This is a genomic window from Nocardia sp. CA-107356, from assembly GCF_050946365.1.
Taxonomy (GTDB): domain Bacteria; phylum Actinomycetota; class Actinomycetes; order Mycobacteriales; family Mycobacteriaceae; genus Nocardia.
This window is the reverse complement of record NZ_CP191992.1, coordinates 8,890,222-9,002,635: the sequence shown is the minus strand read 5'-3', so window position 1 is coordinate 9,002,635 and position 112,414 is coordinate 8,890,222. Positions and strand designations below refer to the sequence as shown.

Annotated in this window: 109 protein-coding genes and 1 tRNA gene (1 of these 110 cut by a window edge); 51 read left to right on the top strand and 59 right to left on the bottom strand. The window is 66.5% G+C overall.

Translation table 11 applies throughout. The features are described 5' to 3' along the window. The 3 genes from sdhA to sdhC form a co-directional block, all read right to left on the bottom strand. A protein-coding gene (gene sdhA / locus ACQP1G_RS40740) for a succinate dehydrogenase flavoprotein subunit (protein ID WP_433195219.1) crosses the window boundary here: on the bottom strand, positions 1-98 show its start. 1,669 nt of this gene lie to the left of the window's left edge; only the first 98 of its 1,767 coding nucleotides appear in the window; its start codon is at positions 96-98; its stop codon lies beyond the left edge, outside the window. A 15-nt stretch (positions 99-113) separates the two neighbouring features. Continuing rightward, on the bottom strand, positions 114-545 hold the full coding sequence (locus ACQP1G_RS40735) for a succinate dehydrogenase hydrophobic membrane anchor subunit (protein ID WP_433195217.1): 432 nt from the start codon (positions 543-545) through the stop codon (positions 114-116). A 73-nt stretch (positions 546-618) separates the two neighbouring features. After that, positions 619-1,017, bottom strand: a complete 399-nt coding sequence (sdhC, locus tag ACQP1G_RS40730; RefSeq protein WP_387293924.1) for a succinate dehydrogenase, cytochrome b556 subunit — start codon at positions 1,015-1,017, stop codon at positions 619-621. A 298-nt stretch (positions 1,018-1,315) separates the two neighbouring features. Between sdhC and ACQP1G_RS40725 the strand changes: the two genes are divergently transcribed. Beyond that, complete coding sequence (locus ACQP1G_RS40725; RefSeq protein ID WP_433195215.1) at positions 1,316-1,717, top strand: cytidine deaminase; 402 nt, start codon at positions 1,316-1,318, stop codon at positions 1,715-1,717. A 25-nt stretch (positions 1,718-1,742) separates the two neighbouring features. Here ACQP1G_RS40725 and ACQP1G_RS40720 read toward each other — a convergent pair whose 3' ends face one another. From ACQP1G_RS40720 to ACQP1G_RS40710, 3 genes are read right to left on the bottom strand one after another with little or no spacing between them, the layout of a single operon-like run. Then, positions 1,743-1,997 (bottom strand): hypothetical protein, encoded by a 255-nt coding sequence (locus ACQP1G_RS40720; protein WP_433195213.1) that lies wholly within the window; start codon positions 1,995-1,997, stop codon positions 1,743-1,745. A 23-nt stretch (positions 1,998-2,020) separates the two neighbouring features. Then, positions 2,021-2,290, bottom strand: a complete 270-nt coding sequence (locus ACQP1G_RS40715) for a hypothetical protein (protein ID WP_433195211.1) — start codon at positions 2,288-2,290, stop codon at positions 2,021-2,023. Positions 2,291-2,301: 11 nt separating this feature from the next. Continuing rightward, positions 2,302-2,514: a hypothetical protein gene (locus ACQP1G_RS40710; RefSeq protein ID WP_433195209.1), complete on the bottom strand. Its 213-nt coding sequence runs from the start codon at positions 2,512-2,514 to the stop codon at positions 2,302-2,304. Between the two features lie 122 nt (positions 2,515-2,636). On the opposite strand from ACQP1G_RS40710, the gene ACQP1G_RS40705 reads away from it, so the two are divergent. Both ACQP1G_RS40705 and ACQP1G_RS40700 read left to right on the top strand, forming a co-directional pair. Then, positions 2,637-3,926: a thymidine phosphorylase gene (locus ACQP1G_RS40705; RefSeq protein WP_433195207.1), complete on the top strand. Its 1,290-nt coding sequence runs from the start codon at positions 2,637-2,639 to the stop codon at positions 3,924-3,926. A gap of 220 nt (positions 3,927-4,146) precedes the next feature. Further along, a complete protein-coding gene (locus ACQP1G_RS40700; RefSeq protein ID WP_433195205.1) occupies positions 4,147-5,244 on the top strand; it encodes an adenosine deaminase in 1,098 nt (365 codons plus the stop codon). A 175-nt stretch (positions 5,245-5,419) separates the two neighbouring features. On the opposite strand, the gene ACQP1G_RS40695 is transcribed toward ACQP1G_RS40700, so the two are convergent. From ACQP1G_RS40695 to ACQP1G_RS40675, 5 genes are all read right to left on the bottom strand, one after another. After that, a complete protein-coding gene (locus tag ACQP1G_RS40695; protein WP_433195203.1) occupies positions 5,420-6,685 on the bottom strand; it encodes a primosomal protein in 1,266 nt (421 codons plus the stop codon). Positions 6,686-6,711: 26 nt separating this feature from the next. Further along, positions 6,712-7,059, bottom strand: coding sequence for a YbaB/EbfC family nucleoid-associated protein (locus ACQP1G_RS40690; RefSeq protein ID WP_433195201.1), 348 nt, complete (start codon positions 7,057-7,059; stop codon positions 6,712-6,714). 67 nt (positions 7,060-7,126) lie between these two features. After that, entirely contained in the window at positions 7,127-7,477 is a 351-nt protein-coding gene (locus tag ACQP1G_RS40685) for a hypothetical protein (protein WP_040686879.1), read from the bottom strand. Positions 7,478-7,497: 20 nt separating this feature from the next. After that, positions 7,498-8,619 (bottom strand): C40 family peptidase, encoded by a 1,122-nt coding sequence (locus ACQP1G_RS40680; protein ID WP_433195199.1) that lies wholly within the window; start codon positions 8,617-8,619, stop codon positions 7,498-7,500. Positions 8,620-8,623: 4 nt separating this feature from the next. Then, positions 8,624-8,932 carry a hypothetical protein gene (locus ACQP1G_RS40675; RefSeq protein ID WP_433195198.1) on the bottom strand — a complete coding sequence of 103 codons (309 nt, stop codon included), beginning with the start codon at positions 8,930-8,932 and terminating at the stop codon, positions 8,624-8,626. Positions 8,933-9,084: 152 nt separating this feature from the next. On the opposite strand from ACQP1G_RS40675, the gene upp reads away from it, so the two are divergent. Further along, positions 9,085-9,708 (top strand): uracil phosphoribosyltransferase, encoded by a 624-nt coding sequence (gene upp / locus ACQP1G_RS40670; RefSeq protein ID WP_433195196.1) that lies wholly within the window; start codon positions 9,085-9,087, stop codon positions 9,706-9,708. A 328-nt stretch (positions 9,709-10,036) separates the two neighbouring features. Here the strand turns inward: upp and ACQP1G_RS40665 are convergent, their stop codons facing one another. Together ACQP1G_RS40665 and ACQP1G_RS40660 are read right to left on the bottom strand one after the other, a co-directional pair. After that, the gene (locus ACQP1G_RS40665; protein WP_433195194.1) at positions 10,037-11,554 is read right to left on the bottom strand and encodes a phospho-sugar mutase; all 1,518 of its coding nucleotides are present in this window, start codon (positions 11,552-11,554) and stop codon (positions 10,037-10,039) included. Continuing rightward, complete coding sequence (locus tag ACQP1G_RS40660) at positions 11,555-12,334, bottom strand: purine-nucleoside phosphorylase (RefSeq protein WP_433195192.1); 780 nt, start codon at positions 12,332-12,334, stop codon at positions 11,555-11,557. 990 nt (positions 12,335-13,324) lie between these two features. Here ACQP1G_RS40660 and ACQP1G_RS40655 point away from each other — a divergent pair. From ACQP1G_RS40655 to ACQP1G_RS40645, 3 genes are all read left to right on the top strand, one after another. Beyond that, the gene (locus tag ACQP1G_RS40655) at positions 13,325-14,029 is read left to right on the top strand and encodes an enoyl-CoA hydratase-related protein (protein WP_433195190.1); all 705 of its coding nucleotides are present in this window, start codon (positions 13,325-13,327) and stop codon (positions 14,027-14,029) included. 93 nt (positions 14,030-14,122) lie between these two features. Beyond that, positions 14,123-15,394 (top strand): M20 family metallopeptidase, encoded by a 1,272-nt coding sequence (locus ACQP1G_RS40650; RefSeq protein ID WP_433195188.1) that lies wholly within the window; start codon positions 14,123-14,125, stop codon positions 15,392-15,394. A gap of 83 nt (positions 15,395-15,477) precedes the next feature. Beyond that, on the top strand, positions 15,478-16,650 hold the full coding sequence (locus ACQP1G_RS40645; RefSeq protein WP_433209245.1) for a M20 family metallopeptidase: 1,173 nt from the start codon (positions 15,478-15,480) through the stop codon (positions 16,648-16,650). Between the two features lie 56 nt (positions 16,651-16,706). Here ACQP1G_RS40645 and ACQP1G_RS40640 read toward each other — a convergent pair whose 3' ends face one another. Further along, positions 16,707-17,186, bottom strand: coding sequence for a gamma-glutamylcyclotransferase (locus tag ACQP1G_RS40640; RefSeq protein WP_433195186.1), 480 nt, complete (start codon positions 17,184-17,186; stop codon positions 16,707-16,709). Between the two features lie 125 nt (positions 17,187-17,311). On the opposite strand from ACQP1G_RS40640, the gene ACQP1G_RS40635 reads away from it, so the two are divergent. From ACQP1G_RS40635 to ACQP1G_RS40620, 4 genes are all read left to right on the top strand, one after another. After that, entirely contained in the window at positions 17,312-18,715 is a 1,404-nt protein-coding gene (locus tag ACQP1G_RS40635) for an NAD(P)H-quinone dehydrogenase (protein ID WP_433195184.1), read from the top strand. Positions 18,716-19,095: 380 nt separating this feature from the next. Further along, a complete protein-coding gene (locus ACQP1G_RS40630) occupies positions 19,096-20,088 on the top strand; it encodes a hypothetical protein (protein WP_433195183.1) in 993 nt (330 codons plus the stop codon). A gap of 73 nt (positions 20,089-20,161) precedes the next feature. After that, positions 20,162-21,244, top strand: a complete 1,083-nt coding sequence (locus tag ACQP1G_RS40625) for a hypothetical protein (RefSeq protein ID WP_433195181.1) — start codon at positions 20,162-20,164, stop codon at positions 21,242-21,244. 88 nt (positions 21,245-21,332) lie between these two features. Next, entirely contained in the window at positions 21,333-22,535 is a 1,203-nt protein-coding gene (locus tag ACQP1G_RS40620; protein WP_433195179.1) for a PLP-dependent aminotransferase family protein, read from the top strand. Positions 22,536-22,634: 99 nt separating this feature from the next. Here the strand turns inward: ACQP1G_RS40620 and glpK are convergent, their stop codons facing one another. Further along, on the bottom strand, positions 22,635-24,155 hold the full coding sequence (gene glpK / locus ACQP1G_RS40615; RefSeq protein ID WP_433195177.1) for a glycerol kinase GlpK: 1,521 nt from the start codon (positions 24,153-24,155) through the stop codon (positions 22,635-22,637). 282 nt (positions 24,156-24,437) lie between these two features. On the opposite strand from glpK, the gene ACQP1G_RS40610 reads away from it, so the two are divergent. Next, positions 24,438-26,171, top strand: a complete 1,734-nt coding sequence (locus ACQP1G_RS40610; RefSeq protein WP_433195175.1) for a glycerol-3-phosphate dehydrogenase/oxidase — start codon at positions 24,438-24,440, stop codon at positions 26,169-26,171. 3 nt (positions 26,172-26,174) lie between these two features. Here the strand turns inward: ACQP1G_RS40610 and ACQP1G_RS40605 are convergent, their stop codons facing one another. From ACQP1G_RS40605 to ACQP1G_RS40565, 9 genes are all read right to left on the bottom strand, one after another. Beyond that, the gene (locus ACQP1G_RS40605) at positions 26,175-27,446 is read right to left on the bottom strand and encodes a sensor histidine kinase (RefSeq protein ID WP_433195173.1); all 1,272 of its coding nucleotides are present in this window, start codon (positions 27,444-27,446) and stop codon (positions 26,175-26,177) included. Beyond that, positions 27,443-28,117, bottom strand: coding sequence for a response regulator transcription factor (locus ACQP1G_RS40600; protein ID WP_433195171.1), 675 nt, complete (start codon positions 28,115-28,117; stop codon positions 27,443-27,445). The genes ACQP1G_RS40605 and ACQP1G_RS40600 overlap by 4 nt, the downstream gene beginning before the upstream one ends. A gap of 91 nt (positions 28,118-28,208) precedes the next feature. Beyond that, a complete protein-coding gene (locus ACQP1G_RS40595) occupies positions 28,209-28,430 on the bottom strand; it encodes a hypothetical protein (protein ID WP_433195169.1) in 222 nt (73 codons plus the stop codon). 94 nt (positions 28,431-28,524) lie between these two features. Further along, on the bottom strand, positions 28,525-29,106 hold the full coding sequence (locus tag ACQP1G_RS40590) for a TetR/AcrR family transcriptional regulator (RefSeq protein WP_433209242.1): 582 nt from the start codon (positions 29,104-29,106) through the stop codon (positions 28,525-28,527). 62 nt (positions 29,107-29,168) lie between these two features. Then, a complete protein-coding gene (gene hpnE / locus ACQP1G_RS40585; protein WP_433209240.1) occupies positions 29,169-30,533 on the bottom strand; it encodes a hydroxysqualene dehydroxylase HpnE in 1,365 nt (454 codons plus the stop codon). 75 nt (positions 30,534-30,608) lie between these two features. After that, complete coding sequence (locus ACQP1G_RS40580) at positions 30,609-31,442, bottom strand: MBL fold metallo-hydrolase (RefSeq protein WP_433195167.1); 834 nt, start codon at positions 31,440-31,442, stop codon at positions 30,609-30,611. Continuing rightward, positions 31,442-32,008, bottom strand: coding sequence for a TetR/AcrR family transcriptional regulator (locus ACQP1G_RS40575; RefSeq protein WP_433195165.1), 567 nt, complete (start codon positions 32,006-32,008; stop codon positions 31,442-31,444). The genes ACQP1G_RS40580 and ACQP1G_RS40575 overlap by 1 nt, the downstream gene beginning before the upstream one ends. Before the next feature lie 344 nt (positions 32,009-32,352). Next, positions 32,353-33,159, bottom strand: coding sequence for a DNA-formamidopyrimidine glycosylase family protein (locus tag ACQP1G_RS40570; protein WP_433195163.1), 807 nt, complete (start codon positions 33,157-33,159; stop codon positions 32,353-32,355). A gap of 122 nt (positions 33,160-33,281) precedes the next feature. Next, a complete protein-coding gene (locus ACQP1G_RS40565; protein WP_433195161.1) occupies positions 33,282-38,228 on the bottom strand; it encodes an ATP-dependent helicase in 4,947 nt (1,648 codons plus the stop codon). Positions 38,229-38,487: 259 nt separating this feature from the next. Between ACQP1G_RS40565 and ACQP1G_RS40560 the strand changes: the two genes are divergently transcribed. Further along, the gene (locus ACQP1G_RS40560; RefSeq protein ID WP_433195159.1) at positions 38,488-39,033 is read left to right on the top strand and encodes a histidine phosphatase family protein; all 546 of its coding nucleotides are present in this window, start codon (positions 38,488-38,490) and stop codon (positions 39,031-39,033) included. Here ACQP1G_RS40560 and ACQP1G_RS40555 read toward each other — a convergent pair. After that, positions 39,023-39,652, bottom strand: coding sequence for a TetR/AcrR family transcriptional regulator (locus tag ACQP1G_RS40555; RefSeq protein ID WP_433195157.1), 630 nt, complete (start codon positions 39,650-39,652; stop codon positions 39,023-39,025). The genes ACQP1G_RS40560 and ACQP1G_RS40555 overlap by 11 nt on opposite strands. Positions 39,653-39,721: 69 nt before the next feature. Here ACQP1G_RS40555 and ACQP1G_RS40550 point away from each other — a divergent pair, with 69 nt between their 5' ends. Next, positions 39,722-40,669 (top strand): patatin-like phospholipase family protein, encoded by a 948-nt coding sequence (locus tag ACQP1G_RS40550; RefSeq protein ID WP_433195155.1) that lies wholly within the window; start codon positions 39,722-39,724, stop codon positions 40,667-40,669. Next, on the top strand, positions 40,666-41,505 hold the full coding sequence (locus ACQP1G_RS40545) for an SDR family oxidoreductase (RefSeq protein WP_433195153.1): 840 nt from the start codon (positions 40,666-40,668) through the stop codon (positions 41,503-41,505). Before ACQP1G_RS40550 ends, ACQP1G_RS40545 begins: the two co-directional genes overlap by 4 nt. Positions 41,506-41,557: 52 nt before the next feature. Here ACQP1G_RS40545 and ACQP1G_RS40540 read toward each other — a convergent pair whose 3' ends face one another. Next, positions 41,558-42,712: a lipase family protein gene (locus tag ACQP1G_RS40540; RefSeq protein ID WP_433195151.1), complete on the bottom strand. Its 1,155-nt coding sequence runs from the start codon at positions 42,710-42,712 to the stop codon at positions 41,558-41,560. A gap of 644 nt (positions 42,713-43,356) precedes the next feature. Between ACQP1G_RS40540 and ACQP1G_RS40535 the strand changes: the two genes are divergently transcribed. Next, entirely contained in the window at positions 43,357-46,830 is a 3,474-nt protein-coding gene (locus ACQP1G_RS40535) for an indolepyruvate ferredoxin oxidoreductase family protein (protein ID WP_433195149.1), read from the top strand. Between the two features lie 104 nt (positions 46,831-46,934). On the opposite strand, the gene ACQP1G_RS40530 is transcribed toward ACQP1G_RS40535, so the two are convergent. The 4 genes from ACQP1G_RS40530 to amaB all read right to left on the bottom strand — a co-directional run bounded on the left by ACQP1G_RS40530 (position 46,935) and on the right by amaB (position 50,493). Next, positions 46,935-47,882: a hypothetical protein gene (locus ACQP1G_RS40530; RefSeq protein WP_433195147.1), complete on the bottom strand. Its 948-nt coding sequence runs from the start codon at positions 47,880-47,882 to the stop codon at positions 46,935-46,937. Between the two features lie 174 nt (positions 47,883-48,056). Then, entirely contained in the window at positions 48,057-48,533 is a 477-nt protein-coding gene (locus ACQP1G_RS40525; RefSeq protein ID WP_433195145.1) for a DUF3761 domain-containing protein, read from the bottom strand. A gap of 178 nt (positions 48,534-48,711) precedes the next feature. Beyond that, positions 48,712-48,785 (bottom strand) — tRNA-Met (locus ACQP1G_RS40520). Between the two features lie 178 nt (positions 48,786-48,963). Beyond that, positions 48,964-50,493, bottom strand: a complete 1,530-nt coding sequence (gene amaB / locus ACQP1G_RS40515) for an L-piperidine-6-carboxylate dehydrogenase (RefSeq protein ID WP_433195143.1) — start codon at positions 50,491-50,493, stop codon at positions 48,964-48,966. A gap of 109 nt (positions 50,494-50,602) precedes the next feature. Between amaB and ACQP1G_RS40510 the strand changes: the two genes are divergently transcribed. The 3 genes from ACQP1G_RS40510 to ACQP1G_RS40500 all read left to right on the top strand — a co-directional run bounded on the left by ACQP1G_RS40510 (position 50,603) and on the right by ACQP1G_RS40500 (position 53,889). Continuing rightward, positions 50,603-51,055 carry an Lrp/AsnC family transcriptional regulator gene (locus tag ACQP1G_RS40510; protein WP_040686931.1) on the top strand — a complete coding sequence of 151 codons (453 nt, stop codon included), beginning with the start codon at positions 50,603-50,605 and terminating at the stop codon, positions 51,053-51,055. A 66-nt stretch (positions 51,056-51,121) separates the two neighbouring features. Next, positions 51,122-52,471, top strand: coding sequence for an L-lysine 6-transaminase (gene lat, locus ACQP1G_RS40505; RefSeq protein ID WP_433195141.1), 1,350 nt, complete (start codon positions 51,122-51,124; stop codon positions 52,469-52,471). Between the two features lie 173 nt (positions 52,472-52,644). Further along, positions 52,645-53,889 carry a hypothetical protein gene (locus ACQP1G_RS40500; RefSeq protein WP_433195139.1) on the top strand — a complete coding sequence of 415 codons (1,245 nt, stop codon included), beginning with the start codon at positions 52,645-52,647 and terminating at the stop codon, positions 53,887-53,889. A gap of 170 nt (positions 53,890-54,059) precedes the next feature. Here the strand turns inward: ACQP1G_RS40500 and ACQP1G_RS40495 are convergent, their stop codons facing one another. Both ACQP1G_RS40495 and ACQP1G_RS40490 read right to left on the bottom strand, forming a co-directional pair. After that, positions 54,060-54,398 carry a hypothetical protein gene (locus ACQP1G_RS40495; protein ID WP_433195137.1) on the bottom strand — a complete coding sequence of 113 codons (339 nt, stop codon included), beginning with the start codon at positions 54,396-54,398 and terminating at the stop codon, positions 54,060-54,062. Then, positions 54,399-54,815: a DUF1707 SHOCT-like domain-containing protein gene (locus ACQP1G_RS40490; protein WP_433195135.1), complete on the bottom strand. Its 417-nt coding sequence runs from the start codon at positions 54,813-54,815 to the stop codon at positions 54,399-54,401. It lies immediately after the preceding gene. Positions 54,816-55,034: 219 nt separating this feature from the next. Between ACQP1G_RS40490 and ACQP1G_RS40485 the strand changes: the two genes are divergently transcribed. The 4 genes from ACQP1G_RS40485 (at position 55,035) to ACQP1G_RS40470 (ending at position 61,336) form a co-directional block, all read left to right on the top strand. Beyond that, complete coding sequence (locus ACQP1G_RS40485; protein WP_433195133.1) at positions 55,035-57,485, top strand: protein kinase domain-containing protein; 2,451 nt, start codon at positions 55,035-55,037, stop codon at positions 57,483-57,485. Positions 57,486-58,047: 562 nt separating this feature from the next. Further along, positions 58,048-58,692 carry a cutinase family protein gene (locus ACQP1G_RS40480; RefSeq protein WP_433195131.1) on the top strand — a complete coding sequence of 215 codons (645 nt, stop codon included), beginning with the start codon at positions 58,048-58,050 and terminating at the stop codon, positions 58,690-58,692. An 88-nt stretch (positions 58,693-58,780) separates the two neighbouring features. Further along, positions 58,781-59,137: a nitroreductase/quinone reductase family protein gene (locus ACQP1G_RS40475; RefSeq protein ID WP_433195129.1), complete on the top strand. Its 357-nt coding sequence runs from the start codon at positions 58,781-58,783 to the stop codon at positions 59,135-59,137. A gap of 204 nt (positions 59,138-59,341) precedes the next feature. Beyond that, the gene (locus ACQP1G_RS40470) at positions 59,342-61,336 is read left to right on the top strand and encodes a protein kinase domain-containing protein (protein WP_433195127.1); all 1,995 of its coding nucleotides are present in this window, start codon (positions 59,342-59,344) and stop codon (positions 61,334-61,336) included. A 591-nt stretch (positions 61,337-61,927) separates the two neighbouring features. On the opposite strand, the gene ACQP1G_RS40465 is transcribed toward ACQP1G_RS40470, so the two are convergent. The 3 genes from ACQP1G_RS40465 to ACQP1G_RS40455 form a co-directional block, all read right to left on the bottom strand. Continuing rightward, on the bottom strand, positions 61,928-62,878 hold the full coding sequence (locus ACQP1G_RS40465) for a patatin-like phospholipase family protein (RefSeq protein ID WP_433195125.1): 951 nt from the start codon (positions 62,876-62,878) through the stop codon (positions 61,928-61,930). A 78-nt stretch (positions 62,879-62,956) separates the two neighbouring features. Beyond that, entirely contained in the window at positions 62,957-64,762 is a 1,806-nt protein-coding gene (locus tag ACQP1G_RS40460; RefSeq protein ID WP_433195123.1) for an acetyl/propionyl/methylcrotonyl-CoA carboxylase subunit alpha, read from the bottom strand. Between the two features lie 239 nt (positions 64,763-65,001). Continuing rightward, complete coding sequence (locus tag ACQP1G_RS40455) at positions 65,002-65,916, bottom strand: sulfurtransferase (RefSeq protein ID WP_433195121.1); 915 nt, start codon at positions 65,914-65,916, stop codon at positions 65,002-65,004. A 167-nt stretch (positions 65,917-66,083) separates the two neighbouring features. On the opposite strand from ACQP1G_RS40455, the gene ACQP1G_RS40450 reads away from it, so the two are divergent. Continuing rightward, entirely contained in the window at positions 66,084-66,935 is an 852-nt protein-coding gene (locus ACQP1G_RS40450) for a helix-turn-helix transcriptional regulator (protein ID WP_433195119.1), read from the top strand. On the opposite strand, the gene ACQP1G_RS40445 is transcribed toward ACQP1G_RS40450, so the two are convergent. The 3 genes from ACQP1G_RS40445 to ACQP1G_RS40435 form a co-directional block, all read right to left on the bottom strand. After that, positions 66,861-67,496 carry a Maf family protein gene (locus ACQP1G_RS40445; protein ID WP_433195118.1) on the bottom strand — a complete coding sequence of 212 codons (636 nt, stop codon included), beginning with the start codon at positions 67,494-67,496 and terminating at the stop codon, positions 66,861-66,863. The two genes, ACQP1G_RS40450 and ACQP1G_RS40445, sit on opposite strands and share 75 nt — an antisense overlap. A 4-nt stretch (positions 67,497-67,500) precedes the next feature. After that, positions 67,501-67,830 (bottom strand): acyl-CoA carboxylase subunit epsilon, encoded by a 330-nt coding sequence (locus ACQP1G_RS40440; protein WP_433195116.1) that lies wholly within the window; start codon positions 67,828-67,830, stop codon positions 67,501-67,503. Positions 67,831-67,966: 136 nt separating this feature from the next. After that, the gene (locus ACQP1G_RS40435; RefSeq protein ID WP_433195114.1) at positions 67,967-69,607 is read right to left on the bottom strand and encodes an acyl-CoA carboxylase subunit beta; all 1,641 of its coding nucleotides are present in this window, start codon (positions 69,605-69,607) and stop codon (positions 67,967-67,969) included. 301 nt (positions 69,608-69,908) lie between these two features. Between ACQP1G_RS40435 and ACQP1G_RS40430 the strand changes: the two genes are divergently transcribed. Further along, positions 69,909-70,115, top strand: a complete 207-nt coding sequence (locus tag ACQP1G_RS40430; RefSeq protein WP_433195112.1) for a hypothetical protein — start codon at positions 69,909-69,911, stop codon at positions 70,113-70,115. Positions 70,116-70,196: 81 nt separating this feature from the next. Beyond that, a complete protein-coding gene (locus ACQP1G_RS40425) occupies positions 70,197-70,997 on the top strand; it encodes a biotin--[acetyl-CoA-carboxylase] ligase (protein WP_433195110.1) in 801 nt (266 codons plus the stop codon). Positions 70,998-71,080: 83 nt separating this feature from the next. Here ACQP1G_RS40425 and ACQP1G_RS40420 read toward each other — a convergent pair whose 3' ends face one another. Beyond that, positions 71,081-72,034 carry an acyl-ACP desaturase gene (locus ACQP1G_RS40420; RefSeq protein WP_433195108.1) on the bottom strand — a complete coding sequence of 318 codons (954 nt, stop codon included), beginning with the start codon at positions 72,032-72,034 and terminating at the stop codon, positions 71,081-71,083. A gap of 284 nt (positions 72,035-72,318) precedes the next feature. Here ACQP1G_RS40420 and ACQP1G_RS40415 point away from each other — a divergent pair, with 284 nt between their 5' ends. Genes ACQP1G_RS40415 through ACQP1G_RS40405 form a run of 3 tightly spaced genes read left to right on the top strand, consistent with a single transcriptional unit; the run spans position 72,319 to position 74,837 of the window. Next, on the top strand, positions 72,319-72,831 hold the full coding sequence (locus ACQP1G_RS40415; RefSeq protein WP_433195106.1) for a PH domain-containing protein: 513 nt from the start codon (positions 72,319-72,321) through the stop codon (positions 72,829-72,831). Next, the gene (locus tag ACQP1G_RS40410; protein ID WP_330252467.1) at positions 72,828-73,505 is read left to right on the top strand and encodes a response regulator transcription factor; all 678 of its coding nucleotides are present in this window, start codon (positions 72,828-72,830) and stop codon (positions 73,503-73,505) included. Before ACQP1G_RS40415 ends, ACQP1G_RS40410 begins: the two co-directional genes overlap by 4 nt. A gap of 18 nt (positions 73,506-73,523) precedes the next feature. Beyond that, the gene (locus tag ACQP1G_RS40405) at positions 73,524-74,837 is read left to right on the top strand and encodes a sensor histidine kinase (protein WP_433195104.1); all 1,314 of its coding nucleotides are present in this window, start codon (positions 73,524-73,526) and stop codon (positions 74,835-74,837) included. Here the strand turns inward: ACQP1G_RS40405 and ACQP1G_RS40400 are convergent. Next, positions 74,834-75,376 carry a GtrA family protein gene (locus tag ACQP1G_RS40400; protein WP_433195102.1) on the bottom strand — a complete coding sequence of 181 codons (543 nt, stop codon included), beginning with the start codon at positions 75,374-75,376 and terminating at the stop codon, positions 74,834-74,836. The two genes, ACQP1G_RS40405 and ACQP1G_RS40400, sit on opposite strands and share 4 nt — an antisense overlap. A 241-nt stretch (positions 75,377-75,617) precedes the next feature. On the opposite strand from ACQP1G_RS40400, the gene ACQP1G_RS40395 reads away from it, so the two are divergent. From ACQP1G_RS40395 to ACQP1G_RS40380, 4 genes are all read left to right on the top strand, one after another. Next, a complete protein-coding gene (locus ACQP1G_RS40395) occupies positions 75,618-76,793 on the top strand; it encodes a 5-(carboxyamino)imidazole ribonucleotide synthase (protein WP_433209237.1) in 1,176 nt (391 codons plus the stop codon). Then, the gene (gene purE / locus ACQP1G_RS40390; RefSeq protein ID WP_433209234.1) at positions 76,777-77,286 is read left to right on the top strand and encodes a 5-(carboxyamino)imidazole ribonucleotide mutase; all 510 of its coding nucleotides are present in this window, start codon (positions 76,777-76,779) and stop codon (positions 77,284-77,286) included. The genes ACQP1G_RS40395 and purE overlap by 17 nt, the downstream gene beginning before the upstream one ends. A gap of 108 nt (positions 77,287-77,394) precedes the next feature. Then, complete coding sequence (locus ACQP1G_RS40385; protein WP_433195100.1) at positions 77,395-78,108, top strand: TetR family transcriptional regulator; 714 nt, start codon at positions 77,395-77,397, stop codon at positions 78,106-78,108. Positions 78,109-78,265: 157 nt separating this feature from the next. Beyond that, positions 78,266-79,426 (top strand): acyl-CoA dehydrogenase, encoded by a 1,161-nt coding sequence (locus ACQP1G_RS40380; RefSeq protein ID WP_433195098.1) that lies wholly within the window; start codon positions 78,266-78,268, stop codon positions 79,424-79,426. 6 nt (positions 79,427-79,432) lie between these two features. On the opposite strand, the gene ACQP1G_RS40375 is transcribed toward ACQP1G_RS40380, so the two are convergent. The 3 genes from ACQP1G_RS40375 to ACQP1G_RS40365 are packed head-to-tail and all read right to left on the bottom strand — an operon-like array spanning position 79,433 to position 81,518. Then, positions 79,433-79,759, bottom strand: a complete 327-nt coding sequence (locus ACQP1G_RS40375) for a hypothetical protein (protein WP_433195096.1) — start codon at positions 79,757-79,759, stop codon at positions 79,433-79,435. Between the two features lie 47 nt (positions 79,760-79,806). Then, positions 79,807-80,091: a GNAT family N-acetyltransferase gene (locus ACQP1G_RS40370; protein ID WP_433195094.1), complete on the bottom strand. Its 285-nt coding sequence runs from the start codon at positions 80,089-80,091 to the stop codon at positions 79,807-79,809. 35 nt (positions 80,092-80,126) lie between these two features. Beyond that, positions 80,127-81,518: an FAD-binding oxidoreductase gene (locus ACQP1G_RS40365; protein WP_433195092.1), complete on the bottom strand. Its 1,392-nt coding sequence runs from the start codon at positions 81,516-81,518 to the stop codon at positions 80,127-80,129. A gap of 84 nt (positions 81,519-81,602) precedes the next feature. Here ACQP1G_RS40365 and ACQP1G_RS40360 point away from each other — a divergent pair, with 84 nt between their 5' ends. Continuing rightward, the gene (locus tag ACQP1G_RS40360) at positions 81,603-82,034 is read left to right on the top strand and encodes a hypothetical protein (RefSeq protein WP_433195090.1); all 432 of its coding nucleotides are present in this window, start codon (positions 81,603-81,605) and stop codon (positions 82,032-82,034) included. 69 nt (positions 82,035-82,103) lie between these two features. Further along, positions 82,104-82,625, top strand: a complete 522-nt coding sequence (locus ACQP1G_RS40355; protein ID WP_433195088.1) for a GtrA family protein — start codon at positions 82,104-82,106, stop codon at positions 82,623-82,625. Positions 82,626-82,639: 14 nt separating this feature from the next. On the opposite strand, the gene ACQP1G_RS40350 is transcribed toward ACQP1G_RS40355, so the two are convergent. From ACQP1G_RS40350 to ACQP1G_RS40340, 3 genes are read right to left on the bottom strand one after another with little or no spacing between them, the layout of a single operon-like run. Beyond that, a complete protein-coding gene (locus tag ACQP1G_RS40350; protein WP_433195086.1) occupies positions 82,640-83,278 on the bottom strand; it encodes a Type 1 glutamine amidotransferase-like domain-containing protein in 639 nt (212 codons plus the stop codon). A 6-nt stretch (positions 83,279-83,284) separates the two neighbouring features. Beyond that, a complete protein-coding gene (locus ACQP1G_RS40345; protein ID WP_433195084.1) occupies positions 83,285-84,124 on the bottom strand; it encodes a maleylpyruvate isomerase family mycothiol-dependent enzyme in 840 nt (279 codons plus the stop codon). Continuing rightward, entirely contained in the window at positions 84,121-84,618 is a 498-nt protein-coding gene (locus ACQP1G_RS40340) for an HIT family protein (protein WP_433195082.1), read from the bottom strand. Before ACQP1G_RS40340 ends, ACQP1G_RS40345 begins: the two co-directional genes overlap by 4 nt. 394 nt (positions 84,619-85,012) lie before the next feature. On the opposite strand from ACQP1G_RS40340, the gene ACQP1G_RS40335 reads away from it, so the two are divergent. From ACQP1G_RS40335 to ACQP1G_RS40325, 3 genes are read left to right on the top strand one after another with little or no spacing between them, the layout of a single operon-like run. Beyond that, the gene (locus ACQP1G_RS40335) at positions 85,013-86,131 is read left to right on the top strand and encodes a Re/Si-specific NAD(P)(+) transhydrogenase subunit alpha (protein ID WP_433195080.1); all 1,119 of its coding nucleotides are present in this window, start codon (positions 85,013-85,015) and stop codon (positions 86,129-86,131) included. Next, a complete protein-coding gene (locus ACQP1G_RS40330) occupies positions 86,131-86,469 on the top strand; it encodes an NAD(P) transhydrogenase subunit alpha (RefSeq protein ID WP_433195078.1) in 339 nt (112 codons plus the stop codon). The genes ACQP1G_RS40335 and ACQP1G_RS40330 overlap by 1 nt, the downstream gene beginning before the upstream one ends. Further along, positions 86,469-87,899 carry an NAD(P)(+) transhydrogenase (Re/Si-specific) subunit beta gene (locus ACQP1G_RS40325; protein ID WP_433195076.1) on the top strand — a complete coding sequence of 477 codons (1,431 nt, stop codon included), beginning with the start codon at positions 86,469-86,471 and terminating at the stop codon, positions 87,897-87,899. Before ACQP1G_RS40330 ends, ACQP1G_RS40325 begins: the two co-directional genes overlap by 1 nt. Before the next feature lie 87 nt (positions 87,900-87,986). Here the strand turns inward: ACQP1G_RS40325 and ACQP1G_RS40320 are convergent, their stop codons facing one another. Then, on the bottom strand, positions 87,987-88,226 hold the full coding sequence (locus ACQP1G_RS40320) for a hypothetical protein (RefSeq protein WP_433195074.1): 240 nt from the start codon (positions 88,224-88,226) through the stop codon (positions 87,987-87,989). A 166-nt stretch (positions 88,227-88,392) separates the two neighbouring features. Between ACQP1G_RS40320 and ACQP1G_RS40315 the strand changes: the two genes are divergently transcribed. Next, the gene (locus ACQP1G_RS40315) at positions 88,393-88,842 is read left to right on the top strand and encodes a nitroreductase family deazaflavin-dependent oxidoreductase (protein ID WP_433195072.1); all 450 of its coding nucleotides are present in this window, start codon (positions 88,393-88,395) and stop codon (positions 88,840-88,842) included. Positions 88,843-88,845: 3 nt separating this feature from the next. Here ACQP1G_RS40315 and ACQP1G_RS40310 read toward each other — a convergent pair whose 3' ends face one another. Beyond that, positions 88,846-90,129, bottom strand: a complete 1,284-nt coding sequence (locus tag ACQP1G_RS40310) for an MFS transporter (RefSeq protein ID WP_433209231.1) — start codon at positions 90,127-90,129, stop codon at positions 88,846-88,848. 228 nt (positions 90,130-90,357) lie between these two features. Next, complete coding sequence (locus tag ACQP1G_RS40305; RefSeq protein WP_433195070.1) at positions 90,358-91,206, bottom strand: SDR family oxidoreductase; 849 nt, start codon at positions 91,204-91,206, stop codon at positions 90,358-90,360. A gap of 80 nt (positions 91,207-91,286) precedes the next feature. Here ACQP1G_RS40305 and ACQP1G_RS40300 point away from each other — a divergent pair, with 80 nt between their 5' ends. From ACQP1G_RS40300 to ACQP1G_RS40290, 3 genes are read left to right on the top strand one after another with little or no spacing between them, the layout of a single operon-like run. Beyond that, complete coding sequence (locus ACQP1G_RS40300; RefSeq protein WP_433195068.1) at positions 91,287-92,246, top strand: AraC family transcriptional regulator; 960 nt, start codon at positions 91,287-91,289, stop codon at positions 92,244-92,246. After that, complete coding sequence (locus ACQP1G_RS40295) at positions 92,243-92,665, top strand: acyl-CoA thioesterase (protein ID WP_433195066.1); 423 nt, start codon at positions 92,243-92,245, stop codon at positions 92,663-92,665. Before ACQP1G_RS40300 ends, ACQP1G_RS40295 begins: the two co-directional genes overlap by 4 nt. Positions 92,666-92,714: 49 nt before the next feature. After that, positions 92,715-92,936: a type II toxin-antitoxin system HicB family antitoxin gene (locus ACQP1G_RS40290; protein ID WP_433195064.1), complete on the top strand. Its 222-nt coding sequence runs from the start codon at positions 92,715-92,717 to the stop codon at positions 92,934-92,936. A 363-nt stretch (positions 92,937-93,299) separates the two neighbouring features. Here the strand turns inward: ACQP1G_RS40290 and ACQP1G_RS40285 are convergent, their stop codons facing one another. Beyond that, positions 93,300-93,812, bottom strand: coding sequence for an Lrp/AsnC family transcriptional regulator (locus ACQP1G_RS40285; protein WP_433195062.1), 513 nt, complete (start codon positions 93,810-93,812; stop codon positions 93,300-93,302). A 146-nt stretch (positions 93,813-93,958) separates the two neighbouring features. Between ACQP1G_RS40285 and pdhA the strand changes: the two genes are divergently transcribed. From pdhA to ACQP1G_RS40270, 3 genes are read left to right on the top strand one after another with little or no spacing between them, the layout of a single operon-like run. Further along, positions 93,959-95,071, top strand: coding sequence for a pyruvate dehydrogenase (acetyl-transferring) E1 component subunit alpha (gene pdhA, locus ACQP1G_RS40280; RefSeq protein WP_433195060.1), 1,113 nt, complete (start codon positions 93,959-93,961; stop codon positions 95,069-95,071). Beyond that, entirely contained in the window at positions 95,068-96,039 is a 972-nt protein-coding gene (locus ACQP1G_RS40275) for an alpha-ketoacid dehydrogenase subunit beta (RefSeq protein ID WP_433195058.1), read from the top strand. The genes pdhA and ACQP1G_RS40275 overlap by 4 nt, the downstream gene beginning before the upstream one ends. Before the next feature lie 25 nt (positions 96,040-96,064). Next, complete coding sequence (locus ACQP1G_RS40270) at positions 96,065-97,435, top strand: dihydrolipoamide acetyltransferase family protein (protein ID WP_433195056.1); 1,371 nt, start codon at positions 96,065-96,067, stop codon at positions 97,433-97,435. A 5-nt stretch (positions 97,436-97,440) separates the two neighbouring features. Here ACQP1G_RS40270 and ACQP1G_RS40265 read toward each other — a convergent pair whose 3' ends face one another. Then, entirely contained in the window at positions 97,441-97,932 is a 492-nt protein-coding gene (locus tag ACQP1G_RS40265; RefSeq protein WP_433195054.1) for a nucleoside 2-deoxyribosyltransferase domain-containing protein, read from the bottom strand. 66 nt (positions 97,933-97,998) lie between these two features. Next, positions 97,999-99,219 (bottom strand): benzoate/H(+) symporter BenE family transporter, encoded by a 1,221-nt coding sequence (locus ACQP1G_RS40260; RefSeq protein ID WP_433195052.1) that lies wholly within the window; start codon positions 99,217-99,219, stop codon positions 97,999-98,001. Between the two features lie 234 nt (positions 99,220-99,453). Between ACQP1G_RS40260 and ACQP1G_RS40255 the strand changes: the two genes are divergently transcribed. Further along, complete coding sequence (locus ACQP1G_RS40255; RefSeq protein WP_433209228.1) at positions 99,454-100,260, top strand: sulfurtransferase; 807 nt, start codon at positions 99,454-99,456, stop codon at positions 100,258-100,260. Between the two features lie 177 nt (positions 100,261-100,437). On the opposite strand, the gene ACQP1G_RS40250 is transcribed toward ACQP1G_RS40255, so the two are convergent. The 3 genes from ACQP1G_RS40250 to ACQP1G_RS40240 all read right to left on the bottom strand — a co-directional run bounded on the left by ACQP1G_RS40250 (position 100,438) and on the right by ACQP1G_RS40240 (position 102,975). Further along, entirely contained in the window at positions 100,438-101,148 is a 711-nt protein-coding gene (locus ACQP1G_RS40250; RefSeq protein WP_433195050.1) for an HNH endonuclease family protein, read from the bottom strand. Positions 101,149-101,226: 78 nt separating this feature from the next. Further along, positions 101,227-101,589 (bottom strand): hypothetical protein, encoded by a 363-nt coding sequence (locus tag ACQP1G_RS40245; protein ID WP_433195048.1) that lies wholly within the window; start codon positions 101,587-101,589, stop codon positions 101,227-101,229. A gap of 258 nt (positions 101,590-101,847) precedes the next feature. Further along, positions 101,848-102,975, bottom strand: a complete 1,128-nt coding sequence (locus ACQP1G_RS40240; RefSeq protein WP_433195046.1) for a helix-turn-helix domain-containing protein — start codon at positions 102,973-102,975, stop codon at positions 101,848-101,850. 176 nt (positions 102,976-103,151) lie between these two features. Between ACQP1G_RS40240 and ACQP1G_RS40235 the strand changes: the two genes are divergently transcribed. The 5 genes from ACQP1G_RS40235 to ACQP1G_RS40215 all read left to right on the top strand — a co-directional run bounded on the left by ACQP1G_RS40235 (position 103,152) and on the right by ACQP1G_RS40215 (position 108,434). After that, positions 103,152-103,391, top strand: coding sequence for a hypothetical protein (locus ACQP1G_RS40235; RefSeq protein WP_433195044.1), 240 nt, complete (start codon positions 103,152-103,154; stop codon positions 103,389-103,391). 5 nt (positions 103,392-103,396) lie between these two features. Then, the gene (locus ACQP1G_RS40230) at positions 103,397-103,741 is read left to right on the top strand and encodes a hypothetical protein (RefSeq protein ID WP_433195042.1); all 345 of its coding nucleotides are present in this window, start codon (positions 103,397-103,399) and stop codon (positions 103,739-103,741) included. A 151-nt stretch (positions 103,742-103,892) separates the two neighbouring features. After that, on the top strand, positions 103,893-106,886 hold the full coding sequence (locus ACQP1G_RS40225; protein WP_433195040.1) for a DEAD/DEAH box helicase: 2,994 nt from the start codon (positions 103,893-103,895) through the stop codon (positions 106,884-106,886). Beyond that, positions 106,883-107,650, top strand: coding sequence for an SWIM zinc finger family protein (locus ACQP1G_RS40220; protein WP_433195038.1), 768 nt, complete (start codon positions 106,883-106,885; stop codon positions 107,648-107,650). Before ACQP1G_RS40225 ends, ACQP1G_RS40220 begins: the two co-directional genes overlap by 4 nt. Before the next feature lie 19 nt (positions 107,651-107,669). Next, positions 107,670-108,434, top strand: a complete 765-nt coding sequence (locus tag ACQP1G_RS40215; RefSeq protein WP_433195036.1) for a helical backbone metal receptor — start codon at positions 107,670-107,672, stop codon at positions 108,432-108,434. Between the two features lie 14 nt (positions 108,435-108,448). Here the strand turns inward: ACQP1G_RS40215 and ACQP1G_RS40210 are convergent, their stop codons facing one another. From ACQP1G_RS40210 to ACQP1G_RS40195, 4 genes are all read right to left on the bottom strand, one after another. Further along, a complete protein-coding gene (locus ACQP1G_RS40210; RefSeq protein WP_433195034.1) occupies positions 108,449-108,856 on the bottom strand; it encodes a DUF3224 domain-containing protein in 408 nt (135 codons plus the stop codon). A 40-nt stretch (positions 108,857-108,896) separates the two neighbouring features. Continuing rightward, entirely contained in the window at positions 108,897-110,402 is a 1,506-nt protein-coding gene (locus tag ACQP1G_RS40205; RefSeq protein ID WP_433195032.1) for a flavin-containing monooxygenase, read from the bottom strand. Positions 110,403-110,544: 142 nt separating this feature from the next. Then, the gene (locus ACQP1G_RS40200) at positions 110,545-111,630 is read right to left on the bottom strand and encodes an amidohydrolase family protein (RefSeq protein ID WP_433195030.1); all 1,086 of its coding nucleotides are present in this window, start codon (positions 111,628-111,630) and stop codon (positions 110,545-110,547) included. A gap of 55 nt (positions 111,631-111,685) precedes the next feature. Next, positions 111,686-112,315, bottom strand: a complete 630-nt coding sequence (locus tag ACQP1G_RS40195) for a TetR/AcrR family transcriptional regulator (protein ID WP_433195028.1) — start codon at positions 112,313-112,315, stop codon at positions 111,686-111,688. Positions 112,316-112,414: the final 99 nt, after the last annotated feature.

The window sequence follows — 112,414 nt, the reverse complement described above, 5'->3', positions numbered from 1 at the left end:
GCCCGGGGACCGGCCTCGATCGCCGCGCGCATACCGGCGCCACCGGCACCGACGATGACGACGTCGTAGCGGTGCTCCTGAATCCGGGATTCACTCATCGAGTTCGCCTGTTCCTAACTGATGTTGGGGTCGAAGGTGAAGATGACGTAGGTGCCGACGCCACAGATCAGGACCATCGAGACGACCAGCGCGGTGTTGAGCCAGAACCGGGTCGAGTCTTTGCGGGAGTAGTCCGCGATCACAGTGCGCAGGCCATTGCCGCCGTGCAGTTGGGCCAACCAGAGCATGGTCAGATCCCAGAACTGCCAGAACGGGCTGGACCAGCGGCCCGCCACGAAGGCGAAGTTCAGGCGCTTCACGCCGCCGTCGAGCAGCAGCATGATCGTCATGTGGCCCAGGACCAGCACGATCAGCAGCAGGCCGGAGAAGCGCATGAACAGCCACGCGTACTTCTCGAAGTTGTTGTTGGAGCGGGCGCGCGGCGAGCGGGGCAGATCCAGGCTCGCGGGGCGGTCGTAGCTCTTACCGAGGACAGGTGCGCTCATGCCTGCACCTCGCTGGCGCTCGGTTTCGGCATGACCGCACTGGCGGCTGTGTCCATGATTCGCTCACTCATGATCAGTGCTCCGTGAACAGGTAGAAGAACTGGCGGCCGACAGCCGGAACCACCAGCAGGAACCAGATGGCGAGAATCACCCAGAGCATCGTCTTCTGGTACTTCGGGCCCTTGCCCCAGAAGTCGACCAGGATCACGCGTACGCCGTTGAGCGCGTGGAACAGCACGCAGACAACAAGACCCATCTCCATCAGCGCGACGATGGGGTTCTTGTAGGTCTCGATGGCGTGGTTGTAGGTATCCGGGCTGACCCGAACCAGTGCGGTGTCCAAGACGTGCACGAAGAGGAAGAAGAAGATGGTGACACCGGTGATCCGGTGCAACGCCCACGACCACATTCCGGGGTCGCCTCGGTACAGCGTCTTCCGCTTCGGCTGTGCCGGAGCTTCTATCGTGGTCATAGAGTGCGGTGCCTCCAACGTCGTTGATGGACCCGGTTGCAAGTCCGACGCAGGCGACGTGGATGTAAATGCCCAGGTGGCTGCGCTTTGCTGCTCCAAATAGCTCGCGCGGGGCCCGCCGCCGGTAACCTGAACCGATCTGTTCTGGACTCTAATCCTCTCCGAATCGCGGAACTAATTCGGCGTGCCGTGCGTTGCGCTACAGTCGGGCGAGTTAGGTTTACCTTTCTTGATGCGTGAAGGGTTCCGCTGTGGCCCCCGCGCGGGCACGTGAAGCTCGGCTCAGTAGGGGTTACCGATGTCGGAAATTGACTGGAAAATCTTGCGTGACAAGGCAATTCAAGTTATGCGCAATGCCTATGCGCCATACTCGCGGTTTCCGGTCGGCGCCGCGGCTCTCAGTTCGGACGGTCGAATTGTGAGCGGCTGCAATGTGGAAAATGTCTCATATGGATTAGGCCTGTGCGCAGAATGTGTACTCATCGGTAACTTGTTCGCGGGCGGTGGTGGCCGGTTGCTCGCACTCTCCGTCACCGATTCTCGCGGCGAAATCCTGATGCCATGCGGGCGTTGTCGTCAGCTGCTTTACGAACACGGCGGACCCGACCTGCTGGTCGATCACAAGGCCGGACCCGTCCCGCTGCGAACCCTGTTGCCCGACGCCTTCGGTCCCGACGATCTGGACGCCGGTCAGACGTAGGGGCGCGCGTGCAGGTCCGCCGTCCTCAGCATTCCTCGTCGAACGATGCGTCGACTTCGGCCTCCGTCGGCATCTCGACCGACGTGACCCGAATCGGCGGCAGCCCCATCCGCTCCGGCATCAGCGCGATACCTCCTCCGATGGTGCTTGTCCGAGCCCCGAGTCGACGTGTGAAGATCTTCAGCCGCTGAACATCTCTGGACAGTGCGTAAAGCGAGTCGTCATGACTGGTTTCAACCTCGTCGACCCGCGCTTCGAGTCTCGTCGCCGGGCCGCCCATATGTAGGGATGTCATGGTCGCCCTCAGCAGTCTTCTTCGAGGACGGCGTCGATGTCGGCCTCGGTCGGCATGCCGATCTCTGGCGTGTCGACCGGCCGGATCCCGAGGTGCTCGGCGATGAGCTTCACGTTGTGTCCCACGCCGTTTGCGTGTGCGGTGACTCGTCCGGCCCAGATCTCGAGTCCAGTGACTCGTCGCGTCAGCCTGAGCTGCGATTCGCGGTAGCCTTCCTCGATATCGGCGACCCGTGCTTCGAGATTCGTCATGCGGCGGTCGATGCGTGCGGATGTCATGATGGCCGCCCTCAGCAGTCTTCTTCGAGTACGGCGTCGATCTCGGATGCGGTCGTGACCGTGATCTGCGCGATTTCGTCGGTGGGGATGCCGAGACGCTCGAGGATGCGGCAGAAGCTTCGCTTCTGCACGATTTCGATTGCTGTGACTCGTCGCGTCAGCTTCAACTGGGACTCGTCGAAGCCCTCCCCGACCTCGCGGATGCGGGCCTCGAGATTCGTCATGCGGCGGTCCATGTGTGCGTGCGTCATTGCTCCCCCAACGTCGACTCGATGATGCGCAGAGGCTATCGGAGCCCACCGACAAGAACCAGGGCTCGAGCGTGTCCCGTGCCAGACTGGCCGATGTGACGGCACTGGACGCGGTTTCGATCATTACGGCCAAGCGGGACGGCGGAGAGCTGTCGGATGCGCAGATCGATTGGGTGGTGGATGGATTCACCAACGCGGCGGTGGCCGACGAGCAGATGGCGGCATTGGCGATGGCGATCGTGTGGCGGGGGATGACGCGGCGGGAGACCACGCGGTGGACGAACGCCATGATCGCGTCGGGGCGGCGGATGGACTTCACCGATCTGCCGCGGCCGACCGTTGACAAGCATTCGACCGGTGGAGTGGGGGACAAGATCACACTGCCGCTGGCGCCGTTGGTCGCGGCGTGCGGTGCGGCGGTGCCGCAGCTGTCGGGGCGCGGGCTCGGACATACCGGCGGGACGCTCGACAAGCTCGAGTCGATCCCGGGGTGGCGGGCCGATGTGCCGGTGACGCGGATGCGAGAGATATTGGCCGATCCTGGCATCGGCGCGGTGGTGTGCGCGGCGGGCGCGGATCTGGCTCCGGCGGACAAGCGGCTGTACGCGCTGCGTGACGTCACGGGGACGGTGGAATCCATCCCGCTGATCGCCAGCTCGATCATGAGCAAGAAGATCGCCGAGGGCACCGCAGCGCTGGTGCTGGATGTCAAGGTCGGTTCGGGAGCCTTCTTGAAGACCCTGGACGGCGCGCGCGAATTGGCAACGGCGATGGTGGAACTCGGCACCGATGCCGGGCTCCGGACGGTGGCGTTGCTGACCGCGATGGATACGCCGCTCGGTCGTACCGCGGGCAATGCGCTCGAGGTCGCGGAGTCGGTGGAGGTGCTTGCGGGCGGCGGCCCCGCCGATGTCGTCGAATTGACGCTCACTCTCGCACGCGAGATGGTCGCCCAGGCCGGACTCGACGTCGACCCGGCCGACGTCCTCGCCGATGGTCGCGCCATGGACCATTGGCGCGCGATGGTCGAGGCGCAGGGCGGCGACCCGGACGGGCCCCTGCCGCGCGCGAAGCACACCGAGATCATGCGGGCCGACGCAGACGGCGTGCTCACCCGCCTCGACGCGATGGCTGTCGGCATCGCCGCGTGGCGACTGGGCGCGGGCCGCGCGCGGCAGGGCGATCCCGTCCAATTCGGCGCCGGCATCGAAATCCACGCCAAACCAGGCGATCCCGTGCAGGCGGGCCACCCCCTCCTCACCCTGCACACCGACACCCCGGAAGCCTTCCCGGCCGCCCTGGCCGCCCTCGCCGACTCCGTCACTATCGGAAACCCACTCCACTCACCACCGGCTCCACTGGTCCTGGACCGCATCGCCCCCTGACGCAGCAGGTGCGCACCGTGCTGTCGGGTACATCGGGCCCGAGGGGTAGTAGGAAACCGACCGCTATGTCGACTCTTGGCTGGTACACGGATGTTTCCGATACTGCATGATGCGGCAATCGGCCACTCGAGCAGGCACAGTGAGGGCGATATCTCGGGTGGGCGCGGTGGAGAGCGCAATCACAGCCGCATGGATGGGTCGGTGCGGCTAACGTGTGGTCATGACAGGACCGATGCCTTTGACCCTTGCCTCGATCCGCCAAGCTCCCAAGGCGCTGCTGCACGATCATCTCGACGGTGGTCTGCGGCCCGCGACGGTGTTGGAGCTCGCCGCCGATTGCGGTTACGACGGCCTACCCGCAGCCGATGAGGCCGCGCTGGCGGCGTGGTTCCGCGATGCGGCCGACAGCGGTTCACTCGAGCTGTACCTGGAGACGTTCGCGCACACCGTCGCGGTGATGCAGACCCCGGAGGGCCTGCGTCGCGTCGCTCGGGAATGCGCGGAAGACCTCGCCGCCGATGGTGTGGTCTACGCCGAGGTGCGTTTCGCGCCCGAACAACATCTGGAGCGCGGCCTGACCCTGGACGAGGTGGTCGAGCACACTCTCGACGGATTCCGGGAGGGTGTCGCGGTCGCGGCCGCGGCGGGTCGCCCGATCGTGGTGATCTGTCTGCTCACCGCCATGCGGCACGCAGCACGCTCCCGCGAGATCGCGGAACTCGCGGTGCGCTGGCGCGACCGCGGCGTCGGCGGGTTCGATATCGCGGGCGCGGAGGCGGGTTTCCCGCCGAGCCGCCACCTGGACGCCTTCGAATACATGCGAGCCAATAGCGCGCATTTCACCATTCACGCAGGCGAGGCGTTCGGGTTGCCGTCCATCCACGAGGCGCTCGCGTTCTGCGGCTGCGATCGGCTCGGCCATGGCGTGCGGATCACCGACGATATCCATGTGCCGGGTGCGATCGAGGATGCCGAACTCGGTCTGGTCGCGAACTATGTGCGGGACATGCGAATTCCGCTGGAACTCTGTCCGTCCTCGAACATTCAGACCGGTGCGGTCCCGTCGCTGGACAAGCATCCCTTCGACCTGCTGGCGCGGCTGCGCTTCCGCGTCACTGTCAATACCGACAACCGCCTGATGAGTGATACCAGCATGAGCGAGGAGATGCTCAAACTGGTCGACACCTTTGGTTACGGCTGGAGCGACCTCGAACGCTTCACCATCAACGCGATGAAGTCCGCGTTCATCCCGTTCCCCGAACGTCTGCGCATCATCGACGACATCATCAAGCCGGGCTACGCGGTCCTGCTCGGATAATGCTCCGCGGCAACGGGTTTCGTGTGCGATAGATACGAAGCCCGTTGCCCGTCGATCTCCGGCGTTGCCCGCTGGAGCTGCGGTCCCGAGCATGCCGCAGGCCCGCCCGGGTCGCGAGCATCGGGCCGACCTGCACTAACGGATATACCGAGTGCCGGTCGGCGAGTAGGTGAACCTACTTCTGCGGCGTGAGTCGGGACTCGAAGTTGCGCTCCAGGTCCCGCCAGCTCTGCGCTTCCGCGGTGAACGGTGGGTTCGGGGCCAGTCGGGTCGGGTCGGGGTTCAACAGGTAGGAGACGTACCAGCCGAGGGGGGTGGATTGGGCGAGTGCCTGCTCCACGGTGTCGTCGTCGGCGTAGTCGGCGGCATCGGTGAACAACTCGACCGCCAGATCGAGCTGTTCGATATCGACCGCCTCCGGGCCTTCGCCCAGATCGTCGGCGAGTCCGGGCAGTACGTAGACGTTCTCGTCGGTGACCTCGACCTCGAGCGAGCCGTCGACCGCGGCGGTCTGCACGTCGGTGTAGGTGCTCACTCGCGCCAGATCGTGCTCGTGGTTATCGGCCAGGTAGCGGGCCAGCGCGCGTTCGGAGCCGAAGACCGTGATGGCGCCGTCCTTGCCGAGGAAGATCGGCTCATCGTCGAGGTAGCAGCGCAGGGTGAAGTAGCTGCCGTCGGAGGTGACGATCTTGACCGGGTCGATGCCGACCTCATGCCAGAACGAATCGTCTTCCTCTTCGTCGTCTTCCTCATCCTCGTCGTCCGCATCGAGGTCGACGGATTCGAACTCCTCGTCCTCCTCGCTGTCGGCCGCGTCGTCGGCATCCACGACGTTCTCCTCCGCGGCGAGCAGCTCGGCTTCCGCGACCGCGACCGCCTCGGCGTCGACCTCGGGGGTTTGCACTACGGAGTCGATGGCGTCGAGGACGTCGTCCCAGCCCTTGGCGATGGCCGCGCCGATCTGATCCCACAGCTCCTCGCCGTCGCGCCCGACGAACGCACTGACACCGCTGGCCAGCGCGCCGAGCACCGGATGGGACCCGAAGAACTTGGTCACCGTCTCCAGCTCGCACACCTCACCGATGTTGCGCACCATGCTGAGCGTGTCGTCGAGCTCGGCGATGGTGTCCACATCGGGGTCGCTCGCGACCAGCTCCGGCACACCGACCAGATCGAAGGTGAAGTTCTCCTCCGGCTCCAGTTCCACCGCTGACAGCCCGGCCACGACCTTCCATGCAGGATGGTCGACGAGATCGTTATCGGAATTGGTCCGGATGAACGCAGCCAGCTCCGCGACGGTCTCGAAACCGTACAGGGAGTCCTCATGTCCGAGGAACGCCTCCCACTCGTCGTCACCGTCGCGCCAGCGCGGTGCCCACAGGGTGACGAGATCGCCGTCGGTCAGGCCGAGCTCGATCGGGACGATGTCTCCAGAAGCCATGTGCGGAAGCCTATCGACCTTCCGAGTCAGTGACTATCCGGCCCGCCTCCAACGCTTCCCTGGGCACCCCCCGGCGCCACCCCGAACGACTCGTTCAGTGTCGCAACGACCTTCGATCGCTGGGTGCCGGCATCCTCGGCGGCCTGGCGGCAGGCCCATACGATCAGCTGGCCGACCTCGGCGGGTGCCAGTGAGGTGACCGACTCCGACAGGCTCAGCGCGACCAGTGCGCCGTCGCTGTTCACCTCGACGCTGACCGTGCCGTCCTCGGTGCGGAACCGGCCGTGCACCTGCTGAAGGCCATACAGCGCGGCCTCGAGCGCTTCCAGTTTCGCCGTAGCGTTGGCGACCAACGCGTCCATCTCAGCACTCATGCCTCTGCCTCGCTAGCGCTCGGCTCCGGCATGACTGCTGGGGCAGCTGTGCCCATTGTTCGCTCGCTCATACCGGCCTCATCCAGCTCGTCGGTCCCGTGTCGGCGTCGTCGATCCGGTCCAGCTCGTCCACCGCGGCCTGGCGGGTGGGCAGTCCGAGCTTGTCCAGGATGTCGGCGGGCATACCCGCCTCGGCCAGCAGTTCGCGTCGGCGGGCTCGCGCGGCGACGGTGGAGCGCTTGGTCAGCCGCAGGATCTCATCGGCGAGAGTCTGTGCGCCGTAACGGTATTCGCTGCGCTCGAACTTGATCTCGATCGGCATGCCCTGATCGGTCGCACGGACCGAGATGGTGCCCGATCGGTTAGTGCTCGACGCCACCGTCACATTGGGTATCGGTGGGGTCTGGGGCTGGGACATTATTCGTTCGCTCCGCTCACTTATGAGGTCGGCCGGTAGAAGCCATAGAAGTTCATACCCATGTTGTCCGTTCGAACCGAGCTGATCTGGACCGGATTACCGGCCTCGACGAACTGCCCGTTGCCGACCACCATGGCGACGTGGCCATCCCAGACGGCCAGATCGCCCGGCATCAGATCACCTGGTGACACCTGCATGTGGCCGTTGCCCTGTTCCTGGGCCAGCCGGGGCAGGTCGACGCCCGCTTCGCCGTAGGCGTATTGGGTGAGGCCGCTGCAGTCGAGTCCGGAGCCGGGCGAATTGCCACCCCACACATACGGCGTGCCGACTGCGCCGATGGCCGCCTTGACCGCCGTCGCCGCCTTCTCGTTCGGGGCTTCCACGACACTGCCGTCGGGCAGCGTGATCTTCACGCCGTTGCCGGTGGACGATTGCCCGGTTCCGGTGGTGGTACTCGTACTCGGTTTGGTTGACGACGCCGTACTCGCGGTCGTCGTTCCCGCTTTGCTGGCCGTGCTCATCAGGCTGCTCAACATGCTGCCCGCACCGCTCGCGACACTGCCCACCGTCGACGACAACTGCGATGCACCCTGGGTGGCGGTGCTGAGCGTGCTGGCGACATTGGACAGCGATGGCGTCGACGGCGCGGGAGTCAGCTCGTTCATCGACGCGGTCTGGGTATCGAGTTCATTGCGCACGCGGCCGACCACATTCAGCCCTTGACCGATGTGGTCGATCGCTGAGCTGACGAGCACCGTCAGTCCCTCCGGCGTGGCCAGTGCCGGGCCGAGACCGGTGGCCTGGTTCACGAACGACTGGACGATCCCGTTCAGGTCCTTCTGGCCCGATTCGACTTGGGCGGCAGCCTGATTCACGACGGTAGCCATATCGTTGCCGCGGTCGGAAATGGTGGCGGCAGAAGTCTGCACCCGCAGCGCCTTCGCGGTGACGGCATCGGCGGCCGCGCCGTCCCACGCGGTATTCACCTGGTTGATGCTGTTGCGGCCGAGCGCGTGCACCTGGTCGACGGCGGCGGAGGTGGAGGTCAGTGCGTCGGCGGGTCCGCCGGTGGGCAGGACGCCGGTGCCGAAGCTGGAGAGCAGGTCGAGCAGGGGCTGGACCAGGGCGCTGACATCGATCACCGCGTCACCCGTCCAGTCCGGTCGCGTTCAGTCCGGTGGCATTGTTCAGGTCGGTTTCCTCGAGTACGACGGCCGAACTGGCGGCCGCGCCGCCCACGCTCGCGAGCACCGCGGACAACTGACCGATCGACGCGACATGCCCGGCGTGCGCCGCGGCGTAGGCGGCCATGAAATCACCGCCGATCAAGCCCATGATGGGGCCGAGGAGTGTGGGATCGGCGGCCGCTGCGCTGACTCCGGCGGTGGCGAGATCACCGGACATGGTTGCGGCGGTGGCGCCGTAGGCGGTAATGCCCTCGGTGTCGGCCGACATCTTTCGCATAGTGCTCCCCCATCTGTTGCTCCCAGGCAGATTACGTCATCCACCTAGTTCGACGCGCTGCCTTACCGATCGGTTCCAGCCGTTCGAAAAAAAATCGGGTGGAGGTTTGCCGCCGAACTCCATTTCGACCTTATCGTTCCCTCATGCGCACGCACACCGTGGACCACCCGCTCGCTGCCGCCCTGCTGACCACCATGCGCGATGTCCGCACGGCCGATTCGGCTTTCCGTGCGGCACTGCGCGATCTCACCGGGATCCTGATCTACGAGGCGCTGCGCGAAGCGCCGGTGACCCGCTTCCCGGTCACCACACCGGTGGCCAGCGCGGAGGGGACGCGTTTGGCGCAGCCGCCGCTGCTGGTGCCGGTGCTGCGGGCCGGACTCGGCATGGTCGACGCGGCCGCCGAGCTGATCCCTGATGCCAGAGTCGGTTTCGTCGGCATCGCCCGCGACGAAACGACCCATCAGCCGGTGCCGTATATGGAGTCGCTACCCGACGACCTGTCCGATCTACCGGTCTTCGTACTCGACCCGATGCTGGCCACCGGCGGCTCGATGTGCTACACCCTGGGGCTGCTCGCCGCTCGCGGCGCCACCGACATCACCGCGATCTGCGTCGTCGCCGCCCCCGAAGGCATTGCCGCCCTTGCCGATTCGGGCCTGCCCCTACGCCTGGTCACCGCTGTCGTCGACACCGGCCTCAACTCCGATGCCTACATCGTCCCCGGCCTCGGCGACGCGGGCGACCGCCAATTCGGCCCCCGCTGACTCCACCCACCGAGCCGAGTCAAATGGCGGTTCACCCCATCGAGGGGAGTCGAATGGTGGCTCAAAACCCCCCACCATCAGCCACCATATGGCTCCCCTCGACAAAAGCTCGAGAACGCAACCACAGCCGGTTGGCTGGGCTGGCAGCTGCGGGCCTGTCTGCCCAACTGTGGGAGGTCAGTCGGGTACGGCACATGACGTGCCCGGCACTGCCGCGGCAAAACCGCGGCGCGCCAAACCATCCCTGGACCAGCGGACCCGAGAAGTCGGTGCAGGACAGCAGGACCTACCGCAGCCCAAACCAACACACCCCGGCAGGCCTCGTGAGTTATTGCGCGAGTCGCCCGCAGTACGACCGCAGCTCGGCAAGCCGCCACTCACCCGAGGTGCGCGCGGCGGCGAGTGCGTCCCGGCTGGGGACCGGCTCGACCACCTCCAAGTAGCACTTGAGTTTCGGCTCGGTACCCGACGGACGAACCACGATCCGGGAGCTGGCGCCTTCGAAAATCAGCGCGTCGGTGCGCATTCGGCCACGCACCTGGAGCAGGTCGGTGAATTCGACCGGTTCGGACGCGATTTCGTCGGGCGGGGCGGCGCGCAAGCGATTCACCAGATCCGCTGCGGCGGCCGGGGTCGGCAGGCGCAGCGCGACCTGATCGGTGGCGTGCAGGCCGAATTCGACCGCGTAGTCGTCGAGTTCGTCGGCCAGGGTGCGGCCAGCGGCCTTCAGTCGGGCGACGAGATCGGCGGCAAGCACCGCCGCGGAGATACCGTCTTTATCGCGCACCGCTGCCGGGTCCACGCAGTGACCGATGGCTTCCTCATAGGCGTAGACCAGGCCGTCGCCCGCGCGAGCCAGCCATTTGAAGCCGGTCAGCGTTTCGGCGTATCGAGCGCCGCGGGCGGCGGCGAGCTCGGCGAGCAGCCGAGAAGACACGACGGTGGTCGCGACCAGCGAATCCGGCGGTGCGGTACGCAATACGCAATCACCGAGCAGCACACCGGTTTCGTCGCCGCGCAGCATGCGCCAGCCACCTTCGCCGTTCGGGCCGTCCTTCTCGGGTATGGCGATGGCGCAGCGATCGGCGTCCGGGTCGAGGGCGATGGCGATATCCGCGCCGATCCGGGTGGCCGTGGTCAGCAGCAGGTCGGTGGCGCCCGGCTCTTCGGGATTCGGGAAGGCGACGGTGGGGAAGTCGGCGTCGGGCGCGAACTGCTCACCGACGACGTGCACATGCTCGAATCCCGCCGCGGCAAGGGCCGCCACGACCGTATCGCCGCCGACACCGTGCAGCGGGGTCAATACGATCCGGACATCGGCGCGTTCGCCGGGCCCGCCGATCAACTCGGGCAGATGAGCCACCCGATCGAGGTAGCGGCGCACCACATCATCGTCGGCCGCGGCGACCGGCGTACGGGCGATCGGTCCGGCGACCGCCTCGATGCAGCGCTCGATCTCGGTGTCGGCCGGGGCGATCAGCTGCGAACCGCCGTCCAGATACACCTTGTAGCCGTTGTCCGTCGCGGGATTGTGCGATGCGGTGATCTGTACTCCGGCAACGGCTCCCAGCTCGCGCACCGCGTAGGCGACGATCGGCGTCGGCAGCGGTCGCGGCAGCAGCGTCACCGGAAAGCCCGCGGCGGCAAAGATTTCCGCGGTGGCGATGGCGAATTCGGCAGAGCCGTGGCGCGCGTCACGTCCGACGACCACTGCGCCGCCGCCGAGGCAGCGCCCGCGCAACCACTCCACCAGCCCCGCCGTCGTCCGGCTCACCGTATCCAGGTTCATGCCGTCGGGGCCGTCCTGTAGCGGTCCGCGAAGTCCGGCGGTGCCGAAGCGCAGCATCTAGAGCCGTTCCAGTACGCCGCGCAGCAGTTTGCCGAGTCGCGGTGCGGCCGCATGTCCTTCGGCGAGCACCTCGGCATGGGAGAGATGGGCACCCGTGACGCCCGCGGCGAGGTTGGTGACCAGCGAGATACCGAGCACCCGGGCGCCGAGCGCGCGCGCCGCGATCACCTCGAGCACCGTCGACATGCCGACCAGATCCGCGCCGATGGTGCGCAGCATCCGGATCTCGGCGGGGGTTTCGTACTGCGGTCCGGTCAGACCCGCATACACGCCCTCGGTCAAACTCGGGTCGATTTCCCTCGCCAGCGCACGCAATTCGGGATCCCACGCGTCGACGAGATCGACGAAGGTCGCGCCGGTCAACGGTGTACGGCCGGTGAGATTGAGATGATCGCTGATCAGTACCGGATCACCGACGCGCAACCCGTCGCGGATCCCGCCCGCGGCATTGGTGAGCACCACGGTTTCCGCGCCCGCCGCGATCGCGGCGCTCACCGGATGGACGACATCGCTGGGCCGATACCCCTCGTACAGATGTTGACGTCCCATCAACAGCAGCACCGGGGTGTTGTCGACGGCAACGGAATGCACCATCCCGACATGCCCTTGGGCACTGGGCGTCCCGAACCCGGGCAACTCCGGCATCGGTACCGACGCGGACGGCGCACCGATCTCCGCGGCCGCCTCCTGCCAGCCCGATCCCAGCACCACCGCAACCCGGTGCCGTTCCACTCCCGTACGTTCGGCAATCGCCTTCGCGGCCTGTTCGGCAAGCATGAAGGTCACGATAGCTGTATCTGATTTGCCGCGCCTGCGGCGCGGCGGGTTCGCGGCTCTGTTGTTGGCCGCGCGGGCGCGGCGTGTTCGCGGCCCCCTTGGTCTCGCGTCCGAGCCGTCGAGACTCGCGCCTGCGGCGCATCGCTTCGACGACTCGGACGCGAGACGGGCCGCGAACGGTCGCTCGTAAGACTCGCTCCGTGGTGGTCGCCGAGGTGCGGATCGTTCAGCACCGGGTGTACGCGGGCCCAGTGGTCGAGACTCGTGTCTACGGCGCATCGCTTCGACGGCTCGGATGCGAGGCGGGCTGCGAACGGGTCGCTGGTAAGACTCGCTCCGTGGTGGTTGCGGGTGTGCGGATCGCTCCGTGTCCGATTTACTGCCGCCCAGCGGCTGGGACATGCGGCTGTGTCGCATGCGCTTCGACGACTCGGCTGAGTCCGATGGCGGCGCTTTCGCGCGGACGCGAGATGGGCTGCGGAGAGGGCGCTCGTAGGATTCGCTCCGCGGTGCTCATCGATGTGTGGATTGTTGCGCGGGAGGGTGCGTCCGCCCCGCGGTCGAGACTTGTATCTGCGGTGTAAATAGTTCGGCGACTCGGCGGAGTTCGATGGCCGCGTCTTCGCGTGGACGCGAGATTGGGTGCGGAGGGGCCGCTCGTACGACTCGCTCCGTGGAGTTGGGAGGGGAGCGCAGCTTGCGGGCTGTTGTCACGGGCCTGCGGTTGCTTGCTCGCCGGGGGACGCGAATGTCGACTCGTAGGACTCGCTGCGGGGTGTTGGCCGGGCAGCGAAGTTCGATGGACGTCGCACTCTGGCGGGCGGAGTGCGACCAGGGCGTGGGTCGTGCAGGTCGCTATAAGACTCCGTCCAGGAAAATTCCAGGGGCAGCGGAACTTGCGGCTGGATGGAAACATGTTGGTCGCTTGACCCGCTGAGGATTAGCTACCCGCGAGTAGGTGTTGGGCTGTGCGCCCGTTACGCTGCACGCATGCCGTATCTGGAACGTGAAGGGGATGTGTTCGTCGTCTACCTCGGGAACGAGGGGCAGAGTGACAGCGAGAACCGTTTCCATCCGGATTGGATCGATGAATTCCACGGGCTGCTGGACCAGGTGGAGGCGTCCGAGGGGCCGGCCGCGCTGGTCACCACGGCGAGCGGGAAGTTCTACAGCAACGGGCTCGATACCGACTGGTTGTTCGGCAATTTGGACAAGATGCACGGCTATCTCGACCGTGTGCACACCATCTATACCCGGCTGCTCGCCTTCCAAATGCCGACGGTGGCGGCGATCAACGGCCATGCCTTCGGTGCTGGTGCGATGCTGGCCACCTCGCACGACTTCCGGGTGATGCGCGCCGACCGCGGCTTCTGGTGCCTGCCCGAGGTGCACCTCGGCATGCCGTTCACCGTCGGTATGAACGCGCTGCTCACCGAGCGACTCACCAACCAGGTCTGCGTACAGGCCATGACCGCGGGACACCGCTTCGCCGCCGACGAGGCCATCACCGCGGGCATTGTCGACGCCAAGGCTGATGCTGACGAGTTGCTGAAGTCCGCGATCGAGCGTGCGGCCGCGCTCGCGGCACATCGCAAGCCGAATCTGCCGGTGATCAAGCGCGCGCTGCACGCCAAGGCGCTCGCCGGTCTCGCGACCCCGACCACGCCGGAGAATCTGGCGTTCGCCGGGGGATAACCTCAGGCTGATCGAAATCCCGAGCGCGCGGTAACGCATTGCGCAGGGGCGCAGGGTGGGCTCGGTCGACCGCGCAGTGCAACACTGTGTGCCATGCCACCACCGCGCAGCGGGCACCCCGAATCGAGCACGGACAACCACGTCGCGCGCGCCGCTGGCGACTGCTCGCCGGTCGGTCGAGGTAGTACGGATTCGGCGGCGTCGGATGCCGCGATCCTGGCCGCGGCGGCCGACCTGATCGCCCTCTCGCATGCGATCCACGCAGAGCCGGAGCTGGCCTTCGAGGAGACCCGCAGCGTCGCCAAGACCATCGCGCCGCTGGCCGCACGCGGCTTCGAGATCGAGACCGGCATCGCCGAACTGCCGACCGCGTTCCGTGCCAGCTACGGATCCGGCGAGCTCACCGTGGGTATCTGCGCGGAGTACGACGCGCTGCCCGAGATCGGGCATGCCTGCGGGCACAACATCATCGCCGCGTCCGCGGTCGGCGCCGGGCTCGGCTTGGCCGAGGTGGCCGATGCGCTCGGCATCACCGTCGTCGTCTTCGGCACGCCCGCCGAGGAGAGTGGCGGCGGCAAGGTGCTGATGCTGGAGCGTGGTGTCTTCGACGATGTCGCGATGGCGATGATGGTGCATCCCGGCCCCTTCGAGATCGTCGACGCGCGTTCGCTGGCGCTGGCGGATCTGTCGGTGGTGTTCCACGGTGTCGAGGCGCATGCGAGCGCCGCGCCGGAATTGGGCCGCAATGCGGGGGACGCGGTGACCGTCGCGCAAGTTGCTCTGGGATTGCTGCGTCAACATATCCGACCCGGACAGCAACTGCACGGTATAGTCAGCGACGGTGGCGTAGCCCCCAACATCGTTCCCGGACGTGCGGAACTGCTGTATTACCTACGGGCAGTCGACTCCGCATCCCTCGACGATCTGATGCGACGAGCGTCGGCTTGTTTCGAGGCGGGTGCGCTGGCGACCGGCTGCACGCACGAAATCCGGACGGTTGCGCCGACATATACCGAGCTAACCCCCGATTCGGCATTACTGTGTGCCTATCGCGAGCAGATTGTCGGCTTGGGCCGGGTGCCGATCGCACCGGAACTCGAGGCGCAGCGACCGCTCGGGAGTACGGACATGGGCAATGTCACCAACGTCATTCCGGGCATCCATCCGGTCATCGGCATTGATGCCGGTGGGGCGGTGACGCATCAGCCCGGCTTCGCCGCGGCGAGTATCAACGCCTCGGCGGATCGCGCGGTAACCGACGGTGCGATCGCGCTTGCGCGTACCGCTATCGCCGTAGCCCGCGATGCAGTACATAGAGACAGGTTGTTGCAACGGCTCGTTCAACGACAGGAGGATATTCGGTGAGCACTACCGGCCGCCCCGCGGCGCGCGCTGCGGGTCCCGAGGCGGCAGCGCGCGTGATCACGGTTGATCCGCGGAGCGCCGCGATGGACATCGCACAGACCGGGCAGGAAGCGGTCGAGTCGTGGCTTGCCGAGCACACCGTCGACCTCGTCCAGTGGCGCCGGCATATCCACGCCAACCCCGAGCTGTCCCGCACCGAATTCGCGACCACCGAGTTCGTCTCGTCTTGGCTCACCAAAGCCGGGTTGACTCCCCAGAAGATGCCCAACGGCACCGGAGTGCTCTGTGACATCGGTCCGGTCGACGCACCGCGGATCGGGCTGCGTGCCGATATGGACGCGCTCCCCCTGCAGGAGTTCACCGGACTCAGCTTCGCTTCGACCGTCCCCGGCGTCTCACATGCCTGTGGACACGACGCGCACACCACGATCCTGCTCGGTACCGCGCTCGCGCTGGCCGATCAGGAGCTGCCGGTCGGCGTGCGGTTCGTCTTCCAGCCCGCCGAAGAGGTGATGCCGGGCGGTGCGATCGATCTGGTCGCCGCGGGTGCGATGGAGGGCGTCGACCGGATCTTCGCGCTGCACTGCGATCCGCGCCTCGAGGTCGGCCGGGTCGGCATCCGGGTCGGCGCGATCACCTCGGCCGCCGACACCATCGAATTGGTACTCGATTCGCCGGGTGGGCACACCTCACGCCCGCATCTGACCAGTGATCTGGTCTATGCCATCGGCACCGTGATCACCGGGCTCCCCGGTCTGCTCAGCCGCCGCATCGACCCGCGCACCAGCACCGTCATGGTGTGGGGTGCGGTCAGCGCTGGCAAGGCGCCCAATGCGATTCCGCAAACCGGCATGCTCACCGGCACCGTCCGCACCGGCGATCACGCGACCTGGTCGCTGCTGGAACCGATGGTGCGCGAGATCGTCGACGGCCTGCTGGCCCCGACCGGTGTGCGCTACCAGTTGAACTACAAGCGCGGTGTGCCGCCGGTGGTCAATGACGAGCAGTCGACCCGGATGTTCGAGGACGCGATCCGGACACTGGGCCCGGACGCCTTGGCCGACACCGTGCAGTCCGGCGGCGGCGAGGATTTCTCCTGGTATCTGGAGGAGGTGCCCGGTGCGATGGCCCGCCTCGGTGTCTGGTCCGGGCACGGCGAGCAGCTGGATCTACACCAGCCGACGTTCGATCTCGATGAGCGCGCGCTCGCGGTCGGGGTCCGGGTGCTCAGCAAAATCGTGCTGAACGCGGGCTGACAGCAAACACTCGTAAGCGGCCGATCCGGTCGGATCGGCCGCTTTTTCGTATCTGCTCAATTGCCGAAGAAGCCGGGGCCGACGTTCTTGCTGTTGCGGGTGCGTAGCGCGTGTACGTATTCCGCTGGCGCGCCGGCCTTTTCGGCCGCATCCGCGATCACCCCGATATACCGCGCCGACGGCAGCCCGCCCTCGTACGCGTCGAGCACGTACAACCAGGCCAGGATCGGGTCCGAGCCACTGCCCGGGCTCGGCGTGACGCGCAGCCTGACCTTGCGGTGGATGCCGAAGTCGGAGCCTTCCCAGCGGTCGAGGCGCTGCTCATCCTCGGGGGAGACGTCGTAGAGCACGACGAACACCCGGGAGCCCGGCTCCTCGACGACGGTCGCCAGCGGGCCCTCCCAGCCGATGTCGTCTCCGCTGAAGGTGAGGCGCCAGCCCTCCAACCAGCCTGTCCCGGACATCGGGGAGTGCGGACAGCGCTCGAGCATCTGGGACGAGTCCATGTTCGACCCGTAGGCGGCGTAGATCGGCACGACGCAAGGGTATCCAATAACCTGCGCGCATCGTCTCTATCCCGGCGAGATGACCGTGTGTTCGCCAGCTAACGTTGCTTACCGGCACCGGAGATCCCGGTCGAACAGCTCGAGCGGAGGTATCCATGACCCGCATAGCGATCATCGGTGGCGGACCGGCCGGTTACGAAGCGGCATTGGTGGCAGCCCAACACGGGGCCACGGTCACCCTGATCGACTGCGACGGCATCGGTGGCGCGTGCGTCCTGTGGGACTGCGTGCCGTCCAAGACGTTTATCGCATCGACCGGCGTGCGCACCGATCTGCGTCGCGCCCGTGACCTGGGCATTACCCTCGACCCGAGTCAGGCGCAGATCGAATTGGGCGAAGTGAACGCGCGCGTGAAGGCACTCGCGCTCGCCCAGTCCTCCGATATCCGATCCAAGGTCCAGGCCGCCGGAGTGTCGGTGCTGACCGGACGCGCAGAGCTCAGTGATCCGGCCACCGGGATGGCTGCGCATCGCGTCCGCGCGCTGTTGGCCGATGGCACCGAGGAGACCATCGAGGCCGAAGTAGTGTTGATCGCCACTGGTGCGAGCCCGCGCGTGTTGCCGGGCGCCGAACCCGATGGCGAGCGCATCCTGAACTGGCGGCAGCTCTACGACCTGGAAGAACTGCCGCAGACCCTGGTCGTGGTCGGCTCCGGCGTGACCGGCGCCGAATTCGTCTCCGCCTACACCGAGATGGGCGTGCGGGTGAAGTTGGTCTCGAGCCGCGACCGCGTACTGCCCGGCGAGGACGCCGACGCCGCACTCGTACTCGAGGACGCCCTCGCCGAACGCGGTGTCGAACTGGTCAAACATGCGCGCGCCGATGCGGTGGAGCGCACCGCCGAGGGCATCGTGGTCAAGCTTTCCGACGGCCGCACCGTCAGCGGCACGCATGCGCTGATGACCGTCGGCTCGATCCCGAATACCAATGACCTCGGACTGGAGCGGGTCGGCATCGAACTCGATCGCGGCGGCTATCTGCGGGTGGACCGGGTGTCGCGTACTTCGGTGCCCGGCATCTACGCGGCGGGCGACTGCACCGGTCTGCTGCCGCTGGCCTCGGTGGCCGCGATGCAGGGCCGCATCGCGATGTACCACGCGCTGGGTGAGGGCGTCAGCCCGATCCGGCTGAAGACGGTCGCCTCGGCGGTCTTCACCCGACCGGAGATCGCGACCGTCGGCGTGAGCCAGACCGCCATTGATAACGGCGAGGTGCCCGCGCGCACGGTGATGCTGCCGCTGAACACCAATCCGCGGGCCAAGATGTCGGGCCTGCGAAGGGGTTTCGTCAAGATCTTCTGCCGCCCCGCGACCGGTGTGGTCATCGGTGGTGTGGTCGTCGCCCCGATCGCCTCGGAGCTCATCCTGCCGATCGCCCTCGCGGTACAGAACAATCTGACCGTGAACGATCTCGCCCAGACATTCTCGGTATACCCGTCGCTCACCGGCTCGGTCACCGAGGCTGCGCGCCTGCTCATGCGCCACGACGACCTGGACTGAAAGGGTCTGTGTCGGATTTGCGGGGCCGCGAACGCCGCTCGTAAGACTTGCTCCGTTGGGTCGTCTACCGTTCGATTCCGCGGTCGATCGTGGCTGCCCCCAGACTTATTGTCTTGGCTGGACTTTCACCGCGTTGCCAGTCCGGCCCGCATGTGGTTCACTTCCCGCAGAGAAGCGATCGGCGGGCGATCGCGTGGGTTCTGTGTGGGGGGATCGATCCTTTCCAAACGGGAACGGCGAACGGCCGCACGGTCGTTCGCCGGGCCCGGTTGTGGGCCATGCGTCTCACCAGGGATATCTGTGTGTGGCCGGTCAGGTGGCACACGGGAAAGGGATTGCGAAAAGTGAAACATCGTAAGCCGAGTCGGGCGCAGCGAGCGATGGCGAGCACATCGTTGCCACTGGCCACCGCGGCGGCCGTGGCCACTCTCTTCGCGGCACCGGCGGGGGCAGTTCCGGATCAGCCGAGTACACCGACCACCCCGGCACCGGCACCGGCCGATCCGGGTACGACGGCGCCGACGGATCAGGGCCAGCCGGAGACCACCAAGCCGGATCCCGGTAAGCCGGAGACCAAGCCGTCGCCGAGTCAGCCGACGCCGAGCCAGCCGGGTGTCACGACGCCGGATCCGAACCAGGTGATGCCGAATCCGCCGAAGGATCCGAAGCTGTCCGCGCCGACCCAGCCGGGTGTCACCACCCCGCGCGTCGCGCCGTTGCCGGTTCCCGGTCAGACCGGACCCGCGCTCCCCGCGGTCGTACCGGAGACGGCTCCCGGCGACACGCCGAAGCCCGCACAGCCCGGTACCACCGCGCCGGGCGCGGTCACTCCGACCGATCCGAATGCCAGGACGGCGCAGCAGCCGGAGACCGACACGCTGGTGCAGCAGCCGCGTTGGGAGGCTCCGCGTTTCCAGCAGGCCCCGGCCGCACCGGTCGTCGAGATGGACGGTCCGCACCAGGAGATCGGCGCCAATATCGACGGTGGCACCCTGGCGCCCGGTTTCGTGGCCAACACCCACCACTTCAACAACGCCGCCGGCTACGTCGGCACCGTCGGGTACCACACCCCGACCGGGCAGGGCGAGGCCGGTGTCTCGGTCGAATACGTCACTGCCAACACCGTCAAGGTGACCACCTACACCGGTGGTGAAGGCCTGGCAGATAACAAGACCGAGGTGATCCTCGACACCACGCAGGCGAATATGGCCAAGGCCGCTGTCGAGCACTGGATTCGGGAACAGCCGGGTGGCGTGGCTGCGCTCGAGGCCGCCGCGCAAGTTAAACTTCCGGTGCCGCCAGGCGAACTGGCTCCGCAAACGGTCAACGTCGCCGGGGTCACCACCCAGTGGGGTGGGTCACTCCAGTACTGACACGAGCTGATTCGACGGGTGGGGCGGTCGTTCGCGACCGCCCCACACGTGTGTCCTGGGGAAAGGATTTGGTGTGGGCTCCGAGGGTGATGGCAGGAACAACGAATCCGACCAGTCCGGGTCGGAGTTCGGTCCTCCGTTGGACGATTTCGGCCCGCCGGTCTCCGAATTCGGGCCGCCGGTGGGCGAATTCGGTCCGCCGACGGGTGGGCAGGTTCGACCGCAGTGGTCGGTGCCCGAGCCTGCTGCCGATCATCCCGAGCTGATCTGGCGTCCCGCCGACGAACCGCCGACGGTGCCGCCGCCACCCCCGCAGTACCGCGCGCCGGATACGACGGTATTCGGCGATGCGCCGCCGCCGCCCGCGCGACAGCCGGAGCCGCAGCCAACGCGACAGCCGGAGCCGCAGCCAACGCGACAGCCGGAGCCGCCGGTCGAACCCGATCCCACCGAGGCAACTGTCCGGCACGCAACGCCGCCGCAGCGCGATACCTGGTGGAACAGCCCGACCGAGGCCGGTGGTGTACCGGCACCGCCGCCCGAGCGGCCCGGCCTGTCCTGGGCCGATGATCCGATCGCCAAACGCCTTGCACCGAAGCTGATCTCCGACACCATCACCGCGACCCCGGCCCGCTCCGGTTCGCGCGGCCGGTGGATCGCGCTCGGTGTGCTCGCCGCGGTCGTGGTGGTCCTCGCGCTGGTGGTGACCTTTGTCGCGGTCAGCCGCGACGACAACAGCAGCCCGAAGGCTGCGCCACCACCGCCGAGCACCTCCGCCGCGCTGAGCTGCCCGGCCAGTAGAGACGGCAAGGTGACCCGCGGCAACGGCCAGGGCGATACCTCGAGCGGTGCCGGCGCGATCCTCGGCTTCCAGTACGAGTTCTATGTCGGCCGCAATGGCGAGCGGGCCAGGAAGTACGTCGCATCGGACGCGGAGAACGTGTCGACCGCCGAGATCATCCAGCAGGCCATCAACGAGCAGATCCCGGTCGGCACCACGCATTGCCTGCGGATTGCCGAGGTCGCCACCGACACCTTCGAGGTGGATCTGACCGAGCATCGTCCCGACGGCACGACCAATGTGTATCGGCAGACCGTCACCACGGTGAACCGGGACGGCAAGACCGTCCTCTTCGCGATCAAGGAACGCATCTGACGCTTGCTCTCAGGTCATGGGATGAATATTTCACATCTTGGTCGGGATGTGGGACAGTGGGGTTTCGCGTACCCCTCGGAGGTTTCCCATGTCGCCGACCAATCCACCGCTCGCGGCCAAGCTGGGCGGACTGAAGAGCTCGGCGATCCGTGATCTGCTGACGCTGACCACACGCGCCGAGGTGATCGGTCTGGCGGGCGGGCTGCCCGATGCCGAGCTGATGCCGCGAGAACGGCTCGCCGCCGCGGCCGAGGCCGCCCTGCGTAGTTCCGCGGTGCTGCAGTACACCGAGTCGCCAGGGTGGGCGCCGCTGCGCGATGTGCTGCGGCAGCGCGAGTCGGCGAAGCTGGGCCGTGCGGTCGAGCTCGGCGAGGTGTTCGTGACTCATGGTTCGCAGCAGGCGCTTTCGCTGCTCGCCGAGGTGCTGCTCGATCCGGGCGCGCTGGTCATTGTCGAGGATCCAGCGTATGTCGGTGCGCTGCAGGTGTTCCGGGCGGCCGGGGCGCGAATTGTGGCCGTGCCCTTGGATGCCGATGGCATGCGGGTGGATGTGCTGAAGGAGTTGCTGGCACGCGGTGAACGTCCGGCGGTCGTGCACACCGTGAGCAACTTCCACAACCCGGGCGGTGTCACGATGAGTTCGCCGCGTCGTCGCGAGTTGGCCGAACTGGCCGACGCGTACGGCTTCTGGGTGATCGAGGACGACCCATACGGTGAGCTCTGGTTCGACCAGCCCGCACCTGAGCCGGTGGCGACATACTCCCGCAACGTGATTCGACTCTCCAGCGCCTCGAAGATCCTCTCGCCCGCGCTGCGGGTCGGCTGGTTGGTGGCCCAGGACCAGGTCTGTCGCGCGGTCGAATTGCTGAAACAGGGTGCGGACCTGTGCGGTTCGGCGCTGACCCACCAGATCGCAGCCGAGCTGCTCGCCGACGAACCGTGGCTCACCGGCCACGTCGATACCGTCCGCACTGCCTACGGCGACCGCGCCAAGGCGCTGGTGCATGCCGTTCGCGCCCGCTTCGGCGAGCGCGTCACCTGCACCGACGCCACCGGTGGCATGTTCGTGTGGGCCGATTTCACCGATGACACCGACACCGATCGCCTGCTGCCGCGCGCCCTCGACCATGGCGTCGCCTTCGTTCCGGGCTCGGCCTTCGCCGTCGACACCGATTACAGCCACTCGATGCGCATGTGCTTCACGACGTTCGACCCGTCGACACTGGAAGAGGCCGTCGACCGGATGGCCAGAGCCGCTGAACAGCTGAGAGCTACTCAGCGCAACAACTGATTTCGTGAGTACATGGGTAACTCGTCGGTTGCGACCGGAAGCCGCTGCGGCACTGTATCGTCGGTCCGCGTCGCCACTTTCCGCGCGCCCGACGATCTGCTAAAGATCCGGGGAGGCGGGGGAGCCCACCCAGTTGTAGGTTCGCTCCACGGCCTTGTTCCAAGCGGCGAGGTGATCTTCGCGGTCCGTCGCCGACATCGCGGGTTGCCAGGTCTTATCCGCGGCCCAGTTGGCCCGGATGTCGTCGGTGCTCTCCCACAGCCCGACGGCCAGCCCGGCCGCATAGGCCGCACCGAGCGCGGTGGTTTCGTTGACGACCGGGCGGACCACCGGGACGTCGAGAATGTCGGATTGGAACTGCATGAGCAGATCGTTGCCGACCATGCCGCCGTCGACCTTGAGGGTGGTCAGTTCCAGTCGCAGCTGTTGTGATTCGGCGTCGGCGCGCATCGCGTCCATCACCTCACGCGTCTGAAATGCGGTGGACTCCAACACCGCTCGCGCCAGATGCCCCTTGTTGACGAAGCGGGTGAGGCCAGCGATCACGCCGCGGGCATCCGGGCGCCAGCGGGGCGCGAAGAGGCCGGAGAACGCGGGGACGATATAGGCGCCGCCATTGTCCTCGACGCTGCGGGCAAGCGGCTCGATGGCGTCGGCGGTGGAAATGATGCCGAGATTGTCCCGGAACCATTGCACCAGTGAGCCGGTCACCGCGATGGACCCCTCCAGCGCGTATACCGCCGCCTCACCGTTGAGCTGGTAGCAGACCGTGGTGAGCAGGCCGTGCTTGCTGAATACCGGTGTGGTCCCGGTGTTGAGGAGCATGAAATTGCCGGTGCCATAGGTGTTCTTGGCCTCGCCGGGGGATAAGCACGCCTGGCCGAAGGTTGCCGCCTGCTGGTCGCCGAGGATGCCTGCGACGGGTATGCCCGCCAGCGGGCCGGAGCTGATCTCCGCGTAGATCTGCGACGAGCTGCGGATCTCGGGCAGCATCGACTGCGGCACCCCGAATTCCGCGCAGATCCGCGGATCCCATTGCAGCGTACGAAGATCCATCAGCATGGTGCGCGACGCATTGGTCACGTCGGTGATGTGCTGCCCGGTGAGATTCCACAGCACCCAGCTGTCGATGGTGCCGAAACACAGCTCGCCCGCCTCGGCGCGCGCCCGCGCGCCCTCGACATTGTCGAGGATCCAGCGCAGTTTCGGCCCGGCGAAGTAGGTGGACAGTGGTAGACCGGTGCGGTCCTGGTAGCGCGTCGCGCCGAAGTCGCCGCCCAGTTCGGTCACCAGACGGTCGGTGCGGGTGTCCTGCCAGACGATCGCATTGTGAATCGGCGTGCCGCTGGCACGATCCCACACCACCGTCGTCTCGCGCTGATTGGTGACCCCGACGGCATTGATCTCGTCGGCGGCGATACCCGCACTCCGCAGCACCTCGCCGAGTACGAATTCGGTATTGCGCCAAATGGTTTCCGGATCGTGTTCGACCCAACCCGGCCGCGGGAAGATCTGCTCGTGCTCGCGTTGCGCGACACCGACGACGCGGCCTCGCCGGTCGAAGATGATGCAGCGACTCGAGGTCGTGCCCTGATCAATGGCGGCCACATAGCGACGCATTCGTGCAGGCTACTAAAAGCATCGGGGCCCGAGTAGGAAACAGCCGACCGCGCCGCGCATCACATCGCCACCCGCAGGTCGCTGGACTAGTGTTGGGGTTGGTTACCGGCGAGTAGTGCTGGTCGTCGGCCTCGGCGACACGGCTTCGGTCCCGATACGGGATCCCGGCCTACTCCCTTAGCCTGTACAACAGAACACCGCCAGTACCGAGCAGCTCGAGCGAGTGCCCGAAAGACCACGAACGCCGTCTACACCCCGACGCGTCGGCTGGAGGAGTCGAGCATGAACAAGAAACCGGAATCGCAGTTTCTCGGTCCCGAGCAGCGCGCGACGGCGTGGGAGCGTTTCGGCAAGGACCACTTCGACGTGGTCGTCGTCGGTGGCGGCGTGGTCGGCTCCGGCATCGCGCTCGACGCCGCGACCCGTGGTCTCGAGGTTGCGCTGGTCGAGGCGCGTGATCTCGCCTCCGGTACCTCCAGCCGGTCCTCGAAGATGTTCCACGGCGGTCTGCGGTACCTGGAGCAGTTGGAATTCGGGCTGGTACGCGAGGCCTTGCGGGAGCGTGAACTCGCATTGTCCACCCTCGCGCCGCATCTGGTGAAACCGCTGCGGTTCCTCTACCCGCTGACCCATCGCGGCTGGGAGCGCCCGTACGTGGCCGCCGGACTGGTGCTCTACGACACCATGGGCGGCGCGAAATCCCTTCCCGGCCAACATCATCTATCCCGCCACGGTGCCCTGCGGCTGGCTCCCGGCCTGCGCCCCGACTCGCTGATCGGCGGTGTCAGCTACTACGACACCGTCGTCGACGACGCCCGTCACACCATGACCGTCGCCCGCACCGCCGCGCACTACGGCGCGGTGATCCGCACTTCCACCCAGGTCGTCGGGTTCCTGCGCGAGGCCGACCGGTTCGTCGGGGTGAAGGTGCGCGACTGTGAGGACGGCAGCACCGGCGAGATCCGCGCCCATGTGGTGATCAATGCGACCGGCGTCTGGACCGACGAGGTGCAGGCGCTTTCGCACAATCGCGGCCGCTTCCATGTGCGCGCCTCCAAGGGCGTGCATATCGTGGTGCCGCGCGACCGGATTGTCAGCGATGCCGCGATCATCCTGCGCACCGCCACCTCGGTGCTGTTCGTGATTCCGTGGGGCGCGCACTGGATCATCGGCACCACCGATACCGACTGGAATCTGGATCTGGCCCATCCGGCGGCGACCAAGGCCGATATCGATTATCTGCTGGACCGGGTCAACCAGGTACTGGTCACGCCGCTCACCCCCGGTGATATCGACGGCGTCTACGCGGGTCTGCGGCCTTTGCTCGCGGGCGAAGACGATTCGACGTCGAAGCTGTCGCGTGAGCATGCGGTCGCCCGGGTCGCACCGGGTCTGGTCGGCATCGCGGGCGGCAAGTACACCACCTACCGGGTGATGGCCTACGACGCGGTAGACGAAGCGGCCCAGGACATTCCGGCGCGCGTGTCGCCATCCATCACCGAAAAGGTTCCGCTGCTCGGTGCCGAAGGCTATTTCGCGCTGGTCAATCAGATGGTGCGGCTGGCCGAGGTGTACGGCGTGCACCCGTACCGGATCAAGCATCTGCTCGATCGCTATGGTTCGCTCATCGACGAGGTAATGGCCATCGCCGATGGCAAACCCGAACTGCTGCAACCAATTATGGACGCGCCGTCATATCTGCAGGTGGAGGCCGTCTACGCGGCCGCGGCGGAGGGCGCGCTGCACCTCGAGGACATTTTGGCCCGCCGGACCAGGATCTCCATCGAATATTCGCACCGCGGCGCCAACTGCGCCGAGCAGGTGGCCCGGCTGATCGCGCCGATACTCGGCTGGGACGACGACGAAATCGACCGGGAGGTAACGACTTACCAGGCCCGGGTCCAGGCCGAGATTCATTCCCAGACCCAGCCGGATGACGAATCGGCCGACGCCCTGCGCGTTGTGGCCCCGGAACCGCGCCCGCAGATCCTGGAACCGGTCCCGTTGGACACCTGAGGATTACCCAACCGGCGGTGGCGGCAGCACGATCGATGCGATGGTGCCGCCACCGGCGGCCGGTTCCATTGTCGCGGTGCCGCCGTGCAATTCGGCGATCCACGCAACCAGCGCCAGTCCGATTCCGCTACCGCGCCCCGCGGTCACCCCGCGCTCGAACGGATTGCTCGATAGTTGTGGGGTCAACCCCGCGCCATGGTCGCGCACGCTGACGCGGCCGTCGGCCACATGCACCTCAACGGGCGCACCACGATTGACCGCGCCGTGGGTGATCGCGTTCTCGATGAGATTGCGCACCGCCAGGCTCAGCAGATTCGGATCGCCGACCACCACACTGGGTTCGGCATGCAGCACGATATTGGCCTTCGGAAACTCCTCGACCACCGATTCGGTGAGCTGATCCAGCAGTAACTGCACCTTCTCCATGGTGGTGACGCCCGCCTGCATCCGGGCGCGCGCCAACAGCCCGGCAACGATCCGCTCCATCCGGGCGCCCAGCGCCCTTGCATCGATCAGCGCCCGCTCGACCTCGTGCGGATTGCGGCGGCGCGGCGCGGTGACCAACCCGAGAGTCGTGAGCGGCGTTCGCAATTCGTGCGCGGCGTCGCCGAGGAAGCGCTCCTGCTCTTCGAGCATCACGATGGCCTGGCGCATGCTCCGACCCGAGAGCAGATGTCCGGCCACCGCGGACAGCACGACCAGCGTGAGTCCGCCGACGATAAGCGCCCAGATCAGCAGGGCCCGATCACGATCGAACGTACCGGGATTCGTGCCCGCGATGACGACCGCCTTGGTCTTGGAGTCCTCCCAGGTGATCACGGTCGCCGCGATCCGGACCGGGCGACCGGCGCCGTCGTATCCGTCGCGGAAGACGGTTTCACCGGCCAGGTCGGCGTCATCGGCCAATCCGGCGACGCCATCGTCCTTGGGCAGCCAGGAGCGCAGATGCGCGAAGCTCTCCTGCCACTTGCCATCGCCCGGCGCGCTGAGCACCAGCACCGCCACCTCGCCATTGGCGAGTGCGTCGTTCTCGAGCTGGCTCACGTCGAGGGTTTCCTCGCCCTCGGGCAGGTTGACGGCACGGAAGAGCCCGCTCACCACCCGATCGAGGGAATCATCGACGGCGGCCGCGCGCGAACGGGCGTCGATGGTCGCCGCGACAATGCCGAGAATGATCAGACAGGTCGCGGTGATCGCGGTGATCAGCGCGGTGAGCTGCCAGCGGGTGCGGCGGAGCCTGGCCACGGCGGGGCGCGCATCCGCCGTGGAAATCAAGGTGCGAATGGGTCACTCCCGATCATGAAGCCGGTGCCGCGCACGGTCTCGATGACCGGCGGCGCGCCGAGCTTGCGGCGCAGTTGCGCGATGACGGCGTCGACGACATTCGATGCGGGTTCGGCCATTTCATCCCAGCAGCATTCGATGAGTTCCGAGCGCGAGACGACGCTGCCAGCCCGGGCGGCGAGTAGTTCGAGGACGGCGAATTCCTTCGGGGTCAGCGAGCGCAGGATGCCCGCGCGCTGCACCCGTCGGCGCGGCAGATCGATGTCGATATCGCCGAGCACGATCCGGGCCGGTGCCGGATGCTCGCGCCGCCGCGACAGCGCACGGACCCGCGCCGCGAGTTCGGGCAGCGCAAAGGGTTTGACGAGGTAGTCGTCGGCGCCGTTGTCGAATCCGGCGATGCGATCGGCCAGTCCGTCGCGGGCGGTGAGCATCAGGACCGGGACCCGCTGGCCCCTGGCCCGATGCGCCGAGACCAGCTGCAGGCCGTCACCGTCGGGTAGACCACGATCGACGACGAGGACGTCATAAACGTTGACGGAGATCTTGAAATCGGCATCCGCGAGGTTTGGTGCGAGGTCGACCGCGAAACCGGCCGATCGCAGTCCCGCGGCGACTTCATTGCCAAGACCTTCATCGTCCTCGATCACCAGCACCCGCACGAGGTCAGAGAATAAGGCATTTCAGACCTTGTGCGCAGGCGGGTGTCCGAGTGGCCGACCCCCTGCCGGCCACTCGGTCCGCATCCGGTGCTCAGTAGGTGTACAGATCCCAGCCGTCGGCGACCTCGCGGCACTCCCATTGGGTGCCACCGGTTTTCGCCGAATTCCCGTCGGCGGCGCAGGCATCGTAGGTCGCGTAGTTGCCGATGAAGGGGGTGTGCATCGGGGTCGGTGCGGCCGAGGCGGCACCGGCGCCCGCGGCGACGGCGCCGAGGGCGAACATTCCGGCGGCGATCGCGGAGCGGATCTTCATGGTGTTTTCCTCTCGTTCTCGCGGGTTGTTCCCGCGGTGGAACAAGAAAACCAATGCGTCCATGAGAATTTCGTGATGTGGATGAAACCGCAGTTCAGTGCGTATCTTTCGGTGCCTCGACCTGCGTCGCCCATGACACGAGGGATCGAATGTAGCGCAGCACCAGTTCGTCCGGGTATTGCTGTGGATCGGCCAGGTGCAGCCGGGACAGCTCCTCCAATGCCGCGAGCAGGATGCGCTCGGTCGCGCCGTCCGGATCGACGGTGACCCCGGCGTAGCGCGACAGATGCCGTGCGCCGATCGCCCGCGCATAGGCTCGGCCCAGCTCGAGCCGGTCGCGCAGATCGGGCGGTCCGCCGTCGGGTGGGCTGAGGATGATCCGCCAACTGGTCGGCGCGGTGCGCAGATAGGCGAGGATGCCGTGGCCGACCTGATCGACGTCGTCCTCGGTGCCGGTCCAATCGACACTGCCGATGCCAGCAAGCGCGATCGCCGATTCCCGATCCACCAGGGCGGTCATCAGTCCGGACAGATCGGTGAACTGCTGATATATCAGGGCCCTCGCGACCTGCGCCTCGCGCGCGACCCGGTCGATGCTGACCGCGCTGAAGCCGTCGGCGGCGACGATATCGCGCGTCACGTCGAGTAGCTGTGCGCGTCGGTCGGCCGCGGACATGCGGCGCTTGGGCGTGGGACATGGCTTCGCGCTGGGGTGCTCGGACCTCGAGCGCTCCGTGGTCACGGCATCGACGGTAGCGCAAGCAACAGATCGACCGCCCTGGCAGCGCTCTGCACCGCGCTTTCCATGGTGGCCGACCAGTCGGTCGCGGTCCAGTCGCCGGCCAGCACCAGCGTCGGCACCGAGGTGCGCTGGTCCGGGCGCAGGCCGTGTGTGCCGAGCACCTGGGAGAAGGTCGCCTTGGGCATCCGAACCACGTGTCCCTGAATGACTTTCGCGGTGTGCGCGGCCGGGTAGTAACGGCGCAGCAGCCGCATCTGCTCGTCGAGGATCTCCTCGTTGGTCTTGTGGATCTGTTCGTACGCGCCACTGGTGGTCAGGCAGTACAGCCAGGCCTGGTCGGTGCTGCGGCCGGTCATCAACTGCCGATCGAAGACCTCGTCGATGATGCCGGTGCCGCCGATCAGCGCCTCGAATTCGGCCTCGGTACCGAGCGGACGGTCCAGGTAGAGGTTGGTGCTGACGATCGGCGTGTATCCCAATTTGTCTGCGGCAGCGTAGATTTCGGCATGTTCTGGCAGTTCGTCGAGCAGGCCGCCGATATTCGAATTGGGGACCGCGCAAACGACGACATCGGCGGGAACTACCGAGCCGTCGGCGAGCGTCACCCCCGTCACCGCGCCATCGCTGATGTGGATCCGGCGGGCCACCGCGCGGTGGCGGACCTCGACCCCGTAGGTGTCGAAAACCTTTCGGGCCCCGGTGATGTAGAGCGTATCGAGGTCGGTGGTCGGGTAGCCGATGGTCACCGGCGTGCGGTGCTCGAGCCCGAGCCGGATGCCGGTGGCCAGCACATCGGCGAGGATCTTCGCCGACTCCTGCTGCACCGGCTCGGCCGCGACGCCGAGAGCGAGCCAGTCCCACAACGCTTCTCGCGCGCTGGCCGGCATGCCGAGCCGGTTGAACCACTGTTCGGTGGTGAGGTCGGCCAGGTCGGCGGGCTGGTGCAGGCACTGCCAGCCCAGTCGTATGGTGGCTCGGGCGGCGCGCAGCCGGTCGAGCAAGCTCGCGTCGGGATGCGCGTCGAACAGGGTGCGCCACGCGCCCCAGCCCTTCGTCGACATGCTCGCGCTGCGTCCGTCCGGCCAGCGCAGCGTCGCGCGCTGCGGGAACGCCACGTATTGCCGGGTGCCGACGCTGGTCAGATAGCGGAACAGGTAGTCGTAGCCGCTGGCGATCACATGTTGGCCGTTATCGGGTAGGTCGTCGGCTGCCTCGACCTTCATCGCATGCGTGCGGCCGCCGAGTCTGCCGCGGCGTTCCAATAGGGTGACCTGCTTGCCCGCCTCGGCCAACCAGACCGCGGACGCGAGTCCGGCCAGGCCGCCACCGATGACCACGTACCGCCGCGAATCGTTCACGATGCACTCCCTGCAATTAACTTACATTCCGCAAGTTAATTGAGAGTGCTTGGGCCGTCAAGGGTTTGGAAATGTCGGCTACACGGCGACCTGCTCCAGGGCGTGGAATTCGACCGAACTGTGCGCGGAGAACACCGTGACCTCATCGCCGTGGTCGCGCATGAGTTCGCGCAGGCGCTCCTGATTCTCGACGCGGGCGGCCGGGATTGTCTGCACACGCTTCTCGAACATCGCTGTCCCGAGTGGTTGTCGCGGCCGGACCGGGTCGAGGACGCCCTGATGAAAGTAGGAGTCGCCCGCCGACAGCAGCCAGCCGTCTCCGGTGTCGACGGCCACGCCGGTATGACCGCGCGTATGTCCGGCGAGCGGGACGAGCAGGATTTCCGGTGGCAGCCCGGTCAATTCACGCACCGCGTCGAAACCGAACCAGCTGTCGCCGGTATCCGCGTACGACTCCCAGCGTGGACCGTGCCGGAACTGGGGTTCCTTGTAGCGCAGGCGTTCTTCCTGTGTGTGACCGCCCTGCAGGGCGCGCAGTTCTTCGGCATGTACGTGCACCCGCGCATGCGGGAAGTCGGCGAGACCGCCCGCGTGGTCGAGATCGAGATGGGTGAGCACGATATCGCGGACATCCTCGCGTCGGTAACCCAGCGCTTCGATCTGGTGCACCGCGGTCTGGGCGAGGTCGAGGACGGGGTTGTTGAGCCGGAGGAAGCGGCGGCCGAGCCATTCCTGCGGCCGGTGCACCGCCTGCTCGCCGATGCCGCTCTCCACCAGGACGAGTCCGGCATCGAGTTCGATGAGCAGGCAGTGGCAGACCAGTTCGGCGCGGCGGAAGATGCCGCCGGTGCCGTCGACGAGTCGTCCGCCGAGTGGGCGCATGGTGCCGCAATTGAGGTGGTGCACTCGCATCAGGAAAGCTCCCGTTCGAAGGTGGTACGCAGATGGGCGGCGACCGCCCGTAGTGGGGCGATATCGCGTTGGGTCTTGGCGAGTAGCAGGGCGCCTTCGATCATGGCGAGGGCGACGGTGGACAATTCGGTGGCGCGCGGCGCGTCGATTCCCTTGTCCCGCAGGAACTTTTCGATCGTGGCCCGCCATGATTCGAAACCGGTGGCGCATGCCTGCCTGATCGGTTCGCTCTCGCGTCCCGCGTCGAGTGCGATGGTCGCGATCGGGCAGCCGCGTTCGAAGTCGGAATCGACGAGCAGTGCGGTGAGGGCGTCGAAGACGGTATTGATATCGCCGCCCTTGGCGAGGATCGCGTCGAGTTGGTCGCGTAGTCGACTGCTCGACTGGGCGAGGGCCTCGGCGGCGAGCTGTTCCTTACCGCCGGGGAAATGAAAATACAGCGAACCCTTGGGTGCGCCGCCCGCGCTGACGAGTTGATTCAAGCCGGTGGCGTGGTAGCCCTGGGTGTGGAAGAGGTCGGCCGCGGCATCAATGAAGCGTTGGCGCGAGTCGGTGCGAGGTGCCACCTGCCTTACGGTACGTGAACTAAGACGACCGGTCTAGTGAGTGGTGGAAATTGACGCACTGTCGATGTGGTGGGCGGTGCCGGTTCCGGCGTGCTCGAGTCGCCGACGGGTGAAAATGCGTGCAGGAGCAGATAACTGAAAACCGCGATGGCGGTGATGGCGAGCAGGGCGGTCAACAGTCGACCGGCAATCGCCACTAGGCGGCGTGTGCCCGTGCCCATTGCTAACACTCTTACCAGCTCCTACCTGCTTGTCCGCGCTCCAGAGTGCTAGTCGTTGAAATGTGGACAAGTGTTAGCAACTGAATGGCAAATGGATCTGCTGCTAGTGCGCGACGGTGCGATTCAGGCGGGTTCGGGCTGGCAGCGCGGGCAGAAATAGATGCCACGTTCGCGCTGGGTGATGCGGTCGGACTGGGTGATTCGGACGGTTCTGCCGGGCTGCGGCTCGGTCTCGCCGAGCAGGTGGACGACCATGCGGGTGCCACAACGCTGGCACGGGCGACGAGCCCGACCGTAGGCCAGTGGCCGCCATGGCGGTTCGGTGGCGGCCTTGGTGAGCACCCGATGCGCCTCGTGCACCAGTGCGAGCAGGTCGGGGACATCGCCGACCGGGGTAGCCGGGTGGACGCGGCGCAGGAAACAGATTTCGCTGCGGTAGATATTGCCGATGCCAGCGAGATTGCGCTGGTCGAGCAGGGCAAGGCCGATCGGCTGGGCCGGATACCGTGCCAACCGCCGCACCGCTTCGGTCACATCCCAGTTGTCGCCGAGCAGATCCGGACCGAGATGGTCGGTGGCGGTGTGTTCGTCCGCGCGCCGCAGCACCTGCACGGTGCCGAGCGAAAAGCCCACCGCCTCGGTGTCGTCGGTGCCCAGCACCAGCCGCGCGGTGACCGGTGGTCGCGTCCAGCGCTCACCGGTGCAGTAGGTCCGCCACTCGCCCTCCATCTTGAGGTGGGTGTGCACGCTGACCTCGTCGGTTCTGATGAACAGATGTTTGCCATAGCTGGCGACACCCTCGACCCGCTGTCCGACCAGATCGACGGTGGCATAGCGTGGTACTCGGAAATCGCTGCGGGTCAGCGTCTTTCCATCCAACGCTAGCCGCAGCCGGGCCGCAGTAAGGAATACGGTGTCGCCTTCAGGCATGGCTCGACCATAGGCCGGTCGGGATCGATCGGATCATCGTCGGCTCCGTGCGAGTCCGCTCGTGGTCGCGCTGGGTCCTGCTTCGCCGCGGAGTTCGGGCCGTGCGGTGGTCCCGGGTCGGGTCACGGTTTGCTCCGCAATCGAAGGCCCCGTGGCGTCGTGGAGAATCCTGCCTCGGTGAGGAAACCGGCGAAGGTGTTGCCGTGCACCGTTTCTCCGTCGACGCGGTCGATCACCAGTGAGTCGACGCGGCGGTCGCGTACCAGATCCGCCAGGGCGGCGGCCGCGGCTTGGCGCGTATTCGGGTCCTCGGTGAAGGTGAGCAGGGTTTTGCCGCCCCGCTCCAGGTACAGCGTGAGTTCGCCGTCGATGAGCACGACTATCGCGCCCGCCTTGCGGCCTGGGCGGTGGCCAGCGCCCTCGGATGGACCCTTCGGCCAGGGCAGCGCCGCACCGTAGGGGTTCGCGGGATCACTCGCGGCCAAGGCGAGTGCGGTGCTTCGACGCTGCCCGCTGCTGCCCTGGCGTGCGCGGTCGGTATCGAAGGAGCGCAGTCGGTCCACCACATCGGTGGTGGAGAACTGCGCGCCGCCCAGCGAGTCGACGAAATAGCCACGGCGGCACCGGCCGCGATCCTCGAATTCGGTGAGTACGCGGTACATCAGCGCGAATCCGCCCGGTACGCCCTCGTTCTGTACCGAGCCGCGGGTCAGCACGCCATATCGCTCGAGCAGGGTGTCGGCGGTCGCATGGGCGCGCAGGGTGTTGTCGGCCACCCGCTCCGGCAGTAGCGACCAGCGGCCCGCGACCGCGGGCGGTCCGGACCTGGTCGGCATGGTCGGCCGTGGGAGATAAGCCCGTCCGCGCGGTGCGCGCCGGGGCGTGCGATGGGCGGTTGTGGTCCGCGCGGTACCAGAGAGCAGCGCACGCACGGGTGCGAACGTGTCACCGGAGACCACGCCGGCCCACACGAGCTCCCACAGTGCGGCCGCGACCTGGGTGTCGTCGAGCAGTCCGGTGGCGTCGGCGAGCTGTCGGAAGAAGTACGCGCCGCCGCCGTGCAGGACAGGGGGAAGTCGCAGTGGTGAACCTTGGCCCGCCGCGCCGTCGACGGACTTCGAGCGGCCCAGCGACGTTGAAATCCCCGGTGCCGCCGAAACGTCGGGTGCCGCCTCATCATCCAGCGATACGACCTGGCCGGGGTCCGACCCCGGCACGCTGAGCTGTGCCTGCGCACCGGAATCTATCGGGGGCCCTGGGGCAAACGATGCGCCCAACGCGCTGAGCAGGCGCAGGTGCACCTCGGACAGCTCGATCTCGTCGGCGGGTGTCAGGGTGAAGGGTGCCTGATCGGCCAGGTGTAGTGCGATCCAGCCGTCCTTCGCGGTGATGGCGCCGTGCCCGGACCAGATGACCTCGCCGGTGGCCATCAGTTCGTCCAGCATGGCGGGGGAGTAGTCGCGGACCCGGGCGGGCAGGACGAGCGACTCCCATGCGGAGGCGGGAATCGGCACTCCCGCAAGCTGTTCCACTACGGCCGCCACCCCGTCGACACCGCGCAGTTCACCGGTGCCGATATGCTGCCAGGACGGCAGGAAGCGGCCGAAGGCGGCGGTGGCGACCGGCTCCACCTCGTGCCGGGCGGCCGCGAGCGAGCGGCGGCGCAACCGGCGCAGCACTTGGGCGTCACACCACTCCGAGCCGCTGGCGGCGGGTGTGAATTCGCCTTCTACCACGCGTTTTTCGGCCACCAGCCGATGCAGTGCGGTCGCGGCGACCGCGGTACCGAGGCCGAAACGAGCGGCCACCACCTCGGTGTTGAACGGTCCGTGGGTGCGGGCATAGCGCCCGATCAGATCGCCGAGTGGGTCGGCAACCGGTTCGATGAATGCGGCCGGGGTGCCGATCGGGAGTGGTACGCCGAGCGCATCGCGCAGGCGCGCGGCATCCTCCACCGCGACCCACCAAGTTCGACCGGCGAAGGTAACCTCCAATGCGCGCTTGGCTTTCGTCAAGCTGGCGAACCACTCGCTCGGGTCACCATGCTCTGCGCCAGCGATATCCGCGGTCGTGCCCGGCTGGTCATCGTCGAGCGGAACAGCGGTGCGCTGCGCCGCGCCGCCGCACCTCAGCTCGGCTTCCTCGGCGGTGAGCGGCCCGAGCAGCCGCAACAGATCGGCCAGTCCCTCCGCATCCCGCGCCAGACGTTCGGGGGTGAGCCGCTGCAACTCCCGCTCGGTCTGCTCGATAACGCTGGCGTCCAACAGTTCTCGCAGCTCGACCCGCCCGAGCAGTTCGGCGAGCAGACTCGAATCGAGTGATAGCGCGGCGGCCCGGCGTTCGGCCAGCGGACTGTCACCGTCGTACATGAACTGCCCGATGTAGTCGAACAGCAGGGAATTGGCGAAGGGGGATGGTGTCGCGGTCTCCACCTCGACCAGCCGCACCTGGCGCCGCGCCACCCGCCCGAGCAGATCCCGCAGTGACGGCAGATCGTAGACGTCGCGCAGACATTCGCGTACCGTCTCCAACAGGATCGGAAAGTCCGGGAACTTCCGCGCCACGTCGAGCAGCTGCGCCGACCGTTGCCGCTGCTGCCACAACGGCGCGCGCTTACCGGGATCACGCCGCGGCAGTAGTAGCGCCCGCGCCGCGCACTCCCGGAACCGCGATGCGAACAGGGCCGACCCGCCGACCTGCTCGGTGACGATCTCGTCGATCTCATCGGGTTCGAAGACGAATAGCTCGGCACCGGGCGGATCGTCGGTGGTATCGGGCAGCCGCACCACAATGCCGTCATCGGAGGCGTTCGGCGCCACATCCACCCCGAACCGCTCGCGTAGCCGCGCCCCGATCGCCAATGCCAACGGCGCGTGCACCGGCAGCCCGTACGGCGAATGCAATACCAGCCGCCAGTCGCCGAGTTCGTCACGGAACCGCTCGACGATCAGTGTCTTATCGGTGGGCAATTGGCCGGTGGCGGTGCGCTGTTCGTCGAGTAGCGCCACCAGGTTCGCGGTGGCATTGTCGTCGAGGCCCGCACCGCGTACGAGCTTCTCGGTTACCGGGTCGGTGGACATCGCCGGGGCGCGTTTCTTTCCGTCGGTCCTGGTTCCGAGATCCGAACCCGGATCGGACTCCCTGCGTCGCGGCGACTGCGCACCGGCCTTGCGAATGAATTCGCCGAGGGCGGCACCGAGTTCGGCGGGGCGGCCGAGTCCGTCGCCGTGCCAGAACGGCAAACGTCCCGGCTGCCCGAACGCCGGTGTGACCAGCACCCGGTCGAAGGTGATCTCCTCGATGCGCCAGCTGGTCGCGCCGAGGGCGAAGACATCGCCCACCCGCGACTCGTACACCATCTCCTCGTCGAGTTCACCTACCCGCGAGGCCTTTTCGCCGACCATGTAGACCGCGAACAGACCACGGTCCGGGATCGCACCACCGGAGGTCACCGCCAGTCGTTGCGCCCCCGGCCGGCCGGTGAGCGTGCCCGCATCACGGTCCCACACCAGCCGGGGCCGAAGCTCGGCGAACTCGTCCGACGGATAGCGACCGGCGAGCAGATCGAGCACCGACTCGTACGCCGACCGGGGCAGCGAGGCGTAACTGCCGGTGCCGCGCACGGTTTCGAACCACGCGTCGACATCGATCGGCTCGAGCGCGCACGCGGCGACGGTCTGCTGGGCCAGGATGTCCAAGGGATGCGCCGGGATCTGCAGCGCCTCGATCTGCCCCGCCGTCATCCGCTGCGAGGCGACCGCGCAGTGGATGACATCGGTGCGATGCTTCGGGAAAAGCACCCCGCGCGAGATCTCACCGACCTGGTGTCCGGCCCGCCCGACCCGCTGCAGTCCGCTGGCCACCGACGGCGGCGCCTCGACTTGCACCACCAAATCCACTGCGCCCATATCGATTCCGAGTTCGAGACTGCTGGTGGCCACCACACAGCGCAGCCGCCCGATCTTGAGATCGTCCTCGATGATCGCCCGCTGCTCCTTGCTCACCGAACCGTGGTGTGCACGGGCCAGCAGCGGTTCGGCGCCGTGGGTCACTTCGGTGGACGCACCCAATTGCGCGGGGGGTTTGTGCCCGCCGCGAGGGTCGGGCCCGGAGGAGGTGGCTTGCGTCACCACGGAGGGCCCCGCGCGCGGCGTATCGGACACAGTGTCGACGGCATCGCCCAGCCGCGCCGCGTAGGCCTCGTTGAGCCGCGCGGTCAGCCGCTCGGCGAGCCTGCGCGAGTTCGCGAAGACGATCGATGATCGGTGCTCCAGCACCAGATCCACGATCGCCTCGTCCACCTGCGGCCAGATCGACCCCGGCTGATCGGAGTCGCCCGGTTCGGTCATATCCGCGATCGGTACCCGCACAGACAAGTCGAAGGTCTTCGGAGCGGGCGGCGAGACAATGGTGATCGGCGCATTCCCCACCAGGAATCGGCCGACCTCCTCGGGCGGCCGCACCGTCGCCGAGAGCCCGATTCGCTGGGCAGGCCGCTCGGTCAGTAGATCCAACCGGGCCAGCGACAGCGCCAGATGCGCACCGCGCTTGCCACCCGCGATGGCGTGCACCTCGTCCACGATGACCGTGCCGACATCGCGCAGCGTCTCCTTGGCCGCCGAGGTGAGCATGAGGAATAGCGATTCCGGTGTGGTGATCAGAATGTCGGGCGGCGTGCGCTGCATCGATCGCCGATCCGCTGCACTGGTATCGCCGGAGCGGACACCGACGGTGATCGCGGGCGGATCCAGTCCCAGCCGTTTGGCGGTCTGGGTGACTCCGACCAGCGGCGCCCGCAGGTTCCGCTCGACATCCACCGCCAAGGCCTTGAGCGGCGAGACGTAGAGCACCGAGGTGCCGCGCGCCGCCTTTCCCTCCGGTTTCCCCCTGGTCGCGAGCTGATCGATGGCCCACAAAAAGGCCGACAGCGTCTTACCCGAACCGGTGGGCGCGACGACCAATGTGTGCTCACCTGCGGCGATGGCCTTCCACGCACCCAGCTGAGCGGCCGTTGGCGCGGGAAAGGCGCCGTCGAACCATTCCTGGGTCGCGGTGGAGAACTGAGCCATAGCATCAGTGTGCACCCACCCACTGACACCGAATCGTGCACCGACTCGGCGACGACTGGTTTCGTGAGCACATGGGTAACGCACCGGGTACGCCCGAGACTCAGCCGTCATTCGACCGTCGGCCCGCGACGACACGCCGGGGAAATCCGCGACCGGCAAAAGGTTCGGGGAGGCGCGGAGCCCGCGGCGGCGCGCAAGCCCGAGCGAAGGGTTGGCAATCGAAGTACGGTCGCCACTGCCGCGCCGTACGCTTCCAACCGTGCAAAAGGTGCTCAGACTCGACCTGGTCAGCCATGGCATGACCGAGGCGATGCGAAAGGCACGTTTTCCAGTCGACGAATCGCTGACCGAGGCCGGTCGCCGAGCTATCACGGCGTTTGGGCGCTTGGCCGCGGCTCGGGTACTCACCGGACCCGAGCGCCGGACCGTGGAAACCGCTGCGCTGATGGGCCTTCCGGGCGAGGAGGACGCTCGGCTGCGCGATCTGGACGCGGGCGCGTGGCGCGGCGGTGAGCTGATGTCGGTGCCGCAGGATGAGCTATACGCCTGGCTGACCGACCCGCAATTCCGCGGTCACGGCGGCGAATCCGTGGTCGATGTGGTCGAGCGGACCAGGTATTGGATGGCCGAAATCGCCTCCGAGGGTATGTCCACCATCGCGGTCACCCATCCGGCGGTGATCCGCGCGGCGCTGTTGGTGACCTTGGACGCGCCGCCGAAATCGTTCTGGCGGATCGACATTCCGCCGGGCAGCGTCACCCGGCTGCACTACCGCGGTGAATGGACACTGCATTTCACCGCGTGAGATTCGTGCTCATCCCGCGCAGCGGTCCCGCGCCGACCGTCACCAGTAGCCGTACCGCATCGGTGATCAGCCGGGCCGGTATCGAGGGATCGACCGCCCGTTGCATGCCGAGGCCGATTCCCATGCTGAGAATCGCGGTCGCGGCCTCCTCGGCGGGCATCGGCAGCGGGATTGCGATCGTGTCCGAGAGCGTCTGCACCTGCACCGCGACCGCGCCGCGCATCATGGCGAGGCTGGAGACCAGCGCGGCCTGCAACTCCGGATCGTCGCGGGCGAGGGTGGCGAATTCGAATTCGAGCAGGGTCCAGCCGACATCGCCGATGGTCCGCTCGGCCCATTCGTGGAACCGCGCCAGCTGATCGTCCAGCGTCTCACCCGCCGCGAGCAGATCGGTCACCTCGCCGAATTTCGTCGCATGGATCAGGCGGAGTACCTCCAGGCACAGCTCCTTCTTGGTGCGGAAGTTCGAGTAGACCGCGCCCTTCGAATAGCCCGCCTCCTCGGCCACGCGCTCCAGACTGGTTTTCGCATAGCCCTCGACCAGAAAGAGGTCGCGTGCGGTCGCGATCAGGTCGGCCCTGGTGCGGGCCTGACTTTCGGACCGGGTCAGACGTGCCATATCGGTGATTCTACGTACCGATGGATTTCAGATACCGAGGGTATTTGAATTCTGCTAGTGTGTGGAACCATGGGTAACAAAAATGGGTCGCAGCGGCGCGGCCTGGCCATCGGCTGCGGTGGCACGCTCGGGTTCGCCTGGATCGTCGCCGCACTGGCCGCCACCCGCGAGGTACTGGACTGGGATCCGCGCGAGGCGGATGTACTCATCGGCACGTCAGCGGGTGCGGAGACGGTCACCATGCTCGGCAGTGGCATTGCGGTGGACGAACTCATCGCGATGCAGCGCGGTACCTCGACGAATCCGATTCTGCTCGCGCATATGCGTTCCGAGCCGGGACGCTTCCCGCCGCTGCCCCGGCCGCGGCCGGGTGAGTTGGGCTTGACCTTGCACGCACCGAAGACCGGACAGCGCCTGCTGACCGCGGGCAGCGGGCTGCTGCCCGAAGGCGGCGGCGATGCGAGTTGGCTGCAGAATCTGGCGGACCGGCTGAATCCGGGCCGCTCCTGGGTATCCCATCCCGCGACCTGGCTGGTGAGCATGGATTACGCAACGGGAGAACGGGTTCCGTTCGGCGCACCCGACGCGCCATCGGCCGCCCTGGGTGCGGCACTGCGCGCATCATGGGCGGTGCCCGGCTGGTTCCCGCCCGTACCGATCGCGGGGCGGCGCTTCGTCGACGGCGGCGCCGGATCGACCGCCTCGGTGGATCTGCTCGCGGCACAACAACTCGATGAGGTGCTGGTGCTCGCGCCGATGGCCTCTGTCGACAAGGTTCCCGCGACCGGTCCCGGCCATTTCCTGGAACGGCAGCTGCGCAGTCGGATGAGCGCCCAGCTCGCGGCCGAGGTCGCCGGGCTGCGCGCGGCGGGCACGCGCGTCCTCGTGATCGGTACCACCGCAGCCGATCTCGCGGTGATGGGCCCCAATTTCATGGACGGTCGCCGCCGCCTCGCGACGTTCGAACACAGTCTGCACAGCACCCGTACGGCGCTGGAACAAGGAGTCTTCGCATGAAAATCCTCGGTCACGGTTATCCGGATATCGATCTGACGGGCGCGCGGGTGTTGATCACCGGTGCCGGTCGCGGCATCGGCAGGTCGACCGCGGAACTGTTCGCGGCCAACGGCGCGCAGATCGCCATCGTCGATGTGGACGCCGCCGCAGCGGAATCCGCCGCGGCCGCGATCGGCGCTCGCGCATACGAACTCGATGTGCGTGCTCGCGATCAATGGGACAAGGTCGTCGCCGATTTCGGCGCGGTGGATGTCCTGGTCAACAATGCGGGTGTCATGCCAGCCGGTGCCTTCCTCGACGAACCCGACGCGGTCGGTCACGCCACCATCGACATCAACGTCTGGGGCCTCATCCACGGCATGCGCGCCGTGGTGCCCGGCATGATCGAGCGCCGCCGCGGCCATGTCGTCAATGTCGCATCGCTCGCGGGCAAGATCCCGGTTGCGGGTCTCGCCGTCTACAACGCCAGCAAATTCGCCGCCGTAGGCCTGTCCGCCGCAACCCGTTTGGAATTCGCGTCGCAGGGCGTCAGCGTCAGCTGTGTCATGCCATCGGCGGTACGCACCCGCCTCTCGTCGGGCTTGACCCTCGGCAAGGGTATGCCCACCGTCGACCCAGCAGATGTCGCCGCCGCTATCCTGCAAACCTGCCACACCCGCAAGGCCGAGGTAGCCGTCCCGAACTACCTGGGCCCCATCGATATAGCCCTGGCCGCCGCCCCCGAACGCGCGGTCCGTCTGGTACGCAGGATGTTCGACGGTGATCGCGCTCTGCATCCCGCCGACGGTGAAACCCGCGCGAAGTACGAAGACCAGGTTCGCTCGATAACCGAGTAACCAGCGCTACCGCGAAAAGCGGCCCCGGAGAGCATCTCCGGGGCCGCTCGTGTCAGCAGGTGGTTGGGACCGGATCGCCCCGGAACCGCGCCTCTACGTAGTTCCACGCGTCGGGGAAACCGGCGACCGCGGTGGTCATATGCTCCGCGATTTCATAAGGATGGAAATCGACCGGTGCTCCCGCCTTGCAATAGCGGTCGGCGACCTCGGCCACCGGATTGAAGAAGGTCAGGGTGTCGAAGCGCCCCTGCCAGATGAAGGTGGGCACCGTCGGAACTCCGGGAAAGTATCGCAAGCTGTTCTCCCGCAACACCGCTCGCGCCTCCGGACTGTCCATCAGGCTCTTCGACGCCGCCATCTGCTCGGCGCTGCGGAAGGCTCCGTGGAACAGCAGGAAGCGACGGCAGGAGTCGTGGGTGAATTCCCGGAACCACAAACCGTTTTGGTTGAGTTGATCCGAGATCGGCAGCCGGTTCGGATACTCGCGCTCCAGGCCCATGGCGGCCGCGAAGGCCAAACCGAAGCCGGGGTGCGGATCGAAGCCGAGGGCGAGTGCCATCTCCTCCATATCGGCGGGGATGCCGCCCGCGACCGCGGCGGTCAGCTTCAGGTCGGGGGCGTAGCTGGGTTGCAGCGCGGCCGCCCAAGCGGTCGCCATACCACCGCCGGAGTAACCCGCGATCGCGACCGGCGAGTTGGCCAGGCCGAGGTCGGCCACCTTCTGCACGGCTTTGACACTGTCCAGTGTCATCATGCCGCTCAGCCGCGCCGCGCCGTAGGCCGAGGTGGGGCCGAGATAGTCGGGCAACGAGATCGCCCAGCCGCGTTCGATGGGCAGCATAGCGCCGACCGCGTCCTGCAATTCGCCATTGAACAGTGAGCGCGACGGATTGCACTGGGTGCCAAGGGAATTGATCAGCGCCTGATAGGAGACCAGCGGCGGATTCTTGACACCGATCGGGAGCAATACGGTGGTCATGCCCATGACCGGGTTGCCCTGCGAGTTGGTGGAGCGGAACGCCACCTGCCAGCCCTCGGTGCCGACGTACGGTCCGGTGTCGATTTTGCGGGTGCGCACGACATCGCCGGGCTGTAGTGCACCGAGATCGGCCGGTGCGCTGTAGAACGGATCGGGGTCCGGGGTGGGGTAGAGCGGATCGGCCTGCGCTGGCAGGCCCAACAGCCCGAGCGAGACGATACTCAACATCAGGATCGCGATCCTGAATGGAACTCTGGACAAGACTTTCCTTCGATGGTCAGCCGCCACCGACGAGACGACCGAAGGCCCGACACACCTCGGCCGACGTCGGACGGACCGGCGCTACAAGGGGGATCGCAGCGAACTACCTCGTTCACTGGACGGATGGGTTCACTGCACGGATGGTTTCACTGCACGGATGAGGGAAGGAACCGGCGGCCGAACCGAACGCGAGCCGATCGCGGCAGACTTCTCGCACCTCCTTCGGCTCCGCGGCCACCCGGTTGCCGCGAGAAAGCGGCACCATCCCGTGCGAAATTAGCGCAAGAACGGGCGATCTCGCGATGCGATTCCAATGAAATGACGCACGTCACAACGAAAACGGTCGGTCTATCACCCGCGTTCGGGGATCGTGCACCTTCGTCCCCGCTCGACCGAGAGCGCGGTAGAACTCATCCCTGCTCACGTGTCCCGGATCACATTCGACCTCACATCCTGCATAGCTCGTGCCCACTGTAAATAGCTCGAATTGAGCAGTCTGCTCAATACGGCGTATGTAGGTTGTGCGTTCAGCTCTTCAAGGACAGTATGGCGACAACAAATGCTCAACGAAGCCAGGCGCCCGATCGGTGCCTGGCGGACGGGTGGACGATATGACCGAGCTCGCGGACCGCGAACTGATCCCAGCCCCCTATGACCTTGCCGACCGCTACCGCGTCGGCGCGGGCACCGTTGTCCTCACCGGCGTCCAGGCGATCGCTCGACAGCTGGTCGAGCAGCATGTTCGTGATCTGCGTGCCGGGCGGCGGGTCGGTACCTTCGTCTCCGGATATCAGGGCAGTCCGCTGGGCGGCGTCGACAAGATGCTGAACGGAATGCCGAGCGTGCTGGCCGAGCACGATATTTCCTTCGTGCCGGGGCTGAACGAGGAACTCGCCGCCACCTCGGTGTGGGGTAGTCAGGCCGATCTGCCCGCGGGCAATGCGACCCATGACGGCGTCGTCGGGGTCTGGTACGGCAAAGGTCCCGGGCTCGATCGCGCGACCGATGCGCTGCGGCACGCCAATATGTACGGTGCGAATGCTCGTGGCGGCGTGCTTCTGCTGGTCGGCGACGATCCGGCCTCCAAATCCTCCACCGTGCCAGCGGTGAGTGAGCGTTCGCTGGCCGCGATGGGTATTCCGGTGCTGTTTCCGCGCAATGCGCGCGAGATCATCACCATGGGTCTGCACGGTGTCGCACTGTCGCGGGCATCGGGATGCCTGGTGGCACTGAAGATCGTCGCAGATGTGGCCGATGGCGCGTGGACGGTGGACGGCACGGTCGGCGATATCGACATCACGATGCCCGAGATCGAATGGGAGGGTAGGCCGTTCACCTACCTGCAGCGACCGATGGCCGCGCCGACCGACAGCGTGATCGCCGAGGCGGATCTGTACGGACCGCGCTGGGAGCTGGTCAAGGCCTACAGCACGGTCAACGAAATCGACGTCATCGAGGTGAACCCGAGGCGGGCCACCGTCGGAATCGCCGCCACCGGAACCACATTCGATGCTGTGCGCCAGGCGCTGATCGATCTCGGCGTCGATGATGACGCGCTGATGCGCGCAGGCGTCCGGCTGCTGCGCATCGGCATGCCCTATCCCATCGCACCCGAACGGGTCCGGCAGTTCGCCGAGGGACTGGAACGGATCGTCGTCGTCGAGGACAAGACCGCGTTCATCGAAACCCAGATCCGCGAAATCCTGTACGGCACAGCCGATGCACCGCAGATCATCGGCAAGCGCGATGCCGCGAACCGGCCGCTGTTCGCTCAGGACAGCGAGCTCACCTCGGGTCGGATCGTGGCGCCGCTGCGCCGTGCGCTCCAGGGGCACCTGGAGATGAAACGTCCTTTGCCGCAACCATTGTCGCTCGCGGTGTTGCCCGCGAAGCGGGCCGCTTACTTCTGCAGCGGGTGCCCGCACAACCGGTCCACCGCCGTACCGGAGGGGTCGCTGGCCGGTGGCGGCATCGGCTGCCACACCATGGTGACGATGTCGGGTCGCGACGACAGCAAGGTCACCGGGCTGACCCAGATGGGTGGTGAGGGTGCGCAGTGGATCGGGCAGGCCCCGTTCACCACGGTGGGGCATCTGTTCCAGAACATCGGTGACGGAACGTATTTCCACTCCGGTCAACTCGCCGTGCAGGCCTGTATCGCCGCGGGCGTGAACATCACCTACAAGCTGCTCTACAACGATGTCGTCGCGATGACCGGCGCACAGGACGCCGAGGGCGCGCTCGCGGTGCCGATGCTGACCCACAAGCTCACCACCGAGGGTGTGCGGCAGATCATCATCTGTGCCGACGAACCCAAGAAGTACCGCAAGCGCGACCTCGCCGCCAGAACCCTGCTCTGGCACCGGGACCGGCTCGACGAGGCGCAGCGCACGCTGCGTGAGATTCCGGGCGTGACCGTACTCATCTACGACCAGCACTGCGCCGCCGACGCGCGCCGTAAGCGCAAGCGGGGCACCTTGCCGGTCCGGCGGACCCGGGTGGTCATCAACGAGGCGGTCTGCGAGGGCTGCGGCGACTGCGGCGTCAAGAGCAACTGCCTCTCGGTGCAGCCGGTCGATACCGAATTCGGCCGCAAGACCCGGATCGATCAGACCTCGTGCAATACCGACTACAGCTGCATGGACGGCGACTGCCCGTCCTTCGTCACCGTCGAACTGCCGGATCCGGCGAAGGCCGAGAAGCGTAAGGGAACGCGACGCCCCGAGCCGCCGGTACTGCCCGACCTCCCGAATGCCGACCCGGCGACGACCCAGAACGTCTTCCTCGCCGGTATCGGCGGTACCGGCATCGTGACGGTGAACCAGGTGCTGGCGACCGCCGCCTTGCGCGCCGGGTACGAGGTGGCGAGTCTGGATCAGATCGGCCTGAGCCAGAAGGCCGGACCGGTCGTCTCACACCTGCGTTTCGTGAACGGTGAACTGGAACCGGCGAACCGTCTGACCCCCGGTTCGGCCGACTGCATCGTCGCCTTCGACCTCCTTGCCGCCACCGATAACAAGAATCTGGCCTACGGCTCGAAGCAGACAACGTTTTCCGTCGCGTCGACCAGTAAGACCCCGACCGGCGATATGGTCTACGACAAGTCCGTCGCCTATCCCGAAGAGCGCCTGCTGCTTTCCCGGCTCGAGCAGGTGTCGCGTTCGGTGCGGTCGTTCGATGCGCTGGCCGCCGCCGAGGTGTTGTTCGGCAATACCGCCGCCGCCAACTTCCTGCTCGTCGGCGCTGCCTACCAGATCGGTGGCCTGCGTCTGCCCGCCTGGGCGATCGAGGAGGCCATCGAGATCAACGGCGTTGCGGTGCAGGCCAATATCGCGGCGTTCCGTTGGGGCCGGGCCGCCATCGCCCGCCCGGACGACTTCGCCGCCGCCACTCGCCGCACGGTGCGCGAGCGGGCCGAGATTGCCATTCCGGCAGACCTTTTCGACGGTGTGACCGCGACGGGTGAGACCAGGCGGCTGGTCGAACTGCGGGCCGTGGAACTCATCGGTTTCCAGGGCGTGCGGATCGCACGCGACTATGTCCGCACCGTGCAACGCATGTGGGATGCGGAGCAGCGCGTCACCGATCGCACCGAGTTCAGCGAACAGGTGGCTCGCGGCCTGTACAAGTTCACCGCCTACAAGGACGAATACGAAGTCGCCCGCCGACTCACGGATCCGGCCTTCCTGGACCAGGTCGCCGAGCAACTCCCCGAGGGCGCCAACCTCACCTACCGGCTGCACCCGCCGATCCTGCGCGCCATGGGCCGCAAGAAGAAGATCGGCCTCGGTCCACACAGCCACCTCGCGTTGCGCGTGCTGGCAAAGGGAAAGCGCCTGCGCGGCACCAAGTTCGACCCCTTCGGCTATGCCCGAGTACGCCGTGTCGAACGCACCCTGCTTGCGCACTACACCGAGATGGTGACGGCGCTGGCAACCGATCTCGACCAGGCAGACTACGACCGCGCCGTCCGGGCCGCCGCGCTACCAGACGTCGTCCGCGGCTACGAGGACATCAAACTCGCCAACGTAGAGCTCTACCGAACTGGCCTACGCACCCTCGGCATCGAACCACCCCAGATCTAGCCGCCACCGGCGATCGCCACCGGCGATCGCCACCGGGCACCCCGTCTCCCAACCTGGCACACCACACAGGGGGTGCCCGGCTCCGAGCCAGGGTGCCCGGTGGTTCAGATCCGGGGAGTGGGGAGCCAGGAGCCGAGGCGGGGGGTGTGGCGGGTGATTGTGGAGGCTGAGTGGAGGCGGTGGAGCCATTGGGTGGAGTGGTTGAGGTCTTGCCAGGTCCAGCGGATGACGATCCAGCCGAGTGCGCGTAGGGCGTCTTCGCGGATCTTCTCTGCGATGACGACCTCTTCGGGGGTTCTCGGGCCGCGTAATTCGGTGCGGTACTTGATCATTCCGTCGAACTCGCCGACGACGCCCAGGTCGGGCCAAAGGAAGTCCACTCTGGCCACCTGTGTCTCGTCGGGGGCGAGAAGGCGAGCCTGTAATTCGGGAGCGGGCAGGTTCAGTTCGCGCAGGGCGACGCGACTGCGCGATTCGCCGACGGACTCGGCACGGCCGTCGAGAAAGCCACTGACCCGCTTTGCGGCAGGGCACCCCGATCTACGGGCAGCCCGAGCCAGCTGTTCGTCCAGCTCGTACCGCGAGGTCTTGCCCATCCGTAACGCGGCATCGCCGATCACCACGGACTGCTCGAAGGGCAACGTCCGGGCGAGGTCGACGACGGTACGCGCAGCCGATGTCACCTGCAGCCCGTCGACCTCCACCTGATCGTCGGATCTGATTCGTCCCCTGTGCACCACCAGCTGGCGCCGGGTACGACCCCCGCCGCCACGGTCACGGGTCATGTGAACCCGGGAGATCGGAACAGACCACAGCGGTAGTTCGTGCACAACCGCGGCAGACACATGCGAGACCACGGCGTCCCGGCTCACCGACGCCGACGCCGCGCGAACCGCGACCAGGTGACGCTCCGTACCAGACAAGCCGACAGCACTCGCAGCATCCAGGTAATGCCCCCGCCGCACCCGGCACCACCCCCGCCCACCGAGCTCGTAGTCGGTGTACCCCGCGGCCAGCGCCCCCCGCCGAGAAATCAACTCAGGAATCCCCACCCCCCGATCCTCACCCCCCACCACCCCCTCCACCACCCCCCTCCCCGCCCCTGGGGACAACTACACCCCTGGGGATAAATCTCGCCCGCACCGGGCATCCCGTGTCGGAACCGGGCACCCCATGTGCGGGGTGCCCGGTCAATAGACGGAGTGCCCGGTGCAATTGAGGCCGGGTTACAGCCAGGCGGCCACGCCGCCGTGGTGGGAGCAGGTGCCGGAGCGGTGCTGGCTGTAGCTGTAGGTGCCGTCGGTGCAGCGGGCGGTGGCGCCGGGTGGCGCGGCGGGGGCCGACTGCGGGCGGTGGACACATTGGTTGTCCGAGTTGAGGTAGGAATCGTTGCCGCAGATCGGCTGGGCGGGTACGGCTGCTACCGGTGGCTGGTAGGCCGTGGTCGCGGGTGGCGCCGAATCGATCGGCGCGGGCGCGACGGGGGCCGCGGCCGCTGGTGGCGATACCGAGGTCGTCGTGGTCAGCGGTGCTGTTGTCGTCGTGGACGTCGTCGTCGCCGGTGCCGAGCTGGTCGCGGACGTGGTCGACGCCGTCGCGGCGACGAGGCCGGGGCCGCTCGGTGGCGACGCGCAGCCCCCGAGCAACAGTGTGAGCGCGCCCGCGAGTGCAATGCCGAGGAGTGCGATGAAGCGGTTTCTCATGTTCCCCTACTGAAGTATTGCCAGGCCGGTCAGTATGGGTGTGATGCCTGGACTACACGCTCCATCGGTCTGGCACACAGCCCGTTACCGACACTCGGGCGACTCGCTGCACAACCACCTATCGACGAAAAATGGCCCAGACCAGTCGGTTTAGAAACCGACCGGCCCGGACCGTTAGTGGCAGGGACAGGATTCGAACCTGCGACCAATGGATTATGAGCCCAGCGAGCTACCAAGCTGCTCCACCCCGCGTCGCAGGAGCAACGTTACGTCGAGGCCAGTGGACCGCGCGAGTGATTATCGCAGCCACGCATCCGTCAGCGGCGACGAGCGGCGCGTAAGGCCCGCCGCGCATCCGGTACGAAGCAGTCACAATTCTCCGCGACGACATCCGGAACACGCATCGACCAGCCGCGGGGCGGGTTGTGGCTCAGCCGAATTGGATGCCCTGGGCCAGTGGCAGTTGGTCGGAGTAGTTGACGGTGTTGGTCGCCCGCCGCATATACGCCTTCCACGAGTCCGAACCTGACTCGCGTCCGCCGCCGGTCTGCTTCTCACCGCCGAACGCGCCGCCGATTTCCGCGCCGGAGGTGCCGATATTGACATTGGCGATGCCGCAGTCGGAGCCGTCGGCGGCGAGGAAGCGTTCGGCCTCGCGCTGGTCGGCGGTGAAGACGGCCGAGGAAAGTCCCTGCGGCACACCGTTGTGCAAGGCGATGGCGGTATCGAAATCGTGGTAGGTCAATACGTACAGGATCGGTGCGAAGGTCTCCTCGCGAACCACGCTGGTCTGGGCGGGCATTCGCACGATCGCGGGACGTACATAGAAGGCGTCGTCGCCGAAGCCGCCGACTCGCTCACCGCCGCACACCAATTCGCCGCCGTCGGCCAGTGCGCGCTCGATCGCCGCGCGCATCCCCTCGTATGCGCGGCCGTCGATCAGCGGACCGACCAGCACACCGTCATCGAGCGGATTACCAACGCGCAGTTGCCGATATGCGCCAGCGACCCGATCCAGCAGCGGTCCGACGGCATCGGCGTGCACGATCAGCCGACGCAATGTCGTACAGCGCTGCCCGGCTGTGCCCGCCGCGGCGAAGACGATACCGCGCGCGGCCAGCTCCAAATCCGCCGTCGGGGTGACGATCGCACCGTTATTGCCGCCCAACTCCAGCAGGCACCGCCCGAATCGGGCGGCCACCCGTGGTGCGACGATACGGCCCATCCGCACCGAACCGGTCGCGCTCACCAGCGCCACCCGCTCGTCGTCGACCAGCCGGGACCCGACCTCCGCATCGCCCTGGATCAGCTGGTGCACTTCGGGATCCGCGCCGACATCGGCGGCCGCGCGGCGCAACAGGGTGTGGCAGGCCAATGCGGTCAACGGAGTCGTCTCCGACGGCTTCCACACCACCGTGTCACCGCAGACCAGCGCGATCGCGGTATTCCACGCCCATACCGCGACCGGGAAATTGAAGGCCGAGATCACCCCGACCACGCCGAGCGGATGCCAGGTCTCCATCAGTCGATGCCCGGGCCGCTCCGAGGGCATGGTCTTGCCGTACAGCTGCCGCGACAACCCGATCGCGAACTCGCAGATATCGATCATCTCCTGCACCTCGCCGACCGCCTCGGCGCCGATCTTCCCCGCCTCCAGGGTGACCAGTTCGCCGAGTTCGGCCTTGTGCGCGGTGAGCAGTTCGGCCAGTCGCCGCACCAGAGCGGCCCGCACCGGGGCCGGCACCGTGCGCCAATCGCGGAACGCCCGCGCCGCTCTGTCGATCGCGGCATCCGCCTCGTCGATGCCATCGGCGCGCAGGGTCATCAGCGTGCTACCGGTGATCGGCGTGCGCGCGGGTAACTCACCCGCTACCGGCTGCTGTGCACCGAGTGTGCGCAGCAATTCCGCCGCGCGGGCGGCAAGATCCTTGGTCAGGTGGTCGTCGAGCGTGTGTGTCATCGATTGCTCCGCTGTAGCTTTGGGTCGTAGGACGGTCTCGGATGGGTACGGGGAGTTAACGACTGAAAGTTTTCGCCACGACTAGCGCCTGCTGGGTTAGCCTTCGCTGATGGCGGATACACCGGCAAGACCCGTACTCGATGACATCGATCGCCTGCTGATTCGTGAACTGATGGCCGATGGTCGCGCCACCCTGTCGAATCTGGCCGAAAAGGCGAGCCTATCGGTGTCGGCTGTGCAATCGCGGGTCCGCAGATTAGAGGCGCGCGGGGTGATTCGGGGATACACGGCGCATGTCGACCCCGAGGCGCTGGGACAACTGTTGTCGGCATTCGTCGCGATCACTCCTCTCGACCCCTCGCAACCCGATGACGCGCCTGCCGTGCTGCAACATATCCCGGGAATCGAGGCATGCCACTCCGTGGCCGGTGACGAGAGTTACGTACTGCTGGTGCGGGTGGCTTCTCCTCGGCACCTCGAGCAGCTGCTGCAGGAGATCAGGGCGACCGCCAACGTGAGAACTCGAAGCACCATCATCTTGCAGACATTCTACGACAGGTAGCCGTCTGACCGGAATTACTACGTTTGTTCTGTAGAACTTTCGTAAAGATTTCCGTACCCTACGGATGTGACCATCGAACTGGAGCGCACCCGCGCGGGGAGTGGCACTGCACCGGTCACCCCCGCCACCCGGGTACACGAGATCTTGTCTGCGCACATCCTCGCCGACGGATTCGACTTGGTGCTGGACCTATGGAAGTCCCGAGGCTGCCGGATCGTCGACGAACGTGACGGCAGCTCCTACCTGGATATGTTCGGCTTCTTCGCCTCGAATGCCCTTGGTATGAACCACCCGGCCCTGGCCGACGACGAAGAATTCCGTGCCGAACTGAGCGTGGCCGCGCTCAACAAACCGAGCAACTCCGATATCTACACCGTCGAAATGGCCCGTTTCGTCGAGACTTTCGTGCGTGTGCTCGGCGATCCCCGGCTACCGCACCTGTTCTTCATCGATGGCGGCGCACTCGCGGTGGAGAACGCGCTCAAGGTCGCGTTCGACTGGAAGAGCAGGCATAACGAATCTCACGGGCGGGCACCGGAACTCGGTACCAAGGTGCTGCATCTGACCGGAGCGTTCCACGGCCGCACCGGGTACACCATGTCGCTGACCAACACCGATCCGGTGAAGACGGATCGATTCCCCAAGTTCGATTGGCCGCGCATCGACGCACCGTACCTCGGCGCCGGTGTCGACATCGCCGCCGCCGAGGCGAACGCGCTCGACCAGGTGCGTCGTGCCTTCGCCGAAAACCCTGACGACATTGCGTGTTTCATCACAGAGCCGATCCAGGGCGAGGGTGGCGACCGCCATCTGCGTCCGGAATTCCTGCAGGCCGTACAGCGGCTCTGTCACAAGCACGACGCGCTGTTCATCCTCGACGAGGTGCAGACCGGTGTCGGGATGACCGGAACCACCTGGGCCTACCAGCAACTGGGGCTCGAACCGGATGTGGTCGCGTTCGGCAAGAAGACCCAGATCTGCGGTGTGATGGCGGGCGGGCGAGTGGACGAGGTGCCCGACAACGTCTTCGTCGTCAGCTCCCGAGTGAACTCCACCTGGGGCGGCAACCTGACCGATATGGTGCGCACCCGGCGCATTCTCGAGGTGCTCGAGCGGGACGAGTTGATCGAGCGGTCGCGGCCGCTCGGCGCGCATCTGCTGCGGCGTCTGGAACAGCTCGCCGCGGACCATCCTCGGGTCACCGAACCACGCGGGCGTGGGCTGATGTGCGCGATCACACTGGCCACGGCAGAGTTGCGGGACGAGGTGCTGACCGCGCTGCGGGAACGCGAGCATGTGCTGATTCTCGGCACGGGCGAGCGTGGCATTCGCTTCCGGCCGCCGCTCACCGTCACCGAGGCGGAGTTGGACTTCGTGGTCGACGCGCTCGATCGGGTGCTCAGCGACGCGGGGTAGTGGGGTCCGCCAGCGGGCCGGCATCGGAAATTTGACTGCCCGAGTGCACCTTTCCGGATGATTCGGGCAATCACTCGCTCCTCGGCGGTGATTGCCACGGAATCCGGGCGGCACCGCCTAGGCTTCGCACCCATGTCATCTCGTCTTCACCACCTCCTGGCACGGTGCAGCGCGTGAACCGACAGCGCAATCACCGGAGCTGCGCATCAAATGGCTGGACCAGAAGGTCTGCCACCCATCAACTACTCGCCTCGCTGACCGTCCTCGTGACGGTCGCGGGGTGCACCTCGAGCGAGGCCGGATCGGTGGGCATCGCGATTCCGCCGACCAGCACGGTCGTCGCCACCGCCGCGGCGCCGCCGCCGCACCCGGAGAACCTACTGCCCGGCATGCCGCCGCCATTGTCGCCGACCGATGTCTATGCCGCGGACCGGGAACTGAGCCCGGCGGTGGCCGACCATCGGCCGCTGGTCTACGTGCCGAATAGCGAATCGCATTCGGTCTCGGTGATCGATCCGGCCACCTTCCAGGTGATCGACAGCTATCCCGCGGGCGGTCGGGAGCCACAGCATGTGGTGCCGTCCTATGACATGCAGACGCTGTATGTCACTAATGATCTGCCGATCGGCGGGGGCAGCCTGCTGCCGATCGACCCGCGCACCGGCAAACCCGGTGCACCATTCCCGGTCCGCGATCCCTACAACATGTACTTCACGCCGGACGGTCAGTACGCGCTCGTTGTCGCCGAGGCGGATAAGTCGCTGGACTTCTATGATCCGCACACCTGGGAGAAGGTGCACGCGCTGGCGGTGCCCGACTGCGCGGGCGTCGACCATATGGACTTCACCGCCGACGGCCGATTCGCCCTGGCCAGTTGTGAATTCATCGGCCGGATGCTGGTCTTCGATGTCGCCGAGCGCACGGTGGTCAAGATGATCGATCTGCCGGGCGGGCGCGGCGGTAAACCGCAAGACGTCAAGCTCTCGCCGGACGGACGCACCTTCTTCATCGCCGATATGGTCGCCGATGGAATCTACACAATCGACGCATCGACGTGGGAGAACACCGGTTTCGTGCCGACCGGCCAGGGCGCGCATGGGTTGTACGTCACCCGTGACTCCAAACAGCTGCTCATCACCAACCGGCACGAAGGCAGCATCTCGGTATGGGATTTCGCGGCGAACAAGTTGGTGCACAAGTGGTACATCCCGGGCGGTGGCAGTCCGGATATGGGCAATCTCTCCGCGGACGGGCAGGTGTTCTGGGTTTCCGGTCGCCACCACGGTGAGGTGTACGCGATCGATATTGTGAACTGGAACCTGTTGGCGCGCATACCCGTTGGGCGTGGTGCGCACGGGCTCACCATCTGGCCACAGCCCGGTCGCTATTCCACCGGGCATACCGGCGTAATGCGCTAGCTGTGGTCGGCCGGTGTTGCCTTCGACTCCGCCGGTGAGAACCGACTCGAGGCACGCCAACCGTTGTCCGTGGATCTCGCGTGAGCGTGCACTTTTCGGTTCGAACGTGGCGATTCCTGCCGCATTCGGCCGAACGGTGCACGCTCAGGCCGGATCTGGTGCAGACCCCCTCAGCGCAGGCTGAGGCCGAGGCCGCCTTCGACGAAGCGTCGGACGGCGGTGGTGCCGGTTTCGAGGGCGGATTCGTAGCCCCGGCGGGCCCAGCCGGTGAGTTCGGCGGTGTCATCGGCTGTCGGCGTCACGACGATCTCCGCGACCAGTTCGGCCGTGGTGGGTTCGCATACGGCCCACGAGAAGTGGGTTTCGTCGGCCCACTGTTCGCTGCGGTGGGCGACATAGTCCGGATCGGTGATGCCGCCGTCGGCGAGGGCCGGGCGGTCATCGATGCGGTCGTCGGCGCGTAGGGCACGCAGGTACCAGGTGCCCGCATTGATTTCGACGGGTTCCATTCAGTCCTCGATCTCCCCGCGGCCGCGGCGGCGCTGGCGACGGCCCCGGTGCCGGTGCTCGTGCCGATCGCTGAACAGCAGCGCACCCGCCAGCGGGATGGCCAGGAACCAGAGCCAACTGCCGGTGACGAAGAAGAGGATGACGGCGAGGATCGGGATCACCGCCATCAGTCGCTCCGGCCATTCGTCGAGGAAACCGGAGTTGCGTTTGGCCGGGACCGCGGCGGCCCGGGCGGGCTCGGGCAGGTCGGTGAAGACTTTATCCAGGTCACCTCGGGTCAGCGCGGCCGCGACCACGGCGCTGCGCTCGTCGAACTCGGCCACGCTGAGCCGCCCGGCGGCGAAATGATCGGAGAGTCGCTGCATCGCGTGCTCACGCTCCACGGTGCCGATGCGGATCTCGGGCAGGTCACTCATAGCAGCAAGGCTAGCGGCTTTCGCTGAACCCGAACTCGCCGTCTCGCGGTACCGCCGTCGAGATATGCCGCAGCAGCGAGGTCGGCGAATTTCGCGGCGCCGAGGCGTCGGGTTACGACATGATCGGTCGGCCGCCGCATCAGTTTCACGGATTATGTGGTGCCGGTGTGGATTTCGGGTAACTCGACGATGAGTGCAAGGCTAGCGGGAGGTTTCGGAATGGGCGAGACGCGGTTCGGTCACTACCGCCTCGACCGGTTGCTCGGCAGCGGAGGTACCGGGCAGGTCTGGCTCGCTCGCGATACCGTCGCCGGCCGTGATGTCGCGCTGAAGGTGCTGGCCGCGACACACGCCGCGGATCCGACCTATCGGCTGCGGTTCACCAGGGAGGCACGCCTGGCGGCCCACGTCCCGGGGCCGCATATGGTGCCGATCCACACCTTCGGTGAACTCGAGGGCTGCCTATACATCGACATGGAATTCATCGAGGGCACCGACCTCGCCGCTCTGCTGCGCCGCGACGGGCCGATGTCTCCAGCGAAGGCGGTGGCGATCATCGGGCAGACCGCGATGGCGCTCGACACCGCCCACCGGGCGGGCCTGGTGCACCGCGACGTCAAACCGTCCAACATCATGGTGAGCTCCTGCGGTTTCGTCCGCCTGATCGATTTCGGCATCGCGCACCGGATCGACCAGCCAACCATTACGGCCCACGGCAATGTGGTCGGCACCCTGGCATATATGGCGCCGGAGCGCTTCAGCGGCGTCACCGACACCCGCGCCGACCAGTACTCACTCGCCTGCGTCCTATACGAATGCCTAACCGGCGAAAGACCTTTCGGCAACATCGATACCCCGCGGCAGTTCCACGCCCATCTGATGGCCGATCCACCTCGTGCCGGCGCCCTGAATCCCGCGGTGCCCGCGGCTCTCGATGCCGCAATAACACGCGCCATGGCCAAGGATCCTCGCGAGCGCTGGTCCAGCGCAGGCGAATTCGCGTGCGCCGCCTACATCGCCAGCGCCGGCCGCGAGGCGTCGACGGTCGAGATCGCGGCGGTGACTTCGCCGATCACCCGCCCACTCTCCGAAGGGTGGCGGGCGGATGTGGTGGAGTCGTGGGGTGCGGGTGCGCCGGCGGCCGAGTCGCCGTGCGCGCATGCGGTGGAGTCGCCCGGGGCGACCGAGTCGCGGTGCGCGGTGGAGTCGCGAGGCGGGGCCGCGGTTGGCGGGCGGCGTGCGGGTGCGGTCGGGTCGTGGGGTGTGGGTATGGCTGGGTTGCGGCGCGTGCCGGCGGCCGAGTCAGGGGGCGCGGTGGCGTCGCCGCATTCGGCTGCGGTCGGGACGTGGGGTGCGGGCGCGGTGGAGTCGCCGGGTGCGGCAGTAGTGGGGTCGCGGTGCGCGTGCGTGGTGAAGTTGCCCGGGGCGACGGAGTCGGCGTGCGCAGGGGAGTCGCAAGGCGGGGCTGCGATTGGCGGGCCTTGCGCGGGCGTGGTCGAGTCGTGGGCGGCGGGTGCGGAAGGTGTGAGGGGCGTGCCTGCGACCGAGTTGGGGTACGCGGTGGAGTCGCCGGGTGCTGCCGCCGTTGAGGCGCGGGATGTGAGTGTCGTCGGGACGCGTGGTGTGGGTGCGGTGGCGTCGCCGAATTCCTCTGCGGCCGTGGCGTGGAGTGCTGGTGCGGTCGAGTCGCCGGGCGTGGCTGGGGTTGGGTCGCGGGGTGTGGGTTCGGTCGGCTCGCCCGGTGTGGTTGGGGCGCAGGGTGCTGGTGCGGTGGCGTCGCCGAATTCGGCTGCGGTCGATTTTCAGGATGCGAGTGCGGTGGAGGCGTCGGAATCGGTCCAGTCGTGGGGTGCGGCCGCGGTCGGATCACGGGATATCCCTGCGGTCGGGTCGCGGGATGTGGGCCCGGTCGACTCGCCCGGTGTGGCTGCGGAGGGGGCGCGGGATGTGGCTGCGGTTGGCGCGCGGGGTGCAGTGGGGTCATGGGGTGCGGCTGCGGCGGGGTCTCGGCATGGGAGTGCGGTTGGGTCGCGGGGTGGGGATGCGCTGGGGTCGTGGGAGGCGGGTGCGGTTGGGGCGCGGGGGACGGTCCCGTGGGGTGGTACGGAGGCAGGGGATCCGGGTGCGAAGAGGCGGAGTGGCGGGTGGGCGGGCGAGCCGACGCGGGGTGCTGAAGCGTTGAGTGATCGCGACGTCGTATGGGGAGTTGGTCCGGGGCACGCGGCTGCAGCTATGGCGGCGCTTGTCGCCCTCATCGGGCTGGCGCTCTGGGTGGGGCGACCCGGAGGCGCCGAAACAGCCTCTGCCGCACCGTCATCCGCCCGGCCGACGCCGACTCATCCGGGCCCGGCACTGGGATCGCTCCCGGCCGAGTCGGCACATGCGGCGGCGCCGAACGCGTCGATCCCGGTTGCCGGACAGCCGTGCAATCCTGATGTCGACGTCGATGCCGTTGCCGCAGACGGCACCCCGCTTGCGTGTCGGTCCGTCGGTGGCCGCATGGCGAACTGGATTCCGACGCAGCCTTCTGGCGGCGGCCCGAAACCCGACGGCTCGCCATCGTCCTCCGGACCAGCGGCCTCCGGAAACCCAGGCAACAGCGATCCCGGTGACGACAAGCCGAGCAGCGGCAAGCCCGGTCACGGCAACCGCCACAAGCCCGGCAAGTAGGCGTCGCTCGGCGAACACTCGGCCCGGGGCAGTGGATCTCTGGCGGTTCGCTCAGCGGCGATTCGAGTGACGATAAGCCGGAGTAATGGCGCTGGCACTGGACCTGCCACTCAGCGCGGTGGACCTGCACGCCATGGCCATTCCGATTGGTGGCTGGATCTTCTGTTCCTACTGGATCGGCCGGCAGGGTGGGCGCTGGTCTTGCCGCAGTCGGTGGACCTGCTCGGTCTCGGTCATTCCGATTGGTGGCTGGATCTTCTGTTCCTATTGGATCGGCCGGCAGGGTGCGCGCCGGTCTTGCCGCAGTCGGTGGACCTGCTCGGTCTCGGTCATTCCGATTGGTGGCTGGATCTTCTGTTCCTATTGGATCGGCCAGCAGGGTGCGCACCGGTCTTGCTGCAGTCGGTAGGCCTGAGCAGGGGATGTTGGCTGTGGCTGTCGCCGCCGTTGTCCCTCGTAGCGGAGTACATTGTAATTTGTCTCTGACAAGTGTCACTCGACGCCGCACAATGACGTGTGGCCGGAGGAAGCACTTCTCACAACGGCGTGAGAGGTGAGGAAAATGGGCGACCGAAAGGTGGGTCGGTTCAAAAACTGGCGGATGGCATCGGCGTTCGCGGTCTTGCTGATCGCAGCGAGTGTCATGCTCGCTCCGCACTCGGCGGCACAATCGTGTGCAGCCGTGGATCTGGTGGTGGCGAAGGGAACCCAGGAACCCGGGTATCTCGGAACCATCGTCGGTGATCCGCTGTACGCCGCGATGCGGGAGGCGCTACCGATGAGCGTGGGTGCGTATCCGGTGCACTACGCTGCGAATTTGACGGATCTGTCGTCAGTGGGCGCCGGTAGCGCGGATCTGGTCGCACACGTCGCCGCTCGAGCCGCGGCATGCCCGGACGAGGAGTTCATCCTGGCTGGCTACTCGCTGGGCGCGGGCGTGGTGCACGCCGCACTCGGCACCGTCGCCGGACTGCCGGGTGTGGTGCGGCTGCCCGATGAGCTCGTCGACCGCGTGGTCGTCGTACTGCTCTTCGGCGACCCGCTGCGCCTGATCGGGTGGCCCGTTCCCGACCGATACCTGAACCGCACCGCCGATTTCTGTGCGGCCGGCGACCCGGTATGCGGCGGGGGAGCCGACCCCAATGCGCACACCTACTACGCCGATTTCATCGGCGCCGCAGTGGGATTCAGCGCTGCGCATGTCTAGCATTCGCTCCTCGCGCTGTATGCCGCCCTGCTCCACGCACGGCGGTCCGCTAGTTTTGTGATCGATACTTCGGTGATCAGGAGATTCGATGGAGCTCAGAGCGGTGGTCGGACCGATTGCGCGCGGATTCAACGCGGGGGTCATGGCGTTGACCAAGGCGCCGTGGATCGGGCCTCGGGTGGGTCGGGCGATCACCGAGATCACTTACGTCGGCCGACGTTCCGGGCGCACCATCAGCACACCGGTGGGCTTTCGACGCTCTGGCGATGAGATCACCATCGCCATCGCCCTGCCGGACCAGAAGACGTGGTGGCGCAACTTCCTCGGCGCGGGCGGCCCCATCTCGCTGCAGCTGGACGGCGCCGAACGATCCGGGCACGCCGTCGCCCGACGCGACGATAAGGGTCGTGTCAGCGTCAGTGTGCGCCTGAACGAGGTTGATTAGCCCGCAGCCAACGGTGTTATCCGCAGGGTTGCCCTGAAGACCGATCGTGTCGAGGTCTGGGGTGTGCCTGAGTAGGAGTACGTAGGGGACGTCACACTGGTCGAGGGGGCGGGGCGGGGCTAGGGTCGGGATAGGTTCGGGCGATGCGGTTTCGATCGGGTTGCCGCCCCACTCCGCAACGGCGCGGCCACCGGGAGGTCAGTGATGGGGGAACAGTTCGGGAAGTACCGGCTCGACCGTTTGCTCGGCCGGGGTGGCATGGGGGCGGTGTGGCTGGCGCGTGATACCGACACCGGACGCACGGTCGCGCTGAAGGTGTTGGCGGAGCGGGTGGCCGCCGATGCGGAGTATCGGCAGCGGTTCGAGCGGGAGGCGCGGCTCGGCGCGAGTCTGCGACATCCGCATATTGTGCGAATTCACGGGTTCGGTGAGCTCGACGGCCGGTTGTTCATCGATATGGAATACATCGATGGCATCGACCTGGCCGAGATGCTGGCCCGGGTCGGCACATTGACACCCATCGCCGCCGTGGACTTCGTGACGCAGGCGGCCTCGGGTCTGGATGCCGCGCATCGGGCCGGGCTGATCCACCGTGACGTCAAACCGTCGAACATCCTGGTCGGCACCGATGGGCAGGCGTATCTCATCGACTTCGGCATCGCCAAGAGCGTGGGCCAAACGTCCGTCACCGCCACCGGCATGGCCATCGGCAGCTGGGCTTATATGGCACCGGAACGCTTCAACGGCACCGTCGACGCCCGCTCCGACGTCTACTCACTCGCCTGTGTGCTCTACGAATGCCTGACCGGCCGCCGCCCCTACGGTGACACCGACCCGGCCCATCAAATGCACGGCCACCTGATGACCACCGCACCCCACGCATCGACAGTGAACCCCGCGGTGCCCACGGAATTGGATGCGGTCATCGCCCGCGGCATGGCCAAGGACCAGGCCAACCGCTATCCGACGGCACGCGAGTTCGCCGCCGCGGCATATGCGGCGACCGCCCTGTCACGTCTGGCGCACGAGCCCGCGCCGCGATCGTCACGGGCCGAATCGGCAACACTCTCGGCTGCGTCGGACCAGCCACTGGCTGCGCCGTCCATGCTGGTGCAGCCGAAACCAGCGCAACCGCACGCGCAGGCACACCCGCCGATGCCGCACACGCATATCCAGACGGCGTTGCCGCAGACGGTGACTCCGCAGCGACTGGTGGCGGATCAGCAGCCGAGTCCGACGCGGGTGCAGACGTGCGCACCGATGTCATCGGGGGAATCCTCAGCACCGCTGGTCAAATCGTTGCCGAAGCCGCTTGCTCCGACCGAGGTGTTGCCGGAACCCGGTCCGACGCCGACGCTGGTGGCTACCCGATTGGACCCCGCGCCGCCTTTCATCCCGGTGGGAAGTGCTGTACCGCAACAGAATTCGCCGTGGTCACCGAATCGTGCCGCGGTCCCGCCGAGATCGGTCGTCCGCCCGCCTTCCGCGGCCCAACCGGTTGTGCCGCAACCGAAGCGGGCTGCGCACGTGCGGGTGGCACCGCGCTGGACCGTCTCGCAGCGCCGTCCATGGATCGCGCCGCCCCCGCGCCGGGCGGTACGGCGTCGGCCACGGCGTAAGTCCTTCGTGTCCAGGGTGATCGGTGCGCTCGTCGTCATGTTCCTGACCCCCTTCATGCTGGCGGCGGGCTGTGCGGCGCTGGTCGCGTTCGGCAATACCGGCAGTGGCGGCGGCTCGCGCACGGCCGATCCGTCGGTCGCGGTGCGCGATGGTGACACGGCGCAATCGGCCGAACCACCCGCGCCGGTGCTCTCCGGTCTGAATACACCGGTGCGGGACGGCAAGTTCGAATTCGTGGTCACCGCGGTGGATTCCGGAGTCTCGCGGATCGGGCTGCAGAATGCCAGCGGTTCCTACTCCGTCGTCACGGTCGCCGTGCGCAATATCTCCGACGAGCCGAAGTGGTTCCTGCCCTTGGGTCAACGCCTCGTCGACACTCAGGGCCGCGAGGTCGATCACAATGCGATCGCGACCATGTGGCAGACCACCCAGCGCCGCTACGGCTACTCGTTCGAACTCCAGCCCGGCCAGTCCGCCACGACCCAACTGGTCTTCGACATCCCGCACGACGCCGCCCCGAGCCAACTCGAATTACACGACTTCATGCTCTCCAACGGCGCGACCATCAACCTGAATTGACCTGCGCCACAAGCTGGACAGCTGCTTCCCCGAACTCACCGGGCCGGTCGCGAACCACAGCCGGATCGTCAATACCCACCCGTGCGGCACCACATCGCGGGCCGCGGTGTCTGCCGCTCGGCGACCCGAGCAGCAGGCGAATCCGTACCACCGAACTCGCCCGACGCCCCAGCCCGGATGGTCGGGATCAGTGGACCGCAGCGATACGAGCGCGTGCTGTCGGCCGAGTCGACCAGGACGTGCAGGGCCGCTGCACGGCGGTCGATGGTCGGTGTCTCGGCGAGTAAGCAGTGTCGCGTGTGGTGCTGTCGAAGTCGGGAAGCCGTGGGTTCAGCGCGTGCTGTCGGCCGAGTCGACCAGGGCGGCCAAGGACGCGTGCCCGGCTTGGCGGTGGATGGTCGGTGCTTCGGCGAGCAAGGCGGTGTCGCGCGTGGTGCTGTCGAAGTCGGGAAGCCGCAGGTTCAGTATGTGGTGTCGGTCGAGTCGACCAGGGCGTGCAGGGCCGCTGTACGGTTTGGCGGCCGATGGTCGGTGTCTCGGCGAGCAACGTGGTGTCGCGCGTGGTGCTGTCGAAGTCGGGAAGCTGCGGGTTCAGCGCGTGCTGTCGGCCGAGTCGACCAGGGCGGCCAAGGACGCGTGCACGGTTTGGCGGCCGATGGTCAACGCCTCGGCGAGTAAGGCGGTGTCGCGCGCCGCACTGTCGATGTTCGGGGCGCCGAGGGGTGGGTGGACCTGGAGGACCGCGTCACCGAGGCCAGCGAGGAAGCGGTCCTCGATGGATTGCTGGTGCGGTCGCTGTAGCCAGGCACGATAGGCCCCCGGGGCTCGCACGCGCAGGTAGCCGCCCCCGACGACCTGATGCAAACGGGAGGCGGGCGGGCGGTGTTCGTCGGTGCGACGGGTGCGCAGCACCAGAGCATGCGTCGCACCGTTGCGAACCGCGGTGCGAATAGGCACGGTTTCGGCGAGCCCGCCGTCGAGGTACTCGGCATCGCCCAGCGGCACCGGGGGTCCCGCGAGTATCGGCAGCCCGGCGGAGGCCCGCAGCGCGGTCATCAGGGTGCGTTTGTCGATGATGTGGCGGTGCAGGTCGACGGCGTGCCCGGTGCGGATATCGGTGCCGATGGGGTGAAAGGTGGTGGCATTGGCCAGAATCGCCGGAAAGTCCATGGGCTCGATGCCGTCGTACACCTGGTGCACCAGGTAGTCCAGGTCGAACGCGGGGCGTCCGCGCAGCAGTCGAGCCGGATCGACCGCGCGCCGCATGATCACCGGATCGGTCCAGGAGCGCATGCCGGACAGGGCCCGCCCGGACAGCAGCCACGCGCCATTGATCGCACCCGCCGAAGTGCCGTATACCGCGTCGAAGATCGAGGCGAGCCCGAGCTCCTCCAGCGCCTGCACCATTCCGCTGGAGTACACGCCCCGACTGCCACCGCCCTCGATGACCAGGGCGAGGCGATATCCGTCGGCACGGCTCGCTGATTCACGTCGGCCGCGGATGACCTCCGCGACAGTGGGCACGACGGTAGAGCTGGTCACCGAACCACGATACGACAGAGCGGGCGCGGACGTCGTTGTCCAGCGCCCGCTCCGAAGCGGTCTTCGCCAGCTGTTTACTTATTTGATCTCGGCGAGCACCGTGCCCTGGGTGATGGCCGCCCCCGCCTCGACGGACAGTCCGGTGACCACGCCCGCCTTGTGCGCGTTGACCGGGTTCTCCATCTTCATGGCCTCGAGCACCACGATCAGATCGCCCGCCTCGACGGACTGGCCCTCTTCGACCGCGACCTTCACCACGGTGCCCTGCATCGGCGCGGTGACCGCGTCACCGGAGGCCGCACCGGCACCCGCGCCGCCACGCTTGCGCGGCTTGGGCTTCTTGCGGACCACTCCGACGCCATTGCCGCCCGTACCCGCGACACCGGCACCGGCGGTGAAGCTGCCGGGCAACGACACCTCGACTCGACGCCCACCGACCTCGACGACGACCTTCTGCCGCGGCAGATCCTCGTCCTCGTCCTCGGTGACACCGGCTGGGGTGTAGGGCTCGACGTTGTTGACCCAGTCGGTTTCGATCCACTTGGTGTAGATGTCGAACTTCTCGCCGTCACCGATGAACGCCGGATCCTCGACGATCGCGCGGTGGAACGGGATGACCGTGGCCAACCCCTCGACGTGGAACTCGGCCAGCGCGCGCCGGGCCCGCTGCAGCGCCTGCTCACGGTTCTCGCCGGTGACGATCAGCTTGGCCAGCATCGAGTCGAACTGACCGCCGATAACGCTGCCCTGCACCACACCGGAGTCGACGCGCACACCCGGACCGCTCGGTTCGGAGTAGACCGCGACCGGGCCGGGGGCGGGCAGGAAGCCGCGACCGGCGTCTTCGCCGTTGATCCGGAATTCGAAGGAGTGCCCGCGCGGCGTCGGATCCTCCTTGATCGCCAGCTCATGGCCCTCGGCGATGCGGAACTGCTGACGCACCAGGTCGATGCCCGCGGTCTCCTCGGTGACCGGGTGCTCGACCTGCAGACGGGTGTTCACCTCGAGGAACGACACGGTATCGCCCTGCACCAGGTACTCCACGGTGCCAGCACCGTAGTAACCGGCCTCCTTACAGATGGCCTTGGCCGAAGCGTGGATGCGCGCGCGCTGATCGTCGGTGAGGAACGGCGCGGGGGCCTCCTCGACCAACTTCTGGAACCGGCGCTGCAGCGAGCAGTCACGGGTACCGGCCACCACTACGTTGCCGTGCTGGTCGGCGATGACCTGCGCCTCGACGTGGCGGGCCTTGTCCAGGTACTGCTCGACGAAGCATTCGCCACGACCGAAGGCGGCGATCGCCTCGCGGGTCGCCGATTCGAACAGCTCCGGGATCTCCTCGATGGAGTGCGCGACCTTCATACCGCGGCCACCGCCACCGAAGGCGGCCTTGATCGCGACCGGCACGCCGTACTGCTCGGCGAACTCGACCACTTCGGCGGCGTTCTTGACCGGATCCTTGGTGCCAGCGGCCATCGGTGCCTTGGCGCGTTCGGCGATGTGGCGCGCGGTGACCTTGTCACCGAGGTCGCGGATGGACTGCGGGGAGGGGCCGATCCAGATCAGCCCGGCGTCGATGACAGCCTGGGCGAAGTCGGCGTTCTCGGAGAGGAATCCGTAGCCGGGGTGGATGGCGTCGGCGCCGGACTTGGCAGCGGCGTCGAGGATCTTGTCGAAGACGAGGTACGACTCGGCCGAGGTCTGCCCGCCCAGGGCGAAGGCCTCGTCGGCGAGTTTCACGAATGGGGCATCGGCATCGGGCTCGGCGTACACCGCGACACTGCCGATACCGGCATCCTTGGCCGCCCGGATCACGCGAACGGCGATCTCGCCTCGGTTAGCTACGAGTACCTTCGATATCCGCGCGCTGGCATGGCTGGGCACTGAGCCTCCTGTTAGCAATCTTTTTGGTCGCCCCGTGGTCGACAAACTTACGTCTCGGGCGAGTGTAGGCAGTCTGCCAACAGACGCTGAACTCGGATAGCCCTACTCAACAGTAGGTCGCGGATCACACCCCGCGGCGTCGGCGTCGGGAACGGAGGTGGCGGCCCACATGATCACGGAGCGCCCGCGCATGCCGCAGATCGGATTGAGCGGTCGCGTGTGCTCGGCGCCGGTCAGGTCTACCTGGTGCGGACCTTACGTGCACTGCCTGCTGGTGCATCGCCGGGTTCATACCCCTTGGCAATCGGCATGCGCACCGAGTTACCCCATTCGGTCCAGGAGCCGTCGTAATTGCGCACGGTGTCGAAGCCGAGCAGATAAGTCAATACGAACCAGGTATGGCTGGATCGCTCGCCGACCCGGCTGTAGACCATCAGATCGTCCGCGGTCGCCAGCGCACCGTAGGTCTCGTCCAATTCGGTGCGGGCACGGAAGCGGCCGTCGCCATTGAAGGCCTCGGTCCACGGAATGTTGACCGCGGTCGGGATATGCCCGCCGCGTAATGCCGCGTCCTCCGGATTGACCGGCGGCTGGATCAGCTCGCCGGAATACTCCTCGGGTGAGCGCACATCGATCAGCGGCTTGCCGAGGTGCGCGAGCACATCCTCGCGGAACGCGCGCACGGTGCTGTCGTCGCGCCGAACCGTGGGGTACTCGCTGCGCAGCAGATAGGGCAGGTCGAAGGTGGTGTCGCGGGCCTCGGAGATCCACGCGTCCCGGCCGCCGTCGAGCAGCCGCACATCCGGATGCCCGAACAGGGTGAAGACCCAGAACGTGTGCGCTGCCTGCGCGTTGCCGCGATCGCCGTAGATCACCACGGTATCGTCGCGCTCGATTCCCTTGGCGCGCATCAACTCGGTGAACCGGGCACCGTCGATATAGTCACGCGTAACCGGATCGTTCAGGTCGCCCCGCCAATCGATCTTGGTGGCGCCGGGAACGTGTCCGATGTCATAGAGCAGGATGTCCTCGTTGGACTCGATGATCTTCAGCCCTGGCGTGCCGATGTTTGCCGACAGCCACTCTGTGGTTACTAGTCGGTGAGGATGTGCGTAAGAACCGAAGGCGCGATGAGGGTCCGGGGCAACGGGCACGATATGGGTCCTTCACACGAGGTAGACGGGTGGTTACAGCGGTTCGGGTCTCACAGAGATGGTAGGTGTGAGGCGTTATGGAAACTCGTTTCAGATCACAAATCGGCTGAATGGGCGAATAAATCGCACCCTCATCCGATAAAGTCTCCCGGGAGGAGGGGTGAGCTATGTCCGATTCTTGGCCGAGGCGTCGACTGCTCGCGATCCTACGTGGCGCCAGCGAACCTCTCGACGCACAAGAACTGGCCAGAATCACCGGACAGCACGTCACCACTGTTCGGTTCCATCTGGATGTACTCACCAGGGAATCGCTGGTGCGGCAATTCCAGCAGCCCCCGCGCGGCCGTGGTCGCCCGCGGATCGGCTATAGCGCGGTTCAGCGATCGGTCGGTTATCAGGACCTGGCCCAGGTACTCGCCGATCAACTCGGCCCGGATCCGCGGCGTCGCTCCGAGGCGGCCATCGCCGCCGGGCGCGCCTGGGGTGCGAAGCTCGATGCGGGCGATCATGCGGTCGAATCGCTGGAGGACGCCAAGGACGTCACCATGACGCTGCTGTCCGAGCTCGGATTCGCCCCGGAACGCGATCCGGCCGCCGAGACCACCGAACAGGTCCTGATCCGGCTGACCGCCTGCCCGCTGCGTGAACTCGCGCGCACCCACTCCGAAGTGGTGTGCGGTGTGCATCTGGGCCTGATGAAAGAGGTCCTGGACCGCAATGGTGCGCGGGGCGAGGTGAATGTCCGGCTGCACCCATTCGTCGAGCCGGAGCTCTGCCTGGTCCGTTTGGAGCTGATGGCCGGACGGCCGGACCAGGAGTCGCGGCGCGACCAAGAGGTCCGGCGGGAGCCGGAGCACGACCGCGAGGCGACGCCGGTGCCGATCGGCGTGGAGGCCGGGGCGGAGCCGAGGTCGGGCGGCGGGGAGCCGCGGATCGTACCGCCGTCAGCGGGCCGAATGGCTCCACAACTGCGCAATGCCGACCCCAACGTCGCCAAGCAGTCGGCGCAGCAGTGGTAATCCGATTCCGATAACGCTCGACGGATCGCCGTCGATGCGATCGACGAACCAACCGCCCATACCGTCGAGCGTGAACGCGCCCGCCACCTGCAAGGGCTCGCCGGTCGCGATATAGGCGTCCAGCTCTTCTGGTTCCGGTTTGGCGAAATGCACTGTGGTGGAACTGCAGTCGACGGCTTCGGCGACGACATCGCCGTCCTGTAGCCGCAGTACGCAGTGCCCGGTGATGAGATCGGCACTGCGCCCGGCTATTTCGGCCCAGCGGGATCGCGCGACCTCGGGAGTATGTGGCTTGCCCTGCAATTCGCCGTCGACGAGCAGCATCGAATCGCAGCCCACCACAACGCAATCCGTGGCGAAGTCCGGAATCGTCGCGGCCACCGAGTGGGCCTTGGCCCGCGCCAGCTCGACTACTACGACCTCGGGCGCCGTACCGGGCGGCAGTGCCGCGGCAACGGCGTCCTCGTCGACATCGGAGACCCGGACGACGGGGTCGATGCCCGCCGAGCGGAGCACCTCGCGGCGGGCGGGCGACGCGGAGGCGAGAACGAGTCTCGTCATCCGATCAGTCGCGCAGGTGTGACAGCTGCGGGAAGGCGTACGGGGAGAACGGCGATGTGCCGCGGTGCATCAAGGTCGGGTGGCCCCAGGAGTCGGCCGGACCGGTCGGCCCGCTGCCCGTGGCGCCCTGCGCGGCGGCCGACAGTACACAGACGAGCGCCGCCACTTCGTCATCGGACGGTGAACCCTTGATAACTCGGATGAACGGCTGGTCGGTCGCCTGGGCGGCCGCGGGCGTCACGGGTGCGACCACCTCGACCACGTCCGCGATCGGTTCGACTGTGAGATCCAGTTCGGCGGCGGTCAACACATCTTCTTCTGCCACGGTCGTCACAGTGCCAGATCCTCTCTCTATCTCGATCGAGCCTATGCCTGACTCGATGTCATGTGGATCAAGCGATCATCATCGTCGAATTCACTCATTGTGTCTCTGCAACCAGTGTGCGCGGCCCACTGAGGCTATCGCTTGATCACAGCGGAATGTTGCCGTGCTTCTTCGGCGGCAGGGTCACCATCTTGCGTTCGAGCAAGCGCAGTGCCGACACGATCTGGCCACGGGTGTGCGACGGCGGGACGACCGCATCCACATAGCCGCGCTCGGCGGCGACGTAGGGGTTCACGAGGGTGTCCTCGTACTCGTTCTGCAGCTCGAGGCGCAGCGCATCCACATCATTTCCGCTCTTCGCGGCCTCTTGCAGCTGCTTGCGGTAGACGAAACCGACCGCGCCCGAGGCGCCCATAACGGCGATCTGGGCGGTCGGCCATGCCAAGTTCACATCGGCGCCCATGTGCTTGGAACCCATGACGTCGTAGGCGCCGCCGTAGGCCTTGCGGGTGATGATGGTGATTTTGCCCACAGTGGCCTCACCGTAGGCGTAGAGCAGCTTCGCGCCGCGCCGGATGATGCCGTTGTACTCCTGGCCGGTACCGGGCAGGAAGCCGGGGACGTCGACCAGGGTGATGATCGGGATATTGAAGGCGTCGCAGGTGCGCACGAAGCGCGCGGCCTTCTCCGAGGCGTCGATATCGAGGCAGCCCGCGAACTGGGTGGGCTGGTTGGCGACGATGCCGACGCTGCGGCCGTCGATCCGACCGAAGCCGACGATGATGTTCATCGCGCGCTCGGCCTGCACCTCGAGGAATTCGTCGTCGTCGAGCAGGCGACGGATGACCTCGTGCATGTCGTAGGGCTGGTTCGGCGAATCCGGGATGATCGTGTCGAGTTCGAGATCTTCGTCGGTGAGCGAATCCTCGATGGCGCCGGTGATCGGGTCGGTGGCCGGGAAACGCGGCGCGTCGGCGCGGTTATTGCTCGGCAGGTAGCTCAGCAGGTCCTTGACGTAGTCGAGGGCGTCCTGCTCGCCGGAGGCGACATAGTGCGCGACACCGGACTTCGTCATATGCGTATGCGCGCCACCCAGGTCTTCCATGGTGACGTCCTCGCCGGTGACCGTCTTGATGACATCCGGGCCGGTGACGAACATCTGGCTGGTGCCGTCGACCATCACCACGAAGTCGGTCAGCGCGGGGGAGTAGACGTGGCCACCGGCGGCCGGGCCCATGATCAGCGAGATCTGCGGGATCACGCCGGAGGCCTGGATGTTGCGGTGGAAGATCTCGCCGTAGAGGCCGAGGGAGACGACGCCCTCCTGGATGCGCGCGCCCGCGCCCTCGTTGATGCCGATCAGTGGGCGGCCGGTCTTGAGCGCCAGATCCATCACCTTGACGATCTTCTCGCCGTAGACCTCGCCGAGGCTGCCGCCGAAGACGGTGACGTCCTGGCTGAAGATGCAGACGTCGCGGCCGTCGATGGTGCCGTAGCCGGTCACCACGCCGTCGCCGAGCGGCCGGTTGTTCTCCAGGCCGAAGTTCACGCTGCGGTGGCGGGCCAGCGCGTCGAGTTCAACGAAGGAGCCCTCGTCCAGCAGTGCGAGGATGCGCTCGCGGGCGGTCATCTTGCCCTTGGCGTGCACCTTGTCGACCGCGGCCTCACCCATCGGGTGCTGCGCTTCTTCCAGCCGATTCCGCAGGTCAGCCAGCTTCCCAGCGGTGGTGTGGATATCGGGGGCGCCCGCCGATTCCGATGCGGGCTGCTGCTGGACACTCGTCATGGCTTCGGAGTGTAACCAGTGCCAGTACTTCTCTCTAACCGAGTGCCGCTTACCGGTGAGTAGAAAACCCCAGCTAGATCATGTTCCGGTCGGCGAATGACGGCAAACTTCCTGGTCGATTACCGAACCGCGGCGCGTTGTTCGACGCCGAGAAAATCGGTGGCGTGCCGTGGCCGTGCCCAGATAGCCTGGGGCATCAGTAATTCGACCGAGGGGAGGTCCAGAAATGTTGGATCGGAGGCGAGCGTTCATCGCGCGCGTGGCGTTCTGAGCCGTACTGAATTCGAGGGGAGGGAAACAAATGTGGGAGTGGAGTCGAAGGACCGCCGAACATGCTTCGGCGGCGTCCTGGACCAGCTGGCAGCCTGTGCGGACCGAACCGACCGTCATCGAGTCGGAGCACTGGGCTGAAGCTACGGAGTCCACCACGGCCGAAGCCGGGGAATGCACCACGGCGGAGGAACTCTCCGGCATGGTGGCACCCATCCAGTACGACCTCGTCGGATAGCTCTGACCTTCGCGACCTGCCGCGGTAACGACGGCGTCGACCTACCGCGGCAGGTCAGCGAGCACCGGGTAACCTGCCGGTGTGCACAGGCCACCGTTGGATGCAGAGCAGTTGCGGCGCAGTCTCATCGAGTCGCCCGAGCTGTCGTTCTTCTCGCACATCGATGTGGTGGAGTCGACCGGGTCCACCAATGCGGACCTGATCGCGCGGGCCGAGGAGGCCGATGCCGATCGCGCGGTACTCCTCGCGGAGACCCAGGAGCGCGGTCGTGGACGGCATGCCAGGACCTGGATCAGCCCGCCGCGCGCACAGATAGCGATGTCGCTGCTGGTGCGGCTGCGCGGCATCGAGCCGTCCGTCCTCGGCTGGCTGCCGCTGCTCACCGGCGTCGCGGTAGTGGACGCACTGCGCGCGACCGCCGGTGTGGACGCGAATCTGAAGTGGCCCAACGATGTGCTGATCGATGGCCGCAAAGTCGCGGGCATCCTGGCCGAAGTCGCCTCCGGTAGCGGGGCACCCGCCGTTGTCGTCGGGGTCGGCCTGAACGTCAGTCTCACCGAGGCGGAACTACCGGTGCCGCATGCCACTTCGCTCACGCTGGCGGGCGCGAAGGTCACCGACCGCACCGAGCTCGTGCGGTCACTGCTGGCCGAATTCGCCCGCCACTTCACCGCGTGGCAAGACGCCGGTTGGGATACCACGGACCTGATCGGCGGCTACCGCGAGCGGTGCGCCACCCTCGGCGCGCTGGTGCGCGCCGAACTGCCGGGCGGCCAGACTCTCGAGGGCATCGCCACCGACGTCGACAGCGCGGGCCGCCTCCTGATCGGCGAGCACGCCGTCTCCGCAGCCGACGTCACCCACCTGCGCGCCGACTACTGACCCGCCTGCTTCGCACTCCATACTGCACAGGGGCGAATCGCAACAGCGGGGACGGGACTTGTTGCGGGGCACCGGCTTTCTGGTCAGACGGGCTGCACGATGCCCCGTGCTGCTTCCCTGGCGAACATGCGGTCGCGCCGTTCTTCGAACGCGAGTACGTCCTTTTCCAACTGCTCCAGGAATACGCCGAGCCGCTCGCGGGCCTGCTCGCCGCGCGGGCCGAAGTCGGTGCGGTCGAAGATATTCCACTTCTTCAGCACCGGCTGCACCACTTCCTCGAGGTGCTGGCGCAGATCGTAGATGCCGTGCTTGGCCATCAGCACGCCGTTGCGCCGGAAGTTCGGCATCCCGTAGCCGGGCATCACGAAGTTGGTGATGATCATGGTGATCGCCGCCATGGCCTGGTCGGGAACCAGGTCCAGGCTCGCGCCGCAGAGGTTGCGGTAGAAGATCATGTGCAGGTTCTCGTCGGCGGCGACGCGCTGCAGCATGCGGTCGGCGATCGGGTCGTCGCAGACCTTGCCGGTATTGCGGTGGCTGACCCGGGTGGCCAGCTCCTGGAAGGTCACATACGCGACGTTCACCAGGAATCCGCCCCAGCCGTCAGGTGAATGCACGCCGCGGGTCATATGGACCATGCGGGCCTGCTCGAGCGCGACCGGGTCGACGCCGCGGGTGACCACGAGATAGTCGCGCATCACGATGCCGTGCCGGTTCTCCTCGGCCGTCCAGCGACCGACCCAGGTGCCCCATGCGCCGTCGGAGGAGAAGTTCTCCGAGATCTCGCGGTGGTAGGAGGGCAGGTTGTCCTCGGTGAGCAGATTGGTGATCATGGCGGCCTTGGCGACCTCGTTCAGCTGGGACTGCCCCGGCTCCCAGTCCGTCCCGCCCATCGCGGCGAAATTGCGACCCTCGTCCCACGGGACGTAGTCGTGCGGGTGCCAGTCCTTGGCCATCGACAGGTGGCGGTCGAGATTCTGTTCGGCCACCGGTTCGAGTTCGGTCAGGATTTCCAGCTGAGTCAGATCCTTGGTCACGCACGCCTCCACGGTTCGCTAATCGACGTCTTGTCAAGCCGGACTTGCCTTTTCACAGGCAGGGCATTGGGCAGAACAAAACGAGAGCCATTCGAACAGGCAGAGCCGGATCCCGTCGGAGTCGAGCAGATGCCGTTGGGTCGAGGCTAGGTAGCGAACCTGTGTCGGAACTCGAGCTAACTCGAGAGGGACTCGAGCTACCGACGCCGCGAGGCGACGATTGTGCGGTACGGCGCGCGTCGTTGTCCACGCTGTCCGGTGTGTTCTCGCGGTAGGGTTCCGTCATGGGTTATCCGGAGGAGGTGCTCGCCCCGGACGAGCAGTTGATACTCCATCGTCATCCGCATTGGAAAATGCTGTTCTGGCCGATCGTGACGCTCATCGTCGCCACCGCGTTGGCCGGATTCGCCGGGGGGTTCGTCTCGCGCAAGGCCGATGGTACGAACCGTTCGGTGCTGCTGATCGTGGTGCTCGTGGTCTGGCTGGGCATTCTCGTATGGCGTTGTGTCGCACCGGTTATCAGCTGGAAGTCGACGCATTTCATCGTGACCGACCGTCGGGTGCTGATCCGTCAGGGTGTGGTCACCCACACCGGCATCGATATCCCGATGAGCCGGATTTCGAGTGTGCAGTTCCGGCACGGTCTGTTCGACCGGATGCTCGGCACCGGCACCCTGATCATCGGGTCGTCCTCGGACGAACCGCTCGAATACGACGACATTCCACAGGTGCAGAAGGTGCACGCCCTGCTGTACCACCAGGTATTCGAACAGTCGCGCGATAATCTGGACCGATGACCGCCGTACTGCTGGCCGAGGACGATGAGGCCATCGCCGCGCCGCTCTCGCGTGCGCTGGGGCGCGAGGGCTATTCGGTCACCGTCGAACGTTTCGGGCCCGCGGTGCTGAAACGGGCGCTCGAGGGCGATCACGATCTGCTCATCCTGGATCTTGGCCTGCCCGGTATGGACGGACTCGAGGTATGCCGTCAGGTCCGGGCCCGTGGCGCCGATCTGGCCGTCCTCATGCTCACCGCGCGCACCGACGAGGTGGACTTCGTCGTCGGGTTGGACGCAGGCGCCGACGATTACGTCGGCAAGCCGTTCCGGCTGGCCGAACTGCTCGCGCGGGTGAGAGCGCTGTTGCGGCGCAGCGGAATCGGCGACGAGGCCGTTGAGGTCGGCGGCATCCGGCTGGAGCCGGCGGCGCGCCGGGTGCTGGTGAACGGCGTCGAAGTCGGTTTGGCCAATAAGGAATACGAATTGCTCAAGGTGCTGATCGATCGGGCGGGCCAGGTGGTGCCGCGCGAGACGATCCTGCGCGAGGTATGGGGCGACGCCGAGTTGCGCGGCTCGAAGACCTTGGATATGCACATGTCCTGGCTGCGCCGCAAGATCGGTGACGAGGGCCCGATGGCGGAGCGGCGCATCGTCACCGTGCGCGGGGTCGGCTTCCGCCTGAACACCGACTGATGGTGCGGCACAACTGATATGAGACGCAGAATTCTGCGATCGATACTCACCGTGCTGACCATCACCACGGTGGTGCTCGGTGTTCCGCTGATCTATACCGCATGGCTGTGGGTCGAGGACATCACCCGCAGCGACCTGGAGAATCGGCTGGAGCGGATCGCCGCCGAGATCATCGCCCAGGAACACGGTGACGGCACGGTGCTCGGCGAGCTCGACACCCGCTTGGTGCGGCCGCTGATCCCCGAGGACGGCAAGCTGACCATCATCTATCCGGCGCCGCAGGACAATGCCTCCCAGCTCGATATCGGTGCGGAGCGGATCGACGACCCACTGGTCGAATCGCTATCGATGGGCACCAAGGGTTCGCTGCGCTTGGAGATCCCGTCGGGACCCATGCATGTGATGCAGATCCAGGCCGTCGCGGTGGTGGCCTTCGCGGTGCTCGCCTCGCTCGGCGCCGCGGTGTCGGTGGCCATGATCACCGCGCGCCGGGTCGCCGATCCACTGCGTGACGTGGCGGCCAGGGCGGCCCGGCTGGCCATGGGCGACTTCCGACCCGATCCGCGTCGGCACGGGATCTCCGAACTGGACCGGGTCTCCGATGTGCTCGATTCGGCGACCGTCGAGATCGCCGGGCGGCTGCAGCGCGAACATGCGCTCGTCGCGGACGTCTCGCATCAGCTGCGCAGCCGCCTGACCGCGGTGCGCCTGCGGTTGGACGAGCTGTCCGCGCATTCCGATCCGGCCGTCGTGCACGAGGCTGAGGAGGCGATGGCGCAGGTCGATCGGCTCACCGACGCCATCGATGACCTGGTCCGCGCATCGCGCGACGAGGATGCCGCCGATCGCGATCCGGTGCCGGTGATGGACGAGTTGCGCGGTGTCGTCGAGGAGTGGTCGCATCCGTTCACCGAGGCGGGTCGGACGCTGCGGCTGATCGGTGACGAATCGCTGCGCGCGCCGATCACCGGATCCCGGTTGCGCGAAGCATTGGCCGTGCTGGTCGACAATGCGCTGATGCACGGCGGCGGCACCTGCACGGTGTCGGTGCGCACGGTGCGCACGGTCAGCGATCGCGAGCCACTGGTGGTGGTCGAGGTGGCCGATGAGGGCGATGGTGTGCGTGACGAACTCGCGCCGCACATCTTCGATCGTGGCTTCTCGGCGGGCGGATCGACCGGTGTCGGGCTCGCGCTGGCCAGGGCGCTCATCGAGGCCGATGGTGGACGGCTGGAGTTGCAGCGACGCAGGCCCGCGCTGTTCGCGATGTTCCTCGGATCCAGTGCGTCGCCGCGGACGCCCAACGGCGCCCAGGTGCCGGAGCCGCGCTAGCTGCGGCCGAGCTGCTCTTCCTCGAGCAGCTCCTCGATTTCCTCGACGAGTTCGCTGATTTCGTCCGGAAACACCCAGCGGCGCATCGCCCAGAAGCGGAATGCCATCTGCAGCAGATTGCCGATGATGAAGGCGCTGATGAAGTCCGCGATGTTCTCGACGGTGAAGCTCACATCGGGTTGGCGCAGGTCGAAGAGGTAGCTGGAGATCCATAGCGGGATGAAGCTCAACACCACCCCGACGCCGCTGACACCGAAGAACAGCAACGCCTCGTGATGCTTCTCGCGTCCGCCGCGGTTCTTGAACGACCACTCGCGGTTGAGGATGTAGGAGCAGATGACCGCGATCACTCCGGAAATGATCTTCGCGGTGACCGGCTTTGTCTCCAGCACGGTCCACTTGAGCGCGTAGAAGATGCCCGAGTCGATGATGAAGGTGGTGGCGCCGACGATGGCGAATTTGATCAGCTCGTGGTGGCGGTACGCGATCTCCCGCAGGGGCTTGGGGAGGACGTTGACCACGTCGTCGACGAATGACACAAGGCCCGAGTGTACCGGTACGCGGTGGCCCCGCCCGCGCTCGTCCGAGCGCAAGGGACTGATGACGGACTCCGTCCGGCTGCGCCCGAATCTGATCGTGGTGTTAGGACATGACAAGATTGCACGACGTGAGGGAGCGAAGCGAGCGAACCATCGACACAGCCTCCGTGGAGGTCACGCCTGAGCCGAGCGTCAGCGAGGTGCAGGGGTGAGTTCCCGCCGTTCGTTCGATCCTGCCGCCATGCCCACCGTCACCATGATCGGTGGTGGCCAGCTCGCGCGCATGACGCACCAGGCCGCCATCGCGCTCGGCCAGCGGCTGCGGGTGCTCGCCGAGAATCCGGACGACCCGGCCGCACAGGTGAGCCCGGAGGTCGTGCTCGGCAGTCACACCGATCTGACCGCGCTGCGCAAGGCTGCCGTCGGCTCGCACGTGCTGACCTTCGATCACGAGCAGGTGCCGACCGAACATCTGCAGGCACTGGTCGCCGAGGGCGTGAATGTGCAGCCGCCGCCGCACGCGCTGGTCTTCGCGCAGGACAAGCTGGCCATGCGGACCAAGCTGTCCGAACTCGGGTTGCCCGTGCCCGCGTTCACCCCGGTCACTTCGGTGGCCGACGCGGTGCGCTTCGGTGACGAGCACGACTGGCGGGTTGTGCTGAAGGCGGTGCGCGGCGGTTACGACGGGCGCGGTGTCTGGATGCCGGAGTCGGCGGCCGAGGCCGAGACGATCGTGGCCGACCAGCTCGCGCACGGTGTGCAACTGCTCGCCGAGGCCAAGGTGGACCTGAAGCGCGAACTGTCGGCGATGGTGGCCCGCTCGCCGTTCGGTCAGGCCGCGACCTGGCCGGTGGTGGAGACGGTGCAGCGCAACGGCCAGTGCGCCGTGGTGATCGCGCCCGCACCGGAGCTCAGCGCCGACCTGGCCGCGCAGGCCGAGACGCTCGCGCTGAACCTGGCCAGCGAACTCGGCGTCGTCGGCGCGATGGCGGTCGAGCTCTTCGAAACCAACGATGGCGCGATCCTGATCAACGAACTGGCCATGCGCCCGCACAACTCGGGGCACTGGGGCATGGACGGCGCGTGCACCGGCCAGTTCGAACAGCATCTGCGTGCCGTGCTCGACTACCCGCTCGGCGATACCCGTCCGCTGGCCCCGGTCACCGTGATGGCGAATATTCTCGGCGCGCCCGAGGCGCCGACCATGTCGATGGACGAGCGGCTGCACCACCTCTTCGCCAGAATGCCGCAGGCGAAGGTGCATATGTACGGCAAGAGCGAACGCCCGGACCGCAAGATCGGGCATATCAACGTGCTCGGTGACGATGTCGCCGTGGTGCGTGAGCAGGCCGAGCGCGCGGCGCATTGGATGTCGCACGCGATTTGGACCGACGGATGGGATCCCCACGGTGAGTAGTGCGCAAGTTGGTCTGATCATGGGCAGCGACTCCGACTGGCCGACCATGGAGGCCGCCGCGGTTGCCTTGGCAGAGTTCGATATTCGGTTCGAGGTCGGCGTCGTCTCGGCCCACCGCACCCCCCAGCGCATGCTCGACTACGCCCGCGAAGCGGCGGGCCGCGGCCTGCGGGTCATCATCGCGGGCGCGGGCGGCGCGGCCCACTTGCCGGGCATGGTCGCATCGGCGACCCCACTCCCCGTCATCGGTGTTCCGGTCCCGCTGAAGTACCTCGACGGTATGGACTCCCTGCTCTCCATCGTTCAGATGCCCGCCGGCGTCCCGGTCGCCACCGTCTCCATCGGTGGCGCCCGCAACGCGGGCCTGCTCGCTGTCCGCATCCTCGCCGCCGCCGACCCCGCCCTGCGCATCCGCATGGAGCAGTTCCAGGCCAGCCTGGAAACAATGGTCCTGGAGAAGGACGAGGCCCTCCGCGCCGAGCTCCTCGGCTGACCCCCGACCCCGCGACTATGCAGACCCTCGACATGAGGCTGCGTGCGGTCCGCGACCCGCTAGATCCGGCCGCGGCGCACACCACAATTTCGGCCATGCGGATTCGTCATGGTCGGCGCTCAGTACGGTGATCGGGTGGCGACTGATGAGAGTGCACGGCCGCGGAACGGGGACGATACTGCTCGGTTTCGGCTGACTGTGGTGGATCAAGCGCTGCGGTTGTTCGCCGAGCGGGGGTATGAGGCGACGACCGTGGACGAGATCGCGGAGGCGGCGGGGATTTCCCGGCGGACGTTCTTTCGGCAGTTCCGGTCGAAGGAGGATGTGATCTTCGCCGACCACGAATCGCAGTTGGCGCAGGTCGCGGAGTTCTTGGCGGCGGCGCACGTGGATCCGTGGGAGGCGGTCTGTGCCGCGGTGGTGCAGGTATTCGAGCGGTTCACCCAGTGGCGCGAGATCGCCGAGCGGCGGTATCGGGTGGTGCGGCGCGTGCCAGCGCTGCGCGAGCGCGAGATCGTGACCGTGTTCCGGTACGAGCGGCTGTTCACCGACTATCTGCGCGAGCGGCTGCCCGAGGCCCCGGATCTGGCGCGGGTGCAGTTCACGGCCGCGGTGACGGCCACGCACAACTATCTGTTGCGGCGCATGGTGCGTGGCGAATCGGATGCGGGGGCGGCGGATCTGCGGGTGGAGTTGGCGGCGATTCCGCGCGGCGTCGGGCGCGGGCCGGGTGCGGGGGAATTGGTGGTCGCGGTGTTCCCGAGGGATATGCCGCCGCGGCAGGTCGCCGATCTGGTGACCCGGCAGCTCGGTAGTTTGTGACAGGAATCATAGTATGTACAATCTGACACTCAGTGCCACGCTGTAGCGGCACTTTATGCACTATCCTGGGCATACTTCGTATGAAGATGGCACTGAGTGCCGAGTGCTGGAAATTGACGCCAGCACCATTACGACCGACAAACCAGGAGTGTGTCCCATGGCGGGAAACCCCGATTTCAATCTCTTTCAGCTCGAGGACTTCCACGACGAACTGCGTGCGGCCATCCGCGGACTGGCGGAGAAGGAAATCGCTCCGTACGCCAAGGACGTCGACGGGAACGCCCGCTTCCCGGAGGAGGCGCTCACCGCGCTGAACGCCGCGGGCTTCAATGCGGTGCACGTGCCAGAGGCCTACGGCGGCCAGGGCGCGGATTCGGTCGCCACCTGCATCGTGATCGAAGAGGTCGCCCGCGTCTGCGGTTCGTCCTCGCTGATCCCCGCGGTCAACAAGCTCGGCACCATGGGCCTGATCCTCAACGGCTCCGAGGACCTCAAGCACAAGGTGTTGCCGGATATCGTCAACGGTGAGATGGCCTCCTACGCGCTGTCCGAGCGTGAGGCGGGCTCCGACGCCGCCGGTATGCGCACCCGTGCCAAGAAGGACGGCGACGACTGGGTCATCAACGGCTCCAAGTGCTGGATCACCAATGGCGGCAAGTCTTCCTGGTACACCGTGATGGCGGTGACCGATGCGGAGAAGGGCGCCAACGGCATTTCGGCGTTCCTGGTGCACAAGGACGACGAGGGCTTCGTCGTCGGCCCGCTCGAGCACAAGCTCGGCATCAAGGGATCGCCCACCGCCGAACTGTATTTCGAGAACTGCCGGGTGCCGGGTGACCGCATCGTCGGCGAGCCGGGCACCGGCTTCAAGACCGCGCTGCAGACCCTCGACCACACCCGCCCGACCATCGGCGCGCAGGCCGTCGGCATCGCACAGGGCGCGCTGGACGCCGCGATCGCATACACCAAGGACCGCAAGCAATTCGGCACCGCGATCGCCGACTTCCAGAACACCCAGTTCATGCTCGCCGATATGGCGATGAAGATCGAGGCGGCCCGCCTCATGGTCTACACCTCGGCCGCCCGCGCCGAACGCGGCGAGAAGAACCTCGGCTTCATCTCCGCCGCCGCCAAGTGCTTCGCCTCGGACGTGGCCATGGAGGTCACCACCAACGCCGTCCAACTCTTCGGCGGCGCGGGCTACACCACCGACTTCCCGGTGGAGCGGATGATGCGTGACGCCAAGATCACCCAGATCTATGAGGGCACCAACCAGATCCAGCGCGTCGTCATGTCGCGCGCGCTGCTGCGGGGCTGACAATTCCTACCGACCGGGTGTTCCGACAGCCTTTCCGAGCGTCGGAACGCCCGGTCTTTTTATGCCCTCGATACCGCCGAAAACTCGGGGCACGGCCCGCGCGTCGAGATAGTTTCGAAGCCGTTCGCCCCTGAGCGCCGACAACCGTCCGGCGGTCTTCGACGGTGACCTGATCTTCTTCAGCAGCACCCACAGTGGACCGGGGTATATCCCGAATGCCGAAACCCGGCGTCCGTACATCACCGGAATCATCGCCGACCACCAGGTCGGCCAGGAGCACAACAACTCACCGGCCCCGCAGCCCTCGTGGTGATCGGTCCGATCCCGGCCCACTATCTGCGCGCTGACCTTTTCGTGCGACCCGCAAGCGATCGCTACGGCTAGGCGACCAGATCCGCGTATTCGCGGTGCTCCGCAATGTACTTCTCGACATACCAGCAGGTCGGGACGATGGCGAAGCCCTCGGTGCGGGAATCGTTCAGTGCGTATTCGACCACCTGGGCGGCCACGCCACGGCCACGGAACTCCGGGAAGGTCATGGTGTGGTGGAAGTCGCGGACTTTGGGATCGTCATGTTCGGCGTAATCGGCGTACCCGGCGAGGGTGTCGTCGAGGTATATCTCGAATCGGGTATCGGCGACATTGTGCTCGAGCCTGGTGGTCATGATCGGGTGAAACTCCTTCGCGGCAGGGAATGTTCCTAGAGGATCGCACCTGGGTTGAGAATGCCATGCGGGTCGAGCGCATCCTTGATGCGCCGAGTGAGTGCCATCACATCGGGGCCGAGCTGGTCGGGCAGCCACGTCTTCTTCAACCGGCCGACCCCGTGTTCACCGGTGATCGTGCCGCCGAGTTCGATGGCCAGATCCATGATCTCGCCGAAGGCGCGGTGCGCGCGTTCGGTCATCGCCGCGTCGGCCGGGTCGTGCACGATGAGCGGGTGGGTATTGCCGTCCCCGGCGTGCGCGATCACCGAGACCAGCACCTCGTTGCGGGCGCCGATGGCCGCGATCCCAGTGACCAGATCGGCCAGCCGCGGCAGCGGCACGCCGACATCCTCCAGCAGTAGCGGCCCGATCTTCTCCACCGCCGGGATGGCGAAGCGGCGTGCGGCGGTGAAGGCCTCGCCTTCCTCCGGATCCTCGGTGTGGAAAACCTCGGTGGCACCGGCCTTTTCGCAGATGCCGACCATGACCTCGGCTTCGTGCCTGGCGAATTCGCCCGGCGCGTCCGAGCGTGCGACCAGTAGCGCCGCCGCCTCGCGATCCAGACCCATCCGCATTTCGTCCTCGACCGCATTGATCGCCACCGCGTCCATGAATTCGAGCATGGCGGGGCGCAGGGTGCCGGTGATGCCGAGGATGGCCTCGATGGCGGCGGTCAGCGTCGCGAAGGTCGCGACCACGGTGGACTGCGGTGGTTGCGCGGGCAGCAGTCGCAGGGTGAGTTCGGTGATGACCCCGAGCGTGCCCTCGCTGCCGACGAACAGCTTGGTCAGCGACAGACCCGCCGAATCCTTGAGACGCGGTCCGCCGAGCCGCACCACCGTGCCGTCGGCGAGCACCACCTCCATGCCGAGCACGTAATCGGTTGTGACGCCGTACTTCACACAGCACAGGCCGCCCGCGTTGGTGGCGGCATTACCGCCGATCGAGCACATCTCGAACGACGACGGGTCCGGCGGGTACCACAGACCGTGCTCGGCGACCGCGCGTTTGACCTCGGCGTTGAGCAGGCCAGGCTGTACCACCGCGGTGCGGGTGACCGGGTCGACGGTGATCGCGCGCATGCGTTCGGTGCTCAGCACGATGCCGCCGTCGACGGCCGTCGCACCGCCGGACAGTCCGGATCCGGCCCCGCGCGGCACCACCGCGATCTGGTGTTCGTGCGCCCAGCGCAACGTTGCCGCAACATCATCGGTACCGGTCGCACGGACCACCGCCAGCGGCGTGCCCGCCTCGGGGTCACGTGCCCAGTCCTGCCGATAGCCTGCCAGCAGGTCGGAGTCGGTGAGCACCGCACCGTCGGGCAGGCGGGAGATCAGATCATGCAGGTCCACACGACTCACGCTATACGGCGGGCGGGCGCACATGACCGAAGCCCGGGTGGACGGTCGACTGTAACAGTCGCGGCCCCGGTTCTCCCTGGAGGTTGCTACAACGCGGAGACCGGCGGGATGTGGGGCGTTCCAGTGGTGCCGGACCGGTTCGACGATAAGAATTCCGGGCAAAGGCGTCCCGCGGTATCGGATGGGATGCCCGAGTCCAAGGTGCGCAGGCGCGCCGAGGGAGGTCTCATGCAGGTCGCGTTGCCGGACTACCACGAACTGGTCGCCGCGGTGTTCTCCTACGAATTCGTCGACGGCGGCATTGATACGGACGCGCTGCGCCGCATCCACGCGGGCGACGTCACCGAATGGATCACGGCACTGGATCGCTCCGGCATGTTCGGCAAGACCGCCATCGCGACCCTGTCCGACCAGTGGCACCGCGACCCCCGCATGCTGCTGGCCGCACTCCTGGAAGATGTCGACGACGTCACCCGCCGCCGCTGTCTTGTCGCCTGGTCCGCACTGGACCGCCGCTCACCCCTTACCCAAATCGGCTGATCTTGTTCCAGCGGTCGCGGTTCGCCCGGTGATCACTTGGTGGTCACTTGCCGGTGGCATGCTGGCGGCGTGACGAGCGCGGACTCCGTGGTGGAGGGCTTTTCCCGGTGGTGTGCGGCTGTGGTCGCACGTTTGCCATGGGGGCTGAGTCGGCTCGTCGCGCCGACCTTTCTCGGCTTCGCGCTGATCAACGGATTCACCTTCGGCGTCGATTTGGCGCTGCTCACAGCGCTGCACGGCTGGTGGGGGCTGCCGGTGTGGCTCGCGGTCACCCTCGCCTACGTCTGCGCGTTCGGGCTGAGCTTCGTGCTCAACCGCACCTTCAATTTCCACTCGCACGCACCCGTCGGCAGGCAAGCTGCGGTCTATGTGGTGGTCGTCGTGATCAACTACCTCGCCTTCATCCTCGGCGTCGGCAGCGGTCTGACCGCGCTCGGTCTGGAGTACCACCTGTCGCGCCTGCTCGCGGGGGCTTGCGAGGCCGTCTATATGTACAGCGCGATGCGCTGGGTGGTGTTCCGCGGCCGGACGGCTACGGCTACCGCGACGACAGTGCCCGCGATCTCGAACAGCGCCTCTGGACGGTCATAACAGCGCTGGACTGATCACCGCAGCACCTCCGTTCGGTCGCCGTCCACCACGACGACGGCATCGTCGGTGAGTGCCCAATGCGGGATTCCTTCGGCCCGATAGCGGGCGGCCAGTAGCGGCGAGGCGCCGTCCGGGTCGGTCGGCGAGTCCAGGTGCGGCACGATCCGATGGTCTACCAAACCCAGTCCGTCCCACCGTGGTTCGATGCCGCAGGCGGGTGCGACCTCGGCGGGATCATCGGTCGATTCCAGGCCGTGCAGGTCCGGTGTCAGCAGACAGGCGCCAGCGCTGTACCCGGCGTACACCAGTGCGTCGGCGGCGAGCAGTTTCGGCAGGACGAAATCGGCTCCGCTGCGGGCGAATTGGGCGCGCAGTACGAAGGTATTGCCGCCGCGCACCCACACCAGTGGGTATTCGGCCATGGCCAGCTCCAAATCGGTTGCGCGCCCGACGAAATCGCGCAGGTCCAGCACCTCCGGGGAGTAGCCGAGCCTGCGCAACGGGGTCACATCGCTGGTGACCGCGCTCGCCCACGCGGTAGGCCAGGCGTCACATGCGTTGGGGATCACCGCGACTCGCCCCGGCTCGCCGACGAGTGCGGCGAGCCGGTCGTAGTGCGCGCCGAATCGGTAACTGGACAGGAACAGTCGCACTGAGGCTCAGATGGTGAAGGCCAGATTGCGGACCAGGCGGTTGCCGAGTTCTTCGTCACCGGAGATGGTGAACTCGCCCGCGTGCGCATCCGCCGTGGTGCGTCCGCCGCGCAGCCGGGCGAACAGGCCGGAGTCCATGCTGATCGCCACGGTGGCGGGCGCATCCAGGGTTTCGACGATATTGGCCCGGCCGTCCACCGCGACGTGCAGTGTCCTCGCCAGCGGGCCGGTCAGTTCGAAGGTGATCCGGGATCCATCCGGTGCCTGGGCACCCTTGGCCACTGCTCGGCCGAGCGCGCCGGTGAGTTCGGCGAACGCCCGCTCGGCGCGTGGTCCGCCCTCGTCGACGGATACACCGAGCCCATCGGCGATATCGAGTTCGTGCATCCAGCAGTCGAACAGCCGTACCTGCATGAACCGGCCGTAGCTGACCTTGCCGATCGGCGATACGGTCTCGGCGTCCCATTCGGCGTCACTGAGGCTGGCCAGCGCCTCGCGCCTGCGTTCGATGACATCGCGATACAACGCCAGTAGCCGCTTACCCGATAGCGGTCGCAGCCGATCGACCCAGATCTCGTTGAGCACACCGGTTTCGTTGCGCACATGCGGCAGCGTGGTGACATCGGTCTTGGGTCGAATCGGATCGTGCGCGGGCGGGCGCTCACCGAGCAGCCACGATTCGGTGCCGACGAGATGGGCGACCACGTCGAACAACGACCAGCCCGGCAGCGGAGACGGTGTCTGCCAACGCTGTTCATCCAAATCGGCGACCAGGGCGGCGATCGCATCCCATTGTTCCGACAGCAGGCTGCTCAGCTCGGTCCGGTGCAGGGACGGGGCGGTCATCCTCGTGGTCCTTCCTCATCTTGTCGACCAGCCCAGCGTTGTTCGTGCTCGGCGGTTGTTTCGTCAGCGTTGTCCAGCGCGGTTATCCCGGCTCGAATGGCGGCCGCGGTGGATTGCGGGTCGTGCGGGCGTCGCAGCAGCAGTCCGGCGGCGAAGCTGAGTTTGTCGCCGTGTCGGCGCGGGATCACGTGCAGGTGAACGTGCGAGACGGTCTGGAAGGCGGCGGTGCCGTCGTTGAGTACGAGGTTCGCGCCGTCGGCGGCCAGGTCGCTGCGGCGGACGGCCAGTGCCAGCCGGTGTCCAGCCCGGAAGATATGAGCGCCCAGGTCGGCGTCCAGGTCTTCCAATTGGGTGGCGTGCTGTTTCGGAATGACCAGGGTGTGGCCGCGGGCGATGGGGCGAATGTCCAGGAAGGCGCACAGCGTGTCGTCCTCGTAGACCTTCGTCGCCGGGGCCTCGCCCGCCCCGATGCGGCAGAAGACGCAGTCGTTCACATCGCCGACCATACGGCGTACGACGCATCGGCAACAGACTCGGGCATGATGCACATCACTACTCGAGATATTGCGACGCACTGACCGGGATTCGAACCCGAGGGTTGGTAATGGACCTCTACGTTCGCTCTTGTGGCCGTTACCTGCGACGACAACCATCAAAACCGATAAAGCCCTGATCAACCGCATGTGCCGGAGGTGCCCGCCATGTCCGTCCCGATATCGCGAATCCGACATAACGGAGGATTTGCACGTCAACTTGTGACGGCCATCTCAGCTACGCTCACCGCGAGCCGGGTACAGTTGCGAGGATTTGGACGAACTTACTCCGTAGTAACATCGTCCGGCCGTCGACCGGTTGCTTGAAGCTCAGCCAGAGAAGGAAGTCTGACAAGTGGAGACAACGCAGAGCGTAGGCGACCAATCGCCGCGCGGAGCGCGTGTCGGAGTCGTTCGCGAGTCAAACGCGGGCGAGCGGCGTGTCGCTTTGGTGCCGAAGATCATCCCGAGCCTGTTGAAGCAGGGTGTGGACGTGGTGGTCGAAGCGGGTGCCGGGCTCGGTGCGCTTATTCCGGACACGGCCTATGTGGAAGCGGGCGCGACCATCGGTGATCCGTGGTCGGCCGATGTGGTCGTGAAGGTGGCTGCGCCGAGTGACGCCGAGGTGGCGAAGCTGTCCAGCGGGCAGACCTTGATCGGCTTCCTCGCTCCCCGCAATGCCGAGAACCAGATTCCGGCGTTGAAGTCGGCCGGGGTGCAGGCCTTTGCCGTCGAGGCGATTCCGCGGATTTCGCGTGCCCAGGTGATGGACGCACTGTCCTCGCAAGCCAATGTCGCCGGGTACAAGGCCGTGCTGCTGGCCGCGTCGGAATCGACGCGATTCTTCCCGATGCTCACCACCGCCGCGGGCACGGTGAAGCCCGCGACCGTGCTCGTGCTCGGTGTGGGTGTGGCCGGTTTGCAGGCGCTGGCGACCGCGAAGCGTCTCGGTAGCCGGACCACCGGCTATGACGTGCGTCCCGAGGTGGCCGATCAGGTGCGGTCGGTGGGTGCGCAGTGGCTGGATCTGGGTATCGACGCCGCCGGTGAGGGCGGGTACGCCCGCGAGCTCACCGACGAAGAGAAAGCGATGCAGCAGCAGGCTTTGGAGGATGCGATCAAGGGCTTCGACGTGGTGATCACCACCGCGCTGGTGCCCGGGCGTCCCGCACCCAGGTTGGTGACCGCTGCGGCGGTGGAGGGTATGAAGCCGGGCAGTGTGATCGTGGACCTGGCCGGTGAAACCGGTGGTAACTGCGAGCTGACCGAACCGGGTGAGACCGTGGTCAAGCACGAGGTGACGATCGCCTCGCCGCTGAACCTGCCCGCGACCATGCCCGAGCACGCCTCGGAGTTGTACTCGAAAAACATTGCGGCACTGTTGGAGTTGATGTTGGTCGACGGGAAACTGGCCCCCGACTTCTCCGATCAGGTGCTCGCGGACTCCTGTGTCACTCGTGAGGTGGATGCCTGATGTACACCGAACTGCTAGCCAATATCGCGATCCTGGTGTTGTCCGGGTTCGTCGGGTTCGCCGTCATCTCCAAAGTCCCGAACACTTTGCATACGCCACTGATGTCGGGTACCAACGCCATTCACGGCATCGTCGTGCTGGGTGCGCTGGTCACCCTGGGCAATGTGGAGGATCCCTCGATCCTGACCCAGATCATCTTGTTCGTCGCGGTCGTATTCGGAACCTTGAACGTGATCGGTGGTTTCGTGGTCACCGACCGGATGCTGGGCATGTTCAAGGGTAAGAAGGCCGCAGCGGTGAAGGCTGCCGCAGCGGAGCGATCAGAGGGAGCAGCGTGATGCATACCTTCGACAATGTGACCTACCTGGTCAACGGCCTCTACATCATCGCTTTCGGCATGTTCATCTACGGCCTGATGGGCTTGACCGGCCCGAAGACCGCGGTACGCGGCAACCTGATCGCCGCGGCGGGCATGGTGATCGCTGTTGTGGCGACGCTGATTTCGATCCGCCACACCTCCAACTGGATTCTGATCGTGGCCGGACTCGTGGTCGGTGTCGTGTTGGGTGTGCCGCCCGCGAAATATACGAAGATGACCGCGATGCCGCAGTTGGTGGCCGCGTTCAACGGTGTCGGTGGTGGCACCGTCGCGTTGATCGCGTGGTCGGAATTCATCAACTCCCAAGGCTTCTCGCACTTCGACGAAGAACCGACCGTGCACATCGTGATCGGGTCTTTGTTCGCGGCGATCATCGGTTCGGTGTCGTTCTGGGGCTCGCTGATCGCCTTCGGCAAACTCCAAGAAATCCTGCCCGGACGTCCGATCGGTCTCGGCAAACTCCAGCAGCCGCTGAATCTGCTGCTCCTGCTCGGCGCGATCGCCGCAGCCGTGGTGATCGGTATCGGCGCCACGAATGACGGTGTGCCCCAGTACTGGATGATCGCGGTGCTCGTGCTCGCCGGTGTCCTGGGCCTGGCGGTCGTGCTGCCCATCGGCGGTGCGGACATGCCGGTCGTCATCTCGTTGTTGAACGCACTCACCGGTCTGTCGGCTGCCGCGGCGGGTCTCGCGTTGAACAACACCGCCATGATCGTGGCGGGCATGATCGTCGGCGCGTCCGGCACCATCCTGACCAACCTGATGGCCAAGGCCATGAACCGCTCCATCCCCGCCATCGTCGCCGGTGGATTCGGTGGCGGCGGCACCGCTCCCAGCGCCTCCGGTGGTGAGGCCAAACAAGCCAAGGCCACCTCCGCCGCCGACGCGGCAATCCAGATGGCCTATGCCAACCAGGTCATCGTGGTGCCCGGTTACGGTATGGCCGTGGCCCAGGCCCAGCACGCGGTCAAGGAGATGGCGTCCTTGTTGGAGGCCAAGGGTGTCGAGGTCAAATACGCCATCCATCCCGTCGCCGGACGTATGCCCGGCCACATGAACGTCCTGCTCGCCGAGGCCGAGGTGTCCTACGACGCGCTCAAGGAAATGGACGACATCAACGGCGAATTCTCCCGCACCGACGTTGCTTTGGTCATCGGCGCCAACGACGTCACCAACCCCGCCGCCCGCGAGGACTCCTCCTCGCCGATCTACGGTATGCCCGTGCTCAACGTCGACCAGGCCAAGAGCGTCATCGTGCTCAAGCGTTCGATGAACTCCGGCTTCGCCGGCATCGACAACCCCCTCTTCTACGCCGACCACACCTCGATGCTCTTCGGCGACGCGAAGAAGTCGGTCGGCGCGGTCACCGAGGAACTGAAGGCGCTCTAACTCGCTGCAGCGCGGTAATCCCAAAGCAACGGCCCTCTGTTCGATACGGACAGAGGGTCGTTCGCTATTCGCCTCAGTGCGCCATCCTCATCCCAACTGCCGTTCGCGCGCTTCGACCGCGTTCTTGGCCGCCTTCAGACTGCTGCCGGGATTGAGGTCGCGATAGAGCTTGATGGCGTGGATCTTTTTGCCCTGCCGAATGAGTGCGTCGATTTCGTCCTCGGACGACGCCGGATCGCGATCGGGAAGACCGAGGTGCTTGATGATCATGTCGAGCTTGCGTTCGAGATGATCGATCCTGCGCTCGAGCCTGTTGTTGTCGAACATCCCCCGAACCTACCGATGCGGCTGGGGCGCCGCGCCGGGTTCGCACGGCGCTTCGACCGAAAATGCGCCGAACGGAGACCGGGGGTGCGCATACTGCGAGCCGCTGTCCGATAGATCTCGGAGCAGAGCCGACCGCAGGATTGCGGCCATTGGCTAGGGTTGAAGTATGACGAACCTGGGTGCGAGACTACTGCGGACTCGGTGGTTCGTGCGGGCGCCGATTGGACTGATCCGCGCGCGGCTCGGGTTCCTTTTCGGCGGACGAATTCTGTTGTTGGAGCACATCGGACGTAAGTCCGGGCTGCCGCGCTATGCGGTCCTGGAAGTCGTTTCCCATCCGAAGCCCGATACGTTCGTCATCGCTTCGGGATTCGGCCGCGGCTCGCAGTGGTATCGCAATCTCGCTGTCGAACCCCATTGCCGCGTGAGCGTCGGGTGGCGTAACCGAGCGCCGGCGATGGCACGCATGTTGGACCAGGACGAATGTCGAGCGGTGCTCGCGGACTACCGGATTCGCCATCCGAAGGCTTACCGAGAACTCGCCGGAATGATCGAGGAGGCAATCGGAACGAGCATCGACGAGGTCCCCCTTGTCGAGTTGACGCTCGTCACCTAGCCGCTATTTCTGTTGTGGGGCAACCACATCGGCGTAGCGGCAACAGATTATGACGGCAATGAGTGGGACGACCATGGCGGTGGTGAGGGGGACGATGGTGGTGATCCAGCCGATGATGGAAGGGCCGGCGAGTAGGCCGAGGTAGCCGAGGCCGAAGACTCGGGACATATCGGTCGCCGCCGTATTGGACCCGAGATTGCCTGCGGCGGTGAAGATTTGCGGGATGCCGCCGGAGACGCCGAGTCCGCACAGGGCCCACCCGAGCAGGGTCAGCGGCACCCACCCCGACGCCATGATCAGCACGAGTCCGCAGGCGGCGATCACCGTGCCGTAGCGGACGACGGCGACGCGGCCGAAGGCCCCGGCCACCCGGTCGGCGGCGAAGCGGCCCGCGGTCATGGTGCCGGAGAAGGCGCCGAATGCCAGTGCGGCGGTGGCATCGTCGACATCGAGGTGGTCGCGTACCTGCAGGGCGCTCCAATCGGCGGCGACGCCCTCGGTCAGCAAGAGCGCGAACGCGATTGCGGCCAGCGCCAAGACTTTTCGGGAGCGGTTGGGTGACCCGGCTGCTTCGATATCGTGCGTGGCGGTTGTATGGGTGGGCATTTCGGATCCGCCGTCCGGGTCATGCGGTGGGCGGTCCTGTCGGTGTCCCTCCGGAATGCGACTCTGCGGGCCGACGCCCGGCTGATCTCGGGTCACCGCATCCGGATTCGGTTCAGCCGATTGCGTGTCGCCGAGCAGCCGCGGCACCAGTGCGGCGGTCACCAGCAACCCGGCCACCGCCGCAAGCGATAACGTCAGCCGCACATCCCACCCCGCGCGCTGGGCAGCCGCGCCCAATACTGAGCCGAAGAAGCCACCACCGGAGAACAATGCATGGAACGCCGACATGATCGGCCGGTGATACGCCCGCTCGACGTGCACCGCTTGGGTATTCATCGAGACGTCCAGCGCGCCGTTGCCGAAACCGAAGCAGGCCAAGGCGATCGCCAGGGTGACCGGCCCGGTAGCGAGCCCGGGTCCGAGTACGGCCACCGCGGTGATCGCCGCGGCGGCCCCGACTACGGTGCGGCTGCCGAATCTGTCCGCGAGTGGCCCCGCGATGCGCATGCCGATAATGCCGGCACCGGCCAGCATCAGGATGAACATGCCGAGCGTGGAATGCGCGATGCCGGTCCGGTCGGTGATGGCCGGAATGTGTACGACCCACATGGCCAGCAGAAAACCGTTCAGTGCGAACACCACGAATACCGCGGCGCGCGCTATCCGGGTCTGCGGATCGATCGTCGTGGTTGCCACCGATTCGACGGTACCGATTGATCGGCCGGGGTGGTTCGCGATCCGCATGCCGAACCGGTGTTATTCGATGGTCCGTTCGGGCACGCGACCTCCTCGCGGATCGGGTGACCGCGCGGGGAGCCGGTCCGGGACGTCATCGGCTCGATAACCGGCGCCGCGGACCTCGTCATTGAGATCGGCGTCCGCGCGGTGGTCTCTGCATCTTTCAACCCGCTACTCGCCCTGGATGTTCCAGATTCCAGCGGTCGCCGTCGCCTTCGCGTAATCCCGGAAATCTTTCGGTTCCCGCCGCAGCGCGCGCCGTACGCCGTCCGTGGTCTCGGAATTTCTCCCGTCCAATACGGTGCCGAACAGGTAGTCGAGCAGGCTTACTACATCGGCGGGAACCTGGTATTCGGTCAGCGCCGCGACGAAATCGGTGCGGGAGATCGGGATGAATGCGATCTCCCGTCCGGTCGCGGCGGCGATTTCGGCTACCGCCTCGGCGAATGTCAACGACCTGGGGCCGGTCAGTTCATAGAGTTCGCCGCTGTGCTCGTCCCGGGTCAGCGCGGCGACGGCGATATCGGCGATATCGTCGGCGTGTACGAACGGTTCCGGCACATCACCATTGGGCAGCGCCACCTCACCCGCGAGGATGTACTCCAGGAAGGCGCCCTCGCTGAAGTTCTGTGCGAAGAAACTGCAGCGCACGATGGTCCAGTCCAAACCCGAGTCCTGCACAATCCGCTCGCACGCCACGGCCTCCGGCTCACCACGGCCGGAGAGCAGGACGAGCTTGCGCACAGAGTTGACCTTGGCCGCGTTGATGAACGCGCGGATGGTCTCGGGTGCGCCGGGCACCGCCAGATCCGGCTGGTACGCGATGTACACCGCATCGACACCGAACAGCGCCGGTGTCCACGTACTGCGATCGGCCCAGTCGAACGGGATCTCGGCGGCGCGGGACCCGATGCGGACCCGATGACCGGCCTGCTGCAGCCGCGCCGCGATGCGGGCGCCGGTCTTGCCCGTGCCGCCGGTGACGAGGGTGAGACGCTGGTGCGAGGTGCTGTTTGTCATGTCTTCAGTACATCGGCGCTGGCTGCGACGAAACATGGTTCAGCGGCTCACGATCATGCGCCAGCGTCTACTGTTGACGTGTGGATGCGCTCGCCAGTCTGCTCGAAGGTCCACGCGCCCGAGGTGCGTTCGTCATGTGTTCACTGCTCGACCCGCCGTGGTCGCTGCGCATCCAGGACCGAGCGCCGTTGACGGTGGTTTCGATGATCCGCGGTACGGCCTGGATCATGACCGATGCGGCGGGCAGCAAGCCCCGGCAGCTGAATGCGGGCGATATCGCGATCTTCCGCGGTCCCGATCCGTATACCGTCGCCGACGATCCGGCCACCGAACCACAGATATTCATCGACCCCGGCAATGTCACCAAGACGGTCGATGGTGAAATCCTCTGCGAGACACTGAGTCTGGGCGTACGTCAGTGGGGGACCGATGCGAACGGTGCCACGCTGATGGTGACCGGCACCTATGAGTCCGCTGGTGCGGCCAGTCAGCGGCTGCTGCGCGCGCTGCCGCCGGTAATCGTGCTGCAGCGCGGCGATTTCGATACCCGGCTGCTCGACATCCTGGTCGACGAGGCCACCAAGGACGAGCCCGCACAGGGCGTCGTGCTGGACCGGCTGCTCGATATGGTGCTGATCGCGGCCCTGCGCGCTTGGTTCGCCCGCAATGACGCGCCCGCCTGGTATCACGCCTACAGCGATCCGCTGGTCGGCAAGGCCCTGCGCCTGCTGCAGCACAATCCGGCACACGGCTGGACGGTCGCCAGCCTGGCGGATGCGGTCGGTGTTTCTCGAGCCGCGCTGGCCCGCCGCTTCACCGATCTGGTCGGCGAGCCGCCGATGTCGTTTCTCACCGAATGGCGCCTGGCGCTGGCCGCAGACCTGCTGCAGGAATCCGACGCCACCATCGAATCCATTGCCCGCCAGGTCGGCTACGGCAGCGCGTTCGCCCTCAGTACGGCGTTCAAACGCCACTTCGGCGTGAGTCCGCGCGACCACCGGCAGGGCACGACCCCGGCTGAGCTATCGTCGGCCGGGTGACACAGCAGTATCCAGTCCTGTGGCCGGTGCCGACCCGCTGGGCCGATAACGACCACTACGGCCACGTGAACAACGTGACGTACTACTCGTACTTCGACACCGCGGTCAATGCCTGGCTGATGCACGCCACCGGCACGGATATCCGCGAGCTGCCCGCACTCGGCGTGGTCGCCCAGACCTCCTGCCAGTACCACGGCTCGCTCAGCTTCCCCGACCAACTGAAGGTGGGCCTGCGCATTTCCCGCCTCGGCCGCTCCAGTATCACCTACGACCTCGCCATCTTCCGCGAGGACGGCGACGCCCTGGAACTCGCCGCCACCGGCACCTTCGTCCACGTCTATGTCGACAACGAAACCCGCAAGCCGGTAGAAATCCCCGAAATCATCCGCACCGCCGCAACCACCCTGGTCACTGATTGAGCAGCGCTGGACTATGCGGGGGCAGAAGATATTGTGGGACACTAGTTCCATGGCTGATCAGCGAGTATTGACGGCTGCGGTGCACCAGGAAGAGGACTGGTATGTCGCGCAGTGTCTCGAGGTCGATGTAGCCAGTCAGGGCCAGACGATCGAGGAGGCTCTGGACAATCTCCGTGAAGCGGTTGCGCTCTATCTCGCCGAGGCACCAGAGCCCCAGCTAACGGCCACTCCATTGGTGACTTCATTCCAGGTTCCCGGTACGGCGGCGTGAGCCCGGCGCTGTCGGACCTTCCGGTGCGGAAGGTCTTGCGGGTCTTGGAGTCTGGCAACTCGCCGACTATCTCGTACCGACCCCTGGAATCCGGAGTCGGCGCGCGCCGCATCCTGGCCTCGGCGCTATCTCAATGTGCAACCAGCACAAGCGGAATGGGCCCAGGCTCGAGCGCGCGAAGCAACCGTGCATCCCGGAACCCCGTGGCCTTACCGGCGATTCCGCCCGCTCACGCCACTGCCCGATGAATTCATCGACACGGTCGGCTGGCAGTTCGATCGTGTCGATCACAGTGAATCCACTACCGGGTATATCACTATCCTGAGACCTCGATTGCACTCGAGGGCAAGGGTATTCGTCCGATCAAGTCCGTAGCGAACGATCAGTGGATCCGGCCAGCCGATCCAGCAGTGGAGCCGTGCGCGGCCCGACGAATTGCTGCATCACCAACGCCATATTGGTGCGTTCCACCCCGGGAATCTTCAATATCTGCCCGGCGATCCGGTACAGATCGTCCGCATCCTGCGCCACCACCCGTACGGTGAGGTCGGTCAGCCCGGTCATGCCGCACACTTCGGTCACCTCCGGCACCCGGGCGAGTTCGCCGACCACCGAATCCAGTCGATGCTGATCGACGACGACGGCGACAAAAGCCGCCAGCGGGTAGCCCAGCGCCTGCGGTTGCACTCGACGTTCGAAGCTGGCGAGCACCCCGCTCGCCTCCCAGCGCGACAGTCGCGCCTGCACGGTATTGCGGGACAGCCCGAGCCGGGTCGCCAGCTCGACGCCCGTCGCGCGTGGGTTGGCGACCAGCTCCAGCAACAGCCGCGCGTCGGTGGCGTCCAGGGTCACGTCGGCGGGTTCTCTACTGGTCATACAACGCAGTATGACATCGTTTAGCCGGCCAGATTTGGGCATTCTGCTTACTCACGTGTCGGTCACTTGCGCATTTCGCCTGCTCGTGGATGCTATGTGATATGGGGCACACCAGCCCTGCGTTCGCAGTCAGGAGGCGATCCCGAATGACGAGTAAATCCGAGTATCCGGTTCAGTTGGTACAACCCGACGGCCGCCGCGTATTCGATCGAGAACACGCCGCCCTGATCGCGGATATCGGGCCGGAACAGTTGCGCGCGCTGTACCTGGACCTGGTCGTGACCCGTCGGATCGACACCGAGGCAACCGCGCTGCAACGTCAGGGCCAGCTCGGACTGTGGGCGCCGATGATCGGACAGGAGGCCGCCCAGGTCGGCTCGGCGTACGCCCTGCGCCCCGATGACTACGTCTTCTGCAGCTACCGCGAACACGCCGTCGCCTACTGTCGCGGCGTCCATCCCACCGAACTCACCCGGATGTGGCGCGGGGTCGCACATTCCTGCTGGGAGCCCGGCGCGGTCAATATGACCAACCCGAACATCATCGTCGGTTCGCAGGGGCTGCACGCGACCGGTTACGCCTACGCCGCCAACCTCGACGGTGCGGAGATCGCGACCATCGCCTACTTCGGCGACGGTGCGTCGAGTCAGGGCGATCTCGCCGAGGCGCTCGGCTTCGCCGCGAGTTGGAGCGTGCCGGTGGTGTTCTTCTGTCAGAACAACCATTGGGCGATCAGTTCACCGGTCCGGATTCAGAGCGCGACCCCAATCGCACGGCGCGCCTATGGGTATGGGATTCCGGGCCTCCAGGTCGACGGCAACGATGTACTCGCCGTCCTCGCGGTGACCCGACAGGCCGCCGCGCGGGCCAGGGCCGGTGGCGGCCCCTCGTTCATCGAGGCACTCACCTATCGGATGGGCCCGCACACCACTGCCGACGACCCGACGCGCTACCGCTCCGCCGCGGAGACCGAGGAGTGGGCCCGCCGCGACCCGATCGAGCGGATGCGCAAGCTACTGGAACGAGAGACGCTGTGGGATGCGGCATTCGAGCGACAGGTCGGTGCGCGCGCGGACGAAGTCGCGCACCAGGTGCGCACCGCGACCATCGACATGCCGGATCCGGCACCGACACAGCTGTTCGATCACGTCTATGCCACCCCGCATCCGCTCATCACCCAGGAGCGGAGCGAATACGCGGCCTACCTGGCCGGTGATCCCGGCGAGGCCACCGCGCGACCGGAAGGAGTACCCACATGATCACGACCTTCGCCGCCGCCCTCAATGCCGGGCTGCGACGGGCCATGGACGACGACCCGAAGGTCGTGCTGATGGGTGAGGATATCGGTCGCCTGGGCGGCGTGTTCCGAGTGACCGACACCCTGCAGAAGGATTTCGGGAACAATCGCGTCATCGATACGCCGCTGGCCGAATCCGGCATTGTCGGAACGGCTTTCGGTATGGCACTGCGTGGCTACCGGCCGGTCTGCGAGATCCAATTCGACGGCTTCGTCTATCCGGCCTTCGACCAGATCGTCTCGCACGTCGCCAAGATCCACTATCGGACGCAGGGAAAGGTGGTCGTGCCCATCACGATTCGCATTCCGTTCGGTGGTGGGATCGGTTCGGTGGAGCATCACTCCGAGTCGCCGGAGGCCTATTTCGCACACACTGCCGGACTGCGGGTGGTGACGCCGAGCAATCCCGCCGACGGGTATTCCATGATCCGCCAGGCGATCGCGCTCGACGATCCGGTGATCTTCTTCGAACCCAAGCGCCGCTACTGGGATAAGGCCGAGGTCGATTTCGACGCCGAGGGACTGCCGCTGGACCGGGCGCGCGTCTGTGTCAACGGTGATGACGCCACCGTCGTCGCGTATGGCGGCACCGTCGCTTCCGCCATCACCGCCGCGAAAGTCGCTGCCGAGGAAGGGCATTCGCTCGAGGTGATCGATCTGCGCAGCCTCTCGCCGATTGATTTCGACACCATCGCGGCATCGGTGGCCAAGACCGGCAGGCTGATCGTGACGCACGAGGCGCCGGTCTTCGCCGGACTGGGTGCCGAGATCGCCGCACGGATCACCGAACGCTGCTTCTACTACCTGGAAGCTCCGGTGCTGCGCGTCGGTGGGTTCGACATCCCCTACCCCCCGGCTAAGCTCGAAAAGCACCACCTGCCCGATGCCGACCGCATCCTCGCCGCGGTCGATCGCTCGCTCGCCGCCTGACTACCGCTCACTGAGAGGTGCCCCAGTGGAAGATCATGCCCCCGCCGAAGATCAGGGTCATGTCCTGGAATTCCGGCTACCGGATCTCGGCGAGGGACTCACCGACGCGGAGTTGGTGTCGTGGTCGGTGGGTGTCGGCGATACGGTGCAGCTGAATCAGACGATTGCCGAGGTGGAGACGGCCAAGGCGGTGGTGTCGCTGCCGTCGCCGTTCTCGGGCATCGTGGTCGAATTGCTCGCCGAACCCGGCCAGACGATCGCGGTGGGTGCGCCGCTGATCCGGGTGCGCAATGACCTGGAGGTCGCGCAGGAAGGCGCGAATGGGCGGACCGCCGTACTGGTCGGGTATGGACCCGAAGGGGAGACGGTGTCTCGGCGGCGACGGTCGGCACCAGCGGAATCTCCTGCATCGCAGGATGATTCGCAGACCACCACGGCGAAGCCCGGGGCGAGCAGTACATCGGGGATGAGCAGGGCCGCGGCCACTCCGGCGGCGCGCAAACTGGCCAAGGAACTCGGGATCGACCTCTGGTACGTCGCGGGTTCGGGCCCCGATGGCGCGGTGACGGTCGAGGACGTGCGCAACGCGGTCCCGGTGTCGCAGCCGCGTGCCGTGCCGACCCGCTCCGGCGACCAGGCGCTATCGGCGCCGCCCTCGGTCACCGATCCGAACGCGGGGATCATCCGGCCCGCCGCCCGCGAGGTACGCACGCCGGTCACCGGGATCCGCAAACGCACCGCGGCCGCCATGGTGATCAGTGCCCGCACCATCCCGCAGGCCAGCACCTTCGTCACCATCGACTTCACCGCGTCCATCGAACTGCTCGATCACCTGCGCACCACCAAATCCTTCCAGGGCCTGACGCTGACACCGCTGGCCCTGGTCGCGAAGTCCGTGTTGGCCGCGCTCGCGGAGTATCCCGGTATCAACGCGTTCTGGGACGAGGCGAATCAAGAGATCGTCACCAAGCACTATGTGAACCTCGGCATCGCGGTGGCCACCGAACGTGGCCTGATGGTGCCCAATCTCAAGGAAGCTCAGGCCTCGAGCCTGCGCGACCTGTGCCGCGAAATCGGCTGGCTGGCCGAGACCGCCCGTTCCGGCAGAGCGACGACAACGGATCTGCGCGGCGGCACCTTCACCATCACCAATGTCGGCGTCTTCGGCGTCGATACCGGTGTCCCGCTGGTCAACCCCGGCGAGGCGGCCATCCTGTGCCTCGGATCGATCCGCAAGCGCCCGTGGGTATTTCGCGATGAGCTCGCTCTTCGCTCGGTCACCACCCTCGGTATCAGCTTCGACCACCGGATGATCGACGGTGAACTCGCCGCCCGCTTCCTCGCGACTGTCGCCGGGTTGCTCGAGGATCCGTTGACATTGCTGAGCCGCATGTAGCGGACTCAGGCTGGAGCCGCTCGCACCAGCGCGATGGCCGAAGTGACTGTGTCCGAGAGCGTTTCGACTACTGGGAGCCCGAAGCGATGCGCCGTGTGGATCAGGTACCGATTGCGCTCCGGGTTCGGGCAGTCCGGCGGACAACCCAGGACGGCGCGACCCGAGTTCGCGTACAAACCGAATTCGACATTGGTCGTGAACCCCGGTAGCCGCTGGACGTCTCGGGGGATCCAGAACAGAATCGCGCTCGCGCTCTCCAATCCGGCGACCTCCCAATCGACTTGGTCGTCGTAGTCCGATTCCCGCAGTCCGCCCGCCGATTCCGGAGCCAGGACCAGTAGGGGTCCGGGGCCGCGCCAGGTGGCTTCGATCAGCTCGATCGCTTCGGGCCGCCAAGACGGCGTTTCGGCGTCGCGTGGCGTCGGACCCGCGAGAAATATGCTCGGACCAGCGGGAATGTCCTCGCGCGCCCAGATTACGGTGACTTGGTCGTGCATATCCGGTCCGCCTCCACACGCTCAGCTGTCAGAGATCGCTCCCATGAGAACACAGGGCGAAAGACGTCAGTCTCGGCGGTGCGCAAGAACCTGGCGCACGATCAGACCCGCGACCAGGGCCCAGAAGGCCGCCCCGATACCGAGGAACCCGACTCCGGAGGCGGCGATCAGGAAGGTGACGACGCCCGCCTCACGGTGCTGTTCGGATTTCAGGGCACCGGCCAGAGCTGCGGCGAGGGTGGCCAGGAGGGCAAGCCCCGCAACGGTTTCCAGGGTGCCCCTGGGGGCGGTGGCGATCAGCGTGACGAGCGCGGCCGAGCCGAGGGCGAGGATCAGATACGTGGCGCCCGCGGTACAGGCCGCGATCCAGCGCCGCTTCGGATCCGGGTGCGCGGCCGGAGCGGCCGAGAGTGCGGCGCTGATCGCGGCCAGGTTGATGGCGTGGCCGCCCGCGGGTGCGCCGAGGATGGTGCCGATGCCGGTGACGGTCATCGAAGCGCGCCAGGGCACCTGGTAACCGAAGGACTTCATCACGGCGGTGCCCGGAATGTTCTGCGAGGCCATGGTGACGATGTACAGCGGGATGGTGATGCCGATCATCGCCTGCCAACTCCAATGCGGCACAGTCAATTCGAGCGAGGGTGTCATCGCGGCGAAGTCGAGATGTTTGTGCTGCACCGCGATGCTGATACCCGCTCCGATCGCGGCGGTGACGAAGGCCGCGATCACTGCCCAGCGTTTGGCGAATCGCTGCAGCGCCAGCCACACCAGGATCACCGGGACCACCACCGCCGGACTGGTCTGCACGGCCTTCACCGGCGCGAGACACAGCGGTAGTAGCACTCCGGCGAGCATGGCCTGGGCGATCTCCACCGGAATCGCGGCGACCAGATTGCCGAGCCGCTGCCAGAGTCCGGTGATCACGATCAACACGCCGGTGATCGCGAATGCGCCGACCGCCGCCGCCCAGCCACCGGCCACCGCGCCCGTGCTGGCGAGCAGCGCTGCGCCCGGTGTCGACCAGGCCAGTGTGATCGGCAGCCGATACCGGTAACTCAGCAGCATCATGCCGATGGCTGGGGTCACGCAGAGCACCAACAGTCCCGATGCCGCCTGTGCCGAGGTGGCCCCGACCGCGGTCAGACCGCTGAGCACCACCGCGAACGCGCTGGTGAACCCGACCAAAGCCGTAATGACACCGGCCGCGACCGGCTGCGTGAGCCGCGCTTTCGGAGGAGCCGATGCTGCTGGCGACGTTTCGGCGAGCGCCGGGGAAAGCCTGGACATCTCTGGGATCCTCCCCGGTCGTCAGTCCAGTTGTCACAGCCAGTCGCTGGAAACTGGACTGAATTGCTCGGGCACACGCCCGTACAGCGGAGGTGCGGCTGACCCGAAGCAGGTGTTGTCTACCCGCCGGTACCTTTCAAAGCGCGCTGACATGTGCTCGTGAATGCGTAGGGTGGGGAACGTCGGTGCTCGTAGGGTACGGATTCAGAACAGGGAGCTTTGTTGAGCGCGGTACTGATCTCGACGGATGAACTTCGGGAAGTATTGGCGGACAAGCGGGTTCGTCTACTCGATGTGCGCTGGGCGCTGGGCGATCCGGACGGCCCACAGCATTATCTGGAAGGGCACATACCGGGCGCGGTCTTCGTCGACCTGGAAACCGAACTGGCCGCACCACCGTCACCGGCGCGCGGGCGGCATCCGCTGCCCGATCCGACGCAGTTGGAGAAGTGCGCGCGCAGCTGGGGTGTGCGGACCGGCGATCCGGTGGTCGTCTACGACGCGACCGGCGGTATGGCTGCGGCCAGGGCCTGGTGGCTGCTGCGCTGGGCCGGGATCGCGGATGTGCGGATTCTCGACGGCGGCCTACCTGCCTGGACCAGCACGGGCGGTGAGATCGCCACCGGCGCGGAGCCCGATCCCGAACTCGGTGATGTCGAGGTGAACCCGGGGCAGATGCCGGTCATCGATGCCGATGCGGCCGCGAAATGGTCGGGCGTACTGCTGGACGCGCGGGCTGGCGAACGCTATCGCGGCGAGGTGGAGCCCGTTGATCCCCAGGCCGGACATATTCCGGGCGCGATCAGCGCACCGACCGCGGAAAACCTCGATGTCGACGGCCGATTCCGTGCGGTCGACATGTTGCGGGATCGGTTCACGGCCTTCGGTTCCGGACCGGTCGCGGTCTACTGCGGGTCCGGCGTAACCGCGGCTCACCAGGTCGCCGCGCTCGCCGCCGCCGGCATCGAGGCGGCCCTGTACCCGGGTTCGTGGTCGCAGTGGTCGAACGACCCGAAGCGCCCGGTCGCCACCGGCGCGTGAGTTCCGAGGGGCGTGAGTGCCGGACGTAGACGCGCACGTCCGTGCCACGCGGCGCTGTGCGCTGAAGTGCACCCTCCCGAGACGTAGCTTCGACCGCGCCGGATGCCGTGCGGACGGTGGGCACCGCCGTCATCTGCCGGGTACGCGGCCGACACCGCGCCTATCGGAAGGTGCGAATCACGGACAGCCGCGGACAATATCGTTCAGCGCGGCGCTATCCGCGGCGGTGACCGGCAGGTCGTACTGGACCGCAACGGTCAGGTACCTGCCCGCATAGAAGCAATGGTGCGCACGGACGGGCGGGAGCCATTCCGACGGTGTGCTGTCACCTTTGGCTCGGTTGGCGCTCGCGGCGGTGGCCAGCAGGTTCACATCGATATCGTTGGCGAACCGCACCCGGCGCTCGCGCGGCCAGTACACCGCACCCATATCCCAGGCCGCGGCCAGCGGATAGATATGGTCGATGTGGATGTCGCCCGCATCGGCCTTGGTGAACGTGATCCGGTTACCGGTGTACGGATCGTCGAGTGTGCCCGCGATGACCACACAGTCATTGGTGCCGGGCCGAAAACTCACCCCGGTCAGCTGCTTGCTCAGCACGTTGTCGCGGGTACCGCAGCCGTCGTGCGCACCGGGTCCGTCATAGTCGTCGGTCCAGGACGGGCCGAATACGCACCCCTGCCCGTCCTTACATCCGCGCTCATAGCCACCGGGATGTCCCCGTGTGGCAACGACCCGCACCGAGGCGAGCAACTGTTCGAGCTGGACCCGGCTCGGGCTGCCCGGTGTGGGCGCGACCGGTTCGATGCCCAGGTCGGCGCATGCGGGCAAGGCGAGCAACGCCACCGCGAGCAGGGCACGCAACCATCGTCGAATGTCGGCACGCACGGTGTCAGATGTACCCGCATGCACCGACATTCGTAGGACCCGGCTGGCGCGCTGTCAGCAAGTGGAGCCGGTCAGGGCTCACAACCAGGCACGAGCCAACAGTTCGTCGTTGGCGACTTCACTCGTCCGTGGCGGGAATCTGGTGGCCGAGATGGACTCGTGATGCGCGCCGTCGTGCCCGATCAGCCAAGAGCCGCCGCGTTCCTCGCACTCGGCGATCTTCGCGAAGGTATTGAGCAGGAACGTGACCGCATCACGCGGGTCCAGGGTTCGGGCCAGGCGCTGTGATTCACCAGGACGCGACAGGTCCAGCCAGACGCCGGACTGCCCGTCGAGTCGCATGCCGACGATTTTGTCGGCATTGACGAAGGTGAATTTGCGCCGTTCCCATGGCGTAGTCGGCGTGAAGCTCTGCTCGAGTACCTGGAGCAGAATCGTCATGCTTTACCCTCCGCTTCCGTTGACACACAACTGCGGTTCTCATGCGATGACCAGCGGATATACCAGTATGTTCCGAATTCGGTCCAAGTGGTAGCGATCGGTCCATCTCGTCCAGGTCAGAGACATTTTCGTGTCCATCCGGTACCGCGGTGTCCAGCCTGCATCTGCCTGTCCCGGCACACTGTCGGCACCCTGGAAACTATTGTTGACCAGCGGCGTCGCGGCCGTGAGGTGTTCATATCCGGGATGCGCGGTCGGTCACGACGCGCTCGACTTCGCCGAGTAGGTGTCGCGGAATGCTTCGCGGACGGTCGTCGCATCCGGTGCGTCTCGGCCTTCGATTCCCGAGACCACCTCGGCGACCCTCCAATAGTTCGACGGGACCAGTCGGCCGGAGGTCACAGCCGTGAGCGTGACGTCTGCCGCCTCGTCCGGCTTGTCGGCCGCTACCAGGGCCAAGCCCAGATCTATGTTCGCCGTGGCGATTCGGCGCGGCCGAACAGATGCAGCGCCCGCGAGATCGGCTAGGACATTCCGCGCATACGCTTCGGCGGCGGGATCACCGATCCATGACAACGTCGTGGCTACGTAGGCATCGGACTTCGCGGGGTCATAGCGGAAATGGTGCTCGGGTCGATCGGGGACCCGCATTCCGGATACCAGCCTGGCGACCTTGCGCAGCGCCCAGTATGTGCCCTGGCTGTCCCCGAGTCGCGACAACGCACGGCCCTCCTGGGCGGTCGCTTGGATGTAGGCCGAACTGTCCACCGGGGCGATATTCTGCGCCGCGCGCGACAGTTCAGCGGCTACGGCGAACTTGCCATTGATGAGCTGTTGCCAGGCGCGTGTTTCCAGGCACCACGCCGAAATCTCCGGGTGGTTCGCTTCGTCGGCGATATCGCGGGCCGCCCGCAGCCGTGCTGCTGCTGCCGCTAGCTCTCCCAGATCGATGTGGCAAGTGCCCGCCAGCAGCGACAGCCAACCGGCTGCGACCAGTAGACGGCGGTGCTGGACCAACGTCTTCTTGGCGTCCATCAACCGCGCAGCGTAACCGAGATGCTGTCGGATACCGGCCAGAAGCTCATCAGGCGGGGTAGTCGAGTACGCCGATGCCAGATCGTCGACAGCCAACTCCAGATGGTCGAGAGTGTCACCGCCGATATCCGACGCGGCCACTCGTCGAATCCATTCCACGCCAGCCCGCTCGCCGTCTGCCGATTCGCCCAACGCGGACTCGTAGGCAGTTGCGACATCGGCGGGCACAGCACGTTTGCCGGACTCGATCAGCGACAGATAGGACGCGCTGTAGTGGGTCCGCCGAGCGATTTCGCGCAGTCCCACCCCCGCCGCCTCACGTGCGGCGCGCAGCATCGCGCCTGGCTCCATCTCGGTCCCTCCGACGTCGGCTGACCAGCAAACACGTTGTCAACACCGTATGCCTGTCGACCCCAACTATGCACGCCTAGCGTGTTTTTCAGCCCCGCCGCCGGGTCGATGCCGTGCCCTAATCGGCACCCCGGCGGCGGGTGCTCACCAACACCGACAGTCGAAGGGGGCGGGAGATGGAACTCCCCGCGCGATGGGACGACGAAGATCTCCGCAAGCTGGCGATAGCGGCGGACGACGACGAAGGGTACTGCTATCTCCAGCGCGACGACGGGTCATGGTCACTGGTCGGAAGCGACGGATGGGAAGTCGAGTTCGCCGAACCCGACGCCGACGTGATTTCGGCGGTTGCGGCGGCTATGCGCGGGTCAATCGACGTGGACCCGATCTCGGTGGTGGACAGTGAGATTCAGTGAACGGTATGACGGGATGGCAGGTGTTCGCGGTCGGCCTGGTCGCGGTGCTCGCGGTCATGACCGCTGTGATCGCGATTGTGTGGTTTTGGCCGAGTCGGGTATCCCAAGGGCGCAGCGTCGAGGAGATATGGCAGCGCGTGGAGCAGGAGGACGACGAGATGGACACAGCTATCTGGCCGGTCGGATTTCCGCACGATGCCCCGGAACATCCGCTCGGCGTGCTGGAAGCGCAGCTCACCATGCAGCGGCATGTCCGGTGCCGGGTAGACCACTGTCCCCGCAAAACTGCGGCATGGCGGACGCTGGTCGCGGCCGGGAAGATCGAGCCGGATGCGGGCCGAAACTACTGACCCCGGTCAGCCGATTCTCACCACCCATCCGGTACTCGATAGTGGACATATGTCCCGAAACGGACACGATGTTCGGCATCGCGCCGGAAATCCAGGAAACCGGGTCGGCCGCCGTCCGATCGTTGTCGGAGGCACCTGATTGGATGGGGTCATGCTGCACGGTCTGTGGTCGCCGGGATCGGGGTTGCTGCTGTGGCAGGAGACCCCGGTCGTCGCGCTACCCGATCCGCTGGGTGCGGTCCTGGCGGCGTCGAAGTTCCGGCATCGGGCGCAGGTGCTGATCAACGGGGTGGACGGGGCCACCGAGCAGGTCCGAGCGCATGCCATGGTGCCCGCAGCGGCCGCGGCGGCATTGCGGCAGCGGCTGCCCGTCGAATCGGTTTCCGGGGATCTGCGGTTTCTCGCGCATGTGGCGCAGGGTGTCGAGCGCTGGGTGCGAGCCGGGCGGGTCGCACCGGAGCTGCGCCGCGATGACGGGCAGTGGTGGGTGCGGTGGCGGTTGGTCGGCGGGGAGCGGCAGCGCGCGTGGCTGGCGGAGTTGGCGGTGGCGATGCCGCCCGCGCTGCGCGTCGCGGGGAAGCCGGGAATGCTGCTCGAGGATATGGTCACCGAGCTCGCCGATCCGATCGCCAGGGAGTTACTGGATCCGTCGCCATCGGCGCATTCGCTGGTGGCCGCGCTGATCGATGATGTCTCCCTCGATGGCGGCAGCCATCAGCTGGCCGAAGTGCTGGAACGTTGGCGTGCGAGTCTCACCGGGGACGAGCCGGAGTTGGTGCTGCGCCTGTTGGAGCCGGAAGGCGATATCGCGCTCGGCGAGGCCGATACCGAGGCCGAGGCCGAGGCCGAGGATCCGGTGGCACTGTGGCGCCTGCAGGTCTGCCTGCGCGCCGATGGCGAAGCGCCGAATCCGGTTGCGCTGCTGGGGGATCCGGTGCTGGTCCGGACGGCGATCGAGAAACTGGGGGAGGCGACGCGGGCCTATCCGCGACTGCGCGACCTGCCGAACGATCCGCAGTCGATGGATCTGCTGCTGCCGACCGAAGTGGTCGCCGATCTGGTCGAGCACGGTGCACACGCCTTGCAGGCGGCGGGTATCCGGCTACTGCTGCCGCGGGCCTGGAATATCACCGCGCCGACCATGCGGCTGCGGGTCGAAAGCGGTGTCCCCGCCGCGGAGAGCACCGTCGGCATGCGCGGACTCGTCTCTTACCGTTGGGAACTCGCGCTCGGCGATACCGTGCTGACCAAGGCCGAAATGGCGCGGCTGGTCCGCTCGAAATCGGATCTGGTGCAGTTGCGTGGCGAATGGGTGCAGGCCGACCACAAGGTACTCGCCGCGGCCGCCCGCTATGTCGCCGCACACCTCGACGACACCGAACTCACCTTCGCCGATCTGGTCGGTGAACTCGTCACCGGCCATGTGGAGAAGGTCCCGATCACCGAGGTCACCGCAACCGGCTGGGCCGCAGACCTTTTGGACCGGACCCGCGACCCCGAACCGGTGACACCGCCGGTCGGGCTCAAAGCTCAATTGCGGCCGTACCAGGAACGCGGCCTCGCCTGGCTCGTCACCATGAGCCGCTATGGCGTCGGCGGAATCCTCGCCGACGATATGGGTCTGGGGAAGACGGTGCAGGTGCTGGCGCTCCTGGTGCACGAACGTGAGAACAGTCGCGTGCGGACCGAAGGTGCCCCCCACACCGACCAAGCGGTACATACCGCGCCACCTGCCGCCGGGGAAGCTGGGGATGGTGCGCAACATGTTGGCGCGGAGGTCATTTCGCTCAGCGAGGCTCGGCGCCGCAGGGCCGAACGCGTCGAGGGCGGCATCCGACCCGACGATGGTGCGCCGGGGCCGACACTGCTCGTGTGCCCGATGTCGGTGGTCGGCAACTGGCAGCGCGAAGCCGAGCGGTTCGCGCCGGATCTGCGTGTTGTGGTGCATCACGGCGCCGGTCGGCGCGTCGGCGACGAACTCGACGAAGCCATCGCCGATGCGGATCTGGTGATCACCACCTACTCGCTATTGGCAAGGGACGCGGTCGAATTGGCACGACAGCAGTGGGATCGGGTGGTGCTGGACGAGGCGCAGCACATCAAGAACGCCGGCACGCGCCAGGCGAAGGCGGCGCGTACCCTGCCGGCGCGACATCGCTTGGCGCTCACCGGAACTCCGGTGGAGAACCGGTTGGAGGAGTTGCGGTCGATTCTGGACTTCGCGATGCCGAAGGTGCTCGGTAGCGCGCAGACATTCCGTGCCCGCTTCGCCGTTCCGATCGAACGCGACCGGGACGAGAACGCGATCTCCCGGCTCCACACCATTACCCAGCCGTTCGTGCTGCGCCGGGTGAAGACCGATCCCACCGTTATCAGCGATCTGCCGGACAAGCTGGAGATGACGGTACGCGCCAACCTGACCGTGGAGCAGGCGGCGCTGTACCAAGCTGTCGTCGACGACATGATGGCCAAACTGAAGGACGCGAAGGGTATGGCGCGCAAGGGCGCCGTACTCGGCGCGCTGACCCGGCTCAAACAGGTCTGCAACCATCCCGCGCACTTCCTCGGCGACGGCTCGGGCGTACTGAACCGGGGCCGCCATCGCTCCGGCAAGCTCGCACTGGTGGAGGACGTTCTCGATGCGGTGCTCGCGGACGACGAGAAGGCGTTGCTGTTCACTCAGTTCCGGGCGTTCGGTGATCTCATCGCGCCGTATCTTGTCGAGCGCTTCGGTACGCCGATCCCCTTCCTGCACGGCGGGGTGCCCAAGAAACAGCGCGACACCATGGTCGAGCGGTTCCAGCAGCCGGACGGCCCGCCGTTGATGTTGCTATCGCTCAAGGCCGGTGGCACCGGACTGAACCTCACTGCGGCCAATCATGTTGTGCACCTGGATCGCTGGTGGAATCCGGCGGTGGAGAACCAGGCCACCGACCGGGCCTTTCGGATCGGTCAGCAGCGCAATGTGCAGGTGCGCAAGCTGATCTGCGTCGACACCATCGAGGAGAAGATCGACGAAATGATCAGCGGCAAACGTCAACTCGCCGATCTGGCCATCGGTGCCGGCGAGAATTGGATCACCGAATTGAGTACCGACGAATTGCACCAGCTCTTCGCCCTCGGCGCCGAGGCGGTCGGCGATTGAGCCCCTTCGAGGACTACAGCAAGTACGGCAAGCGCCGTCCGGTCAAGGGCGGGGTCGAAGCACGCAGCCGCCGTGGCGGATTCGGGCGTACCTGGTGGGGTAAGGCGCTGATCGAGGCGGTCGAGGCAATGGCCGAACCCGGCCGACTCGCCCGCGGCCGTACCTACGCCAGGGCGGGGCAGGTCGTGAGCTATCGGATCGAACCGGGCGCGGTCACCGCGGAAGTGCAAGGCAGTCAGCCGCGCCCGTTCACCGCAGTCTTCGCCATTCGACCGCTGCGCGACGAGGAAGTCGAACTGCTCGTCGAGACCATCCGGACCGCGCCGGGCGTGCTGGCCGAAATCGCCTCCGGCGCTTTGCCGATAGGTCTCGGCGAACATCTGCTCCCGACGACGGCCGCGGACCTCGACTTCTCCTGCACCTGCCCGGATCCCGGCTGGCCGTGCAAGCATGTGGCGGCGCTCTGCTATTTGCTCGCCGAACGCCTCGACGAGCGTCCCCGCGAAATCCTTACCCTGCGTGGCCTCGACCTGGATACGCTCATCGCCGGCATCGAACGCGATACGCGCCCAGCGGTATCCGACGATCCCTACGGCGATCGGACGCAACTGCCCGACCTCCCGAAGGCCGAATTCCGTCCCGCCATCGACGATCTGGATCCGTTGCTGCTGCGCCGGGCACTGCGGATGATCGCCGAGGACGAACCGATGGCCGCGGCCGGGCTGCGCGATCTGCGGGCGCTCTATGACGCGCTGGATCGCTGACCTGCCGTCGGGTCCTGTCATGACCATCGACGATCTGGGCGCGGCCGTCGCGATCGGTGGTCCGGTTGGACGAGTGGTGTCGCTGGTTCCTTCGCTGACCGAAGCCGTCGCGGTGACCCGCCCCGAAATCCTTGTCGCGGCGACGGATTGGTGCACTCACCCCACCGATCTGGACGTCGAGCGCGTCCGCGGCACCAAGAACCCGAATGTGCGCCGAATCATCGAGCTCGCACCGGATCTGGTGCTGTGCAACCAGGAAGAGAACCGCCGCATCGATGTCGAACGTCTGCGCGCTGCGGGAGTACCGGTGTGGGTCACCAAAATCGAGACTTTGGACGAAGGTTTCGCCGCACTGCGCCGACTGTTCACCGAAGCACTGGGCGGCCCGGTGCCGAACTGGCTCGTCGAAGCCGAATCATCCTGGGCCGTACCACCACCCGAACCGCCGCGCAGCACAGTAATTCCGATCTGGCGCAATCCCTGGATGGTGGTCGGCCACCACACCTTCACCGGCGACCTGGCGGCGCGCCTCGGACTCCGACTGGTGCACGCCGGCCGCCCCGAGCGCTACCCACATATCGCGCAGGACGAGCTGACCCGCGACGTCGAACTCGTCCTACTACCCGATGAGCCTTACGTATTCACCAGATCGGATGGCCCCGAAGCCTTCCCGGGCCTCCCGGTCGCCTTGGTCGAAGGCCGCAGCCTCACCTGGTACGGCCCATCGCTCACAACGGCGCGGGACACGTTGACCCGCCAGATCGCCGGGGCCTTCATCGTCTGACGGGTTTCGGATGATCAGTCGAGTTCGTAATCGAACCAGATGTGGTGCCCGCCATCGGCATCGACGGTGAGACCGCCGGTGCCGGTGATACCGGCCAGCTCGCCGGTGCCACTGGTCGCGACGATGGTGAAGAATTCCGCGGAGCGATCGCTGCCGTGGGTGGTTGCCGAATGTGCGAAGTTGAAACTGCCCGCTCGATCGTGCAGCGCACCCTCGAAGGATTCCATGGCAACATAGGTCCCCGTGCCCGTCGCCTGGTCGAAGGCGGCGGTGAACAGGGTCGCCGAGCGTCCGGTGATCTCACCGGCGTACGCCTTCGAGATTTTCGCGATGCCGACCGGCAGTGCGGTGGTGACGGCCGGATCCGGCACGACGTCGGTAGGGGCGAAAGAGGCGACGGAGAAGGTGCCGGTTGCTTTCATGCGGCAGATCGTAACGATCGGCACCGACAAGTTCCGCGCGCTATGCCGCCCTGGTGAAGCGGTAATCGGCCAGGTCGAAGTGCCCACTGCGCCAAGCGGCTTCGACAGTCGTCATCGGGCGCAGCGGAACATCGCCGTGCTTGTCGAAGTAGTAGCTGTTGGCCAGTGCGCAGCTGTCCTGCCAGAACACCTGTCCGCCGCGCCGGGCCAGCATCTCCTGGAAGAACCGGTCATTGGCCTCGCGGGTGACCTCGATCAGGGTGGCATGGTCCGCCCGCGCGCGCCGCAGGCATCGCATGATGTGGCGGGTCTGGTTCTCGATCAAGGCGAAGTAGGACGACCCGTTGTAACCGTAGGGGCCGATGATCGAGAAGAAGTTCGGGAAGCCGGGCACGCTCACGCCCTCATAGGCCTGTAAACGGTTGTCGTCCCACCACTTTTCGAGATCGAGACCGTCGATGCCGCGCAAATCGTAGGTCGGCATATTGCCGGATTCCATCACTTTGAAGCCGGTGGCCAGAATCAGCACATCGGCCGGGTGCTCGGTGCCGGTGGCGGTGCGTACTCCGGTCGGTGTGATCTCTTCGATCTGGTCGGTCTCCAGCGTGACATTCGAACGATTGAAGGTGGCCAGATAGTCATTGGAGAAGCTCGGCCGTTTACATCCCAGTCCGTAGCGTGGCGTGAGCTTTTCCCGGATCACAGGGTCGCGGACCTGCTTGTGCAGATGGGCCAGCCCGGTCCGCTCGGCGATCCGTGCCATCGGCACCGTGCCGTAGTAGTGCGCCGAGATGGGGAAGGTGAATTCGACGTAGGTCTGGCTGAGTAGCCGAGTCAGCGTCCGGCCGCCCGGTATCCGCAGTGCCCACCGGACCGACCGCGGCAACGCCATATCCGGCCGGGGCAGGCACCAGATCGGGGTGCGCTGGAACACCGTCAAATGTTCGACCCGGGACGCGATTTCGGGAATCACCTGTACCGCCGACGCGCCGGTTCCGATGATCGCGACGCGCTTGCCGCGCAATTCCTGTTCGTGATCCCAGCGCGAGGTGTGCATGGTGACCCCGGCGAAGTCCGAGACGCCCGGAATCTCCGGCAGCTTCGGCCGGGTGAGCACGCCGGTCGCGCTGATCACGAAGCGCGCCGTCAGCTCGTCACCTGTACCCGTGCGCAACCGCCACAGGTGCCCGTCCTCGTCGAATACCGCTTCGGTGATGGTGGTGCCGAACCGGATGCGGGGACGCAGCCCGTATTTGTCGACGCACGATTCGGCGTAGGCCTTCAGTTCGTTTCCGGGTGCGTACACCCGCGACCAACTGGCCCGCTGATCGAAGGAGAACTGATAGCTGAATGACGGAATATCCACCGCCACACCGGGATAGGTATTCCAATGCCAGGTGCCGCCCGCGCCGTCGGCCTCGTCGACGATGAGGAAATCGTCGAACCCGGCCTCCCGCAATTTGATCGCCGCTCCGATCCCGGAGAACCCGGCCCCGACAATGATCACCTCGTGATCGATCCCGCTGCGCCGAGATCGCGTATCCATACGAACTCCTCTGTTCGGCTGAGGTTCGCCGAACCAGCGATCACCCGGCATAGGCAACTCCGGCGGACCCGATCGCTATCGCCCGACTAAACTGACCGCGGCTGCCACCAATTAGGCGCTCGGTCCGGTAGTTTGTCAACGATCACAGGGATTCGATTCGGTAGGTCCGCTGGGCGTTGGTCCGGAAGATCTGCTCGAGTTCACGGTGGCCGTCACCGCGCTCGGTGATCACGGTGGCGATGACCTCGGCGCTATCGGCGATGCGCGTGATCGGTTTGTCCACCGGGAAATTCGAGCCCCACAGCAGACGGTCGGTACCGAAGACATCGCAGGCATGCTCGACGAGCGGGCGAATTCGGTCCAATAGCACCGGAACCGGGGTGGAGGTTCCGCGCGGTGGCACCGGATGACCGAGGACCGGCATCATCAGCCCGCTGACTTTCGCGACCACATGGGGATTTTCGGCGAGTGCGCTGAGGTCGTCGCGCCAGCGGACGAACAGTTCCCGGCGCAAGCTCGGATTGGTTCCGGTGTGTTTGCCGACGGGGCCGAAAATGCCCGCGGGTGTGGCGAGATGGTCGAGCACGATCGGGACTTCCGGATACCGCTCGGCGAGTGCGGTCACATCGGGCAGCGCGTGCGAGTACACCCAGGCATCGAAGGACAGCCCGCGCTCGGCCAATGCCGCGAAGCCATTCAGGAATTCCTTTGTGGTGAGCGCACCTTCGCGCTCGGTATAGGGCCGGACGTGCGGATCGGGATGGTGTGCGACGTGCGCGCGAATGCCGCGTAGCAGTGGCGATGCGGCCAAATGGGCATCGAGCAGTACCGCGAAGTCGGGCGCCGCCGGATCGGCATTCCCGATAATCGCACCGAGCGCGGGATTGTCTGCGCCGAACGGTAGTCCGGCCACCCACGCCGTCTCCTCGGCCCTGTCCTTCCCGGTCCACCCGACCTCGATATGAACAATCGACTCGACCGGGATGGCTGCGACATCCGCGCGGTAGTCCGCGGGGAGATATTGATTCACATAGGCAGTGGGGTCTCCGACGAATTCCCGATCACGACGCGGCGACACCCGCTTGGCCAGATCGAGCGGAATGGGCAGCATCCGGAACAACCTCGCAGATCCGCTGAATTCGCGTGGAGTGCCGAAGGGATCCCACTGATGAATATGCGCGTCGATGATCCGAATATCCGAGAGATCCATATCAGCCGTCCCAACCACGCCGAAGCCCCTGACGTCGCGATTGTCACATGCGCGCGGGCGGCCGCGTTCGGAATCAGCGGGAACCGTACGCGGCCAGGAATGTCCGAATGGCCGCCTCGGCGATATCGCCTTGTTCGGCGGCGCTCACCTCGCGGGTGCCCAGCCGGGACCGCGCCTCCAGCGGCGCGGTGAGCAGCGCGAGCAACTGTTCGGCGGCCTGCGCCGGATCGTTGGTCTGCAGACGACCCGAAAGGGCGAGTCGAGCGAGCCGATCGGCCAGCGCCTCGGCGATGCGCCGCGAGGTGCGCTCCAGCACGGTGTCGGCCAGGTCGGGGAAGGCGGCGAGCTGGGCGTAGGTCAGCGCGCGCAGTGCGCGGGCACGCTCGCCGGAGCATTCCGCGAGCAGTTCACATGCCGTCTCGGTGAGGGTGGCGGGGAGGTCGTCGCCGGGCTCACGGAGTCGATCGACGATCGCGAGGGTGTCCGCGGCCACGACGTCGGCGGCGGCGAGCACCGCGTGCCGGAACAGGGTCTGCTTGTCATTGAGGTGGTTGTAGACCGTCGGTTTGGCGACACCCGCCGCGTCCGCGATCTCCTGCACGCAGGCCTTGTCGTAGCCGCGCCGGGCGAAGACGGTGAATGCGACGTCCAGGATCGCCTGCCGCTTATCGATGCGGCCACGCGCCGCCGTCGTTCCCGCCACCCCTGCATGTTAGCCCCCGCAACGCTTGGAATGAACTCATGGGTTCACTCTTGTGGATCTACCCGCCAGTTGTCTAGATTGAACTCATCGGTTCAAACT

Coding starts and splice junctions, on each gene's coding strand:
- ACQP1G_RS40240 (WP_433195046.1), bottom strand. CDS start 102,975: ATGGAGCCAGGCGCGATGCTGCGCGCCGCACGTGAGGCGGCGGGGGTG.
- ACQP1G_RS40445 (WP_433195118.1), bottom strand. CDS start 67,496: ATGACGAGACTCGTTCTCGCCTCCGCGTCGCCCGCCCGCCGCGAGGTG.
- ACQP1G_RS40435 (WP_433195114.1), bottom strand. CDS start 69,607: ATGACGAGTGTCCAGCAGCAGCCCGCATCGGAATCGGCGGGCGCCCCC.
- ACQP1G_RS40230 (WP_433195042.1), top strand. CDS start 103,397: ATGACGGGATGGCAGGTGTTCGCGGTCGGCCTGGTCGCGGTGCTCGCG.
- ACQP1G_RS40345 (WP_433195084.1), bottom strand. CDS start 84,124: ATGACCGCCCCGTCCCTGCACCGGACCGAGCTGAGCAGCCTGCTGTCG.
- ACQP1G_RS40235 (WP_433195044.1), top strand. CDS start 103,152: ATGGAACTCCCCGCGCGATGGGACGACGAAGATCTCCGCAAGCTGGCG.
- ACQP1G_RS40205 (WP_433195032.1), bottom strand. CDS start 110,402: ATGGATACGCGATCTCGGCGCAGCGGGATCGATCACGAGGTGATCATT.
- ACQP1G_RS40645 (WP_433209245.1), top strand. CDS start 15,478: ATGGACATCGCACAGACCGGGCAGGAAGCGGTCGAGTCGTGGCTTGCC.
- ACQP1G_RS40290 (WP_433195064.1), top strand. CDS start 92,715: ATGGCTGATCAGCGAGTATTGACGGCTGCGGTGCACCAGGAAGAGGAC.
- ACQP1G_RS40480 (WP_433195131.1), top strand. CDS start 58,048: ATGGGCGACCGAAAGGTGGGTCGGTTCAAAAACTGGCGGATGGCATCG.
- amaB (WP_433195143.1), bottom strand. CDS start 50,493: ATGACACACACGCTCGACGACCACCTGACCAAGGATCTTGCCGCCCGC.
- ACQP1G_RS40720 (WP_433195213.1), bottom strand. CDS start 1,997: ATGGGCGGCCCGGCGACGAGACTCGAAGCGCGGGTCGACGAGGTTGAA.
- ACQP1G_RS40580 (WP_433195167.1), bottom strand. CDS start 31,442: ATGCGAGTGCACCACCTCAATTGCGGCACCATGCGCCCACTCGGCGGA.
- ACQP1G_RS40215 (WP_433195036.1), top strand. CDS start 107,670: ATGACCATCGACGATCTGGGCGCGGCCGTCGCGATCGGTGGTCCGGTT.
- ACQP1G_RS40610 (WP_433195175.1), top strand. CDS start 24,438: ATGAACAAGAAACCGGAATCGCAGTTTCTCGGTCCCGAGCAGCGCGCG.
- ACQP1G_RS40330 (WP_433195078.1), top strand. CDS start 86,131: ATGTACACCGAACTGCTAGCCAATATCGCGATCCTGGTGTTGTCCGGG.
- ACQP1G_RS40265 (WP_433195054.1), bottom strand. CDS start 97,932: ATGCACGACCAAGTCACCGTAATCTGGGCGCGCGAGGACATTCCCGCT.
- ACQP1G_RS40590 (WP_433209242.1), bottom strand. CDS start 29,106: ATGTCCGCGGCCGACCGACGCGCACAGCTACTCGACGTGACGCGCGAT.
- ACQP1G_RS40570 (WP_433195163.1), bottom strand. CDS start 33,159: ATGCCTGAAGGCGACACCGTATTCCTTACTGCGGCCCGGCTGCGGCTA.
- ACQP1G_RS40675 (WP_433195198.1), bottom strand. CDS start 8,932: ATGTCGGCCGACACCGAGGGCATTACCGCCTACGGCGCCACCGCCGCA.
- ACQP1G_RS40430 (WP_433195112.1), top strand. CDS start 69,909: ATGTGGGAGTGGAGTCGAAGGACCGCCGAACATGCTTCGGCGGCGTCC.
- ACQP1G_RS40650 (WP_433195188.1), top strand. CDS start 14,123: ATGCCACCACCGCGCAGCGGGCACCCCGAATCGAGCACGGACAACCAC.
- ACQP1G_RS40565 (WP_433195161.1), bottom strand. CDS start 38,228: ATGGCTCAGTTCTCCACCGCGACCCAGGAATGGTTCGACGGCGCCTTT.
- ACQP1G_RS40550 (WP_433195155.1), top strand. CDS start 39,722: ATGGGTAACAAAAATGGGTCGCAGCGGCGCGGCCTGGCCATCGGCTGC.
- ACQP1G_RS40370 (WP_433195094.1), bottom strand. CDS start 80,091: ATGACCACCAGGCTCGAGCACAATGTCGCCGATACCCGATTCGAGATA.
- ACQP1G_RS40490 (WP_433195135.1), bottom strand. CDS start 54,815: ATGAGTGACCTGCCCGAGATCCGCATCGGCACCGTGGAGCGTGAGCAC.
- ACQP1G_RS40360 (WP_433195090.1), top strand. CDS start 81,603: ATGTGGGGCGTTCCAGTGGTGCCGGACCGGTTCGACGATAAGAATTCC.
- ACQP1G_RS40735 (WP_433195217.1), bottom strand. CDS start 545: ATGAGCGCACCTGTCCTCGGTAAGAGCTACGACCGCCCCGCGAGCCTG.
- sdhC (WP_387293924.1), bottom strand. CDS start 1,017: ATGACCACGATAGAAGCTCCGGCACAGCCGAAGCGGAAGACGCTGTAC.
- ACQP1G_RS40450 (WP_433195119.1), top strand. CDS start 66,084: ATGTCCGATTCTTGGCCGAGGCGTCGACTGCTCGCGATCCTACGTGGC.
- ACQP1G_RS40305 (WP_433195070.1), bottom strand. CDS start 91,206: ATGACAAACAGCACCTCGCACCAGCGTCTCACCCTCGTCACCGGCGGC.
- ACQP1G_RS40510 (WP_040686931.1), top strand. CDS start 50,603: ATGGCGGATACACCGGCAAGACCCGTACTCGATGACATCGATCGCCTG.
- ACQP1G_RS40260 (WP_433195052.1), bottom strand. CDS start 99,219: ATGTCCAGGCTTTCCCCGGCGCTCGCCGAAACGTCGCCAGCAGCATCG.
- ACQP1G_RS40315 (WP_433195072.1), top strand. CDS start 88,393: ATGACGAACCTGGGTGCGAGACTACTGCGGACTCGGTGGTTCGTGCGG.
- ACQP1G_RS40620 (WP_433195179.1), top strand. CDS start 21,333: ATGTCGCCGACCAATCCACCGCTCGCGGCCAAGCTGGGCGGACTGAAG.
- ACQP1G_RS40690 (WP_433195201.1), bottom strand. CDS start 7,059: ATGAGTGCTGAGATGGACGCGTTGGTCGCCAACGCTACGGCGAAACTG.
- ACQP1G_RS40525 (WP_433195145.1), bottom strand. CDS start 48,533: ATGAGAAACCGCTTCATCGCACTCCTCGGCATTGCACTCGCGGGCGCG.
- ACQP1G_RS40285 (WP_433195062.1), bottom strand. CDS start 93,812: ATGACCAGTAGAGAACCCGCCGACGTGACCCTGGACGCCACCGACGCG.
- ACQP1G_RS40475 (WP_433195129.1), top strand. CDS start 58,781: ATGGAGCTCAGAGCGGTGGTCGGACCGATTGCGCGCGGATTCAACGCG.
- ACQP1G_RS40665 (WP_433195194.1), bottom strand. CDS start 11,554: ATGCTGCGCTTCGGCACCGCCGGACTTCGCGGACCGCTACAGGACGGC.
- ACQP1G_RS40595 (WP_433195169.1), bottom strand. CDS start 28,430: ATGAAGATCCGCTCCGCGATCGCCGCCGGAATGTTCGCCCTCGGCGCC.
- ACQP1G_RS40395 (WP_433209237.1), top strand. CDS start 75,618: ATGCCCACCGTCACCATGATCGGTGGTGGCCAGCTCGCGCGCATGACG.
- ACQP1G_RS40470 (WP_433195127.1), top strand. CDS start 59,342: ATGGGGGAACAGTTCGGGAAGTACCGGCTCGACCGTTTGCTCGGCCGG.
- ACQP1G_RS40385 (WP_433195100.1), top strand. CDS start 77,395: ATGGTCGGCGCTCAGTACGGTGATCGGGTGGCGACTGATGAGAGTGCA.
- ACQP1G_RS40545 (WP_433195153.1), top strand. CDS start 40,666: ATGAAAATCCTCGGTCACGGTTATCCGGATATCGATCTGACGGGCGCG.
- ACQP1G_RS40225 (WP_433195040.1), top strand. CDS start 103,893: ATGCTGCACGGTCTGTGGTCGCCGGGATCGGGGTTGCTGCTGTGGCAG.
- ACQP1G_RS40535 (WP_433195149.1), top strand. CDS start 43,357: ATGACCGAGCTCGCGGACCGCGAACTGATCCCAGCCCCCTATGACCTT.
- ACQP1G_RS40725 (WP_433195215.1), top strand. CDS start 1,316: ATGTCGGAAATTGACTGGAAAATCTTGCGTGACAAGGCAATTCAAGTT.
- ACQP1G_RS40325 (WP_433195076.1), top strand. CDS start 86,469: ATGCATACCTTCGACAATGTGACCTACCTGGTCAACGGCCTCTACATC.
- ACQP1G_RS40555 (WP_433195157.1), bottom strand. CDS start 39,652: ATGGCACGTCTGACCCGGTCCGAAAGTCAGGCCCGCACCAGGGCCGAC.
- ACQP1G_RS40275 (WP_433195058.1), top strand. CDS start 95,068: ATGATCACGACCTTCGCCGCCGCCCTCAATGCCGGGCTGCGACGGGCC.
- ACQP1G_RS40695 (WP_433195203.1), bottom strand. CDS start 6,685: ATGGCTTCTGGAGACATCGTCCCGATCGAGCTCGGCCTGACCGACGGC.
- ACQP1G_RS40415 (WP_433195106.1), top strand. CDS start 72,319: ATGGGTTATCCGGAGGAGGTGCTCGCCCCGGACGAGCAGTTGATACTC.
- pdhA (WP_433195060.1), top strand. CDS start 93,959: ATGACGAGTAAATCCGAGTATCCGGTTCAGTTGGTACAACCCGACGGC.
- ACQP1G_RS40540 (WP_433195151.1), bottom strand. CDS start 42,712: ATGTTGAGTATCGTCTCGCTCGGGCTGTTGGGCCTGCCAGCGCAGGCC.
- ACQP1G_RS40630 (WP_433195183.1), top strand. CDS start 19,096: ATGGCGAGCACATCGTTGCCACTGGCCACCGCGGCGGCCGTGGCCACT.
- glpK (WP_433195177.1), bottom strand. CDS start 24,155: ATGCGTCGCTATGTGGCCGCCATTGATCAGGGCACGACCTCGAGTCGC.
- ACQP1G_RS40655 (WP_433195190.1), top strand. CDS start 13,325: ATGCCGTATCTGGAACGTGAAGGGGATGTGTTCGTCGTCTACCTCGGG.
- ACQP1G_RS40635 (WP_433195184.1), top strand. CDS start 17,312: ATGACCCGCATAGCGATCATCGGTGGCGGACCGGCCGGTTACGAAGCG.
- ACQP1G_RS40210 (WP_433195034.1), bottom strand. CDS start 108,856: ATGAAAGCAACCGGCACCTTCTCCGTCGCCTCTTTCGCCCCTACCGAC.
- ACQP1G_RS40405 (WP_433195104.1), top strand. CDS start 73,524: ATGAGACGCAGAATTCTGCGATCGATACTCACCGTGCTGACCATCACC.
- upp (WP_433195196.1), top strand. CDS start 9,085: ATGCGCACGCACACCGTGGACCACCCGCTCGCTGCCGCCCTGCTGACC.
- ACQP1G_RS40320 (WP_433195074.1), bottom strand. CDS start 88,226: ATGTTCGACAACAACAGGCTCGAGCGCAGGATCGATCATCTCGAACGC.
- ACQP1G_RS40380 (WP_433195098.1), top strand. CDS start 78,266: ATGGCGGGAAACCCCGATTTCAATCTCTTTCAGCTCGAGGACTTCCAC.
- ACQP1G_RS40710 (WP_433195209.1), bottom strand. CDS start 2,514: ATGACGAATCTCGAGGCCCGCATCCGCGAGGTCGGGGAGGGCTTCGAC.
- ACQP1G_RS40410 (WP_330252467.1), top strand. CDS start 72,828: ATGACCGCCGTACTGCTGGCCGAGGACGATGAGGCCATCGCCGCGCCG.
- ACQP1G_RS40660 (WP_433195192.1), bottom strand. CDS start 12,334: ATGCTTGCCGAACAGGCCGCGAAGGCGATTGCCGAACGTACGGGAGTG.
- ACQP1G_RS40365 (WP_433195092.1), bottom strand. CDS start 81,518: ATGTGCGCCCGCCCGCCGTATAGCGTGAGTCGTGTGGACCTGCATGAT.
- ACQP1G_RS40245 (WP_433195048.1), bottom strand. CDS start 101,589: ATGACGATTCTGCTCCAGGTACTCGAGCAGAGCTTCACGCCGACTACG.
- ACQP1G_RS40685 (WP_040686879.1), bottom strand. CDS start 7,477: ATGTCCCAGCCCCAGACCCCACCGATACCCAATGTGACGGTGGCGTCG.
- ACQP1G_RS40715 (WP_433195211.1), bottom strand. CDS start 2,290: ATGACATCCGCACGCATCGACCGCCGCATGACGAATCTCGAAGCACGG.
- ACQP1G_RS40700 (WP_433195205.1), top strand. CDS start 4,147: ATGACAGGACCGATGCCTTTGACCCTTGCCTCGATCCGCCAAGCTCCC.
- ACQP1G_RS40485 (WP_433195133.1), top strand. CDS start 55,035: ATGGGCGAGACGCGGTTCGGTCACTACCGCCTCGACCGGTTGCTCGGC.
- ACQP1G_RS40495 (WP_433195137.1), bottom strand. CDS start 54,398: ATGGAACCCGTCGAAATCAATGCGGGCACCTGGTACCTGCGTGCCCTA.